The following is a 115343-nucleotide window of genomic DNA, read 5'->3' on the forward strand; positions in this document are numbered from 1 at the left end:
AAATGCACGAACCACGGCCCGTACTCGGTCGGCACGAAGCCGAGTTGCGCATCGATCATCGTGTGGATGGTCATCGAGCCGACCAACCCGGCCAGCAGGAGCAGCAGCGCGTAGAAGAACGCCGTGAGCCCCTGCCCGGTGCCGCTGGGCAACGGATGGAACGGTTCGGTGACGATCTGCAGCGGCTCGGCGAGCGCAACCCGGCTGGCGCCACTCAGTTCGGGCGCGGGCGGCCCGCCGGGCGGGGGCGTCAACTGCGCCCGCACCTGCTCGGTCAGCTGCTGACCGACCTGCGTATTCACCTGATCAAGGGCCTGCGTACCGATCTGCGTGACGATCTCGGTCACGAACGCGCCACTGCGCGGATTGGTCTGCAACGCGATGATCGGCCGCTCGATATCACCGGGGATCACGCTACCGACCCCGAGGATGCCCAGCCGTTTGCTGAAGTCGCTCGGAATCAGGATCGTGCCGTACACCTTGTTGTCCTGCATGCGCAGCGACGCCTCATTGGCGGAGACCACCTGCAAGTCGATCTTGTCGGCCGGCACCGCCTTCTTCAGCCCCTCGGTGACCTCGTCCCCGAAGACCACCCGCCGCTCCTGCCCCGGCGCGCCGATCGTGTCACCGACGTCCTGATTCACCAGCGCGATCGGAAAGTCGTGCATGTTCTCTTCCGGATCGACCACGTAGGCCAGATACATCGTGCCGAGCAGCGCCATGAACACGCCGAGCACAACCACCGGCAGGAGCCACATCCGCAGGCCGAGACGACGGTCCGATCGGGCTGCTTCCACGCTGTCCGAAGTCACGGTGTCGGACGGTAGCAGCAGACCGCGCCGACGTTCGGGAGCTTCGCCGAGCTGTTTGCTACAGCGATGCTAAGGCGGCCCAAACGCCTCCACCAGCCGAAGTCCGCGTGTCGCCCGCTCCGGCGGTACCGCCCATCACCACGACAGCGCGAGCCAGTAGCACCGCGCAACGCTACGGCGAGCGCAGATCGAGCCGCCGCATCACCCGATCGACCAGATCCGGCGGCACCCCCGGTTCCCGCCGCGCGGCCATCGCTTCGGTACGCCCCGCCGCCAGCACCTCCTGATTGATCCGATCGAGCTTGCGATTCAGCCCGAAACTCCCCTCGGCCGCCGCCTTCGCATCGTCGGCAGCTTCGGGATCGGCTCGGGCCAAGCGTCTTTCGATCCCGACATGCAATCGGTCGTACACCTCGTCCGGCAGGTCCTCGGTCTGCGCCACCTGTTGCAGCCGGTTCAGCTCAGCACGCAGAATCCGAGTCCACAGCTGACGTTCCATCAACCGTTCCGACTCCGTATCGACCCGAACTCCCGTCGCACGCACCACAAGCGACAGCGTCGGCCCCTGGATCAGCAAGGTGAACAACACCAAGGCGAAAGCGGTGAACAAGATTCCGTTGCGCCACGGGAACGCCGCCCCCGACTCGGTGGTCAACGGCACCGCCAAGCCCAACGCCACGGTGGCCACCCCGCGCTGCCCCGCCCACCAGGTGACCATCGTCTCCCGCCAGGTATACGGCTCGTCCGCCTCCTTTCGCCGCCACCAGCGACCGAACACCGCCCACGTCCCCATCAACCACACCAGCCGCACCCCGACGACGGCGCCGATCACCGCGCCGGAGACCCCCAGGAAGCGCGGCCACTCCGGCCCTACATCGTGCAGCACGGTGGCCAGCTCCAGTCCGATCAGCCCGAAAGCGATCCCGGTGAACAGCATTTCGATGATCGCCCAGAACGAGTCCCCGACCAGCCGGTAATCGCTGTCACCGAAATCGCTGGCCGCGTCGGTCAGATACAGCGCGCACACCAGCACCGCGAGCACCGCCGACCCACCCCAGGCCTCGGCCAGCCGATAGGCCGCGAACGGCAGCGCCAAACCCAGCGCCACCTGCCACGCGGCCTCGTCCAGCCGCCGCATCAACCGGCTGCCGCCCCAGCCGAACACCAGCCCGACCGCGACACCGACCACCGCCGACACCACGAAGTCCATCGCCGCCGACCACGCGGAGAACTGCCCGGTGACCACCGCCTGCACCGCGATCCCGTACAGCACGATCGCGGTCACATCGTTGAACAGCCCCTCGCCTTCCAGCACCGCGACCAGCCGCCGCGGCAGCCCGAGCCGACCGGCCAGCGCGCCGACGGCCACCGGGTCCGGCGGTGCGACCAGCGCGCCGAGCACGAACGCCACGGCCAGCGGCACCGCCGGATGCCACAGATGCACCACCACCGCCACCACCACCGCGGTGGCGATCACCAGCCCGAACGCCTGCAGCGCGATCGCACTCCAGTTCTGCGCGAACGTGCGCCACGAGGTGCGCCGCGCCGCCGCGTACAGCAGCGGCGGAAGCAGCAGCGGCAGAATCAGCTCCGGCGCGACCCGCACATCGGGCACCGCCGGGATCAAGGCCAGCACACAGCCGAACACCGTCATCAGCACGGCCGGTGCCACGCCGAGCCGCCGACCGAGCGGCTGGGCGAGGATCGTGCCGAACAGCACGAGAAACGGCAACTCCAGATGACTCACGCCCACGCAGTCTGCTGACCAGACCTGAGAAACCCGAGTGCGTCACCCTGAGAAACGCTGATGCGTTCGCACCCGTGCTCAGGGCTGAATGGTGCCCGCCGCGGTCTCGATGAGCTCGGTGACCGCCGCCGGCTGCGATAACGCGACGGCGTGACTGCCCGCCTGCTCGACGGTCGTCGCGTTCATCCGCTTGGCCATCTCCCGCTGCCCGTCCGCCGGGATCATGCGATCGTCCTTGGCCACCAGCGCCCAGCTCGGCAGCGACTTCCACGCCGGAACCCCGCTCGGCTCCATGAACGAGGTCACCGCGATCGGCCGCTGCGCCGCAGCGAGCACCGCCGCCTCGCTCGCAGGCAGATCCTGCGCGAAGTTGTCGTGGAACTTGTCCGGCGCCACTGTCAGCTCCTGACCGACCCCACCGCCGGGCAGCGGAAACTCATGCGGCACACCGATTTTGGTAGCCGGTCCACCGAACTTCGCATCCAGCGCGCCGACCGGCTCGCCCTGATCCGGCGCGAACGCCGCCACATACACCAGCCCCGCCGCCTTCGCCGAACCCGTTGCGGCATTGGTGATCACGGCACCGCCGTAGGAGTGACCCACCAGGATCGTCTTGCCCGGCAACCCGTCCAGCACGCTGCGAATGTAGGCCGCGTCATAGGTGAGCCCGCGCAGCGGCACCGCCGCCGTCGTCACCTGATACCCGTCGCGCTGTAGCTGCGCGGCGACCTTGCTCCAGCTCGACCCGTCGGCGAACGCGCCGTGCACCAGCAGTACGCCCGGCTTGTTCCCGCTCGGCGCGGGACTCGGGTCGCTGTCGGCGGAGGCGGTGCACGCCGTCGCGGTCATGCCCAGCGTGAGCGCGGCGACCGTGAGTACGGCGCCCCGCCAGCCACGACCTGCCGCACGAGCACGGGACCTGTTGTTACGCATGCTTTTTCGAACCCTTCGATAATGGGACTACGGACTCTCGCGGCGAGCAAGCTCCACGGTAGGTGGACAATCAGGCAAAAGCTATGCTTCAGAAGCCGAGATAGTTTGCCGAAACTCCAGGAGCGTCGCCCGTGTTCACCCAGACCGACGACCTCGACGCGCTCTCGGAGATCCTGGAGACCGTCCGGCTGCACGGCGACACGGTCGTCCGTTTCGCACCACCGCCGCCCTTCGAGGTGACCATCCCCGACGGAATCCGCCTGCTGCACATCGTGGAACGCGGCACCATCCGCCTGCGCGTCGGCGACCGACCGCCGATTTTGCTCGGCCCGGGCGACCTGGTCCTGCTCGGCTGCGGCGACGGCCATTCACTCGACGCCGGCACCGGCGCGACCGCGCGACCGCTGCAAGATTCCGACACCTTCCGCCTCGACACCGAACTCGCCGACCCCGAAGCGCCGCGCTGGGTCACCGGAACGTTCGCGGTCCAGGAAGCCATCGCGGCCCCACTGCTGTCGGTGCTACCCCCGGCCATCCACATTCCCGCCGATCCCGGCGACCGGCCGTGGCTCGCGGCCATCCTGCCGGTCCTGCTGATCGAGGTGACCAACCCGAATCCCGGTGCCGCGGTAATGATCTCGCGGGTACTCGATCTGCTGTTCATCCACACTCTGCGCGCCTGGTTCGCCGGCCACGACGCCGAACCAGGCTGGCTCACCGCGGCCATGGATCCCGCACTCGGCCCGGTCCTGGCCGCCATCCACCGCGACCCCAGCAAGCCGTGGACCGTCACCACCCTGGCCAGGGACGCCAGGATGTCCCGTTCGGCCTTCGCCGAACGCTTCACCCGGCTGCTCGGGCGAGCCCCCTCGGCTTACGTCACCGAGCGCCGCCTCGATCGCGCCGCCGAACTGCTGCGCTCCACCACCGACCCGGTGTCCCGCATCGCCGCCGACGTCGGCTACACCTCCAACGCCGCGTTCAGCCGCGCCTTCCACCGCCGCTACGGCGACGCCCCGCAACGCTGGCGCAAGCTGACAGCGCGGTGAACGAGTTGTCCGGTGGACGTCCGGTCGATCGCCGTTTGGGGCGCGCCATACTGCGGCAATCTGGTGCTTACGACGCACTTCCAGCGAAGTGGTGAAAGGAGAGTCCGATGATTATCGGGATGGTCAGCCACTGGGTTCGTTTGATGCTAGACGTGATCGGTATCTGACGACTCCGGCACGTACTGCTGCGGAGACCCGCGAGGCCGTTCGGTCTCGCGGTGCTCTCCGCGAGCGCCGCGACACGCGTACGACCTCGAATGATGGGTATTCCCCCGCCATGGACGCAGCCGCGGCGACAGTCGGCGTCGAAGAGGAGTTCTTGCTCGCCGATCCCGAAACCGGTGCGCCCGCCGCGAAGAACGTCGAGGTCGCACACACCGCGGCCGAACTCGGCATCGATCTGCAACTCGAACTCACCCGCTGCCAGGTAGAAACCAGCACCGGCGTGCACACCGACTCGGCCGAACTGGCCAAGGAACTGCGCGACCTGCGCTGCGGCGTCGCCGCCTGCGCGGAGAAGAACGGCGCACGGCTGCTCGCGGTCGCCATTCCGCCGACCGTCCCGAACAAGTTCCCGGTCACCGACACCCCGCGCTACCAGCGGATCGCCGAATCCTTCGGCATGCTCGCCCATGAGCAGGGACTGTGCGGCTGCCATGTCCACGTGGCGGTACCCGACCGCGATACCGCCTTGCAGGTCAGCAATTTCCTGCGGCCGTGGCTGCCGCTGTTCCTGGCACTCACCGCGAATTCGGCCATCTACCGCGGCGCCGACACCGGCTTCGCCAGTTGGCGCAGCATCCTGTGGCGGCGCTGGCCGAGTGCGGGCCCACCACCCTATTTCGAGTCGGCCCGCGACTACGACGCCATGGTCGCCATCATGCTGTCCAGCGGCAGCATCCTCGACAAGAAGATGGTCTATTGGGACGTCCGCCCCTCGTCCACCTTCCCCACCGTGGAGATCCGGGTCAGCGATGTGCCCGCGACGATCGAGGAGACCGTCCTGCTCGCCACGCTGGTCCGCGCGGCGGTGCTGACCGCCCGAATGTCGTTGGCCCAGCACCATTCTGGGCCGTCCGTCAGCGCCGAGATGCTGCGCGCGGCCTACTGGAAGGCCGCCCGCACCGGACTCGACGGCGACCTGCTCGACCCGATGTGCGGCCGCATCGTGCCCGCCCGCGACCTCCTCGCCGAGCTCATCGACTACGTCGGTCCCGCACTCGACGAACTCGGCGACCGCAGGCTCGTCACCGACTCCCTCGCCGCCGTCCTGGCCCGAGGCAACGGAGCGATGCGGCAGCTCAACGCCTTTCGTCGACGTCGCGAGGTCGGCGATGTGGTGGCCGAGCTGGCGTCGGCCACCTTGGCAGGCTGCCGCTGAACCCCGCGGACTACAGCCATATCAGGCAGAAGATGTGCCCCACCGGGTCGGCGTAGACCCGGAACTGGCCGTTGTCGTTGGGCTGCACCAGTTTCGCGCCGAGCGCGAGCGCCTTCGGCTCCGCCGCCTCGATATCGTCGACCAAAACATCGAAGTGAATCTGTTGCGACGCTTCGGGATCCGGGAACCGCGGCGGCTTGCACTCCGGCGACCGCTGGAAAACGATCCGCCTGCCCTCGCTGTCGACGGTGACGACCCACGAGTCGTCCTCGTCATCGGTCAGTTCGAGGCCGAGCAGGTCGACGTAGAACTCCGCGAGCTTGCGTGGTTCCGGGCAATCCAGCACCACACTGCGCAGCCGGCCGACGAAACTGTCTGAACTGATGGGTGACCTCCTTGGATTCGGGACCTTGATCGCCTACCCGCCACCCCGGCAAGCAAACGTCCGGCGATGCCCCCGCAACCCGTCACTGAATGAAACACGTTGTGGTCAAATACAATTCGCCGCCGAAGCCCTTACCCCGCCGCACCCGGACTCCTACGATGAGACCGACAACAGCATCGGACGAGGGGGCACGAAATGACCGACCTGACGCACGTGATCGACCAATCCAAGCCGAGCATCGCCCGGGTCTACGACTACCTGCTCGACGGCAAGGACAACTTCGCCGTCGACCGCGCGATCGGCGACCACTTCAAGAACAACCTGCCCGGCTCGGTGGCCATCGCCTTCACCAACCGGCAGGCCTTGGTCCGCGCCGTCCGCGACATCGCCCGCGACGGCGTGCGGCAGTTCATCGACCTGGGCAGCGGCCTGCCCACCGCGGACAACGTGCACCAGGTCGCGCACCGCTACGCACCCGACGCCAGAGTCGTCTACGTCGACAACGATCCCATCGTCCTCGCGCACGGCCGCGCCCTGCTCGCCACCGACGCAGGCACCACCGTCTTCCAGGCCGACCTACGTGACCCGCAATCCATCCGGGAGCACAGCGAAGTCGCCCACATGATCGATTTCGACCAGCCGGTCGCCGTCATCTTCAGCGCCATCCTGCACCACCTCAACGACGACGAGGACCCCACCGCCGTGGTGCGCTACTGGTCCGAGCAGCTGGCGCCGGGCAGTCTGGTCTACATCTCGCACTTCCGCGCGGGCGGCAACCGGGAGACAGCCGTCGCCGAGGAGAAACTCCAGTCGACCTTCGGGCGCGGCCGCTGGCGGACCGACCAGGAGATCGAGGCCCTGTTCGGCGACCTGGAGATCCTCGACCCCGGCATCGTGCCCTGCGCGCACTGGCGACCGGATCTGGCGCCCGTCGACGAGGCGGCACCGGACCGTGCGCTGTCGGTCTGGGAGCAACTGATCGTCACCGGCTTGGCGCGCAAAGCCTAGGCCCTGTGTCGAAGTTCAGACGGAGGCGCCGGACGGACTTCGACACCGGCCTGACCACATCCCGGAAATACGCGAGGGATGCCGCGATCACGGCATCCCTCACTCGAATAGCGTTGCGCCGCTCGGCTACTCCGCAGGCTGCAGGATCACCGGCAGCTTGCCGTGACCGTTGGAGATGAAGCTCGCCACGGCGCCCAGCTCAGCCGGGTCCGCCGCCAACCGCATGTTCGGGAACCGCTCGAACAGCGCGGGCAGCGCGATCGCGGCCTCCAGCCTGGCCAGCGGCGCACCGAGGCAGTGATGCACGCCGTGCCCGAAAGCCAAGTGGTCCTTGGTCGCCCGGCTCACGTCGAACTCGTCGGCGGTCTCCCCGTGTACCTTCGGATCCCGGTTGGCCGCCGCGTACGCGGGCAGGATCGGCTCGCCCTTCGCGATCCGCACGCCCTCGATCTCGATGTCGTCCACCGCGAACCGCAGCGGCAGATGCGCGACCGGCGCCTCGAAACGCAGCGCCTCTTCGATCAGCTCCGGCCATCCGACCTTGCCCTCGAGCACCGTCGCCCGCTGCTCCGGTCGGGTGATCATCGCGTAGATCGCCTGGTCGAGCAGGTTGACCGTGGTCTCGTGGCCCGCGCTGATCACCAGCAACAGCGTGTCGATGAGCTCCTGCTCGGTGAGCTGCGAGCCGTCGTCCTCGTCGCGATGCGAAACCAGCAGGCTGGTCATGTCGTCGCTCGGGTTCTCCCGCCGGTAGGCCACCAGCTCGGCGAGGATGCGATACATCTCCATGTAGTTGGCCTGCGACTCCTCCGGCGTCAGCGACGTGTCGAAGATACCGTCGACGCACGTGCGCAGGCCCGGGTTCAGCGACTCCGGCACACCCATCAGCTCGGAGATGACCTCGATCGGCACCGGATACGCGAAACCCTCACGCAGATCCACCACTTCACCCGCGGGCACCGCCGCCAACTCGTCGATCAGCCGCTGCACGATCCGGGTGATCCGCGGCCGCATCGCCTCGGTGCGCCGGTGCGTGAACGCGGGCGCCACCAGCTTGCGCAGCCGCCGGTGATCGGCGCCGTAGGCGGTGAACATGTTGTTCACCGCCACCCAGAGGAACAGCGGCCAGTCCTGCGGCACTTCACCTTTGGCGAAGGCAGGCCAGTGCTGCCTGGCGTCTTTGGACACTTTCGGATCGACGAGCAGCCGCTTGAGCAGGTCGGCGTCGGTGATCGACCACGCGCGCACGCCGCCGGGCAGCTCCACCAGGGTCGCCGGCCCGCGCTCACGCAGCCGGGCGGCCTCGCCCTGGATGTCGGTGCCGGCCGGGTCCAGGACTAGCGGCTCGGTGTCCATCGGGGTCCTCCTAAAACACGTTCAACGGTGGTGACCTAGGGAAGACTACCGGGAGCGAGACCAGCGCTCGATGGAAAGGACCTGGCCGCCAAGACAATTCATCTGCCGGTACGGCAAGGTCCAACTCGGGCAGTGCGTCGAGCAGTTGATCGATGGCGTCCTGCACGATCAGGTAGGCCATCGACCTGGCGGGACAGGAGTGCGGCCCGACACTCCAGGCCAGATGCGAGCGGTTGTCGACGTACTCGCCGACGCTGATGGACGGATCGTTGTTGCAGCCGGCCATGCTGATCACCACCGGCCGATGCGCGGGCAGCCACACGCCGTCGATCAAGATCGGCTGCCGCGGGTAGGACACGCAGTAGTTCGCCATCGGCGGGTCGGTGAACAGCACCTCGTCCAGTGCGTCGCGGGTCGAAAGACTGCCGCCTAGTACGTTTCCCGCGAACCGATCATCGGTCATCATGAGCAGCAGCGTGTTCACAATAAGGTTCAGCTGCGGCTCGATCCCCGCCCCGTACAACGTGACCAGCTGGTGGATCATCTCTACGTCGTCGAGCCTGGCGGGGTGCGCGAGTAGTCGGGAGGTGATGTCGTCGCCCGGCTCCTTGCGCTTCGTGGTGACCAGTTCGAACAGCGCGTCGGTGAGCATCGCATTGCCCTTGTCCGCGTTCACGCCCTCGAAGATCGCGGCCATCCCGGTCGCGACCTGCTGGCCGATGTCCGGCGGGCAGCCGAGCGTGGCGTTGAGCACCGCGAAGGTGAGCGGAAAGGCGTACTGGCTGATCAGGTCCGCGGCACCGTCCTGGCAGAACGCGTTGATCAGCGGGATCGCGATCCGCTCGACGGTGGCGTGCAGGCTGTGCAGGTCGACCTCGCCGATGGCGGTCACGTTGGCCTGCCGGTAGCGCTCGTGTTCCAGGCCCGCGCTGCGCAGCGCGTTCGGCCGCCACTCCAGCATCGGCAGGATGGGGCACTCACCGGGCACACCCTTCTGCCAGGTGCGCGGGTCGGCCGGAAAATGCTCGGGATCGTTGAGGATGCTCAACGCGGTGTGATAGCCGATCACCAGCGTGGCGGGTACGTCGGGTGCGAGGTTCACCGGCACCAGCGAGCCGTACTGGCGGCGCATCTCGCGGTAGGCGCGGTGCGGGTCGGCGGCGAACTCTTCCGAGTACAGCGAGACACGGGGACCATCGGTGTCGATCGGCGATCCGTGCTGAACCGGGCAAGAACGCGAAGGCGTGCTCAAAGACGTGACTCCTGACGATAGAACAGGAATTCGACGAGCGTGATCAGGGACCGCAGGCAGGTGCCCCGGTCACGCGCGTCCAGAGAAGTGAGCGGGGTGTCGGGCGTCAAGTCCAGTGCGTCCCGGACCTCGCCGAGCGGAAAGTGCTTGGCACCTTCGAACTGGTTGACCGCCACCGAATACGGCACCCCGCGCTCCTCCAACACCGAGAGCACCTCGTCGGACTTCTCGATGCGCCTGGTGTCGACCAGCACCAGTGCGCCGAGCGCACCCCGGGCCAGCTCTTCCCACAGCGGCACGAACCGCTGCTGGCCCGGGGTGCCGAATAGGTAGAGCGCGAGTTGCGGATTCAGCGTGATGCGACCGAAGTCCATCGCGACGGTGGTCTGGGATTTACCGGGCAGGCCCATCATGTCGTCGACGCCGACGCTGGCCTCGGTGATCGTCTCTTCGGTGCGCAGCGGCTCGATCTCCGAGACGCTGCTCACGAAGGTGGTCTTGCCGACACCGAAATTGCCTGCCACCAACAGCTTTACAGAACGGGTAACGGTCTCCGGCACATAGTCGACTGGACGATCAGACGGCGAGAGCACGGAGCCCATTAAGTACCTCCTCGAGCAGAGCGATCTCCGGCAGGTTTTCCGCCGGGGTAGGTGTGACCAGGTGTCCGCCGTCCATCAGATCGGCCGCGACGATCTTCACTACGGACGGCGGCAGGTCGAGGTACGCGGCGATCTCGGCGATCGATAGCGTGCCCCGGCGGCTACAGAGATTCATGACCCGGCGTGCATCGGGCGCGACACCGGGTGACGGGTCCTTTGCGGTACGGACCAATGTGACCAGGTCCAACTCGCGGGTGGGACGCGTACGTCCCCCGGTGCGCACGTATGCCCGAACCAAATCGGGATCACGCCGGGACCGTGGTGTCATGGCAATTCGCCACCATCAACACGCCTGCGCGGCTGGCTCCCCAGCTCGTGCCCGACCCGGCCCGCGAGTTCGTTCATCCGGTGCGCGATGAGTGCCACGTCGATCTCCGGGGTGGTCGCCACGCCCAGCAGCGCACCGTCACCGGCGGCGGTGATCAGGATCATGCCCTGGTCGTACTCGGTCATGTTCTGCCGCACACCGTTGTCGCCCTCGCCGCAGAACTCGCCGAGGGCCTTGCCCAGTGACCGCAGGCCCGACGCGGCGGCGGAGAAGCGCTCCGCCTGGTCGCGCTCGATGCCGACCGAGTGCGCGATCCGTAACCCGTCTTCGGATAGCAGTACCGCGAATCTGACGCCCGGGACATTGAGGTCTTCGAGTAGCCAGCCCAGCTTGTTGCTGCTGTCGGTCACGGGTGTGGCCATCAGGATGTCATCCCTTCCGTGTGATCGGAGTTGTCGGACTGATCGGTGGCGGCTGCGCGGCCGCTCTTGGAACCGGTGTGCCAGGCCGCGGCTACGTCGGGGCGGGCCAGACCGGGTTCGGTGCGCGGCCCGACCGGGGCTAGCGCGACCGTCCGGCGGCGCCGCTTCGGTAAGCCGCCGCTGGTGATCTCGTGCACGGCGAATGGCTCACTCTCACTGGGCTCTTCGCTCTGCGGTGCGCTGTGCGCGGGGCTCGCGTGGACCGCAGCGGGAACGGGTTCGGCGGGGACCTCTACCTCACGCGTGGGCGCGACCTCCTGGCCCGGCTGCGGAGTCATCAGCAAGGCCTCGGGGATGTAGACCATCGCCCGCATGCCGCCGTAGACGTTCGGACCGTCGATGTAGACGGTGAAGCCGTAGCGACGGGCCAGCGCGGCGATACCAGGGAAGCCGACCTTCGGCGCGGGGCCGAGCTGGTGGATGTCGACCGAGCGCTCGTGCGCGAGCACCTGCCTGGCCTCCTCCATCTGCTCGGCGTTCATCCGCACGCCCGCGTCGTCGATGATCACGGTGACGCCGTGGTGCCCCTCCTGGAAGCTGACATCCACGAAAGACGTTGGCGGGGAGTAGCGCAACGCGTTGTCGAGCAGGGTGGCCAGCGTGTGCACGAGCGGTTCCACCGCACGGCTGATGACCACCCGGTCGAGCTGGCCGGGGCGCACCCGTAGGTAGTCGCGGACGCGGCCGACCGCGCCACCGACGACGTCGGTGAGCGACTGGGCGGGCCAGCGCCTGCCGGGCAGGCCACCACAGACGATCACGTAGGACTGCGCCTGCCGGATCATCTGCTGCACGGTGTGGTCGATCCGCGTGAGGGTCTCGTACACCTCGTCCTTGCGGTGCTCGCGCAGCGCGGCGCTGACCACCTGGCTGACGTCGGCGCCGAGACTGACCACCGACGTGCCGAACGAGCGCACGGCGGCGCTGGTCGCCTGTCTGGACGCGTTGGACACCTCGGCGCGTACCGCCTCCTCGGCGGACTTGATCGCCTGCTGCGCCTCGTGGTTCGCGTGTTCCCTGGTCTCGGACCGCAATAGGCTCAGGTCGTCGGCGTAGCGCTCGGCGATCCACCGCAACACCTGCGCGATGCGCGAGTTCTCCAGGCCCGGCGGCACTTCGACCGTAGGGGCTGGGCTGTCGAAACGTCTGATCGACTCCGCTACCGACGGCATCGTGGTCGTCGCGAAGCGTTCGACGGCTTCTTCGGCGGCTCGTTGCTCTCTACTGAGTGCTTCGGCTCTGGTTCGCTGCTGTTTGGCGTAATGCACTGCGTACAACGCCACCGCTGTCACCACTACGAGAGCGGCGGCGAGGACCCATGAAAGCACCACGGCGATATCTTGATTCATCAGTTCTTTCGTCGTCGATTGGCGCCGAGGATTGGAAGCGCTTGCGAGTGCGTATGCACGAGGCCGCATCGCCTGTCGGTCATGGTGGTTCGTCTCGCCTTCCTCGCGACGCCGACCAGCACACCCTGGTCGGATCTGGTCCACGTCGGAGGACCGGCAACCGCCGAACAACAGATTGTGTCCGAACAGTTACCAGAACCCGACGGACCGACATTAGCAGCAATGCAACTAGTTCTCGCCAGATCCGGTCACATGATTGCGTTTGCAGACAACAGATGACGGGTGCCGCGCGATGCGCAATAATGCTGCGCCACTAGCGATCACGGCCGCTTGCCACGCGTTGACCAGCGACGTTTCCGATGTCGGAGTAAAGGACACATCATCCGATCTATCAATGGTGCCGCATATCACGTGCAGGCTGTCAACCGTGCCTATCGGCATGTCGCCCGGAAAGGCCTGGCGGAACAGGGCATTCGGTTTACTTCCGCGCGGAAGTTTGCTGGCCTGTCCAGTTTGTTCTAGGCCTGCGGCACCCGAGTCGTCCGCCGCGCCGCCACCCCTGAGATTGCCCACATGTCGCCGGACCGCGCTCAAAGGTTCCGCGCACGGTGCGCCAGTAGGTGTCTGCAGGTGCGCAGGCCGTCGCCGGACCGCATCAACTACGCCGAACCCCGGGTACCGGATACTATGCGGCCATGGCAAAGCTGAAGGTCTCCGTGGATGTGCCGATCTCGCCCGAGGACGCGTGGTCGCACACGTCCAACCTGGCCGATCTCGACAAGTGGCTGACGATGCACGAGGCCTGGCGCAGCGAGGTGCCCGAGCAGCTGACGGTCGGCACCCAGCTCGTCGGTGTCACGTCGGTCAAGGGGCTGCGGAATCGCGTGACCTGGACAGTAAAGGCGGCTGAACCGCCGCGCCGGCTGCTGCTCACCGGGGCGGGCAAGGGCGGCACCAAGCTCGGTCTCGAACTGCGGGTGGCGCCAAAGGGCAACGGCTCGGAGGTGACCGTCGATATCGAGCTCGGCGGCAGGCCGCTGTTCGGGCCGATCGGCGCCGGGGTGGCGCGGGCGGTGAAGGGCGATATCGAGCGGTCGCTGGACAAGTTCGTCGCGCTGTACGCCTGAAACAGGCTGCGTCACAGCAGCTCCTGCTACCGCGGCGCACCGGTGATCCGGCGGCCGAGCCCGGCCTTCAAATGATCGATCACAGCCCGGGTTCGGCGCGGTAGCGGTGCGGCGGCGGCGTAGAGCGCGGAGATGTCGGCGCTGGGCGTCTGGATGTCCGGAAGCACCTGGACCAGCGAACCATCGCGCAGCAGCGGGTCGACGTGCCAGAGCGAGCGCATCACCAGCCCGCGACCCTCCAGGCACCACCGGGTGATCACGTCGCCGTCGTTGCTGATCAGATTGCCCGCCACGCGGACCGCGAGTTCCTTTCCGCCGCTCTCGAATCGCCACAGCGCGTAGTCGGATTCGTTCTCGCGCAGGATGATGCAGTTGTGCTGATCGAGTTCGTCGAGCGTCGCGGGTGATCCGTTGCGCCGCAGGTACTCCGGTGACGCACACAACACCCGCCGGTTCACCCACAGGCGGGTCGCGGTCAATCGCGAATCCGGCAGCACGCCCACCCGGATGTCGATATCGAAGCCGGTGCCCGCGATATTGAGCGGCAGCGCCGACAGCTCCAGATCCACCTGCACCTGGGGATTGCGCTCGACGAAATCCGCGAGCAGCGCCGAGATGTGCGCCCGCCCCAGGCCGATCGTCGACCGGACGTGCACCCGCCCACGCAGTTCGTGCCGTTGCTCGGCGATCGAGTCCTCCAGCTCCTCGAGCTGGGCGGCGATCACCGACGCCCCGGCCGCATAGCGCTCCCCCTCCGGCGTCAACGTCAACCTGCGCGTGCTCCGTTGCACCAGCAGCACCCCGAGCCGCGCCTCCATCTGCGCGAGCCGTTTGCTGACCGACGACACCGAGACCCCGAATTCCCGCGCCGCCTCGGTCAGGCTGCGGGAGCGGGCGACGATGTCGAAAAAGGTCACGTCGTCGGTGGACGCGCCGGGCACGGCGACCTCCTCGTCTTTTCCATTCCGGAAACAGTCTCTTTCGCGTTCCGTGCTTTTGCCGCGGAATGTCCGAGCCTACCGTTGTGACCGACCCCGAGACAACGAATACAGGGGCGCTATCGAGAAGATCGGAGCACGCGACGATGGGTGCAACTCACCGAATTGCGGTCATTCCAGGCGACGGTATCGGCAAAGAAGTCGTGCCGCAGGGAGTTCGGGTATTGGAGGCGGCCGCCGCGGCATTCGACTTCACCGTGGATTTCACCGAATTCGATTTCGCCAGCGCGGAATACTATGTGGCCACCGGGAAAATGTTGCCGGACCGCTGGTTCGACGAACTCGCCGGATTCGATGCCATCTTCTTCGGCGCCGTCGGCTGGCCCGAGGTGGTGCCGGACCACATCTCGCTGTGGGGCAGCCTGCTGCAGTTCCGGCGGCACTTCGACCAGTACGTCAGCCTGCGGCCGGTCCGGCTGCTGCGCGGCATCGCCAGTCCGCTGGCCGGTCGGCAGGCCGGCGAGGTCGATTTCTACGTGGTCCGGGAGAACACCGAGGGCGAGTACTCGAGCATCGGCGGCAAGATCTTCGAGGGCACCGACCGGGAAACGGTGTTGCAGGAGACCGTGATGACCAGGACCGGGGTCGACCGAATACTGAAGTACGCCTTCGAACTGGCCCGGCGACGCCCGAAGCGGCACCTCACGTCGGCGACCAAGAGCAATGGCATCTCCATCACCATGCCCTATTGGGACGAACGCGTCGCGGCGATGGCGGTGGACTACCCCGACATCGAGGTCGACAAGTATCACATCGATATTTTGACGGCCAATTTCGTGCTGCATCCGGACTGGTTCGACGTGGTCGTCGCGAGCAATCTGTTCGGCGATATTCTGTCCGATCTCGGCCCGGCGTGCACCGGCACCATCGGCATCGCCCCGAGCGGAAACATCAACCCCGAGCGCCTGTTTCCCAGCCTTTTCGAACCCGTGCACGGCTCGGCCCCCGACATCGCCGGACAGGGCATCGCCAATCCGATCGGTCAGATCTGGAGCGGGGCGATGATGCTCGAGCACCTCGGCGAGCAGGACGCCGCCGACGCCGTGCTGGCGGCCATCGAAACAGTGCTCTCCCGCGGCGAGTCCGCGTTGACGCCGGACATGGGCGGATCGCAGACGACGGAATCCGTTGGCGGACAGGTGCGTGCGCAGCTCGAGTCCGCGACGTCGATGGCGCCCGTGAGCCGGTCATGAGTCTGCAAGCACGGCCCGCGCGGTCGTTCGCGCTGCCCACCCTCGACGGCATGCCGCTGATCGTCCCGGTCATCCTGACCGCAGGGGTCCTCGCCGCCGGGCTCTTCGACGCCATACCCGAGAACATGATCGGCGGGCTCGCCGTGATCGTCGGCCTCGGCATGCTGCTGGGCCCGCTGGGCAACCGGCTGCCGGTCATCTCCAAAATCGGTGGCGGCGCACTCATCTGCTTGATGACGCCCTCGGTGCTGGTGTACTTCGGCGCGTTCAACGAGAACACCTTGGCGGCGGTGAACTCGTTGATGAAGGAGGCCAACTTCCTCTACTTCGTCATCTGCACCCTGGTGGTCGGCAGCATCCTCGGGATGAGCCGGAAGGTGATGGTCGGCGGGTTGATCCGCATCTTCGCGCCGCTCGTCCTCGGGACGGCCGCGGCGGTCTCGGTGGGCATCGGCGTCGCCATGGCGTTCGGCTACAGCTTCCATCGGGCGCTGTTCTACATCGTGGTGCCGATCATCGGGGGCGGCATCGGCGAGGGGGTCATCCCACTCTCCTCCGCCTACGCGTCGGCGTTGGGTGGCTCACCGGGAAGCTATGTCGCCGAACTCATTCCAGCCGCGATCATCGGCAATATCGCCGCGGTGATCACCGCCGGGCTGTTGCGCAGGCTCGGTGACCGCCGTCCGCAACTCGACGGTGGCGGTCAATTGGTGAAGGTGCCCACCGATCCCCTTGCGGCCCCGCCGATCCCGCAACCCGACTTCCCTGCCCGCAACCACGCGCTCGGCGTGCTGCTCATCTGCGGCCTGTTCGTCCTGGCCACACTGCTGGAGGAGATCGTGCATCTCCCGGCACCAGTGCTCGTGATCGTCATGTCGGTGCTCTGCAAGCTGTTCAATGTCTTCCCGCCCGCCGTCGAGGACAGTGTGCGCGGCATATACACCGTCATCTCGCGATACTTCATCTACCCGACCATGATCGGTCTCGGCATGCTGTATCTGCCGTTGAAGAACATTATGGGTGTGCTCTCGGTGGGTTACGTCGCGGCCTGCGTCGCAGTAGTACTCGCGATGGCAGCCACGGGCTTCTGGGTCGGGCGCGCGATCAGCATGTATCCCGTCGACGCTTCCTTGGTAACGGTGTGCCACAGCGGTCTCGGCGGGACCGGTGATGTGGCAATCCTTTCGGCCTCGAACCGCATGAATTTGATGCCCTTCGCGCAGATCTCGACACGTATCGGCGGGGTGACCACGGTGATCTCGGCGGCGACGTTGATCAGGGTGCTCGACGCATGAGGGTCTTGGTCGCGCCCGACAAGTTCAAGGGGAGCCTGACCGCCGCGGCGGTCGCGCGCCGGCTGGCCGAGGGGCTGGCCGGGGCCGGTGTCGACAGTACGCAGCTCCCGCTCGCCGACGGTGGTGACGGCAGTGTCGCCGCCGCCGTCGCGGCCGGGTTCTCCCGTAAGGCGTGCACCGTCGCCGGTGCCGTGGGTACGCCGCGCCGTACCACCCTGGCGGTCCGTGGCGACACGGTGATCGTCGAGGTCGCCGACACCTGCGGACTGGCCACACTCCCCGCCGGGCGGATGCGACCCCTGGACGCGTCGAGTCTCGGCTTCGGACAGGCGATTCGGCAAGCACTGCGACTGTCGCCGCGCCGTGTGGTGCTGGCGCTCGGTGGCAGCGCCGGCACCGACGGCGGCATGGGTTTACTGACCGCCTTCGGATTTCGGTTCACCGATCGGACCGGGCGGATCTTGCCGCCGAGCGGTCGGGCACTGCTCGACATCACCTCGATCGATACCTCGGCAGCGGTACGCCTACCGTCGGTCGACCTCGTGCTCGCTTCAGACGTGACCAACCCGTTGACCGGGCCCGAAGGTGCTGCCGCCGTGTACGGTCCGCAGAAAGGGGCCGATCCGACGGAGGTACGCCTGCTCGATCGGGGCCTGCACCACCTGGTGGAAGCACTGGCCCGCAACGGCTTTCCCGGAGCCGCGCGCTTTGCCGCAGCCCCGGGTGCAGGCAGCGCGGGCGGGCTCGGCTTCGCCGCCATGCTGCTCGGCGCTCGGATGACCTCCGGGGCCGAGTTCTTTCTCGACCTGCTCGACTTCGATCGTCATTGTGCCCAGGCAGATCTGGTCGTCACCGGTGAGGGCAGCTTCGATGCGCAGTCCGAGCACGGAAAGCTACCCGCTGCCGTCGCACGGCGAGCCAGGCCGGTCCCCGTCATCGCCGTCGCAGGGCGCAGCGAAGTACCTCGAACTCGATGGGGTAGAACAGGTTTCGCCGAGGTCTACGCGCTGACCGACTACACCGATCGAGACACCGCGCGCGATCCCGCCTTGACGGCCGAACTGCTCGTCCGGATCGGCCGCGAGATCGGGCACTCCCGTCTGCTGGAGTCGGCCGGCGTTCGATGAGCCCTGCTGCCCCTCGGGCGCACTGGCGTGTGACTTCCTACCCTGGCAGGTCCGCGGTGACGAGCCGGTACCCCAGATCCAGGTGCGGCCGTTCGAGGAGGTCGGCGTAGCGGTTCTGCCATGCGCCGGTCGCCAGGTCCTCCTTCAATCGCGACAACCCTTGTTGCAGCATCGGTTTCGGCGTAAGCGCCAGCATCGACATCCCCGCCTGCACCGTCTCGTCGAGATAAGCCTCAGGCCTGCGCCAATAGGCACCCCCGAACCCGTCAACGCAATCATGCGGCACCGGAACCACCTGCACCGCAGGATTCTCCAGCAATCCCGTGAGCCGCCCCAGCGACACCGCAAGCCTCGCGTCCGTCACCGCAGCCGCAGGCAGATAGTCCCGCACCAGCCAGAACTCCCGGAACACCGCATGATCCCACGTCAGAATCGCAACCTGCCGCCGCGCAACCCGAACCATCTCGGCAACCCCCCGCTCGAGATCACCCCAGTGATGAATAGTCAGCACCGCCAATGCCGCATCCACCGACCCACTACGCACCGGCAGGTACTCGGCAACCGCCCGCACCGCAGGAGCCGCCCCCACCGGCCGCTGCGCAATCATCACCCGACTCGGCTCCACCGCCAGCACAGTCCGGCCCGGCTCATAAGAACCAGTCCCCGCACCAACATTCACCACCGACGCCATGCCCTCCAGCGCCATTCCGATAGCCGCGGCAATCCGCGGATCAGGCCGCCGAGTCAGCGCATACGTCCGCCCCGTCGCGTCATAAACGGTCATCGTGCGCACTCCCCCAGGCTGTGTCGATCCACGTGATCGGACACTACCGCCAGGTCGGGCAGGGCCGTTCCGGGGTGCGGGATCTGAAAAAGGCGCGCCTCCCCAGGTTTTCCTCCGATAGTGCTGAGCGCGTCGCCTGCCGTACCCGACTTCCCCCTGCTGTCAGTCACGCGGTGTCAAGTTCCCGAGGTGGTCATCTGGCTGTGGTCACGTCACGAGAACCCGCAATCGACGGGAGTCATATGGTCGCTAGTTGATCATCACCAACGACCATTCGACTCCGCTCGACCCCACGAACAACCATTTGACTCTGCTCGATCCCCCGATCATCTCGAAATCGGCACCACAGCCAGCCAGCCAGGCCGGAACCCGCCCCCACGCACCTAGCCGTAAGGGGAAAGCCGGGAACCCCACCTCACGCGCCCAGCACTATCGGAGGAAAACCTGGGTACGCACACCTTCTCGAACGTTGACGCATGGGTCCTCCGGTACCCCCGCAACGGCCTCGCCGATCCGAGTGCTTGCACGCACCTGCAACGAACTACTGAAGCCAGCGCGAGTTCAACGCACGCTCAGCCGCCGCGGTGAGCGAGCCGAGGACCCGAAGCCGAGCGATGCCACCGTCCGGGTAGATGTCCACGCGGACATGCGTAGCCGGACGATCACTGGGCGCAAGCCGGAACCGGTGGGGTGTGTCGGGTTGCAGCGTTGTCCTCGCCAGCAGTTCGAACCAGGCGGAATCATCAGCGGACGGCAGGGGCTCTGGGCCTTGGTGATCGATACCCAGGATGCGGGTTTCGCCGGGTGCGTTGAACAGCAGGTTGGTGGTGTCGAGTTCGATCAGTGCCGGAACGCCCTGGGCTGCAAGTTCGATGACCGCCCAGTCGTTTCCGTTGTCGCGGCGGCGCGCGGTTTCCCAGCCCTCGGCCTGGTTGCGAGCCAGGCCGGGCGAGAGCATGTTGTCAGGGGCGGAGTAGAACATGTTGGAGCAGGCCACTGTTCGAGCGCCGTTTTCGAGGGCCGCGAGGTCTACGGTGAGACCGGTGAGCAAGGTCGGATCCGGGACCACCTCGCCGTGCACACGCAGCCGCGCCACGCCGCCGTCCGGGAAGATGTTCAGGCGGACGTGGGTGAAGATGCGGTCGTCGGCAACGGGCAGTTCATGTTTCGCGTCGCCGCCCAGTGCACTGCGCGGCACGATCTCCACCCACTCGGCCGAATCCAGTTGCGACGGTGACGGGTAGCCGGGAGCGCGGCAGGCCTCAACAGAGGTGAACGGCGGATAGTTGCCTTTGAACCAGGCGGTGTCGATGACAACGCCACGGATCACCCCGGGCATACCGAGCCGGATGATCGCCCAGTCGTGGCCGGGCCCGCGATGCCGGCGAGTCTCCCAACCGTCGTACTCCTGGCCTTTCGGCCCGAAGGTGTGCTCGGCGAACCGCGGTTCCCAAGGGTTGATCAGGTTTTCCCGCTCTTCGAACGACTCGTCGCTCGCGGCGACCACCCCGGCGCGGTGCGTGCGCAGCGCCAGGTCGGGCAGGTTGGTGAAGTCAGACATGGTTCCCTATCCGGTTGTGGTGCAAGGAGATCAGGCTGCCCGCGGGCGGGTGGCCGTTGCCGACGACCCGCCCGCGCAGCCAAGTGGCGTGCACGAGCCCGCGCAGTTCCCGGCCGCCGTAGGGCGTGATCGGATTCTTGTGCGCCAGCGCGCCCGGATCGACGGTGATCGGCGCCCACGGATCGAACGCGACCAGGTCGGCGTCGCACCCGATCGCGATCCGCCCCTTGTGCGACAACCCGGCCAGTTCGGCGGGTGCGGCGGCCATCCAGCGGACCACATCGGTCAGCCGGAAGCCCCGCTCGGCGGCGGCGGTCCACACGGCGGGCAACCCGATCTGCAACGACGAGATGCCGCCCCATGCGGTCGCGAAGTCGCCTTCCTTCAGCTCGGGCGTGCACGGCGAATGGTCGGAGACCACACAGGACAGCACCCCGTCGGCCAAGCCCTGCCACAGCGCGTCCTGGTTACCAGCGTCACGGATCGGCGGGCAGCACTTGAACGCGGTGGACGACGCCTCGGCCGCCGACAGCGTCAGATAGTGCGGGCAGGTCTCCGCGGTGATCCGCACCCCACGCGCCTGCGCCGCAGCCAGCGGTTCGAGACAGGCCGCCGCCGAGACGTGCAGGATGTGCGCGCGCACGCCGGTCGCTTCGGCCAGCGCGATAACCTCTTGCACCGCAGCCTTTTCCGCCGCCCCCGGCCGCGAATCCAGGAACGCGCGGTACGACCCGTCGACCGGATCATGCAGTCGCACCGGATCTTCGGCGTGCACGACGAGCAGCCCGTCGAACGCCGCGAGCTCCCGCATCACCTGCTCCACCTCGCCGAGCCCGAGTGGCGGGAATTCGTCCACCCCAGAAGGCGACAGGAAGCATTTGAAGCCGACCACGCCCGCCTCGTGCAACGGCCGCAGCGACGACAGGTTGCCGGGGATAGCACCGCCCCAGAACGCAACATCCACATGACACTGCCCGGCCGCAACAGACCGCTTGGTCTCCAAATGCGGCACGGTAACCGTCGGCGGCAGCGAGTTCAGCGGCATGTCCACGATCGTGGTCACCCCGCCCGCCGCGGCAGCCTTGGTGGCCGTGGCGAAACCCTCCCACTCGGTCCGCCCCGGCTCGTTGACGTGCACATGCGAGTCCACCAGACCGGGCAGCACAACGAGATCCGCGAGGTCGGTGGTCGCCGCCGCGGGCAGCACCGCGTCGTAGTCCGCCAGCGCGACGATCTTGCCGTCCCGCACGGCAATCGCGGCCGCGCGGATCCCCTCCGGCAGCGCGACCCGCCGGGATCGGATGACCAGATCATGCATGGGCGCTCGCTCCCAGCCAGGCCCCGGCGATCTCACCGGCCAGCCGTTCCAACAGTGGTCCCGCGTTCGCCATGCAGACCTCCGGGTCGGGTTCGAGGTCGGTCAGCGCGTACGCCTGCTCGATGTGGGCGCGGCGCAGCTGCTCGCCGGTGAGCGAGCGCTGGCCGGCCACCGCGACGACCGGCACGGTGGCGCCTGCCGCGGCTCGAGCGACCCCGACCGGCGCTTTGCCGTGCAGGGTCTGCGGATCGAGCGAGCCCTCACCGGTGATCACCAGCCGGGCCCCCTCGATCTGCTCGGTGAACGACATCAGCTCCAGAATGAGCTCGATGCCAGGCCGCACCGTCGCGCCGAGGAAGGCGAGCGCGGCGTAGCCGACCCCGCCCGCAGCACCGGCGCCAGGCCGGTCCGCGACGTCGGCGCCGAGATCCCGTTCGACGATCGAGGCCAAACGTGCCAGGCCCCACTCCAATTCGTCGATGTCGCTACTTCGCGCGCCCTTCTGCGGGCCGTAGATGTGCGCGGCTCCGCGCGGTCCGAGCAGCGGATTGTCCACGTCGGATGCGACGATCACCGGCACCTGCAACATCTCGCTGGCATCGATGCGCGCCAATCTGCTCAGCGCCGCACCGCCCGGCGGCAGCTCGCGACCGTGGTCGTCGAGGAAGCGCACGCCGAGGGCCGACATCATGCCCACTCCCCCGTCGGTGCACGCGCTGCCGCCGAGACCGAGCACGACCCGGCGCGCGCCGCGGGTGGCGGCCGCGCGGATCAGCTCGCCGGTGCCGTAACTCGTTGCCGTCATGGCGGTTTGCAAGGTCGGCCGAATAGGCAGCCGACGCAGGCCGGACGCTTCCGCCAGCTCGATCACGGCCGCCTCGCCCCTCATCGCGAACGAAGCAGCCACCGGCAATCCCAGCGGCCCGGCGACGCTCGTCTGAAAGCGGACGAAGCCCGACTCCACGACGGCGTCGACCGTACCGTCGCCCCCGTCTGCCACCGGCATGCTGACGACGGGGAGGTCCGGGCGTACCCGGCGGAGTCCGGTGACGATGTGCGCGGCGACCTGAGGCGCGGTCAGCGACCCCTTGAACTTGTCGGGGGCGACGACGCAATGGCCATCGCGCCACCCGCCGCGCACATCTTTCGAGCGGGGCGCGTCCGGCCCGCTCACCTGCCGCCTCCGACCGGTTCCGGTTCCGGTTCGATGGCGACGGTGGCAGTGGGCGCGTCCGCGGCGGACTGCGCCAGTTCCTCGAATTCGACGATGTTGTCGATCTCCAAGCCCATCGACACATTGGTGACGCGTTCGAGGATGCATTCGACGACCACCGGCACCCGGTGTTCGACGATCAACTTCTTGGCGTCTTCCAGCGCCTGGCCGATCCGGTCCGGTTCGAAGACCCGAATGGCCTTGCAGCCCAGCCCTTCCGCGACTTTGACGTGATCGACACCGTAGCCGCCGACCTCCGGGCTGTTGATGTTGTCGAAGTCGAGCTGAACGTAGTAGTCCATGGAGAAGTTGCGCTGCGCCTGGCGGATCAAACCCAGGTACGAGTTGTTCACCAGCACATGGATGTACGGGATGTTGAACTGGGCGCCGACCGCCAATTCCTCGATGAGGAACTGGAAGTCGTAGTCACCCGACAGCGCGACCACCGTCGAATCCGGATCGGCGGTCGCGACGCCGAGGGCGGCGGGCAGCGTCCAGCCCAGTGGTCCGGCCTGCCCCGCGTTGATCCAGTGCCGCGGCTTGTAGACGTGCAGCAGCTGCGACGCCTGGATCTGTGAGAGCCCGATGGTGCTGACGTAGCGGACGTCCGGCCCGAACGCCCGGTTCATCTCCTCGTAGACCCGCTGCGGCTTGATCGGCACGTTGTCGAAGTGGGTCTTGCGCTGGCCGAGCTGCTTTCGCGCCCGGACCTGCCCCGCCCAGTCGCTACGGTCGGGCAGCTTGCCGGCCGCCGCGAGCTCGCGGGCGACCTCGATGAACACCTGCAGCGCCGCACCCGCATCGGAGGTGATGCCGAAGTCCGGTGCGAAGACCCGGCCGATCTGGGTCGGCTCGATGTCGACGTGCACGAAAGTGCGGTCCTTGGTGTAGGTCTCGACCCCGCCGGTGTGCCGGTTGGCCCACCGGTTGCCGATCCCCAGCACGAAATCCGATTCGAGCATGGTGGCATTGCCGTACCGGTGCGAGGTCTGCAAGCCGACCATGCCCGCGTGCAACGCGTGGTCGTCGGGGATCGTGCCCCAGCCCATCAGGGTCGGCACCACGGGAACACCGGTCAGTTCGGCGAATTCGACGAGCAGTTCGGCGGCGTCGGCGTTCACGATGCCGCCACCGGCCACCAGCAGCGGACGCTGGGCCGCGTTCAGCATGGCGATGGCCTTCTCGGCCTGCGCCCGGGTCGCCGCGGGCCGATGCACCACGAGTGGCTCGTAGGTGTCGATGTCGAACTCGATCTCAGCGAGCTGCACATCGATCGGCAGGTCGATCAGCACCGGACCGGGCCTGCCCTCCCGCATCAGCTGAAAGGCCTTCTGGAAGCTACCGGGCACCTGCGCGGGCTCCAATACCGTGACCGCCCACTTGGCGACCGGCGCGGCGATCGAGGAAATGTCAACGGCCTGGAAGTCCTCCTTGTGCAGCTTCGCCACCGGCGCCTGACCGGTGATGCACAGGATCGGGATGGAATCGGCGCTGGCCGAGTACAACCCGGTGATCATGTCGGTCCCCGCGGGCCCCGAGGTGCCGATGCAGACACCGATGTTGCCCGCCGTGGCGCGGGTATAGCCCTCGGCCATGTGCGAGGCCGCTTCGACGTGGCGTGCGAGCACGTGCTTGATGCCGCCGTGCGCGCGCATCGCGCTGTAGAAGGGGTTGATCGCCGCGCCGGGCAGCCCGAACGCCTGTGTCGCGCCTTCTTTTTCGAGAATCAGGACCGCGGCGTCGACGGTACGCATCCGTGCCATGGTCAACGCTCCTTGTTCTGGCTTGTGTTGCGTGTTTGCATCGCGTGCGGCTTCGCACGGTCGGCAGGTTTCTCGCTGCGCACCCAGCCGTCGGGCAGCCGGATGCCGCAGGCTTCGTGCCGCGCGAGCGGCGGCGCGGGCATTCTCATGCCTCGCCTCGACCCGACAGCGCCTCGGCGACCAGCAGCAGACCGGAGTGGTCCAGCGAGCCGTAGCCCATGGCGCGGCCCGCCGCGATCAGCTGCGCGGTGAGCGCGCCCATCGGGATCGACACCTCGGCCTCGCGGGCGGCCTGCAGGATGATGCCCATGTCCTTGTGGTGCAGGTCGATCCGGAAGCCCGGCACGAAGTTGCGAGCCAGCATGGTTTCGCGCTTGAGCTCAAGGATCTTGCTGCCTGCCAGACCGCCGGCCAGCACATCGAGGCCCTTGCCCGCGTCGGCTCCCAGGTTCTCCATCAGCAGGATCGCCTCGGCGACCAGGGCATACGTGCCGCCGACGACGAGCTGGTTGGCCGCTTTGACGCATTGGCCCGCACCGCTGCCGCCGACCAGCGCGAAGGTCTTACCGACCGCCTCGAAAATCGGGGTGGCCGCCGCGAAGTCGGCTTCGGAGCCGCCGACCATGATCGACAGGGCCGCGTTGATCGCCCCGTTCTCCCCGCCGCTGACCGGCGCGTCCAGCACCCGCAGGCCGTTCTTCTTGCCCTGCTCGGCCGTCCATTTGGCGGTCTTCGGGGTGATGGTGGAGAAGTCGATGTAGAGCGAGCCGGGGACGGAGTGCTCGACGATCTCGGGGAAGACCTGCTCGATGTGCTCGTCCTGCGGCAGCATCGTGATGATGATGTTCTTGTCGCGGACCGCCTCGGCGACGCTGGCCGCAGCGGAACCGCCCGCCTCCTCGAGCTTTTCGAGACCCTTCGGGCCGATGTCGTAACCGGTCACGTCGTGCCCGGCCTTGACGAGGTGGCCCGCCATCGGGCTACCCATGATCCCCAAGCCGATAAAACCGATACTGCTCATGCCTGCGCCTCGCTTCGCTCGGCTCCGGCATGCCCAAGGGGCGCTGTGTCGATGATTCGTTCGCTGCGCTCACTCATGCCTGCATCCACTTCCAATCAAGCTCGGGGTCTTTGTATTCGAGGCCGATCCAGCCGTCATAACCTGCGGCGGCGAGGGTTTGGAACAGCGTGTCGAAGTCGAGTTCACCGCTCCCCGGCCGGCCACGACCCGGGTCGTCGGCGATCTGCACGTGGCCGATGTGCTGGGCGTAGGTCTTGATCACCTGGATCAGGTTTTCGTCCATGCGCGCCAGGTGGTACAGGTCGCACAGGAAGCGCACGTTCGGCTCGCCGGTCTGCTCGATCACGCGCACGGCGTGCTCGGCGCCGACGATCGGATAGTGCGGCGACTCATGCGCATTCAGCGCCTCGACCAGTACGGCGGCACCGATCCGAGCGGCGGCACGAGCGGCCAGCCGCAAGTTCTCCAGAGCGAGTTCGTCCTGCTTCGCCGGGTCCTCGCCGGCGATGCGGTTGCCGTAGAGGGCATTCAGCGCCCGGCAGCCGGTACGTTCGGCGATCCCGACGGCTACCTCGATGTTGTCGCGGAACCGGGTGATCTCACCGGGGACGGAGACCAGCCCTCGCCCCACCGGAATAAGGTCGATGAAATTCAACCCGACCAGCTGCACACCGGCTTCATCGATAGCGCCCACGAACGCGTCGATCTCTTTGTCCCCCGGCGTGGGATCCTCGCCGAAGGGCCACCAGAATTCGACCGCGTCGAAACCGGCCGCCTTGGCTGCGGCCGGACGCTCCAGCAGCGGTAGATCGGTGAAAAGAATAGAGCAATTGACGTCGAATCTCGGGAGACCGGACTCCCCTGCGTAATGCTTCATTCAGCTCCTTCTCGATATTTCTTCCAGCTGCCGATGCGGGTGATGTCGATCAGCTCCGGGTACGACGTCGGCGGCCTGCGCAACACCATCGACAGGACCGACCTGCCGTCGTCCAGCTCGATCGCGCCGAGCTCCAGCTCCGGCGGTTCCGCAGGTAGCAGGCTTTCGCGCAGGACGTCGAGCGGCACGTCGAACAGTTCGCCGGTGATCGAGTAGCCGCCGTCCGGCGACGGGTCGAGGCCGGGAAAACGGTCGCCGACCGAGAAGAATCGGTAGCGTGGCGCGGTTTTCGCCTCACCGGCGAACGGCGCACCGTTCAACAGGTGGTTGAGCGGCCCTCCGCGCATGGCGGAACCGTTCAGGAAAATCAACGGCATTATCGGGTCCTTTTGTATCGAATTTCATCAAGTATGCGTGGATTACGCGGTGTTCGGATAGATGAGATCAACCCAAAGCTGATCGAGCATTCCGAAGTCGAATTCGTATGATGCTCCAGCCGAATACCGTCACCGGGTCGGCAGCAGGTCCCGATGGATGGCTCCGTCGGTGGTATTGAGTGGCCGGGCCGAGCCGCCGCGCCGGACCGCGACGATTTCCGCGGCGATGGCGACAGCGGTCTCCTCGGCAGTGCGCCCGCCCAGGTCGAGTCCGATCGGCGAATGCAGCACCGCCAGTTCGGCTTCGGAGAGACCGGCGGCGCGCAGACTGGCCATCCGATCCTCATGCGTGCGTCTCGAACCCATCGCGCCGACATAGGCGACCGGCAGCCGTAATGCTTTCTCCAGCAACGGGATATCGAACTTCGCATCATGCGTCAGCACACACAGCACGGTCCGGGAGTCGACCGCGGTGCGCGCGAGGTACCGGTCGGGCCACTCCACGACGACCTCGTGCGCGTCGGGGAACCGCGCCCGCGTGGCGAACACGGGGCGGGCATCGCAGACCGTGACGTGATAGCCGAGAAACCGGCCCATCCGCGTGACGGCGGCCGCGAAATCTATTGCGCCGAACACGATCATGCGCGGCGGCGGTACGTACGATTCCACGAAGACCGTCAATTCCCGGTCGCCGCAACCGATGACACGCACGCCGGTCGCGCCGATGTCGAGCATGGCCCGCGCTTCGGCGGCTACCACCGGATCGAAACTTGCCCCGAGCATCCACCACGGCCCCAAAGCCATTGCGGCCCCGGTGTTCAGGTCGCGGGCCAGCGCCACCGGCTCGGCCGATCGCAGCAGGGCCTCGATCGTGTCGTGCTCGGCAGGTGTGACGATCTGGACGAACACCTCGATCTTGCCCCCGCAGGTCAGCCCGACGGCGAACGCGTCGTCGTCGCTGTACCCGAAGGTTTCGCGCACCGGCTGCCCGGTGCGCAGTGCCTCGCGGCAGAGCTCGTACACCGCACCTTCGACGCAGCCACCGGAAATGCTGCCGATGACAACACCTTCGGCATCCACCGCCAGGGCGGCGCCCGGCGGCCGCGGCGCACTGCCGCTGACGCCGATCACGGTGGCCACGGCGTAGGTCTTACCCGCCGTATGCCAGGGCAGGAGCTCTGCCGCGAGGTCACGCATTGTTTCCGCCGTTCTATCCGCCGAGCATCAGTTCGATGGCCGCGATGCCGAAGTACCCGGCGAAGACCGCCGCGACCACCCAGATCAGCCAGTGGATCTCGCTGAACTTGCCCCGCGCCGCCTTGATCACCACGAAGGCAATGACGCCCGCACCGACACCATTGGTGATCGAGTAGGTGAACGGCATCAGCACGATCGTCAGGAAGGCCGGGACGGCGACTTCCAGATCGGCCCAGTCGATCTTGCGCGCCTGGGTCATCATCAGCGCACCGACCAGCACCAGCGCCGGCGCGGCGGCCTGGATCGGCACCACGGCCGCGAGCGGGGTGAACAGCACTGCGAGACAGAACAATCCACCGGTCATCACACTGGCCAGCCCGGTACGTGCGCCCTCACCGACACCCGTCGCGGACTCGACGTACACGGTGTTGCCCGCGCCGCCGCTCACACCGCCGATGACCTGCCCGATACCGTCGACGGTCAGCACCTTGCCGAGGCCCGGCATGGTGCCGCGCTCGTCGAGCAGACCCGCCTCGTCACAGACCCCGAACACGGTGCCCATGGCGTCGAAGAACCCGGTGAGCACCAGCGTGAACAGCACGACGCCCGCGACCAGCCCACCCGCCCTGGCGAATCCGCCGAGCAGGTCGATATCGAGCACCAACCCGAAGTCCGGCGCGGCGAAGAACCCCTTCGGCGTCTCCGGCACCACCGGACCCCACGTCTTCGGATCGACCTTCGCCAGCGAGTTGACCACGATGGCGAGCACCGTGGCGACGGCGATGCTGATCAGGATGGCGCCCGGCACCTTTCGGATGAACAGTGCCAGCATGAGCAGCAATCCGACGGCGAAGATCACTACCGGCCACCCGGAAAGGTGCCCACCGGCGCCGAGCGTGACCGGCGGACCGGTCTGCGCACCGTGGCCGACCACACCGGCCGAGACCAGGCCGATCATCGCGATGAACATGCCGATGCCGACGCCGATCGCGTTCTTCAGCGACAGCGGAATGGCATTGATGATCATCGTGCGCAGGCCGGTCGCGGCCAGAATCACGATGACCACGCCCATCAGCACCACCAGGCCCATGGTCTGCGGCCACGTCATGTGCGGGGCCGCCTGGAAGGCGACCACCGGGACGACGCCCAGGCCGGCCGCCAGGGCGAGTGGTACGTTGCCGACGAGGCCCATCAGAATGGTGCTGAGCCCGGCCGAAAACGCGGTGGCAGTGGTGAGTTGAGCGATGCTCAGGGTGTTGCCGTCGATGTCCTTGACCCCGCCGATGATCAGCGGGACGAGCAGGATGACGTAGGCCATCGCGACGAAAGTGGTGATACCGCCGCGGATTTCGCGGGAGACGGTGGTCTTGCGTTCGCTCAGCCGAAAGAATCGGTCGAGCGGGGATCTTCCGGTGACCGGCTCCGGGACGGAGGAGTGGGTCTGGACTTGGGTCATTGGCGTGCCCTCCTCGGGGCATAGCCGACCTACGAACCGGCCGTCATGGCCGGATCGCGTGGTTCGGTTCTGCTGTTGTGGGGTCTGTGTTGCGTTGTCACGCAGGCGATGTCGCAAGCGACACGGTGCCCACGTGACGGACACAACCCCTGTTGATCAACTGCTCCGGATGATGTCTTCCGGACGCACCGGCACTCGGTTGATGTGCACGGTTCCTCCCGCGGAACGGCATGCGTCCCGAATGGCCGCGACGACCGCGGGAGTCGAGGAGAGCGTGGGTGGCTCTCCGGCGCCGCGCAGCCCGTATGGGGCGTGCGGGTCGGCGTTTTCGAGAATCTCCAGCCGCTGTGGCGGCATATCGAGAATCGTGGGGATCAGGTAGTCGGTGAAGGACGGGTTGAGCACCTTTCCGTCGCGGACCTGAATTTCCTCCATGACCGCGAGGCCGAGGCCCTGGGCGGAGCCACCGTGGATCTGGCCCTCCAGCGACAAGCGGTTCATGATCTTTCCGACATCTTGGACGGCGTCCAGCGCAACGACTTTGACCAGACCCAGTTCGGTGTCGACATCCACCACGGCCCGGTGCACGCACAGGGCGAGCTGGGTGTGGCTGTCGCCCTGACCCGTCACGGGATCCATGCCGGTGGTCGGCTTGTGATGGAACTCCCTTGTCTCCTCGATGATTTCGTCACCGAGCAGATCCACGAGCGCGGCATACACCTCACCGGTGTGCGAGACCACCTTGCCGCCGACCAGCCGAAGTCCGCGGGCAGCGCCGAAACGTCCTTGGGCCAGGGCGAGTACGCGCATCCGCACCGCCTCGCACGCGGCCTTCACCGCACCACCGGTCATATAGGTCTGCCGGGAGGCCGACGAGGAGCCGGAGCTGCCGACCTGGTTGTCGGCCGGATGGATGGTGACCCTCTCGACGCCGAGTTCGGTGCGCGCGATCTGTGCTTCGACGGTGACCAGCCCTTGGCCGACCTCGGCCGCGGCGGTGTGCACCAGCGCGACCGGTTCGCCGCCGATGACTTCCAGCCGGACCCGCGCCGTGGAGTAGTCGTCGAAACCCTCGGAGAAGCAGATGTTCTTGATACCGACGCCGTAACCGATGCCACGCACAACACCCTCGCCGTGGGTGGTTTGCGAGGCACCACCGGGCAGGTTCCGGATATCGGCGACATCCAGCGGCGCGGGCAGCGGCATGTCGCGCGCCTGACCGAGCATCTCGGCCATCGGCATCGGCGCGTGCACCACTTGCCCGGTCGCGATCTTGGAACCCTGACTCACGGCGTTGATCTGCCGCACGTGCACCGGATCGAGCCCGACCGCCTCGGCGATCTTGTCCATCATCGACTCGTGCGCGAAACACGCCTGCACCGCACCGAATCCGCGCATCGCGCCGCACGGCGGGTTGTTCGTGTAGACGCCGTACGCGTCGATCTCGAGGTTCGGGATCTCGTAGGGACCCACCGCGAGCGAGGCCGCGTTGCCGGTGACGTTGAGCGTGGCGGAGGTGTAGGCCCCGCCGTCCAGCACGATCCGGACCTTGGCGAACACGATCTTCCCGGCCCGGGTGACGCCGTACTCGTAGCGCATCTGCGCCGGATGCCGGTGCACGTGCCCGAAGAAGGACTCCTCGCGGTTGTACATCATCTTGACCGGCTTGCCGGTGTAGAGCGCCAGCATGCCCGCGTGGATCTGCATGGACAGGTCCTCGCGGCCGCCGAACGCGCCACCGACGCCGGCCAGCGTCATCCGCATCTTGTCCTCGGCCAGATCCAGACAGGGACCGATCTGCGTGAGGTCCCAGTGCATCCACTGCGTGGCCACGTAGAAGTCCAGGCCGCCGTCCTCGGCGGGCACCACCAGGCCGGACTCCGGACCGAGGAACGCCTGGTCCTGGATGCCGACCTCGTAATCCTCGGCGATCACCACCTCGGCCAGCGCCCGGCCGACCTCCATGTCGCCGACGCGCACCGGCTGATACCGGGTGATGCCGCCGCGCTCCTGCACCTTGTGCCGCTCCGGGTCGGCGACCACGGCGAGCGGATCGGTGATCGGCTGCAGCACCTCCCACTCGATCACGATGGCTTCCATTGCGCGCCGGGCGATCTCGGGATGATCGGCGGCGACCAGGGCAATCGGCTCACCGTGGTGGCGGACCTCGTCGATGGCGAGCACCGGCTGGTCCCAGGTGTGGTCGAGCCCGTACATCTTGCGGCCGGGCACGTCCTCGTGGGTCAAAACAGCGTGCACGCCGGGCAGTTTCAGCGCGGGGCCGATATCGACGCGCAGGATGCGGGCGCGCGGATGCGGGCTGCGCAGGGTCGCACCCCAGAGCATGCCGTCGATCCACAGATCCGAGGAGTAGGCGAATTCGCCCTTCACCTTGAGGGTGCCGTCGGGCCGCAGCGGGCTCTCGCCGACGCCGCCCTTGCCGGGTGCGGCGACCTCACCGGGGAAACGGGTGGTTCGAGCCGAGGTCATCGAGACTCCTCCTGTAGCAGGCGATTCCGCGCGGCCGCGCCGGCCCGGCCGACCGCGTCGTGCGAGACGGTGCGCAGCTCGTCGTTCTCCACGACGGTGCGACCACCGACCAGCAGCCGGGCCAGCGGCGGCGTCGGCCCGAAGACCAACGTGCACACCGGATCCTGGACCGCGGCGCGGAACCCGTCGACCCGCCACATGGCGATGTCGGCGAGCTTGCCGGGTTCCAGGCTGCCGATCTCCAACTGGCGACCCAGGTTTCGGGCACCACCCAAGGTGCCGACCTCCAAGGCCTGGCGCGCGGTCAGCGCGGTCGGGCCGTGCACCGCCCGCTGGAACAGCATGGTCTGGCGCAGTTCACCGGCCAGCGAGGTCAACTCGCTGGACGCCGCGCCGTCCACCCCGAGGCCGACCGGGGCACCCGCCGCCAGCAGGTCGGTGATGCGGGCGATGCCCGCGCCGAGCCTGGCGTTGGAGCTCGGGCAATGCGCCATGCCCGTGCCGGTCTCGGCGAAGCGGCGAATATCGGCGTCGTGCAGGTGCACGGCATGCGCGAACCAGACGTCGTCGCCGAGCCAGCCGAGCTTCTCCATGTATTCGACCGGCGTGCAGCCCATCTGCTCGCGGCAGTGCTCTTCCTCGTCGAGCGTCTCGGCGAGATGGGTGTGCAGCCGAACGCCTTTGCTGCGCGCCAGCGACGCGGCGTCGGTCATCAGGCCTTCGCTCACCGAGAACGGTGAGCACGGCGCCACCGCGACGCGCAGCATCGAGTCGAACGACGGATCATGGTACTTATCAATGATTTCCGCAGTGTTCAGCAGGATCGCGTCACGATCCTCGACTACCTCGTCCGGCGGCAGCCCGCCGTCGGACTGACCACGGTCCATCGAACCGCGGCACGGATGGAACCGGATGCCGAGCTCGCGGGCGGCCCGCACCTCGGCGTCGAACAGATCTCCGCGCCCCTGCGGGAAGACGTAGTGGTGATCACTGCTGGTGGTGCAGCCGGTCAGCGCCATCCAGCCCAAACCGGCCGAGGCCGCGCCGTAGACGACGTCGGCGTCCATCCGCGCCCAGGTGCGGTACAGGCCGGTCAGCCACTCGAACAGCGTCGAGTCCTGGAACATGCCCTGGGTCGCCCACTGGTACAGATGGTGGTGCGTGTTGACCAGACCGGGGGTGACCAGGCAGCCCGTGCCGTCGATGCGTTGCGCGTCGGGCACGATGGGCGCCGGTCCCGCGCCGAGTGATTCGATCCTGCCGTCGGCGATCACCAGGTAACCGGACGGGATCTCCGGCCCGACGACCGGCGCGATGTACGCGTTCTCGATAACAGTCTTGCTCATCGCGCCGCCGCCTTTCGCTGTGCCGCGAGCCGCACGGCATCCAGGATTTTCTCGTAGCCGGTGCAGCGGCAGAGGTTTCCGGCCAGTGCCTCGCGGATCTCCGCATCGGAAGGATCGGCATTGTGCTCGATGAGGTCGTGCGCCTGCACGATGAGACCCGGTGTGCAGAAACCGCATTGGACCGCCCCCGCCTCGACGAACGCCTCCTGCATCGGGTCGAGCTGCGCGCCCTTGGTCAGACCCTCCACCGTCCGCACCGAACAGCCCTCGGCCTGACCGGCCGCCACCAGGCAGGAACACACCGGCGTGCCGTTCAAATACACCGTGCAGGAACCACATTCGCCCTGCTCGCAGGCGTTCTTGGAGCCGGGAAGGCCCATCCGTTCACGCAGCATGTAGAGCAGGCTCTCGCCCTCCCACACATCGTCGACGGTCTCCGTGGCACCGTTCACGTCGAAGGTCACGCGCATCAGGCTGCCTTCCTTTCTGTCAGGTAGTCGGTCCATGCCCAGCCCAGCGTGCGGCGGGCCAGCACAGACAGGGCGTGCTTGCGGTAGTCCGCGGTGCCGCGGACGTCATCGATCGGGGCCGCCGCGGCCGACACGAGCGCGCCGAACTCGCGCAGCACGCTGTCGGACAGCGGGGCCGGATCGTGCCAAGGCAGCTGTGCGGCAAGGAATTCCTCAGCGGGCCTCGCGCGCAACGGCGTCGGCCCGGCCGAGCCGATGCCGGTTCGCGCGGTGCCGGTACCTGGATACAGCGCAACGGCGAACGAGCACACGGCGATCACCATGGCGTTACGGGTGCCGACCTTCGAAAAGTACTGCGGCCCTTCGGCCGGCGGCAGCCAGACCGCGCGGATCAGCTCGTCGGGTTCGAGGGCGTTCTTCTTCACCCAGACGTAGAAGTCGTCGATCGGGATCATCCGGGTGCCGCGGGTGGCCGATTCGACCTCGATCACCGCGTTGCCCGCGAGCAGCGCCGGATGGGTGTCCCCGGCCGGTGACGCCGCGCCGAGATTGCCGCCGACGGTGCCGCGGTTGCGGATCTGCGGCGAGCCGACGGTGCGCGAAGCCTGGGCCAAACCCGGCAACTGATTGCCGAGCCGGTTGATGATCCGGACGTACGGCACACCCGCGCCGATGCGCAGCTTGTCGTCGATCTCGCTGTACTCGAACAACTCTCGGCACGGATTGAGGTCGAGCAGGGCGCTCGGGCGGCCCTTGTCGAAGTTGAGCTCGACCATCATGTCGGTGCCGCCCTGGATGGGCGTGGCGTCGGGGCGGTTCGACTTGATGTCGAGGGCGTCCGCCCAGCTGGTGGGTCGCAAGAAGTCCATCGTCACTCCCACGCGGGTCCGGCGGCGGGCGCGTCCTCGCGCAACACGGTGCCTTCGATCAGGCCGTAGGGGCGGTCGGCCGCGTAGAAGACCTCGTTGTCGTTGGTCAGGCCGAAGGCGGACAGGTCGACGACGAAATGGTGCTTGTTGGGCAGCGACAGCCGGACCTCACCGATCTCCGCGCAGGCGGCGAGTACCCGCTCGCCCATCGCGTAGAGGGTTTGTTGCAGTGAGTAGCTGTAGGTTTCGGCGAACGCCTCCAGCATGGCGCGCCTGGCTTCGCGGTAGGTCTTGTCCCAGTCGCTGGGTTCGCCGATGTAGCGCCACTCCGCGTTGACCTCGGTGGCGAGGACGCGGTCGTAGGCCTCTTGCAGCGTCGTGTACTTGTCCTTCAGGTACCCGTGGAACTCCGAACCGGTGGAGTTGAGCACCACCAAGCCCTGCAAACCCGCGACGACCCAAGACTTTTCGCCGTCGTAGTGCACCCGCGCGGTCCGCACCTCCTGTCCCGAGCGAACGAACGAGTGCTGCTCGTTGCTCGCGCCGAGCACGATGCGCTCCCAGGCGTACTCCTCGACGCTGACCCGCGCGTGGTGAATCGTCGGCTGCGAATCCACGAAATGCCGGGCCAGCAACTCACCGAACGCCTCCGGCGACGAGATGCCGTGCTCCTTGGCGAAGGCGAAGACGGTGTTCTTCTGCGTGTCCGTCGGCAATACTGCGCTGTTGTCGCCGGTGAGGTGCACCTCGTCCATGTCGCCGGACAGTGCGACGCCGACATTGAGATCCCGGATCTCGTGCACGCCACCGTTTTTCGTCACGCCGACGACATGGGTCTCCGCTTTGCCATATCGGTTCGGACCGAGCTTGATCGACATTGTTCAGCTACCTCGATAGGTGGAGTAGGAATACGGACTGAGCAGCAGCGGCACGTGGTAGTGCGCCGCCGGGTCGGCGACGGTGAAGTCGATGGCGACCGAGGGGTAGAAGGGGCTGAGCTCGGCGGTGTCGAAAGTCAGCCGGTGCGTGCCGGTTTCGGGAGCGGGCAGGTCTTTGATGCGGCCGTCGTCGTCGGTGTGCCGTTCGGCGAGCACGGTTCCGTCGGCGCGGGACAGCTGGACCCTGAGTCCGGCGGCCGGCCGCCCGGTCACCGCGTTCAGCACGTGGGTAGACAAACTCACTTGTCCCCCAGCAGCTTTCGCACCCGCAGCCGGGTGATGTCGGCGAGCTCGCTCTGTACCTTGATGCGCTCGTCGAGCAGCGAGTTGGCCAGGCGCTTGCGCAGCTCGGTGAGCATCTCCTCGGCGCTGCGGCCGGTGGCGCGGATCAGGAAGACGTGACCGAACCGGTCCTCGTAGGCCCGGTTGCCTGCGGCGAGCTCGGCCCGCACGGCGGCGTCGGCGGTCGCGGCGCCGGACTGTTCGCCGCGCGACCACGCGACCTCCCGCTCGGACAACTCGGCCTTGGCCCGATCGCCGATGCGCGGATGCGCCGCCAGCGCCTCCTCGACATCCGGCCAACTCAGCTCGCACACCGCGGCGACGGCCGCGGCGGTGGCGCTCGCGGCGTCGGGATGGGGCCGCGAGGCCGCCACCTTCTGCGCCCACTGCCGGGACGCGCAGCAGGTCAGCAGTTCCTGCACGGCGCGGTCCGGCGGCAACGAGTTGAGCCATCCGATGTCGCCTGCCATCTGACCTCCTGTCGGGGTTCGCCACTCTGTTCCGCAAGTACACCCGCCGGGGAACATCGCAGCTAGAAACGAGAAATCTGAACTGTGCGCCAGTTCACAACCAACTCTTTGTGCGAATGTCCAAGGGCGTTCACCAGGGGTGCGACTGTTAGCCTTCGCACCGTGCGCCTTCGATCACTGCTGACCATGGCGGACCTGGGACTAGAGCTCGTCACCGGCGAGGAAGAGCTGGACCGGTTCGTGCGCTGGGTGGTGACCACCGACATGCTCGACCCCGGCCGCTACCTCTCCGGCGGCGAGCTCGTGCTCACCGGCATGCAGTGGCGCCACGACCCCGCCGACAGCGAGGTGTTCGTCCGCGCGCTGGCCCAAGCCGGCGTGGCGGGCATGGCCGCGGGTGACGCCAGGTACGGCGGTGCGCCGCCGGACGTGGTCGAGGCCTGTCGCAAGCACCGGATTCCGCTGTTCCGGGTGCCGGAGACGGTCGCGTTCGCCGCGGTCACCGAGCAGATCACCCGCAATCTGTCGACCGGACGGGCCGCGGATCTCACCGCGATCCTGGACCGGCACCGCCAGCTCGTCTCGGGCGCCGGTCTCGGCTCGGTGCTGGAGCTCATCGAACGCGACCTCGGTATGCGCTGCTGGGTGGTGTCGTCCACCGGGCGGGCGGTGGCCGGGCCCGCCACCGCACCGCCGGTCGAGGTGACCACCGCGTTTCTCAGTGCCCGTCGCCTGCCGTGCGCGTTGCTGCACGAGGGCAGCCGCTTCTCCCTGTTCGCGGTGGACGAGCACCGCACCTCGCGGGCCGCGGACTGGTTCCTGGTGTTCGAGGGCGATTACACCGAGTGGCCCGAGGAGCGGCGCGCACTGGCCGGTGAGCTCGCCGCCGTGGTGTCGCTGGAACGCGCCCGTCAGGACGACCGGCAGAGCGCCGAGGGGCGGCTCGCGCAGGAACTCATCGAGCTCATCGTCTCGGATGCCAAGCCGACCGAGATCATTTCGCGGCTGGAACTCACCGGATTGGGGCCCGCCGAGACCTACATCGCCGTCGCGGCCGCCGGCGATGACACGTTGCGGCCCGGCGAATTACGCGTGCTGCTGCGCGAAATCTTGTACGGCAGAAGGCCTGCCGCCGGTGTCGTGGACGGCGAAGCGATCGCGCTGATCCCGGCCGGACCGGACACCCCCGTGATCGACGAAATCAACCGTGCCGTCACCGCTTTGGAGCCCGGACTACGCGGCAGCCGACTATCCGTGGGCGTCAGCGGCGTGGTCGACGGCGAAGGCCTGCGCGGCGCCGTCGAAGAAGCCCGCTACGCCCGCCGCATGGCCGCAGGCCGCCTGCAACCCGCCAGCGTCGTCGGCCACGACGAACTCGCCACCCACATGCTCCTGCTCGCCTCGGTCCCCGACGAGGTCCGCCGCATGTTCCGCCTGCGCCTCCTCGACCCCCTCACCACCTACGACCAGGACAACCGCGCCGACCTCGTCCACACCCTGGAAACCTTCCTAGAGGTCTCCGGCTCCTGGACCAAATGCGCCGACCTCCTCCACGTCCACGTCAACACCCTCCGCTACCGCATCCAGCGCATCGAAGAACTCACCGCCCGCGACCTCTCCCGCCTCGAAGACCGAGTCGACTTCTTCCTCGCCCTAGCCTTGCGCTGAACGGAGTTCTCGCCGCGAAGCAGGCACTCGCTTGGCCGACCACCCCAACGCTCCGCACCATCGCTATGGCGCTTCGCACCGGTTCAGCTGCTGCACAACAAATTCAACGACATCTACGCATCGGCTGAACCGACCTGGGTGATCTTGCGGTTGCCGAGGCGGGACATCAGGTCCTGATGCAGGATGCGCAGTAGGTCGGTCAGGTCGGCCTGCTGTTCGGGGGTCAAGCCGGAGAGCAGGTCTGCTTCGCGGCCGAGGACCTGGTCGACCAGTCGCTCGACGAGGTCGTGGCCGGCCGGGGTGAGGGCGACGACGACGGCGCGCGAGCCGTCGTCCAGGGGTGCGCGGGCGACCAGGCCTTCGGCTTCGGCGCGGGCGACGCGCTGGGAGATGGCGCCTGCGGTGAGCATGGTGTGGTCTTGGAGCTGACGAGTGGTCAGGCGGTATGGCGGGCCGCTGCGGCGGAGCACGCTGAGCAGGTCCAGGGTGGCGGTGTCGGCGTGCTCGGCGGCCAGCACTCGGCGGCGATCGTCGCCGAATACCTTGGCCAAGTGCCAGATTCGGGTTACCACACCGATGCCGTCGACCGGCGTACCCGGGCGCTCACGCCGCCAAGCCAGTGCGATCGCGTCGACGGGATCGTTGTCGTCCATGCCACTCCTCGGTTGCGTTTAGACCTAAACGCCAGCTACGTTTAGGTCTAAACATACCCGATGAAGGAGAGTCACATGGCACGGAACATCGTGGTAACCGGCGGAGCCACCGGCATCGGCCGGGCCATCGCGCGCACCTTCGCGGCCGAGGGCGACACGGTGGTGATCACCGGGCGCCGGGCCGAGCCGCTGCACGCCACGGCCGCGGAACTCGGCGCGACGGCCTACGTCTGCGACGCGACCGATCCGGCACAGATCGAGACGCTGGTCGATCAACTCCCCCGCGAAATCCACGTGCTCGTCAACAACGCGGGCGGCAATACCGACTTCGACCTGAACGCGCCGGCCGACCTGCGGAGCCTGGCCGCCGCCTGGCGAGCCAACCTGGACGCCAACCTGATCAGCGCCGTGCTGATGACCTCGGCACTGCGCGACCGGCTGACGAATCCAGGAGCCGTGGTGAACATCGGCTCGATCGCCGCGGACAAAGGCGCGGGCGCCTACGGCGCGGCCAAAGCCGGACTCGCCTCGTGGAATACGCAGCTGTCCGCCGAGTTGGGCCCGCTCGGCATCACCGCGAATGTCGTTTCCCCCGGCTACATCTCCGACACGGAGTTCTTCCGGGACAAATTGACCGACGAACGGCGCGCATCCCTGATCGCCGCCACCCATACTCGCCGCCCCGGCGTTCCCGACGATATCGCCGCCGCGGTGCACTATCTCGCCTCACCCGCCGCCAGGCAGGTAACCGGTCAGGTGCTCGCGGTCAATGGCGGCGAACGCACCACGCGGTAAGACCGCGCCGCGCGGAGAAAGGCGGGCAATGGGGTCGATACAGGCATTACGGAAAGCGGGGATTAGCATGATCGAGCTGGTAACGGTGGATTTGCCGATCCCGAGGTGGTTCGATGACGAAAGCTGTTCCACGGCCTGTTGCGCTGGGCGATGATGCTGCCCGGACACTGGCTAATGCCACGAAAACCGTTCCGCAGATGGAGTCGATCACCCCACGGTGGTTGGTTCATCTGCTGAACTGGGTTCCTGTCGAGGCCGGTATCTACCGGCGCAACCGGGTTACCCACGAACAAACCGTCGATATTCAGTGCGATAACTTCGACGAGTCTCCGCTTCCGGAGACATTTATCGACTACGAACGCGACCCGCGCGAGTATCGACTCAAGGCGGTGCACACGATTCTCGACGTGCACACGCGCGTTTCAGATTTGTATTCGAGCCCGCACGATCAGATTGCTCAGCAGTTGCGGCTCACCATCGAAGCGATCAAAGAGCACCAAGAGGGCGAGCTGATCAACAGCCCTGACTATGGGCTGATCGCCAATGCCGCGAAAAAGCAGCGGCTGGCGACGATCGCCGGACCGCCGACGCCCGACGATCTCGACAATATGATCACGAAGGTGTGGAAAGAACCCGGATTCTTCCTTACTCATCCGCAGGGCATCGCGGCCTTCGGCAGGGAATGCACCCGGCGCGGTGTGCCGCCGCCGACGGTGAGCATGTTCGGGTCGCAGTTCCTGACCTGGCGTGGCATTCCGATCATTCCGTCGGACAAGGTTCCGGTGGATCGCGGCAAGACCAAGTTCCTGCTGATTCGCACCGGCGAAGCCAGGCAGGGCGTGGTCGGTCTGTATCAGCCGGGTCTGGCCGGCGAACAGGGACCGGGTCTTTCGGTGAAGTTCATGGGTATTGATCGCAGCGCGATCGCGTCGTATCTGGTGTCGCTGTACTGCTCGCTGGCGATTCTGACCGACGATGCGGTGGCAGTGCTCGACGGAGCCGAGGTGGGCAAGTTCCATGACTACGCACCGACCTACCGGAGCTGACATCTCGCGCCCATCCGACGATGGCGGCGCCGAGTGGATGCTGCCGGACGAGGCGACGCTGAATCGCCTTGCCGGAGCCTTCTTCTCGGCGCTGCCGTCGGCGTCGGCGGGACTCCCCGCCGCATCGATGGGCCCGAGTGTGGCGCAACCGGATCTGCCGACCTCACCACCGAACGTGCCGGTACCGTCTCCGGTGCCGACGGCGACGGCGGTTGGCGCGCCCGGGTTCTCGGGCGCGCCGCACCCCGGTGGACATCCGCCGGTAGCGGCATCGTCAGGCGCACAGGAGGTTTCGGGCGCTACGCCCGGTGGCCGTACCCCAGAGCCCTATGTCCCGGGGGTCGCGGGCATCACGGCGCCCGCAAGCACGCCGTCGGCCGCGTCGGGCACGAGAGGTACGTCAGGTGCCACGCCGCCTGGCGGCCGCACGCCGGAGACGTACGTCCCGGGGGTCACTGGCGTCACTGCGCCCGCAAGCGTGCCGTCGGCTGCATCCGGCACGACAGGATCCTCCGGCACTACATCACCCGGCGGCCGCACCCCCTCAGCTGCCTCCGGCGCCACAGAAACCGCGACCCCGCCGTCGGCCGCGCCCGGCACGAAAACTTCCTCGAGTGCCACGCCGCCTGGCGCCCGCACGCCGGAGCCGTCCGTGCCGGGTGTGTATGGCACCACTGTTCCCGGCGGCCGTACATCGTCGGGCCCGCAGGGACTTTCGGGCTCCACACCGCCGGGTGGCAGCACACCCGCACCGTCGGTGCCAGGCTGGGGGCGCGACGTGCCGATGGCCGACGCCGCAGGACAACCCGCACACCCACCGGTCAGTACTGCGGGCATCCACAACGACCCGTTCTTGACCGCGATACCGTCGTTGCGCGAAGTGCTTTCGCCGCAACGTTTTCCCGAACCCACGTCGTCCGCGGCACCGAGCTTCTACTTCCTGGATCCGCCGACGTCGACGGGCACCGCCGCGCCGACCCGCCTGCCGGACGCACACCCACCGTTCGACGTATACGCGGTGCGCAACGACTTCCCGATCCTGCGGGAACAGGTGAACGGCCATCCGCTGGTGTGGTTCGACAACGCCGCCACGACGCAGAAACCGCGGTCGGTGATCGAGCGCATCACTCGCTTCTATGAGCACGAGAACTCCAACATCCACCGGGCCGCACACGAATTGGCGGCGCGGTCCACCGACGCCTACGAGCAGGCCCGCGACATCGTGGCCCGGTTCATCGGCGCGTCCTCAGCGGAGGAGATCATCTTCGTCCGCGGCGCCACCGAGGGCATCAACCTGATCGCGCAGACCTGGGGCCGCAAGAACATTCGCGCGGGCGACGAGATCATCATCTCGCACCTGGAACACCACGCCAATATCGTCCCCTGGCAGATGCTCGCCGCCGAGACCGGCGCGCGGCTGAAGGTCATTCCGGTGGACGACAACGGCGAGCTGCTGCTCGGCGAATACACCCGGTTGCTGTCCGATCGAACGAAACTCGTTTCGTTGACGCATGTTTCCAACGCCCTCGGCACTATCACCCCGGTGCGCGAGATCGTCGCCGAGGCGCAGCGCGCCGGGGCGGTCACCCTCGTCGACGGCGCCCAATCGGTCCCGCACACCAGCATCGACGTGCGCTCGATCGGCGCCGACTTCTTCGTGTTCTCCGGGCACAAACTGTTCGGGCCCACCGGAATCGGCGTGGTCTACGGAAAATCCGAGATACTGCAAGACGTTCCACCCTGGCAGGGCGGCGGCAACATGATCAGCGACGTCACCCTGGAGCGTTCGCTGTTCCAGCCGCCACCGGGACGATTCGAGGCGGGCACCGGCAATATCGCCGACGCGGTCGGCCTCGGCGCGGCCATCGAATACGTCGAACGTCTCGGCATGGACGCCATCGCGCGCTACGAGCACCACCTGCTCGAGTACGCGACACCCCGGGTCGCCGCGGTGCGCGGGGTCCGGCTGGTGGGCACCGCCGCCGACAAGGCGAGCGTGCTCTCCTTCGTCATGGACGGTTACGAGCCGATCGAGGTCGGCCGGGCGTTGAACGAGCAAGGCATCGCGGTACGCGCGGGTCATCATTGCGCACAACCGATCCTGCGCCGGCTCGGCCTGGAGGCGACGGTGCGTCCGTCGTTCGCCTTCTACAACACCTGCGCCGAAATCGACCGGATGGTAGCGGCCCTCGACCAGCTCGCGGCTCGTTCGCCGCGGTGAATGCCCCGCCAGTCCTTTGCGTCAGCCGCCCACTCGTACAGCTGACGTAAAGGACTGGGCACCAGCGACAGTCACTCAGTACGGCTTGGCCTGACCCGACCACCGCGAATTCAGTGTCCCGGATAAGCGCGCAGGGAAGGAGATCTGCTGTGGATTACCGTCGGAGGTGTAGCGCTGCTGCGGATCCGCGGCGAGCCGGTCCAGCCAGTAGGTGGAGTCGAAGTCGACCGGCGGTGCGCCCGAACGGATTCGGGGAACCGCCGTGGGATCGAGGTCGCCGTAGTGCGACGGTGCCGGGTTCGAGCCGACCAGCAGCACCGCCTCGAACGCATAGTTCGTGCCGTCCCAGCTACCCGCCGTGGCCAGTGCCCGGTCGGCCGGGGAGATGCCGAGCGGCAACGCCATTGTCCGTACCCGACCGGGCGCCGCCGACCCGATGGCGCGCACGTTGTCTGCCAGCTCGCGTTGGACTCCGGCGCTGTCCAGCCGGGCGAGGTTCGCGTGGCTCGCGGTGTGCGCGCCGATCTCGTAACCGTGGGCGGCCAGCCAGGGCAGCGCGCGCGGATCATTCCCGAACGGCTCATTGTTGACGTAGAACGTTGCGGTGGGAGCGAAGTCGGGATGCTCGGTGCGGAACTGTTCGAGGATGCCGATGGCGGTGTCGGGCGCTACCTGACCGTCCGCGGTGAAGGTGAGCTGGCTGAGGGTGGAGTCGTCGAAGGTGAGCACCACCGGATGGGTGCCCGCCGGGAGGTCGACGGCGCCGGAGATGTACGCGGCGGCGGTCACCGGACGGTAGTTCTCGCGATACAGCCGATCGAGCTCAGCGCGGAATTTCGCTGGTGTCTGGTCGTATTCGCTGTCCGGCGCGGCCGCCAGCTGGTGGTACATCAGGATCGGCACGACGCCGAGCTCGTTGGCGCCCACCGCGGCGGGATCGGGCGGCGGGCTGCTCGCGGGCGGCGGCGTTTCCGCCATCGCACGCTGTGCATCGACTGGTTCGGCGTCCGCCGTGCAGGCCGCGGCGGCCGTGCACACCAGCACCGACAACATAACTCGAACACCGAGGGTCGCGTTCATCGCCACCGCGCGAACAGTACGCGAGCGCGACCATTTCGTTGCACACGAAACACCGGCAAAGTAGCGACGGCCGCGGGCCGAACCCGCGATAGTTGATCATCATCGGACGAAAGTTGGTGTGCGCGTTGCTAGAAAGACTAGGCGTTACAGGACACCGGCGGTTGGCGGCGGTCCTGGTTATCTCAGTCTTATCAATTCTTGTCGCTTCTGTGACCCTCAGCTCGGTGCGTACCGAACCGAAGGGATTGAGCCTGGCCGGCCTCCCGAACACGCTGATCGGCGCGACTGCCCTGTCCGCCACGACATTGCGGGTGGACGCGGGTGAACACGACCCCGCCGCTATGCGACTCGAGCTCAACGGCGCACCGGTCACCGGCACCGTCGAAGGCAACACCGTGGTGTACCGCCCGGGGTCACTGCCCGATGGCGAACACAAATTCACCGCCGAGATCCCGCCGAGCTTGCTGGGCTTCCTGCGCACCGGCCCCGGCGTATCCAAGACGTTCACGGTGGACAACGAGCCACCGGCCCTGGAACTGACCCAACCCGCAGGCGTGACCTCCTACCGCCAGCCGGTTACTTTGCGCGGCAAGGCAAAAGGCGCCGAACGCGTCTCGGTCGGCACCCAGTCGGTGACCCCGGCCGCCGACGGCGCGTTCGAGATCACACTGCCCCGGATCCAGACCGGTGCCGACGTCGTCGCCGTGGACGGCGCGGGAAACCGGACCACCGCGGCGATCACGGCAGCGGTGGAGCAGCCCAAGATCAAGGCGGTCCACGTGACCGCCTACGGCTGGGCGCACGACGGGCTGCGCGAGGACGTGCTGGCCATGGCCCGCGACGGGCGCATCAATACCGTGCAGCTCGACATCAAAGACGAGGACGGCGTCGTCGGCTACGACTCCCAGGTGCCGCTCGCTCGCGAGTCCGGCGCGGTCACCCCGATCTACGACGCCCCCACCGCACTGCGGCAATTGCACGACATGGGCATCCGCGTGGTGGGCCGGATCGTCGCGTTCCGGGACAAGACGATGGCCGAATGGGCCTGGCAGACAGGGCGTTCCGACTGGGTCGTGCAAACCCCCTCGGGTCAGCCGTACTCCAGCAAGTACGGCCCGATCGCCTTCACCAACTTCGCGAGCCCCGAGATGCGCAAGTACAACATCGATCTCGCGGTCGAGGCGGCGAAGCTCGGCTTCGACGGCATCATGTACGACTACATCCGGCGTCCGGACGGCGCGCTGTCGCAGATGCATTTCCCCGGCTCCACGGTGTCGCCGACCGTCTCCATCGCCGAGTTCCTCAGGGAGAGCCGCGATCCGGTGCGCGACGCGGGCGCTGATCAAAGTGCCGCCGTGTTCGGCATCGCCTCTACCCGTCCCGATCAGATTGCCCAGGACATTCCGCTGATGTCCAAGTACGTCGACTACATCGCCCCCATGGTGTACCCGTCCCATTGGAACCCCGGCGAATACGGTGTCGCCAACCCGAACTCCCAGCCCTACGACATCACCTTCCGGTCCTTGCAGGACTTCCGCACCCAAACCCAGGGCACCGGCGCCCAGATCGTCCCGTGGTTGCAGGACTTCAGCTTGGGCGTGAACTACGGACCCGCCGAGGTGCGCGCCCAGATAGATGCCGCGAACGACGCGGGCGTCAACGGCTTCTTCCTCTGGAGTCCGACGGTGCGCTATCACCTCGCGGGTCCCTCGGACTGACCCGAGCGCAGGGGTGCGAACGGCCCAGGCGCGGCGCAGGCCTGGGCCGACTACCTGCGAAAATATAACGCGAACGACCGATCGGTTATGTTGAATAAGCATGACCACACCTCACGTGACCGGCGCGGTTACGCTGGTGTGGTGAACGTTGAAGTGACGCGCCTACCGGGTATCGGTGTGCGCAAGGACTTTCCGGTCAAGGGCGGTCGCCGCCGGATCGGGGTCATCGATCACAAGGACGGCACGATCTATCTGATCGTCAGCAAAGCCGACAATCCGGAAGCCACGGACCAGATTCCGCTGTCGGCGTCGGAGGCGGCCGCGCTGGCCAACTTACTGGGCGCCCCGCAGCTGATCGCGCAGCTACGGGACGAGCACCGCGAGTTCGACGGCGTGAATACCCGGCAGTTGTCGATTCTCGACGACTCCCCCTATGCCGGCCGCCCGCTCGGCGATTCCGAGATGCGCAGCCGGACACGGTGTTCCATCGTGGCGATCATGCGGGGCGGTGCGGTCATCCCCTCACCGGGCCCGGACTTCCTCTTCGCCGCAGGCGACCTGCTGGTGGTCGTCGGTACCGCCGAGGGGTTGGAAGCCGCCGCCAAGATCCTCACCGACGGCTGAGCGGTACCTTCAGCCGCTGAACACGTCGAACACTTCCTCCGCCCGGTCCCGGCTGCGGTACATATCCCAGGCCGTGTCGGCGAGCCGGTCGGGATCGAGGGTGTGACCGTCGGGCGATCCGTAGCGGTCCGGATCGGCCGTCACCATGCTGTGAATGTCTCCGCGTTCGATGAGACCGCCGATGGTGAGGGTGCCCGCATAGACCCCACGGTCGGCGAGAGCAGCATGCAGCGTGACGGCGTAGTTGCGCAGCGCGGCGGAGGGCAGCGCCAGGTGGCCGAGCATGGGCATCGGCCGGACGCTGGAGAGCCCGCCCGCGAAGAGTAGCGCGCCGGAACCGCGGGCCAGCATGGCCGGGAGCACGTCGTGCACCATGTCGACGGCCGGCCAGATCCAGTCGAACGCGGATCGCGCTGTGTCGGCGTCGATTTCGGTCAGTGGAATGGGGTGGTGCGCCGGAGCCGGTCCGTAGTAAGCGAGTTCGATGTCGCCATCGCTCGCTACGTCGGCGACAACCGACTTCAGGCGGGCCCGGTCGGTGACGTCGGCCGCGTGTGCGGTGGCGTCGATACCTTGCGCGGCAAGGTCTTTCAGATAGCCCTCGTGGCGCGCGTCGTTGCGCGACACCAGTGCGACCCGGAATCCCTCGCTGCCGAATCGCCGCGCCATGGACATGCCGAGTCCGGGTCCGACGCCGATGATCACGGCCGTGGGTGTGCTGAACATACGATCTCCTGTTCCTAAACTGAGGGAGCCCTCGATTTAAAAACCTAGCACGAAATCGAGGAGCCCCTCGACTTTTGTAGGATGGTCACCATGACCAAACCGTTGCGCCGCGACGCGGCCCGCAATCGCGAGAAGCTGTTGCGTGAGGCCGCCGGTGTGTTCACCGAGCAGGGCCTCGACGGTTCGCTGGAGGAGATCGCGCGCCGGGCGGGTGTCAGCATCGGCACGCTCTACAACCACTTCCCGCACCGCGACGCGCTCATCGACGCACTGCTGCCCGCCCGGCTCGCCGCGATGGAAGATTTCGCCGCGCGTGCGGCGGCCGAACCGGATGCTTGGCTGGCGTTCAGCGGCTTCATCGAGGAGCTGCTGGATCAGTTCACCGCCGACCGCGGGCTGCTCGAGGCCTTCACCGGCAACCATCCCGCCGCTGCCCAGCTGACCGAGGCCTGCCACCGCGGCATGTCGCACCTGTCGACGCAGCTGCACCGGGCCAGGCAGGCGGGCGCGGTGCGCGCCGACGCGACCGATGACGACGTGGTGCATCTGGTGTGGGCCCTGTCGCTGCTCGGCGAGGCGACCGGCACACCCGCGTGGCGCCGCTGCCTGCAACTGGTCCTCGACGGCATGCGCCCCACCAACCCACCGACGCGATAGGACCGATACTGTGCCATATGCCAAGGCCGCCAACGGAGTTCGCCTCGCGTATCAAACCGCGGGCGAGGGCGCACCGCTGCTCCTGCTCGCCGGGCAAGCCAACAACCATCACTGGTGGGACGGGATCCGCGAAGATTTCGAAACCCGGTATCGCACCGTCACTCTCGACTGGCGCGGCACCGGCGACAGCGACAAGCCCGACGAGCCTTACAGCACAGCTGGTTTCGCCGACGACGTAGTCGCGGTGCTGGATGATCTGGGCGTAGAACGCGCCGCGGTGTACGGCACGTCGATGGGTGGCCGGGTCGCGCAATGGCTGGCCGCCCGCCATCCCGACCGGGTGCACGGCCTCGTCCTCGGCTGCACCTCCCCCGGCGGCAAACACGGCATCGAACGCGGTCCCGAGATTCGGCAGTCGCTCATTCAACCCGACCGGGACGCGGCCGATCAGGCACTGCTGGAACTGATGTACACCCCGGAGTGGCTCGCGCACACCACCGGTCCGTACAACACCGTCGGCGATCCCACCATGCCCGCCTACGCCAAACGCCGCCACCTGATGGCCAGCAACCGGCACGACGCCTGGGATGCACTGCCGGACATCGCAACTCCCGCCCTGATCGTGCACGGCACCGAGGACCGCTTCAATCCGGCGGCGAACGCACCATTGCTCGCCGAGCGCATCCCGCACGCTCGCATGCGGTTGATCGCCGGCGCCCGGCACGCCTACTTCGACGAATTCCGTGCCATCGCAAGCCCGCTCGTGCTGGACTTCCTGGACGAGGTCGGCACATAACGCCTGCCCCGGCCCGACTTCTGACATTGATTTCGCCGAAAGTCTTGACGCGGACAACATCCCGGAGTTAGTATTCCCACAGAGGAAAACATTCGAAGTGGCTCTCCCATGTGCCCGATGGTCGAATGCCTATTGTGCTGCCGCGAATATGCGAGTAATTTGATGCGTTGCGCTGGCTGCCTCCTGTCCGACCCCACGAACCAATCCGTTGTGATCACCACCGATGACGTGGTCCTCACTTCCTATGGTGTGCGAGTTCCGTTCGGGTAGGCGATCACACGCAATTAATCAGCATGAGGTCGTGGAAGGACGCACCGTGTCAGTCTCCCCGCACCAAGCCACCCACAACGCCCAGGTCATCGCCGGTGTCCCCGGCGCTCCGAAGCGGGTGTCTTTCGCCAGAATTCGTGAGCCGCTCGACGTTCCGGGGCTGCTCGACCCCCAATTCGATTCATTGCAATGGCTGATCGGCGCGCCGCAGTGGCGTGCCCGCGCCGCCGGCCGCGGCCAGGACAGCTCCGCAGGCGGCCTCGAGGAGGTGCTCGCCGAGCTCTCGCCGATCGAGGATTTCGCAGGCACGATGTCGCTGTCGCTGTCGGACCCTCGGTTCGAAGAGGTCAAGGCCTCCGCTGACGAGTGCAAAGACAAGGACATGACCTACGCGGCGCCGTTGTTCGTCACCGCGGAGTTCATCAACAACAACACCGGTGAGATCAAGAGCCAGACGGTCTTCATGGGAGATTTCCCGATGATGACCGACAAGGGCACGTTCATCATCAACGGCACCGAGCGCGTCGTCGTTTCGCAGTTGGTTCGTTCGCCGGGCGTCTACTTCGACCATTCGGTCGACAAGACCACCGAGAAGGACCTGCACAGCGCCCGGGTCATTCCGTCGCGCGGCGCGTGGCTGGAGTTCGACATCGACAAGCGCGACACGATCGGCGTGCGCATCGACCGCAAGCGTCGCCAACCGGTCACCGTGCTGCTCAAGGCTTTCGGCTGGACCGTGGAGCAGATCGCCGAGCGCTTCGGGTTTTCCGAAATCATGATGTCGACGCTGGCGAAAGACCACACGACGGGCACCGACGAAGCGCTGCTCGACATCTACCGCAAGCTGCGGCCCGGCGAACCGCCGACCAAGGAGTCCGCGCAGCACCTGCTGGAGAACCTGTTCTTCAAGGAGAAGCGCTACGACCTGGCCCGCGTCGGCCGCTACAAGGTCAACAAGAAGCTCGGCCTGCACATCGACCAGATGACGCTGACCGAAACAGATCTCGTCACCATCATCGAGTACCTGGCCCGCCTGCACCGCGGCGACAAGACCATGAACTCGCCCGACGGCGTAGAACTTCCGATCACCGTCGACGACATCGACCACTTCGGCAACCGCCGCCTGCGCACGGTCGGCGAGCTGATCCAGAACCAGGTCCGGCTCGGCCTGTCCCGCATGGAACGCGTTGTCCGCGAACGGATGACGACCCAGGACATCGAGGCGATCACCCCGCAGACCCTGATCAATATCCGCCCCGTGAGCGCGGCGATCAAAGAGTTCTTCGGCACCTCCCAGATGTCGCAGTTCATGGACCAGAACAACCCGCTGTCGGGGCTCACCCAGAAGCGCCGCCTCACGGCGCTGGGCCCGGGTGGTCTCTCGCGGGAACGGGCCAGCATCGAAGTCCGCGATATCCACTTCAGCCACTACGGCCGCATGTGCCCGATCGAAACGCCGGAAGGCCCCACCATCGGCCTCATCGGCTATCTCTCGGTGTTCGCGCGGGTCAACCCGTTCGGCTTCATCGAGACGCCGTACCGCAAGGTGGTCGAGGGGCGAGCCACCGACGAAGTGGTCTACCTGACCGCCGATGAAGAGGAACGGTATATCCGCGCCCAGGCCAACTCGCCGGTCGACGCGCAGGGGCGACTGGTCGAGCAGAAGGTCCTCGCCCGGCGCTTCGGCGACGAAGTCGAGTTCGTCTCCCCTGCCGAGGTCGACTACATGGATGTCTCACCGCGCCAAATGGTTTCGGTCGCGACGGCGATGATCCCCTTCCTCGAACACGACGACGCCAACCGCGCGCTGATGGGCGCCAACATGCAGAAGCAGGCGGTGCCGCTCATCCGATCCGAGGCCCCGCTGGTGGGCACCGGCATGGAGCTACGCGCGGCCATCGACTCCGGCGATATGGTCGTCAACGAGAAAGCCGGTGTGGTGGAGGAGGTTTCGGCCGACTACCTCACGGTGATGGCCGACGACGGCACCCGGAAGAGTTATCGCCTGCGCAAATTCGACCGGTCGAATCAGGGCAACTGCGTGAACCAGCGCCCGATCGTCGACGAGGGCGCGAGAGTCGAAGCGGGACAAGTCCTTGCCGACGGTCCGTGCACCGAGAACGGTGAGATGGCGCTGGGCAAGAACCTGCTCGTCGCGATCATGCCGTGGGAAGGCCACAACTACGAGGACGCGATCATCCTGTCGCAGCGCCTGGTCGAGGAGGACGTACTCACCTCGATCCACATCGAAGAACACGAAGTCGATGCTCGCGACACGAAATTGGGCGCCGAGGAGATCACCCGCGATATCCCGAACATCTCCGACGACGTGCTCGCCGACCTCGACGAGCGCGGCATCATCCGGATCGGCGCGGAGGTGCGCGACGGCGACATCCTCGTCGGCAAGGTCACCCCGAAGGGTGAGACCGAGCTGACCCCCGAGGAACGGTTGCTGCGCGCCATCTTCGGCGAGAAGGCGCGCGAGGTGCGCGACACCTCACTGAAGATGCCGCACGGTCAATCCGGGAAAGTCATTGGTATCCGGGTCTTTTCGCGCGACGATGACGATGACCTGCCGCCGGGCGTGAATGAGCTGGTGCGCGTCTATGTGGCGCAGAAGCGCAAGATCCAGGACGGCGACAAGCTCGCAGGTCGCCACGGCAACAAGGGCGTTATCGGCAAGATCCTGCCGACCGAGGACATGCCGTTCATGACCGACGGCACGCCCGTCGACATCATCCTCAACACCCACGGTGTGCCGCGCCGGATGAACATCGGCCAGATCCTGGAGACCCACCTCGGCTGGATCGGCAAAACCGGTTGGGAGGTCAAAGGTGCACCAGACTGGGCCGAGACATTGCCCGAAGAACTGCTCGCCGCACCCGCGAACAGCAATCTGGCCACACCCGTATTCGACGGCGCTCGCGACGAGGAACTCACCGGACTACTCGGCTCGACGCTGCCCAATCGCGACGGCGAGGTGATGGTCGGTCCGGACGGCAAGACCACCCTGCTCGACGGCCGCTCCGGCGAGCCGTTCCCGTACCCGGTGGCCGTCGGCTACATGTACATCCTGAAACTGCACCACCTGGTCGACGACAAGATCCACGCCCGTTCGACCGGCCCGTACTCGATGATCACCCAGCAGCCGCTCGGTGGTAAGGCGCAGTTCGGTGGTCAGCGCTTCGGCGAAATGGAGTGCTGGGCCATGCAGGCCTACGGCGCGGCTTACACGCTGCAGGAACTGCTGACGATCAAGTCCGACGACATCGTGGGCCGGGTCAAGGTTTACGAGGCGATCGTCAAGGGCGAGAACATTCCGGAGCCGGGCATTCCGGAGTCCTTCAAGGTGCTCCTCAAGGAACTCCAGTCGCTGTGCCTCAACGTCGAAGTGCTGTCCTCGGACGGTATGGCGATCGAGATGCGCGACGGCGACGACGAGGATCTGGAGCGCGCCGCGGCGAACCTGGGCATCAATTTGTCCAGGAACGAAGCGGCGACCATCGAGGATCTGCCCGGCTGATACCCCGCCCGCGAACACCGGGATCGAGCCGCGATGTGTATCGCGACTCGATCCCGGTCGCCACACCCGCACACGCTGTGGCATCCGCACGCGTGTCAGTGCGGCGAGTCGGTGTGCGGGAAACCAGAAAGGGTGCGGCTGTCAGACGTGCACCGTGGCGATCGCGTCGACCGCCTCCGGATTCTTCGGCTTGGTCCGCGGCAGGAAGAACGCCGGCACCAACGTGAGGACGGTCAGTACCAGCGCCACGATGTAGGTGTGGCTGAATGCCGTTGCGGCCTGGCTCAATCCGGTCTCCAGCACGCCTGGCGGCAGCTTGCTCGCGAACTCCGGGTTGGCGTTGGCCGCGATCGCCGGCTTGGCGAACTCCTCCTTGTTCAGGAAGTTGGTCAGCACCACCGAGATCACCGCGGTGCCGATCGAACCCGCGGTCTGGTTCACGATGTTCATCAAGGTCGAGCCGCGGGCGACTTGCTGATGGCTCAGCGTCTGGATCGCCGCGGTCATGATCGGCATCATCGTGCAGCCCATGCCCAGACCCATCACGAACAGCGCGCCGAGCATGAGCGGGTACGAGGTATCCACGCCGAGCTTGGTGAAGAACACCGTGCTGAACGCGATCAGCGTGATGCCGACCAGCACGATCTTGCCCGGCCCGATCTTGTCGACCAGCCGTCCGGCGACCGGCATGGTGATCATCGCGCCCAAACCCTGTGGGATCAGCAGCAAGCCGGCCATCAGCGCCGATTCGCCGCGGATCTGCTGCAGGTAGGTCGGCAGCAGCAATGCCCCGCCGAAGAACGCGATGGCGAACAACACCATGGTGAGCACCGCGAAGGTCAGCGCGCGGTTGCGGAACAGGTGCAGATCGATCAGCGGATGCTCGGTGCGCAGCGCGTGGAAAACGAACGCCACCATGAGAACCAAGCCGATGATCGCGGGCAGCAGCACCTTCGTCGCCAGCACCGTTCCCTCACCGGGAATGGACGAGACGCCGAACAGGAACAGCGCGAGACCGGGCGAGGCGAGCAGCATGCCGAGGAAGTCGAACGACTCCGACGGCTCCGGCTTGTCCGCCGGGAACACCATCTGCGCCAAGACCAGCGAGATGATGCCGATCGGCACGTTGATCAGGAAGATCCACTGCCAATGGAATTCGATCAGCCAGCCACCGAGGATCGGTCCGCAGATCGGACCGAGCAGCATCGGTACACCGAGCACCGCCATCACCCGGCCGACCCGCTGCGGGCCCGCCGCGTGGGTCATGATCGTCATGCCGAGCGGCATCAGCATGCCGCCGCCGATGCCCTGGATCACCCGGAACGCGATGAGCGACTCGATGTTCCACGCGGTGGCGCACAGCACCGAGCCGAGGACGAAGAACGTCAGCGCCGCCATGTAGAGGCGTTTCGTGCCGAACCGATCTGCCGCCCAGCCGGTCAGCGGAATGACGGTGGCCAGCGCCAATGTATAGCCGGTGATCGTCCACGCCGCGATGGCGTAGCTCGTCCCGAACTCGGCTTGGAACGTGGGCAGCGCGATGTTGACGACGGTGATGTCGAGGATCGACATGATCGCGCCGAGCACGACCACGCCTGCCACCTTGAAGACCGCCGCGTCCAGTTTGTCGGCGGTCGGATCAGGCCCCGTCGCCTGAGTATCCGGAGGTTGAGTCACCGCTTCAGCGTTCCATCTCTTCGCCTCCTACACCAGCACTTTCTGAGTGGATTCGGCAGAACAAAATTCCAGCGCGGCGCGGGCGGCCGCCGTCGCGGCGGCGCTCGCGGGGAGCAGCGGCAGGCGGACCGCCGGGCTCGGGATGCGCCCCTCGGCAGCCAGGACCGCCTTGATGACAGCAGGGTTGGGTTCGGCGAAGAGGGCTGCGGACAGTGCGGCGAGGCGGTGACTGAGGGCGCGGGCCTCGTCGATCGGACCATCCCGCCAGGCGGTCACCAGGGCGGCGAACGAGGCGGTGGCGAGAGTCGCGGAGGCGAGGATGCCACCGGTCGCGCCGAGGGCGAGCAGCGGTGCGGCGTACAGGTCGTCACCGGCGAGGACGGCGAAATCGGCTGGGCGCGTGCGCATCAGCTCGATGGTGGTGTCGTCGATGGCGCCGACTGCGTGCTTGACGCCGATGATGTTCGGCTCCGCGGCGAGCTCGCGCAAGGTGTCGGCGCCGAGGGTGCGGCCGGTGCGGTACGGAATGTTGTAGACGACCAACGGGACCGGGCTGGTGGCGGCGAGGGCGCGGAAGTGGGCGAGCACACCGGCTTCGGAGGGGCGGGTGTAGTACGGGACGACGGTGAGCGCGGCGGTGATCTCTGCACTGAGGCCGGCGAGTGCGTCGATCGAGTCGGCGGTGCAGTTGGATCCGGCGCCGACGATCAAGGGGGCGTTGTGTTCTCGGCACGCGCGGGCGCAGATCTCGACGACGAGTTGGCGCTCGGCGGCGTTCAGGGTCGCGGTTTCCGCGGTGGTGCCGAGGGCGACCAAACCGGTCGCGCCGTCGGCGAGCGCCGAATGTGCCAGGCCCGCCAGTGCATCGGCCGCTAGCGCGCCGTCCGCGGTGAACGGGGTGACCAGGGGGACGAAGAGGCCTGCGAGCGTCATGCATACCAGCGTGACCTCGTTGAACCTTCAGGTCTAGTTCACGTTTCTACATTCGAGCATAAGGTGAACTGATGCTCGATATTCGGAAGTTGCGGCTGCTGCGTGAGCTGGCGCATCGCGAGACCATCGCGGCGGTCGCCGACGCGCTCGCCTACACGCCCTCTGCCGTCTCCCAGCAGCTCAGCGCGCTCGAACGGGAAGCCGGTGTGCCGCTGCTGGAGCGGACCGGGCGGCGGGTGACGCTGACCCCCGCCGCGCGGACGCTCGTCGAGCACGCGGAGACGATCCTCGCGGTGCTCGAACAGGCCGCCGCCGACTTGGCCACCAGCCGTGCCGAACTCACCGGCACGTTGCGGATCGGCGCCTTTCCGACGGCCGTCCGGACGATCCTGTCCCCCGCGCTCGTCGCGTTGAGCCGCGATCATCCCGGACTGGAACTGATGGTCACCGAACTGGACCCGGCGACCGCGCCCGCCGCGTTGCGGGCCGAGACACTGGACGTCGCGCTGGTGCAGGAATACGACTATGTGCCCGTCGAGCCGGATTCGGCGCTCGATACCGAGCCGCTGCTCGAGGAAACCATCTATCTGGCAGCGTTGTCCGACGCCTCGCTGAGCGCGCATCGCGAAACCTCCTGGATCGCAGGCACTCCCGACACGTTGTGTCACACGATGACCGTGCGGGCCTGTCAGGCAGTGGGATTCACGCCGCACGTGCGGCATCACGCCGATGATTTCGGCACTGTGCTCGCGCTGGTCGCGGCGGGGCAGGGGGTGGCGTTGGTGCCGGAGCTCGGGGCGTTGACGTGCCCGGCGGAGGTCACGCTGACACCGTTGGCGACGCGGCGGCGGACGTTGCTGGCGTATCGGCGGGGTACCGGGGAGCATCCGGCTGTTCGGGCCGCGCGCTCGGCGCTGCGCGCTTCGGTGGCGCTGGGTAGTGCTGCCACACAGGGCAATGCGGCCGCGCAGGGCAATGCGACTGGGCCCGCTCAGCGCAGCAGGTAGCGGCTGGTCGGTACGACGTCGATGTCGCGGTCGGCGCCGAAGGTGGCCACGCTCTTCATCATTCGGCCGATTCGGCGCGTCAGTTCGGCGTTGTCACCGGCACTGCCGTAGAACGCGTGCGGGTCGGTGAGCGCTTCGATGGGGAAGAGTTCCTCGACGATGGCGGCGATGTCGGGGGCGTCGTTCGTGACGCGGTCGAGCACGAGATTCTGCACGTAGCCGAAGGTCGCCTGGGTGGTGATGGCGACCTCGGTGTGCTTGTCGCGCCAGCGATGCAGCCATTCGGCGTGCGGGAGGGTGCCCGGTCGTCGGAGAAACGCGAGGTTGGCCAGGCCCGGCGTTCGCCGCCCGAGCGGGACCATGGGAGGCTCGATCGGGCGTGCTTCCTCGACGTGCCAGCCGGCGGCCCGCTTCGCGACCTCAGCGAGAACTGTTGTGACGGCTGCGGTTTCGCGCGGTTCAGTTATCCATGCGCTGACCACCGCGGTTACCGGCTCGTCGAAGGTGGTCAGCCGGAGCATGGCGTTCGCGACCTCGGCATCGGCGATGTTCACCTGTAGCGCAGTGGTTCCAGCGGCGCTCAGCCGTGCGGTCAGTTCGTCGGCGAGGAGATCGCCTGCGTCCCAGAGTGCGAACATCACCTTCATCGCGCAGCCGCTTTCTGTAACAGGTTTCACTTCTGCGCAGGGTAGCTCAATCCCGTGACGATCCGCCCGCCTGCGGGTGCAAAACCCTCTGACCTGGAGCAACGCCGGCCGCACACGCGAGTGAATAGTCGCCTCTTCGCCGGGTAAACGGTCCGCATCGACCGAAGAGGGGTGGCCTGTGAAGACGATTTCGACCGACATTCCGGCGCGACTCGATCGTTTGCCGTGGTCGCGCTGGCACTGGATGGTGGTGATCGGGCTCGGGTCCGTCTGGATCCTGGACGGCTTGGAGGTCACCGTCGTCGGCAGCGTGGCGAGCCGATTGTCCGAGCCCGGGAGCGGCCTGAACATCACGGCCGCACAGGTTTCCGGTCTCGCGGCGGCCATGTACGTCGCGGGCGCGGGCTGCGGCGCGCTGTTCTTCGGTTGGCTCACCGACAGATTCGGCCGCAAGAAGCTGTTCTTGATCACCCTCGCCGTGTATCTCATCGCGACAGCGCTTACCGCAGTGTCGTTTTCGGTGTGGTGGTTCATCCTGTTCCGCTTCCTCACCGGATTCGGCATCGGCGGCGAATACGCGGCGATCAACTCCGCGATCGACGAGCTCATACCGCGCAAATATCGCGGGCGCATCGACATCGTGATCAACGGGACGTTCTGGCTCGGCGCCGTCGGCGGCTCACTACTGTCCGTCGTCGCGTTGAACACCAACCTGTTCCCGGCAAACATCGGCTGGCGCTTGACCTTTGCGCTGGGCGCGGTCTTCGGGCTGGTCATTCTGGTGGTGCGCCGTCACGTACCGGAGAGTCCGCGCTGGATGTTCATCCACGAGCGGGAGGACGCGGCCGAGCGGACCGTCGTCGACATCGAAAAGCAGGTCCGTGCCGACACCGGTCGCGAGCTCGAAGACGTGTCGGATCAGCGCATCGAGATCCACCAGCGGCGCACCATCAGCTTCCGTGAGATCGCCGCGGTGATGGTGCGGCACTATCCGCGGCGCAGCGTGCTCGGGCTCGCGCTGTTCATCGGGCAGGCGTTCCTGTACAACGCCATCACCTTCAATTACGCACTCATCCTGTCGAAGTCGTTTCATGTGGCCGACGATCGGGTCGGCTACTACTTCGCCGTGATCTGCTTCGGCAACTTCCTCGGTCCGCTGCTGCTCGGCCGGCTGTTCGACACGATCGGACGCAAGCCGATGATCGCGGGCTGCTACCTCGGCTCGGCGGTTCTCTTGTTCGGCACCGCATGGCTTTTCCAGGCCGGCGTGTTGTCGGCGGTGACGTTGACCGCCTGCTGGACAGCGGTGCTGTTCGTCGCGTCCTGCGGCGCCAGCGCGGCGTATCTGACTGTGAGCGAGATCTTTCCGATGGAGACGCGGGCCATGGCCATCGCGTTCTTCTACGCGATCGGCACCGTCGCGGGTGGCGTGGCCGGGCCACTGGTGTTCTCCAAGCTGGCCGCCGAGGGTGATCCCGGCAAGACCGCGCTCGCCTTCGCCATCGGCGCCACCGCGATGTTCGCCGCCGGGTTGGTCGAGCTGGCTTATGGCGTACGGGCGGAGGGTCGTTCGCTGGAGGACATCGCAAAACCGTTGAGTGCCACCGCCGCGTCGGGCAGTTCGACCAAGGCTTCCTAAATTGTCTCAGACAATTTAGGGTCGAGCCAGTTACCCAGAAGGGACCCCCATGCCGCACGCTCCGACTCGGGCCCTCAACAGCGTCGTCACGTCCGGCTGGAATCGACTTGCCCGGGTCTACAACACTCCCCTCGTGCAGCGAGTCGCCTACCAGCCCCCGCAGGACGAGATCATCGACCAGCTGCGCCGGGCCGGGATCCGCCGGATCGCCGATGTCGGTTGCGGCACCGGCATTCTCGCCTCGCGCATCCAGCAGGAGCTGGCGCCCGAGGTGGTGTACGGCTGCGACGCCTCCGTCGGCATGCTCCGGCAGGCGAAAGCCCGCTCCCCCGAGGTGAATTGGATCAATCGGCGGGCCGAGGACCTCGGCCTGCCCGACGGGGCGGTCGACGCCGTCGTCTCCACCCACGCCTTCCACTTCTTCGACCATGCGGCAGCGCTCGCGGAGTTCCACCGGATCCTCGCAGACGACGGACTCCTCGCGATCGTCCTCAACAATCCGCGCAGCCGCTTCGCCCGATTGTTGCAGCCGCAGCCGATTCAGCACGTCGCGTACTTCCCCTCGCCCGCGGAGATGCGGCTGCTGGTGGAAAACTCGGGCTTCCGGGTCACCGAGCAGCGACCGGTTCGCAGGCCCCTTCCGGACACGCTGGTGCCCGATGTGCTGACTGTCGCCCGGCGTGTTTGATCGAGAGCCTCTGTGCCGCAACCGATCTCGGCACCGCACTGGCGGCCCCGAACGACTCGCCGCACCACTATCCCTAGGTCACGACACATTTGCTGGACCTCGCGCCAACTCAGTGCGCCTTCCCGACGAGCTGTCGGTGTGCCGGGGTAATCTGATCGACCGGAACGCGCTGCCCCAGCCCCCGTCAGCCGACCGTTTCTAGTACTGATATCGGTCGAGGTGGAGAGGGGCAGGTTGTTGGATCAGTCTGTTGATGTTCCGGAAGTCACACCGCAGGGCGGCGGCATTCCAGTCGGGGGTCCGGCCGCGATAGTGGGCGACGCCGGTGTCATCGGGCCCGAGACTGTGCGGCCGGTCGAGGAAGTGCTGGGCGCGGGCAGTGCACAAAATGCCGGGACGTTCCGTTTCTGGCTCGCCGACCAGCAGTGGGAATGGTCCGACGAGGTCGCGCTCATCCATGGCTACGAACCGGGTGCGGTGCGCCCGTCCACCGAACTGCTGCTGTCACACAAGCACCCCGAGGACCGCGAACAGGTGGCGAACACCATCGCCCGCACCCTCGAAACCGGTGAACCGTTCTGCAGCAGACACCGCATCATCGACACCAAAGGCAGCGTGCACCACGTCCTCGTCGTCGGCGACGACATGGTCGACGACGACGGCGACGTGATCGGCACCTCCGGGTACTACATCGACATCACCAACACACTCGAAGAAGACCGCAGGCAGACCCTCAACGGCGCGCTCCCCGAGCTCTACACCGCGCGGGCCGCGATCGAACAGGCCAAAGGCGTCCTGATGCTCATCTACGGCATCACCGCCGACCAGGCGTTCCGGGTGCTCACCTGGCGTTCCCAGGAGACCGGCACCAAGCTGCGCACCCTCGCCACCCAGCTCGTCTCCGAGGTCAGCACGCTCGACGGGCAGATGGTCGAGCTGCGCACCCGCTTCGACCACCTGCTGCTCACCGTGCACGAACGGCTGTGAACTCAGGGCCGGCGGTCCAGGATCTTGCTCACGTCGATAGTGCGGTCGACCACGGCGCGCGCAAGATCCGGTAGCCGGCCGCGAGTATTGCGGGCATAGCCGCGCAACGCGTCGAACGCGGTCTCCGGATCGAGGTCGCCGTGCGCGGCCAGTATCCCCTTCGCCTGCTCTATCACCACCCGGCTCTGCAGCGCCGACTGCAACTGCCCGTTGACCGTCTTGTGGCCCGCCAGCAGCCGAGCCTGCAAAATCGCGATACTCGCGATATCCGCCAGCGCCTGCCCCACCAGCAGATCGTCCTCCGTCATGTGCCCCTCGCCGGTGCTGAACAGATTCAGCGCCCCCACCCGGTCCGCACGCAACCGCAACGGCAAAGCGTACACCGACCGAAAACCCTCCAGCAGAGCCTGTTTCGCGAACGCGGGCCACCGGTCGCGCGCCTCCTCCAGGTCCTCGACAATGACCTGCTCGCTGTCGCGATACGACTGCACACACGGCCCGTCCTGCGCCTGGATCTGCAACAACTCCAGCCACCGCGTCGCCTCGCTGGTCGAAGCCAGCACCTTCAGCTCCCCAGCTTCCCCCGCCAACAGCACGGCCGCGGTATCCACCGGTAGCAGGTCAACAGCCCGATCCAGCAGCTCCTGCACCACGTCCACCGGGTCATATTCCTCCACCAGCGAGTCCGCCAACTGCACAAACGCCTCGACCAGCCGCCGCTCCCGACTCATACCCTCCCTCTCCTTCCGGTCCGCCGACACCGCACGGCCCATTCGTACTGTGCGTAATGCCCCCACTGCTCGCCGCCAATCCGTCCCCCCACCCCTCTCCCGTCACACCCCCTGCGCCCGACCAGCTTTCAGCCCCTGCCCACCCCCGCCGCCACGCCGCTCACCAGGCGATTCGCTACCCCGGGGGTACCTGAGGTAATCTCTTCGAGCGCCCAGCAATGGGCGCGGAACGGGCTGTGGCGCAGCTTGGTAGCGCACCTGACTGGGGGTCAGGTGGTCGCAGGTTCAAATCCTGTCAGCCCGACAGACTACGAGGTCAGAGTGGTTTTCCACTCTGACCTCGATCTGTTTCGTGGCCAGGTTCTCCATTTAGGATGGCAATCCGAGCGCCCATGACCAGTATCTTCGCCGCAGCAAACCCACCTGACTCCCAGTCAGGTGTGCTTCGGACGGAGTGCGGTATCCAGCTGGGAATTTTGGGCTTCCTCCGTGCCAATACCACCGCCAGGAGGGACCCCCTCTTCCGAACCGGGGAAAACTGCAGCTCATATACCTATTTCTCCGCAGCCGGACCAACTCCACCTCAGTACCCGTATGCGCGGCTCGAACCGATTCGAACGAAGACTCCTGTCGCCGCCGTCCTGCTCGGCAGAGAAGGAAGGACGGCCGTGGCCGCGGTGACGGGTCTAAGCCGCGCCCGGCATAACGCTCGGTTGATCAACCGAGCCTGCCTACCTTGGCCAGTCCAAGAGCGCGCCTACTCAGTCGCAACAGGTGGCGCCGGCACTGCGGCGGTTCGTGGCCGGTTGCGTCCAGACGGACGACGTCGGCATCTGCTCCCAGTACTTCGCGCTTCAGGAACTTGTCGACGGCATCGCCGGGACAGTTGGGCCCGAGCATGGTCAAGGCGTTGATAGTGATTGCGGATGGGGAAGGGGCAAACACCCCATGGCTTCCGCAACTACCGGATGCAAAGTCTCCCGACTGGCCAGCGGTGGGAAACATCCCCCATCCAGCGAGATTGTAAGACAGCCAATAGTGTTGGTAGCGGCCGGATTGCCGAAACGACGATGCTGTAGATAACCAAATCGGCGCGCGCCGAACCAGAGCTTCTCAGCGGCTTTCGTGACAACGGTAACCGCCCACTCGGCGGCGATCACACCGTCGTCATCAGCGGGAACACAAACGTTGCAACACCGGCTGCGGTCGGGGGTTGTACAGCGAGCCTAGGCGTATTGGCAGGGCTCGTCTTCTGGTGCAGGTTTTGAGCAACTCACACGGCAGGCTTCGCTGGGGAGTCACCGCGCACGCGGTGGCGACAGCAACGATCAAGGGTGCGGAGCGAATGTCATTTCGTTCGGGCGTTGGGCTCAACGAAGTTCCACCCTGCGCCGCAAGGAGCATAAGAGGATTGGGGATTACCCTGGACCCGCCAAGGGCCGAAGAAGTTTTCGTAGTCGAAGCTGCCAGAAGGGGTGAGATACCGGCAGCGGGCCACTGCCCTGAACTGGGTGCCTGAAGCAGACGTATAGCAGTAGGCCGTCGCCCCGTTGCCCGACTGGGAGGCGCTGCAGCCAGGGGGAGCCGCGGACGCGGGCGACGCCATCGAAATCGACAACCCGACGGTCGTCAGCGTCGCGGCGAGCACGATTTTCGCGGTCCGATACTTCATGAGATTCCCCTCTGTATCGAGAGGTGATCCAGCGCCCGAATGAGCCTGTACGCAGCCCCTCTCGGACAGGATGGCACCGCCACGCGGCAAAAGTCCAGGGCACCGATCCAGCGTCGAGAGCGTCCACCACTCCAGCTATTGCGCCGCCATCAACAGGTGCGCGGTGCGGGTCGAGGTGGCAAATCGTCAGCTCAACGCATTGCTGATTCCGGATGTTCGCCGGTAGTCCGGCCGACCGCTGATCATGGTCGCCTGAATGCGCGCCCGGTCAGGTCAAGACCAGCCGAGTCTTTGCCGGAACCGGTTTCGGCTGCCTCGTTTCATGCTTGACGACGAATGAGGTTATGGCGCAACAGGTCTTGGACGCCGCGCGCAGTCCGGGCTTAGTGTCCAGTTGAACCGGCAACGATCCGCAGTCCTATCACAGGAGATGACCGCATGAGCGTCACCATTTCGCCTGCCGTGCAACGAGTTCTCCCGCTACTCACCGACCCGCCGCCGGCTCCGGCCACCCCGAACGGCTACCTCGACCAACTCGGCTCGCAACCTGGCGCCGACGGGCAAGTCAACAACGGCGTCGTGCAGTCGCTGTGGAGCTCGCGCATCGGTGCGTTGTTGTTCGACCACGTATCCACGGCCGCCCGGCGCGTCGTCGGCTTCCTGCAATCCCCCGACGAACGACTGCACCTGCGGCCTGGCCAGACCGTGCTTGACATCGCGTGCGGCCCAGGAGAAATCACCGCGTCACTCGCCAATACGGTTGGTCCGGATGGGCTCTCGATCGGCATCGACATCGCCGAGTCGATGCTCGCCCGCGCCGCCCGTCAGCACCCCGCCGACAACACCGTGTTCCTGCGCGCCGATGCCCAGCGACTCCCGTTGCGGGACAACACCATCGACGCGGTGACCTGCATAGCAGGACTACAGCTCATCCCGGACCCGGAGAAGGCCCTGGCCGAGATGATCCGTGTCTTACGACCCGGCGGTCATCTCGCGGTGCTGGTGCCGACCGTGGGTGCCGGTCCGCTCGAACTGATCGGACGCTACGTACCAGGCGTCGGCGGCGCACGCATCTTCGCTGACACCGAAATCGCCGACAGTGTCCGGGGTTTCGGACTCGGTGACGTAACCACTCGACGCCTCGGGACGATCCAATGGACCTGCGGGCACAAGATCGGCTGACGTAGCTCGCACGCTGCGTTGGCACGCACCTATAAGCTTCCGGTCTGGTTGCTGCGCAACGCGCGCCTAGCGGCTGGTCGGTCCAGGTGCCCCGTCGCCGCCATCCGAACCGGAGCGTTGGTTCCTACCGCCCGGGGCATTGTTGCTCGACGGAAGGCTCGGGGTCCTCGATTGATTCGATGATTCCGGCACGCTGGTCGACGGTGCCGACGCCTTCGGCGCACTCGTTGACGGTGACGATGACTTCGGCACGCTCGTCGACGGCGTCGGACCGCTCGTCGTGGACTTCCCTCCGTCGGTGCCGTTGTGTGGCGTCGTGGTAGTCGGCACCCGGCTCTCACTGGGCTGCACCGTCTCGTCGTCTCCGCTCGGCGAGGGCTTGTCGGGCTGGTCACCGCCGCCACTCCACAAGTGGCCCACGGTGGTGACTTCGTCGCCCGAGATCGATTTCCCGGTGACACCCTCGAAGCCGGTGATCATCAGAATCGCGATGAGGAACCCGACCACGCTGGTGCCAACGATCAGCGGCCAGTGCAGGCGATACCCGCGGCGTACCTGCTCTTCGCCGGATTCGGCACCGGGAGACCGGAGATTCAGCTGGGGAATGACCACAGTGGGTTCCTCGCCGACGGACCGCCCAGCGCCCACTCCTGGCACCCTGTTGTTCGCGGGCTGCCGCTGCTCTCTCGGGGTTTGATACCCGGCACCTGGCCGCATGTCGTTTCTACGGCCCGTCCACGCCTGCGTGGGCGGATGGTAGTTGTCCGTCCGTTGTCCAGACACCTGCCGCGGTCGCTGAACCGGCCCGGCCTGCTGCCGAATACTGGGATCCGCCAGCGCCAGCGCCGCCTCCCTGGTGCGCTGCGCCGCCTCCTTCGTCTTGCGCATCGAGCGCAGGTACAGTTCGCCGCCGACCGTGGACACCACGCTCGCGATCCCGGCACCCGCCACGGTGCCGGCCACCCCCAGCGTCGATCCCAGAAAAGCCGCAGTGACCGCAGCCAAAGCTGCCGCAGTGACCTGCGACGGTTTGATGCCATCCTTCTTGTCAGGGGTGCCTTCCCGCTCTTCGCCCATTATCCCGATCTGCTCGCATCGTCACCGTTTCAATTCCTCGACGCTACAAGCCGGGCCGACCGCTAGACTCGTTGCCGGGACTACTTGTGACACAACGCATTCCAGCCGCTTAACGAACATGAAGTCGACCTAACAATCAAGAACAATCCGGTCTTGGCAATCCCCGCCGCCGCCCGGGCGACGGAGCTGCATCGCCGCAACCTCGAATCCCCTCAGCCCACCGCAATTACGTCTACGCCAAAGGATTTCACGTTCTGGCGCGATAACGATCATTCGGCCGCTTCTGCTCCTCGATATCGACGGCCCCCTGAATCCGTTCGCGGGTGACCGCGGACTTCTCGCCGGACATGCCGGTGAAGTCGACAGTTCAGCACCGCCTGTAGTCCGGCGTCTTCACGAGCCGATCGCGACGCCGAACTCTGCCTCGATGAGCTCGAACATGAGGTTCCAGGACTTCCACTCCGTATTGGTGTGCACGGCGAGTGTGTGCCGGTCAGCGGGGTCGGTCACCGCGAAGAACCAGGAGCCCCACAGGCTGCCGCCGACGCCGCGCAGGGTCCGGCCGTCGGTGGCCGCCTTGTCGAACTCGAACAGGCCGAGACCGTAACGGGCATGCGGCATCCAGTGCCCACCTTCGGTGGAGACCGTGGTCCACATCTGCCGATGCTGGTCCGGCGGCAGCAGACTGCCGGTCGCCAGCGCGTCGATGAATCGAACCATGTCGCCGGTGGTCGAGACGACGTTGCCTGCCGAAAACCCGCCTGACGTCTTGTACTCGGTGACGTCGAGCGGCTCGAGGTCGGGATCTTCCATCATCGATTCCCAGTTCTCCGGGGTGATCGCGGCCGGGTCCGCACCTTCCTTGAAGAACAGGGTCGAGTACGCCCGCGGGTGCGGTTCGGGGTATCCGGTGTGTTCGGTGGGGCGCACGTAGGTGCCGGTCAGGCCGAGCGGCTGGACGACTCGGTGATCGACCTCGGCGGCGTAGCTGTTGCCGGTGGCTTTCTCGATGATCGCCCCGGCGATGAAGAAGCCGCCGTTGGAGTACGCGAAGAGCTCACCCGGCGCGCCGACCGGCGGCTGCGAAACCGCAAGGCGCAGTAGCTCTTCGGTGCTGAACTCGTCGAGGCGGTGCTCGTCGAAGGCGGATCGGGTCGCGTAGCGGTAGCTCATTTCCGGTGCGAGGCCGGTGATGAAGAGACCGCCGGTGTTGTTGAGCAGGTGCCTGATGGTGATCGTGTTGCCGTCGTAGCCGTTGACATTCAGCACGCCGGGCAGCCACTTCTCGACGGTGTCGTCGATGCTCAGGACGCCCTGGGCTTCGAGGCTCAGCAGCGTGGCGGCCGTGAAGGCCTTACCCGCGCTGCCGGTGTGCACGTGCTCCCCCGGCTGACGCGGGGCACCGGTCGCGCGGTCGGCCACGCCCGCGGCGCCGAACCAGGTCTGTTCGCCGTGCGCGACCTCGGCGACTATGCCGGGCACGTGGTACGTGGCCACCGCGCCGTCGAGTACCTGCTGAATACCTGTGTGGGTCATGACGATTCGTCCTTGCTCTGCGAAGGTCTTTACGACATGACAAAAGTAACGTTGCATTCACAGATCGATCAATCAGAGTTGGCCATGCAAGAACACGTATTCCCTGATCTAACAGCAGATTTCGTTGCGCATCGCCTGTCACTTAATGCAACGCTTCCGTTGCATTAAGCTGTTGCCGACTCCGACAGCTGAGGAAACCCATGCCCGGTGCACGATTGACCGAACAGGATCGGCGACAGATCGCCGTAGGCCTGCGCGACGGACTGACCTACGCCGCGATCGGCCGCAGGCTCGGGCGACCCACCTCGACCGTCACCCGTGAGGTGATGCGCAACGGCGGCCCGAACCGCTATCGCGCCGGGCAGACGCACCAGACCAGCACCCGATACCCGCGCAAGCGCCGCAAAGCCGCACCGATGTCGGGCACCGGGAGCGCCGAGGTCGGCGGTCGCGATCCACGGGTCGTCGACCAGGTCGCCGCGCAGACCACGGACCTGCTCGTCGAAGCAGGGCTGCCGCAGATGACGGCACGGGTGCTGGCCGCACTCTTCACCACCGACAGTGGCAGCCTCACCTCGGCGGAACTCGTGCGGCGCCTGCACGTCAGCCCGGCCTCGATCTCCAAGGCGGTGGGATACCTGGAGGGGCAGGTGCTGCTGCGGCGCGAACGCGACCCCCGAGGCCGCGCGGACCGCTACGTCGTCGACGATGATCTCTGGTACCAAACCGTCATGGCAGGCTCGCGCGTCGATATCCGGATCGCCGACGCCTGTATGGACGGTGCACAGCGTCTCGGCGCCACCACACCGGCCGGCACCCGGCTGGCGAATATGGCCGAGTTCCTCCTCCGCGTCAGCGAGGACCTGGTCCGCTCGGTGGAGCACTGGCGTCGGGTCTACGCTCTCGGCTCAGACGGCGAGAACCAAGCGCCACCGTCGAACTCGTCGCCATGATCTACGTCACCGGCAGTATCGTGAATGGGATCTGCTGATCGTCGGCGATGTGTACCGCTGGGCGTCGCCCGCAATGGTCGACCAGGCTTACGGAGATCTCGAGGAGCCACGGATGTCATCGAACCGACCGCCGCCGTTGGAGCTGCGCAACGGGTTGGGCACCACCGCCCTGGTGGCCGGGATCGTCTCCGTCGTTTTCGCGTTCGTTCCCATTGTCGGCGAACTGGTCGCCGCCCCGGCTGCCGTGGTGGCTCTCGTCTGTGGCTGGATCGGGTTCGACCGCGCAGACAGAGGGCTGGCGACCAATCGCGGCGAAGCAATCGTTGGCAGCGCACTGCCAGTGCTATCGATTTTCGTGATGTTCCTGGTTTTCGCCGCCACAACAGGTGCGGGTAGTTGATTCGGTTCGCCATTCCGAGCATGAGGCCGACTGCCGACTGACCCGAGAAACGTTCACGCTCGATGGCCGGACCGGTCCAGTTCGATCTCGGCCCATACGGTTTTGTGGCCATGGTGGCGGATGGTTGCCCAAGCTGTGGCGAGGCACTCGATCAGGATCAGCCCGCGACCGCCCGCGCGGTCCGGGGTTCGCGGATGCGGGCGGCCGGGCCCGGTGTCGTCTACTTCGATGCGTAACCGCCGGCGGCGCAGTGATACTCGGGCTCGGCGCGGAGGCTGGCCGTGGCGGTGGGCGTTGCTGGCGAGCTCGTCGAATACCTGGACCGCGTCCTCGAGCAACTCCCCTTGCAACGCTGCCAGCAACTCCCGCACCTGCGCCCGCGCCTGTGCGAGCGTGATGACGTCGAGATCCAGATCCAGGGCATCGCCGCGGTCGTCGCGGTGGAGATTGTCCACCAGCGGTGTCGTCACGACTCACCCCTTCCACGTCATCGTTCGAATGCACCCGAACTACCCGCCGGTCACCAATGGAAACCCTGGTGTTGCCGTACAGAAGTCGAAGTCGTGCACAGCGACGGAAACACCACCCACATGCCGAACCTGATCGACGCCCAGGACAGTACGCGCACCCCGGCAGCACGAGATATCGCTGCGACGTCAACTCGGGTACTCGATGCGTGTTCGCCTGATCAAGCTGGGGGCAAACGAATCTCGGCGATCGCGCAGCGGCTAAGGTCATCGGTCAGTGGGTGTTCAACAGCCAGCACCCACTACTTGTTGACGACTCCTTCGGGCACGACACGGTGGAAAGCCGCCGTGCCTATCGGCGTCGAATCGACCAGATCTGAGGACGACCATGACGGACACGGTGGCTGCTGCCTCGACCGGACGTAAGTACACGCCCGCGGCTACGGACCAGGTCGAGTTGCGCCAGCTACTCGCGGGTTTGACCGCAGTGCGTGACGGCGATTTCGGGACACGGCTACCGATGGACGGTGACGGGCTGCTCGGTGAGATCGCCACGGTGTTCAACGGCATGGTCGATCAGCTCTCGCTGTTCACCTCGGAGGTCACCCGGGTGGCGCGCGAGGTCGGCACGGACGGGCGATTGGGTGGGCAGGCCGAAGTGCCGGGGGTCTCGGGCACGTGGAAAGACCTCACCGACTCGGTGAACGCGATGGCAGGCAACCTGACCAGCCAGGTGCGCGATATCGCGCAGGTCGCGACAGCGGTGGCCCGCGGCGATCTGTCCCAGAAGATCGACGTGGATGCGCGCGGGGAAATCCTGGAGCTCAAGAGCACCGTCAACACCATGGTGGACCAGTTGTCCGCCTTCGCCGACGAGGTCACCCGGATGGCACGGGAGGTGGGCTCGGAAGGGCAGCTCGGCGGCCAAGCCCAGGTGCCGGGAGTGGGTGGCGTGTGGCGCGATCTCACCGACTCGGTGAACTTCATGGCGGGCAACTTGACCGCGCAGGTCCGCAACATCGCCCAGGTCACGACCGCGGTGGCGGGCGGCGATCTGAGTCAGAAGATCACGGTCAGTGCCCGCGGGGAGATCCTGGAACTCAAGAACACCATCAACACGATGGTCGACCAGCTCTCGTCGTTCGCCGACGAGGTCACCCGGGTGTCGCGCGAGGTCGGCACGGAAGGGATCCTCGGTGGTCAGGCGGACGTGAAGGGCGTGTCGGGCACGTGGCGCGATCTCACCGACTCGGTGAACTTCATGGCGGGCAATCTGACCGCGCAGGTGCGTTCGATCGCGCAGGTCGCTACCGCGGTGGCTGGTGGTGATCTGAGCCAGAAGATCCGCGTCGACGCCCGCGGGGAAATCCTGGAACTCAAGAACACCATCAACACGATGGTCGACCAGCTCTCGTCGTTCGCCGACGAGGTCACCCGGGTCTCGCGCGAGGTCGGCACGGAGGGCCGGTTGGGCGGGCAGGCGGACGTGAAAGGCGTCTCCGGCACCTGGAAGGACCTCACCGAGTCGGTCAACGTCATGGCCGACAACCTCACCGCGCAGGTGCGTTCGATCGCGCAGGTCACCACCGCGGTCGCCGGTGGCGATCTGAGCCAGAAAATCCGCGTCGACGCACGCGGGGAAATCCTGGAACTCAAGGAGACCATCAATACGATGGTCGATCAGTTGTCCGCCTTCGCCGACGAGGTCACCCGCGTCGCCCGCGAGGTCGGCACCGAGGGCAACCTCGGCGGCCAGGCCACCGTACGCGGCGCCTCGGGTACCTGGAAGGACCTGACCGACAACGTCAACGTCATGGCGTCCAACCTGACCAATCAGGTGCGGTCCATCTCGCAGGTCGCGACGGCGGTGGCCCGCGGCGACCTGAGCCAGAAGATCAACGTGGAGGCGAAGGGCGAGGTCGCCGCGCTCGCCGGCGTCATCAATACGATGGTCGACACGCTGTCCGCGTTCGCCGACGAGGTCACCCGCGTCGCCCGCGAGGTGGGCACCGAGGGCATGCTCGGCGGGCAGGCCCGGGTGCCGAACGTGGCGGGCACCTGGAAGGACCTGACCGACAACGTCAACTCGATGGCGAACAACCTGACCAATCAGGTCCGCAACATCGCCCAGGTCACGACCGCGGTCGCGCAGGGCGATCTGACCCGCAAGATCGATGTGGACGCGCGCGGCGAGATCCTCGAACTGAAGACCACGATCAACACGATGGTCGATCAGCTCTCCGCGTTCGCCGCCGAAGTGACCCGGGTGGCCAGGGAGGTGGGGTCGGAGGGCCGCCTCGGTGGGCAAGCCGAAGTCGAGGGCGTTTCGGGCACGTGGAAGCGGCTGACCGAGAACGTGAACGAGTTGGCAGGCAACCTGACCCGCCAGGTTCGCGCCATCGCGGGGGTCACCAGTGCCGTCGCGGAGGGCGACCTGACCAGGTCCATCACCGTCGAGGCCTCCGGCGAGGTCGCGGAGTTGAAGGACAACATCAACTCGATGGTGGAGTCGCTGCGCGAGACCACCAAGGCCAACCAGGACCAGGACTGGCTCAAGACCAACTTGGCCCGCATCTCCAGCCTCATGCAAGGGCAACGCGATCTGCACGTGGTGGCCGAGCTGATCATGGACGAACTGGCACCGTTGGTTTCCGCGCAGTTCGGCGCGTTCTACTTGGCCGACGACACCGCCGCACCGCCGGAGCTGCGTCTGATCGGTTCCTATGGCAGCCCGGAGGAGCCGGACAGCCCGACGCGTTTCACTTTCGGCCAATCCCTGGTCGGCCAGGCCGCGCGCAGCCGCCGCACCATCGCGGTGGACTCCGTCCCCGGCGACTACGTCACGATTTCCTCCGGGCTGGGGCAGACCGCGCCGGTCAACCTGCTGGTGCTGCCGATCGTGGTGGAAGACCAGGTCCTCGGCGTGATCGAGCTGGGCTCCCTGCACCGCTTCACCCGCATTCACCAGGACTTCCTCGACCAGCTGATGGAGACGGTCGGCGTCAACGTCAATACGATCGTCGCCAACGCCCGCACCGACGAGCTGCTGGGCGAGTCGCAGCGGCTGACCTCGGAGTTGCAGGCCCGTTCGCAGGAGTTGCAGGTCCGGCAGGAGGAACTGCAGCGGTCCAACGCCGAGCTGGAGGAGAAGGCGGAGCTGCTTGCCATGCAGAACCGCGACATCGAGGCCAAGAATCTCGAGATCGAGCAGGCTCGCCAGGAGCTGGAGACCCGCGCCCAGCAGCTCGCGCTCGCGTCGAAGTACAAGTCGGAGTTCCTGGCCAACATGAGCCACGAGCTGCGCACACCGCTGAACAGCCTGTTGATCCTCGCTCAGCTGCTGGCGCAGAACCCGGCTCGCAACCTCACCCCTAAGCAGGTGGAGTACGCGGGCATCATCCACTCGGCCGGTTCGGATCTGCTGCAGCTGATCAACGACATCCTCGACCTGTCGAAGGTGGAGGCGGGCAAGATGGACCTGACCCCCGAGCGCGTGCCGTTGCGCAAGCTGCTGGACTACGTCGAGGCCACCTTCCGGCCGATGACCACCCAGAAGGGCCTGGGATTCCGGGTCAGCACCGCGCCCGAGTTGCCGCTCGAGTTGCTCACCGACGATTCCCGGCTGCGCCAGGTGCTGGGCAATCTGCTGTCCAACGCGGTGAAGTTCACCGAGACCGGATCGGTACAGCTGCGCATCAAAGAAACGCGAGCCGACGACGTGCCCCCCGTGGCGCGCCGCCACGGCCCGACCCTCGCGTTCGAGGTGATCGACACCGGCATCGGCATCGCCGAACATCAGCTCGAATCGATTTTCGGTGCGTTTCAGCAGGCCGACGGAACGACCAGCCGCAAGTACGGCGGCACCGGACTCGGCCTGTCGATCAGCCGGGAGATCGCCTACCTGCTCGGCGGCGCCATCACCGCCGACAGCACCCTCGGTCAGGGCAGCACCTTCACCCTGTACCTGCCGATCGCCCGACCCGATTTCCAGCAGGCGCCACACCACGACGAAGACACCCGGCAGCTCGAGGACGGAACCCGGCTCGAGGCTGCCCCCGCGCCGTCCCAGCAGCAGCGCAGGCTGCTGATCGTGGAGGAACGTCCGCAGGGGTTGTTGTCCTTGGTCGCGCAGAGTGCGGTGGCCGATCTCGCGGACAGTAGCGACCCGCGCGGTCCGGTGCAGATCGTCGCCGCGGTCGGCGCGGAGGAGGCGGTGGCGGCGCTGGCCGTCGACGCATTCCATTGCGTGGTACTGGAGTTGGACATGCCCGACAACGCCGCACTGCGATTCCTGGAGACCATGGATGGGGATGCCGCGATGCGCGGTGTTCCGGTACTGGCGCACAACCGCCGGCTCGATGCCGAGCAGGAGCGTCTGCTCCAACAGCTCACCGCGAACCGGCCGTTGGAGCTGCTGTCCAGCCTCGACGAATTGCGGGAGCGGATCGTACTGCACGTCACCGCCGCGGCACCCGAAGATGTGCTACCGCTGGTGCGCCGCGAGGACGCCACGGCCGCGGCGCCGCAGCGCCCGGACGGCAAGCTGGCAGGCCGTACCGTGCTCATCGTCGACGACGACGCCCGAAACCTGTTCGCCCTCAGCAGCATTCTCGAATTGCACGGCATCAACGTGCTGCACGCCGAGAACGGGCGGGAGGGAATCGATACCCTGCTCGCCCGCGCGGAGACGGATCTGGTCCTGATGGACGTCATGATGCCCGAGATGGACGGCTACGCCGCGACCGCGGCGATCCGCCGGATGCCGCAGTACGAGGCTCTGCCGATCATCGCCGTGACGGCCAAGGCCATGCTGGGTGACCGGGAGAAGTGCCTCGCCGCAGGCGCCAACGACTATGTCACCAAACCGGTCGACGCGGACGCGCTGCTCGCCTGCATCCAGCACTGGCTCGACGCCTGATGACCGCCTCGGAAATTCCTGCGGACAGCACTGCCGGCAACAGTCCAGCCGAAGGACCCGCGCTCAACCGCCTCGCGGCCACCGTCGAGCGGTTGCGCAACGAGATTCAGCAGGCCCAAGCCACCGCCGACGGCCGCGCGCTGATCGAAATGGCCAAGGGCGTGCTGGTCGAACGGCTGCGCTGCGGGCCCGCCCAGGCGGCGCACCAACTCGGGGTGCTTGCCGAGCAGGCGGGTGTCACGCCGTTGGAGCTGGCCGCGGAGGTGGTGAACCAGGCCGCACAAGACAAGGTCAGTGCGGCAGCGGGAGAATTCCTGCTCCGCGCCGCGGCACCGGGCGATCCGTCGGCCGCGGTACGGCTGCGCACGGCGGAGAGCGGGCTGCTCGCCGCCGGTGACACCCAGCGGGTGGCCGAGGCGCTGCTCGATCACGCGCTTGCGCCGCTCGGTGCCTCGGCGGCGGCGATCTGGGCGGCAGGTACCGACGGATCGCTCTCGCTGCGCGGTTTCGTCGGTATCAGTCCGCACGAGGCCCAGCAGTGGCGATATGTGCCACCCGGCGTGGCGACCCCGGCTCGGCAGGCGCTGACGCAACGAAAAGCGCTATGGATCGAGGACCTGAGCTCATCCAGGTTGCCGTCGATCGGCGACCACAGTGGCGGCCGGGTGGCCATCCCCGCGGGCACCAACGGCAAACTGCTCGGCGTGCTGGAGGTGTGCTGGCCGCAACCGCTCGAACCGCAACGGCCGCAAATACAACGGCAACTGGAGGCCTTGGCCGAACTGTGCGCCCACACGTTGGAATCGGACACGGCCGGTGCGCCGGTACCCCACGGGCCCGACGTCGCCGACCTCGTCCGGCTGGCCGAGGCGCTGTTCGACTCGGTCCTCGTGCTACTCCCCCACTTCGACCACGACGGCACAGTCACCGACTTCCGCATCCATCACGTCAACTCCCGCTTCGTCGATCTGGCAGGCCGTCCCCGCAACCGGATAAACGGCGCCCTGCTCCTCGAGGCGTACCCGATGGCGGCAGGCGCGGGCCAAATATTCGAACTGATCGAGCATGTCTTCGCCACCGGGGAGACCTACCGCGCCGACCGGGCGGTGCTGACCGAACTGGTCGACCAGATACCACTGACCGTCTCGGCCGCGCTCAGCATCAGCCGCCACGGTGACGCGGTGCTCATGGTGTGGCAGGTCGAGGACGAGACGGTGCGGCTCGCGGCGCTGCTCCAGCACGCACAACGCCTCGGCCGCGTCGGCGGATTCGAGGAAAACCCGGACATCGGCGAAATCACCTGGAGCAGCCAGCTGTTCGACCTCTACGGCCTGGCACCGACCGCGAACCCGATCCCGCTGCGCCGCTTGCCCGACCACGCACACAACGACGACGCCGACGCGGTCCGACGATTCCTGCGCACCGTGCTCCGCTACGGCAACGCCGCCTCCACCGCGTTCCGCCTGATCCGGCCCGACGGCGTCACCCGCCACATCCGGATCATCGCCGAGCCGGTACTCGACACAGCAGGGCATCTGCTCGCCATCCGCGGTGCCTACCAAGACATTTCGGCACAGCACTGGACCGAGGTCGCACTCTCGGCCACCCGCGACCAGCTCGCCCACACCGAGCAACACGCCGCCGAGCAGAGCCGGCTGGCACGCCAGCTCCAACAGGCGATCATGCCCGCCGCACAACCATCCATCGACGCGTTCGGGCTGCACATCGCGGTGCGCTACCGGCCGACCGAACAGGACCACCTCGTCGGCGGCGACTGGTACGACGCAATCGTGTTGCCCTCCAAGCAGATTCTGGTGTCGGTCGGCGACATCACCGGCCACGGCATCACCGCGGCCACCGACATGGTCGTGCTACGCAACGCACTGCGCGGCCTCGCCGCCACCGGAGCCGGACCCGGCCAACTGCTCACCTGGCTGAACCTGGTGGCCCACCACCTGACCACCGACATCTACGCCACCGCCATCTGCGGCCTCTACGACCCGCAGACGCGCGTACTGAGCTGGGCCCGCGCGGGCCACCTTCCCCCCGTGCTGGTCCGCGCCGGGCAAGCGACCGCCCTGCCGCTGCTCGACGGAATAATTCTCGGCGCGCTGGCCGAAACCACCTATGAAGAAGGCGAACTCCAGCTCGAACCCGACGACGTCCTCCTGCTCTACACCGACGGCCTGATCGAACGCCGCGGACGCCACCTCGACGAGTGCGTGGAGCGCCTGCTCGCCGCGTCGGCTCGCTTCAGCGGCAGCCTCGATGAGCGCCTGGACGATCTGCTGGACAACAGCGACTCCGACACCGACGACGACACCTGCGTGGTGGGGATTCAAGTGGGGCCAGGGCTCCCGTCGCCGAGCGGCTCATAGCCTGGAACTGCTGTTACACCTTTATATCGGCCATTGCGGTTCTTCGACCATCGACCAGTTGGCCCAGCGTTCGCGCACAGCTTCCACGACTTTTGCAATCTGAGCCGGTTCGCCCACCGAGTAGCCGGCCGCACGATGCGGTGATGGACAGGGTCGAGGCGACGACAACTGGTCGAGCCAGCCGAGGTCGGGCGACGCGCGGGTGTGATCCTGATCAACAACTTCTAACAGTTACTGTTGAGCTACCGATAGTCGAGTTGTCCAGATCAGATCCGCACCGTCTCCACAGGAGGACCGTATGAAGCAGCGTGCAGCCTTACTGACCGCAGCGGTGAGCACCGCCCTCGCGGCGCCACTGTTGATGACCGCCACTGCCAACGCCGACGTGTGGCAGCCGGTCCCGGGTATTTCGATCCCGCTGCCCGACGGCGTGTTCCGGGGGTTGCCCGGCGTCATCGCCACCCCGCCGCCCGGGCCCGCGCCGACCGAAGGCGCGCCCTGCGAAGGTGACGGTCACTGGGTGCATCTCGAGGGTGGCAACGCTGCTCACTACGGCACCGAATGGCTGTGCGCCCACAACTGACATCGACGTAGCACTGCAAACTGGTCGCAAACGGCCGGTCGCAGTGCTCGTACAGCTGGCGCACCCCGGACCGAACATCAGGCCAACGGTGAGATGACCTCGATCTCCCTCCGCGGGTAGCGCGGGAGATCGAGGTCATCTTTATTGGCCGCTCAGCTCACAGCCGTTCTGCGTCACCTCGCGAGCCAGACTGCGGTCCACCCGTCCGCACCGAAGTCCCTGCAGTCGTACTGATGGCTGTCGTTCCCCTTCTCCGACAGCACCCACTGGTAGCAGGAATACCAAGACGAAAAGCCGGTGTGGACCGGGAACTCGCTCTCGGCCGAGGCGGGCCCGGACGTAGCGACTCCCATGAGCGCGAGGCCGGCGATCATGGCAGTGGCAATAGCTGTTTTCATTTGCGTTCTCCCCCGTAGGTGTTCTGATCAACTGCGAAAACAGCCTGTAGGAAGATCGTTAACAAAACCTTGCCGAAAACTTTCAATCCCGCTGTGCGGCAAACCTTTCTGTCGACACCACGGGACTCGGCCGGGGAAGTTCCTTGTGTGGCACCTACGGCTTGGCCGACGAGGTGACCGGCTGTCCGGCCGGAGCTGCGGAATCCAGCATCCCTGCGTAGTCGGGCAGCTCTACTCCGTTGATCGCACGCTCGACCAGTTCGGCGAACCATTCACCCGTGAAATCGACGCTCGGCTCGGCGTCCGGTCCGGGTACCTCGCGGCTGCGCGCGCTCAACCGGCCGATCTCCTGGTTGGCCTCGACGAACGAGCGCATCTGCTTCTCGTAGGCGGCGAATCCGGTCTCCGGGTCCCACCCGGCGGCGGCCAGCTCGCCTGCCAGTAGGTAGGCGCCGACCAGGGCCAGCCCGGTGCCCGCCCCGGACATCGGCGACGAGCTGAACGCCGCGTCCCCGAGCAACCCCACCCGTCCGTTCGACCAGCGGTCCATCACCACCTGGGCGACCTGGTCGAGGTAGAAGTCGGGGGTGTCGTCCAGGTGCGCGAGGATGTCCGGGGTCAGCCAGCCGAAGTCGGCCATTTGCGCACGCAGCAGGCGCTTCTGGGCTTCGACATCGCGGTAGTCGACGTCGAAGTCCCCCGCGGGGAAAGAGAACATGGCCATCGCCTTGGTGGCGTCCGGGACGGGCCGCAGGCCGGCGGAGCGCCCGGACTCCTGGTAGTCGATCAGCCAGCGATCGATCTCGAACTCGTTGGGCACACTGTAGAAGGCCAGCACGTGCCCGAGGTGGCGGATGAACTGCTCGTGCGGTCCGAAGACCATTGCTCGCAGCGCAGAGTGCAGTCCGTCCGCCCCGATCACCAGGTCGAAACGCCGCCGATCGCCGCCCGCGAAAATCACGTCGACCCCGTCCGCGTCCTGGGTAAGTTCGGCGATGCGGTCGCCGAAGATGTATTCGACACCGTCGCTGGTGTCGTCGTAAAGCACTTGTGACAGGTCTCCGCGCAGGATCTCGATCTCCGCGATGTATCCGTCGCCACCGTGGTCCTCGGCACGGTAGGTCTCCAGCACCTTCCCGTCCGCGTCCACGGTGTACGCGCCGGCGGTATCGGTACAAGCCGCACGCACGGCAGCGTCGAGCCCCATGCGCCGGATGACCTCCTTGGCCACCCCACGCGCATCCACCGCCTGCCCACCCGGACGCAATGCGGGAGCCCGCTCCACCACGGTCACCGCGGCGCCCCACCGGCGCAACCAGTGAGCCAGCGCGGGCCCCGCGATGCTCGCCCCCGCCACCAGCACCCGGGGACCGCTCACCCGCGCCCCCTGCTCACCCGCCCGGACCGTGTGCTCCTGCGCTGGGTTCTCGACGCTCATCACTGCCTCCATGTGTTCCTCCCGCACCGGGACCGCCCCAGCACAGGCCCACCGCTGTCGGTGTATCCAGCCATATCGACTACGTGCACACACGAAATTCATCGGTACAGCCGAGATCGTGTCCTCGCTCCTGCGAACACCGCGAACTCGGGAGCCCGCTAATCGTCTCCGAAGATTCCACTAAGCATCGGGTTCTACGGTTGCCTCATCAATTCGGAATCGACCGAAAAGGGTACGAAATGATAAGTACTGGCCGGGATTTCGAGGGGATGCCGAGCATCACCACGCGCACTGCGGCGAACCGAGAAGAGCTGCGCGCTGAGCTCGCGGACCTGTTGCAACACGATCCCGCGACCCTTACCGATACCGCTCGGTTCATCGAAGACCTCGGTATGGACAGCCTCGACATGATGACCCTGTCGGCGTGGCTGGACTCGCACGGCGTGCGCGTGCAAACCGACCGAGAGCGCCGCGGCACCGTCGGCGATGTCCTGGCGCTCGCGGAAACCGTTGCGGGCAAACGTGTTCAACTCACCATCCGGGCCGGGAACGCTACGTCCTCCGGCCCCGACTCGGTGCCGGAACTGCCACCGTCGCAACCCGATCCGCTCGCACCTGTCCTGCACAGCTCGGTGTTTCGGCTCGACGCCCTGCAACCGGGCGACACCGAATACCTCTACGCGCTCGCGGTTCGCCCGGAGAACTGCTTCCGCTGGCGATACCGCGGGGCACCGCCTGCGCCAGAACGTTTCGTCGAAGAGCTGTGGGCGCAGGTGCTCACGCAGTACGTCGTGCGCCGCATCGACGACGACCAACCCGCCGGGCACGTCGTCGCCTACAGCGCCGACCGCCACGGCAGTCACGCCTACCTCGGCGCAGTGTTCGAGCCTGCGTACGCCGGAACCGGGCTGGCTGCCGAGGCGATCACCCTGTTCGTCCGATATCTGTTCCGTACCTTCCCATTTCGCAAACTGTATCTGGAGGTACCCGGATTCAACTGGCCGCAGCTGAGCAGCGGTGAGGGCCGCTACTTCCAGGTCGAAGGCCGACTGCGCGGCCACGTCTACTACGCCGGGCGCTACTGGGACCAATACCTCTGCGCGATCTACGCAGACCGAACGTTCGAGGAATCAACCTCGGATGGCAAGGAAAGGAAACTGTCATGAAGTCAACTGCTCGCCGCAGGATGCTTGTCGGCGTATCGAGCCTCGGTGTCGCCGCCGCAGCGATCGCGCCGTCCACCGCGTATGCCGCGGCACCGGAACCGTTGACCGCGGCGAAGTTCGAGGCTGCCGCGGCTCGCACGCCGCTGCCTGCGTGCGTCGATGTCCGGCACTCGACCGATTGGCGCCAGAACAAGCTGGACGTCACGAACAACTGCGGCTACGGCGTCAATTGGTTCGTCGACAAGGAAGGACCCAACCTGGATTGCCGGCACACTCCCGCGGGCGGACGTGACCGTGTCACCTGGGGTATCCAAGACGCCTATCACGGCACCTACAAGTGCGGCTGAGCGAGTGGGCGAATCCCTTTGCGTGCAACGGGGTTCGCCCTACCCGCAGCCAGGCTCTCTATCGTTCGGCTACTCATCGGCGAGGCTCTCGATTCGCATTGCCGTCGCACCGATTCGGATCGTATCGCCGTCGGCGACCAAGGTGCCGGTCACGATTTGTGTTCCGTTGACATAGGTTCCGTTCGCCGAGCCGAGGTCGACGAGCAGCATCCCGGCCTCACGAACGACGAGCCGCGCGTGATGCCGGCTGACGCGTGCGTCGTCGAGGACCAGATCGTTGTCCGGTTGCCGGCCGATCCGAACCCCGTTGTCGATCTCGACAGTCCGGCCATCCGACAAACGCAGCACTGCGCACGGTGCGGATTGCGTTGCCGCCGTGGTGGTTTTGCCGCGCGGTAACTCTACCGGCAGCAGCGGCTGCTGGCGCCGGACCTGCTGCTCGAGGGCCAGGGTGACCGGATCGGGATCGAGCCCTTCCAGTTCCGCGAGATTCGTTCGTAGTCGCCGGCACGCGTCGAGCGCCTCGGCTTGCCTTCCGGCGAGGTACAGCGCGGTGACGAGCCTGCGCCACACGGCCTCGTTGACCGGATGGTCGGCCGCCAGTGTGGTCATCGCACCGACCGTCTCGGCCGCACGCCCCAGCGCGATTTCGGCGTCGACGCGGCTCAGCACCGTATTCAGGCGGCGGTCGGCTAGCTCGGCCGCGAAGTTGTCGGCGAAGCCGAGGCCGCGCAGATCGGCGAGCGGGTCGCCGCTCCACTGCGCCAGCGCCGTATCGAAATGCGCGAGCGCACCGGCGTGATCGCCCGCAGCGGCCGCCGCAGTGGCTGCGGCCCGCTTCGATTCGAAACGCGCGGCGTCGCAACAGCTGTCGGCGAGTTCGAGCTGATAGCCGGGGGTGACCGTCCGAAGGATCGCGGCCGGGTCGGCCCCCGCCGTCCGCAGGGCTTTGCGGATGTCGGCGACGAACACATGCAGTGTCGGGGCGAAGCGACGCGGCGGACGGCCGTCCCAAATACCGTTGGCCAGCGCATGAGACGACACCACCCGCCGCCGGTTGACCGCGAGCATCCCCAGCACCGCGCGAGGCTTGGTGCCGCCGATATTCAATGCCGAGCCGTTGACCAGCAGCTGTACGGGCCCGAGCAAGCGCACTTCCACCGACGGCACAGTCTCGTCGGACATCTGCCCAGGATAAGCGGTGGTGCCGGAACGCAGCGAGTATTCTGGGATGCGTTCTCGTGCAGGAGGTGCAAGATGGCCGCCCCGTCCTTGCTACGGGGCACGGTTTTCGCCGACCACCTGATCGTCGAACGTCTCGGCTCCGGCGGTATGGGTACGGTGTACCTGGCGCACCACCCACGCCTACCCCGGTCGGTGGCGTTGAAGGTGCTGGATCCCGAGCTCGGTTCCGATCCTCGTTTCCGGGCCAAATTCGAGCGCGAAGCCGAATTGGTTGCGCAGCTGGATCATCCGAATATCGTCGGCATCCACGACCGCGGCATCGAGAACGGGTTGCTGTGGCTCTCCATGCATTACGTCCCCGGTGGTGACCTCGCACGCCACCTGCGCCGGCATCGGCGCGGACTGGACCCGCACCGCGCGGTGCACATCGTGACCGAGGTCGCCAAGGGTCTCGACCACGCCCACCGGCGCGGCATCGTGCACCGAGATATCAAGCCCGCCAACATCTTTCTCGGCACCGAAGACCGTATCCTGATCGGAGATTTCGGTATCGCCCGCACCACCGACGCGGACGCCACCGAGACCGTCGGGCCGCCTATGCTCACCCGAGCCTACGCCGCACCAGAACAGTGGGCGGGCGACGCCACGGACTCGCGTACCGACGTCTATGCCCTCGGTGTCACGCTGCACGAGCTGCTCACTGGCCGGCTCCCGGGAGCCGGTGTCGCACAAGCGCTCCCGCCGCGCCTGGCGGCCGTGGTCGCCAAGGCTTCCGCTGCTGACCCTGCCGACCGCTACCAGTCGTGCGGCGATCTGGCCGCCGCCGCGACCGCGGCGCTGTCGACCAACCATCGTCGCCGCCTCGCATCGGTCGCATTCGGCACGACCGTGACCATGGCGGCAGTCTTCGTAGCTTGGGACACCATGCGCCCCAACCTTATCGACGGCGATCCGTGGCCCGCACCGGGCCTGGTGGAGATACCCGGCCCGCCGTTTGCACTGCAATGCCCCACGCCCTACCTGAAGTCCGACCGCGGTCCCAAGGGACTGTGCACCGCAGTAGATGCGGCCGAGAACGAGGCGACCTTCTACTTCTACTACCCGCGCACCAACGAACGGGAGCACCGGGAAGGCCCCTTCTCGATCCAGAGCCAGAGCGAACCTGTCAAGAAACAAAAGGACGGCACCACTTACGTGAGCGGTCCCACCGTGAAGTCGTCGTTCGCGGGCGCGGTCAATGTTGGGCACCGCTACGACGCCGACCGCGAACACGGCACCTTCGCCCGAGACACATTCGGCGGCTTGCTGCCTTTCCTGGCCACCTTCGAACCGCTACCGGTATGCCGCACCGTCGCGGACTGCTGACCCGCACTGCGCGGCAAGTGCTTCACTCGATGCTGCCATCTTCGCCCTCGGGAAACCGACTGCCCGGACAGCAATTTCGGTACACTTACCCCAGGTGAAAGGGGGGCGGAAGTCACCTCGACTTGACTGAGCCACGCGCCCAGATTTCTTCATCGAACGCAGCTGTGACGCTCTATTCCGAGTGATAGGAAGCGAAATGAGTATCAGTCAAAAGATTACCGCCGGCGAACTGAACGATCTCACGTTTCACGGCAAGCTCGAGAACGGTCACCTGGTGCCCGGTGGCCTGCTCGGCGACCAGGCCGCGATGGACGACATCGAGGTCGGCATGTATGTCCTGGAGAAGGACGGCACGCTGATCGCCTGCAACAAGACCGCAATCGGCGCCTGGGGGCGCAGTCCCGAACTCGGTAAGAGCGAGAAGTACTGCGGCGCGTTCCGCCTGCGTTACCCCTCCGGTGAGGTCATGCCGCACGAAGCGGCCCCGCCGTCGGTGGTCATCAACAACGGTGGCACCGTGCGCGACGCCGACGTCATCTGTGAACAGCCCAATGGTTTCCGGCTGCTCGCGCTGGTCAACGTCTTCCCGATCCGCGACGAGTCCGATGAGGTAGTGGGCGCGGTCAACATCTTCCGCCACAACACCACCAAAACCGTGCCGGGACTGCTGGAATCGGCAGACGCCGGCTGAACCAGCCACGCAGCGCCTCTCCCCCGCCGGGATCGACCCGGCCGGGAGAGGCGCGGTCACCCACTTCAGAAGTCGACCACCCCGCCCTCGACCCACCGCGGCAAACGCTCAGCGATGAACGACGCCAGGTCTCGACCGCTGGTTTCGACCTCGCGGATCTCTTCGAGATACTTCCCCATAGCGCGTTGCGCGGAAGCGGTCGAGCTCGTCTCGAGGAATCCGGTTCGTTCGATATGCAGTCCCTTTTCCAAGGATTCCGAGCCGCCTTCGTAGATGGCACGTTTGAGGGCTCCGACCGCGACCGGTGACCTGCGGGCGAGCCGTGCGGCGGTACTGCGCGCCTCGTCCAGCAAGTCGGCCGGAGTGACCAATCGGTGCACGAGGCCGATGTCGCAGGCACGAGCGGGAGTGATCGGGGCACCTTCCAGACACAGTTCCAGCGCGCGGGCAGCACCGAGCACCCGCGTCAGCATCTGTGTGCCACCGCCTCCGGGGATGATCCCGACCAAGATTTCCGGTTGACCGATCTCATAGGGGCCGTCGGCCATCAACCGGATGTCGCAGGACAGCGCCAGCTCACAGCCGCCACCGAGCGTACGACCGTTGAGCGCCGCGACGAATACCTTGTCGGAGTCGCGCATTCGGCGACACACCTCGTGGTAGCGACGCAGATCGGCGACGCCACCCGCGCCGGCGCGGGCCAGTGCCGCTTGTCCGCCGGGAACATGATCGGCGGCGCGGCTGGTGTGCAGAGCCGCGGCGGCGGCGCGCCGAGTCAGGGTGACCGGCGATGCCGCTGCGCCCGCCAGGATTTCAGCGACGTCGTAGTGGCTGACGAACACGTCCTCGACCGCGCTGGTGAGCACTACTGCGCGGACCGCGTCATCGCGTTCGAGCGAGGTGAGCAGATCTGCGAGAGCAGTCATGATTTCACTGGTGAGGAAGTTATAGGGCGGGTTGTCCAGCCACACGGTCGCGACGGTGCCGTCACGTTCGGTACGAATCATGATTCCTCATCTGCCGAAGGACTTTTCACTGTCGAGCGCGGCGGAGTCCGAGCCTGATTACCGCAGGCATCACCCGCTGGTAGCCGACCGGGAAGAGTCGCTGGACGACATCCATCGCGACCGCGTCCGCACCGATGCGCACTTTCGCCTTGCCGCGCCGGATTCCGTCCACGATCGCCAGTGCCGCCTGCTCCGGTGTCGTGCGCGCTATCCGGTCGAACATCTCGACATTGGCCGCGGCAGAACCGGCCCGAGCGACACCGGTGCCCTCGATCCTGGTCGACCGCGCGATATTGGTCCGAATACCGCCCGGATGCACCACCATGACGCGCACCGACGAACCCGCGAGCCGCAGTTCCATCCGCACCGACTCGGTGAATCCGCGCACCGCGAACTTCGTCGCGCTGTAGGCGGATTGACACGGCATCCCGAGCAACCCGAACACGCTCGACACATTGGCGATCGTGCCGCCGCCTGATCGCTCGAGAATCGGATAGAACGCCCTGGTGCCGTGCACGACACCCCAGAAGTTGATATCCACGATCCACCGCAGACTCTCGTCGCTGATCGTAACGCCATCTCCGAGCACCGCGACTCCGGCGTTGTTCAACACGATATCCACTCTGCCCCAGCGCCTTTCGACGCCGTCGGCGAAGGCATAGATCGAATCCTCGTCCCCCACATCGACCAGATGCGTGCTGACCTCGGCACCGAGCCCGGCCACTCGATCAGCCGTCTCCTTCATCCCCAGCTCATCGATGTCGGCCAGGGCCACTATGGCACCGCGGCGCGCAAGTTCGACAGCCGTCGCCGCCCCGATCCCCGACGCGGCTCCGGTCACCACCGCTACCTTGCCGTCCAGCCGCCTACCAGACATGTTGCAGCCCTTCGCTCGGTCCCACCGTCGCCACAATAGAGAACGATCACTCCCTGAAGTAGCGATAGGACCACACGCGGCGCAAGACTGTCTGCGTGCACAATCGGACGCACCGACCCTCCGCCCGGTGCACATGCCGAAGAGATGACTACGGCGTTGACCGCCTGCCGATCAACCTGATCCGCTCGAACGCCAGCCGTTGGTAGCCGGTCGCACGCTTGGCGAGCTCACTAGAAGAAAGAAATAGTTTTAATGAGAAACTGTTTTCTGCCAAAATATCAGGGTGAATACCGCTACTGAACTGAGCCGACTTCTCGGCCCCCTACGCAGAACCGTGTTGCGCGCCACCCGCGCCGCCAAAGACCTACCAGACCTGCCCGAGGCCCAGATCGAGCTGCTGCGCGCGCTCAGCGAGGCCGGGTCGCTGAGCCCGAGCGACGCGGCACGCCAGCTCCAGGTCGCACCCTCGACCATCAGCAACCTGACTCGGCGGATGATCGCCGACAGACTCGTCCAGCGGCACACCAGCGACGCCGACCTGCGCGCGGTCACCCTCACCGCCACCGCCGAGGCCATCGAACTGCTGAACCTCTACGACCACGCCAGCACCGAGATCCTGTCCGAGGCCATCAGCAGACTCCCGCCGGCCGAGCAGAAGGCACTGACCACGGCTCTGCCCAGCCTGGAACACCTGCTCGCCGAACTCCACTAGAACTACTTTTGCTGCAAAAGTATTTTGTGGTAAAATTACAGTCCTACCGAGGAGGCAGCGATGGAGACTTCAACCGAGCAGGACACCACGCAGGACCTATCTCAGATCGTCGGCAAGCACCTCATCTACACCTATGCCAACGGCTGGCAGTACGAGCTCTACGTCCGTAACTCCACCACGATCGACTACCGGATCCATGCCGGCATGGTCGGCGGCCGCTGGGTCAAAGGGCAGTTCGTCGACCTCACCCAACTCGACGCGGACAACTACAAGCTCTCCTGGACCGAGCCGACCGGCACCTCGGTCAGCGTGAACATCATGCCCGGCCAACGCCGACTCCACGGGGTGATCTTCTTCCCCCAGTGGATCAAGCAGCACCCCGAGCACTCGGTCTGCTTCCAGAACGAGCACCTGGCGGAGATGGCCGAGTACCGCGACCAGGGCCCCACCTATCCGATCTACATGATCGCGGAGTTCGCCCAGATCACCTTCCTCGAAGACCGAGGCGCCGACGACGACACCGTAATCGCCTGTGCCCCTGCGGACCTGCCCGCCGACTACGTGACCCGCACCAACTGATCCTGCCGTCCAGCGGATTCATCGAATTGCTTGTCCTGACCCGCCCGCCGAATTCGACTCGCGGGTGCGCGAAACCGGATGAGTTGATCGCCGGTGGGGGGAGGTTTCGGCGTGCTACCGTGATCGGCAGCGCGACCTTCTGCGGTCAGCGGGAGGCCAATTCGCCGGTCCTGCAACGGATATGACCGGCCGTGTGGGGAAGGGGAGAATATTTATGTCTTTGCCGACCGAACCTATTGGAAGTATCCCGCGGCCGACGCCGCTGGTGACGGGGATGAAAGAGCATGCGGCGGGGCGGATCAGCGATGACGCGCTGGCCGAGTTGTCTGACGCGGCGGTGCGGGACACCATTGCGCAATTGGAATCGCTTGGGTCGCCGGTGGTTACGGACGGCGAGCAGAGTAAGCCCAGTTTTGTCAGTTATCCGTTGGCCGGATTGACGAACCTCAGTCCCGATGGTGCGGTGATTCCCTTCGCGGACGGACACACGCGGCAGTTGCCGGCGTTGAGCGCAGGGCCGTTTCGGTACGCGACCTTCAGTGCGCAGTATCTGCAGGCTGCGCGGAAGTATGCGACGGCGCCAGTCAAGCAAGCCGTGATCGCGGCTTCCGCGATGAGCCTGTTGTATCCCGCGGACGGCATCAGCGGGTATTCGCGAGAACAGTTCCTCGACGATCTCGTGGACAACGTGGAGGCTGATATTCGCGGGGCGTTCGATGGCGGTGCGCACTCGGTCCAGCTCGACTTCACCGAGGGGCGGCTGTCGCTCAAGCTCGATCCTTCCGGCGGGTTGCTCGACTCGTTCGTCGCGTTGAACAATCGGGTGCTCGATCGCTTCACGCCGGAGCAGCGCCAGCGGATCGGCCTGCACACTTGCCCTGGCGGGGACCAAGATTCGACCCACAGCCTCGACGTCGACTACGCGGAGTTGTTGCCGAAACTGTTCGGCATCCATGCCGGGCAGTTCTACGTCCAACTTGCCAGCGAGCCCGATCCTGACCGGGTACTGCAAGTCATCGCCGAGCACTTGCCGGCGGAGGCCCGAATTTTCGTCGGTGTCATCGATCCGATCGATCCGGCCGTCGAGACGGCGGAGCAGGTGCGGGACCGGGTGCTCAACGCGGCACGGCACCTGCCCGTGGATCGACTCGGCACGTGCGACGACTGCGGATTCGCACCGTTCGGCGACGACGTCTCTACGTCGCGCGAAACCGCGTTCGCGAAAGTTCGTGCCCGCATCGAAGGCACCGCGGCGGCGTCCAAAGAACTCGGCGTGTGAGCTAACAAAGCAGGGGCCGACTCGTCATCGGGTCGGCCCCTACTACTGCCCGCGCTCGCCTTCATGACGTGCGATGAACTCCGCGACCAAGTCGCAGACCCGGTCGGGTTCGGTGAAGCAGACGAAGTGACCGGAGTTCGGCAGTTCCGCATACTCGGAATCGGCAATGCGGCGATGGATGAACTGCCCGGTGGCCACCCCGACAACGGAGTCGTGCCGTCCCTGAACTATCAGCGCGGGAACGGACACCGACGACAATTTGTCGGTGAGGTCAGAGCCTTTCGCGAACAGATCCAGATAGCGCAGCCCGGTCCGCGGATCCATACTCTCGGATTCCATCAGTAGATCGGTCACAGCTCGTCTTACATCGCCGCCCAACGCGACACCGCCCGCTTCGATCGAGTCGAAGTCATCGGCGATCACCTGGTCGAGTTTGTCTATGCGCCCCTTGCGATTAGCGAACTTATAGGATCCGCCGAGCAAGGAAAGCGAGGCGACGCGATCGGGATGGGCAAGCGCCATCCACTGGGCGAATATCGACCCGACGGAGGCGCCGCCGACGTGGAACCGGCCACGAACGCCGATGCGGTCGAGAACCCGAATTTGCAGGTCGACCAGTCCATCGAGAGTCAGGCTGCTGGTGGTGCGGGTGCGACCGACTCCAGGCTGGTGGATCACCACAATCCGTCGGTTCTGGGCCAGTCTTCCGAACTGATACGCGAACATACCCGCCCCGATATTGAACGGGTGCATCAGCACCAAGGGCAGCTCACCCGTTCCCGCCTCGAACAGTTCGACCTGCCCCTCCTCGTCCTCGATGAGCGTGGAGCGCACCGACGGGCAAACGCGTTGGAGGACACGGAGATTGCCGGGAACGGTGGTCTCGTGTTCGCTGCTATCCGACAGATGGGTCAGATAGGTCTCGCGCAGTTGGCCGAGCTGGCTCGCAAACCATGGCGCCTCTTCACCGGTTCCGCGGACGGTTCGCTGCTCGTGCCTCTGCCCGAGCGCGGCCGCCACTACCGACATCTTTGCCCGGACCTGATCCGCATAACCGATCGGAATGGCCACTCGCACATGCCCGTCGAGCCCTGGATGGACGGGACTGGCCAGGTGCGGACCGACCCGAACTCCGGTCTGCTGGTGCAGATAGCCGGCCAGCTCCATCGCAGCATCCTCATCCGGCCCGGTGGACGGCACGCAGATGGCAAAAGTGGGCTCGGTCGGAGCGGTCGGGACACCGTACGACTGAATCACTCGTGCGAACTCGGCGACCACGGCCTGACGCTCGACAACCAACCGATGAGCGGTGGCAAGGTCGGCGAGGCCGGCCCTCATCACCGCACGCCCGAGAGCCGAGAACTCTCCTTTGCCGTCAACGGTTCGACTCCGAAGCCCTTTGATCAGCGCACCATCCGAGGTAGCGACCAGGCCGCCGGCCGTCAGGGCGAAGTTCTTCGACAGACTCATGGTGATCGTGTCCGCGTGGGCCAATACCGCTTCGAGCGCCCCCGCAAGCGCCGCCGACGCCAGCCCCGGGGCGATTACGTTGTCGACGACGCGGGTGGCGTCGAGCACCAAGGGCGTACCGACCCGGTCGCATGCCGCCCTGATCCGCGCCAGCTGACGGTCCGGTATCGGAACCCCGCCAGCCGAATTCGGGCACAGTTCGATCAGCACGAAGGAAGGTGCGCCGGACAGGCCTGCCAGCCCTCGTTCGACGGCAGTTGCGAGTCCGTCGGCCCCGATGGCGTCGAGAGCCTTTGGTGTGAAACGATTTTCAGCCAGCGAGCCCAACCAGGTCGGGAACACACCGTTATGCAACACGGTGCCGCGGGGGCCGGGCCAAGCGCGGCACAGCAGCGACTCGGCTTCGCGACCGCTCGGCGCGAGCACCACTTCCTCGAACGGCAGCCAACGCGGCACCGCCCGCTCGGCGGCCAACAACTCGGACAGACGGGTCCGGACGATGTGGTCGTCGTGGTCGGCCCACGAGTCGGAAATCAGGTCGAGATGTATGTCGACGGGATCGAGTTGCAATACGTTTCCCCGAGTCCCAGCGAAACGATCAGCTACGACCGACCCACCAGCCGTACCGCCACCCTCGGTCGTCGATGTCGCCGACGAACTACCCGTCGGCTCGAGCTCGGGATCACCGATCAACAGCAGGATCTCAGCAATACTGCTGCGCTCGCCGTGCGGCTGGCACAGGTAGATCGTCGACTCGCTCGGCTTGAACTTCCGCTTGAAGTGGTAATTTCCGAGCGGCGTCAGACCGGCGTCCCCCATGCCCACGAGTTCATCGACCAGGACGGGATCAGCGTTTGCCGAGTTCCCTACCGGCACTCCGAATATCGCCCCCAGGCTGAAGATTTCGACGTCCTCCGCACGGAGCCGGTCGATGATCTCGGTCACCGCGTACTCCAAGCACCCGGTCGGTGTTTCGGCATCATAGAACTCGACGTCCAGCAGATAACCGTTCTGCACGCCCAGCCGCGAAATCACCACCACCGCGACGACGACATCGTCCACGAACGTCAGGAACACCCGGTGGCCCGGTGGCAGTTCGCCCCGTGCCACTTCGGCTCGAATAGTGCCGACGTACGGGTTCACGTTCTGCTTGCCGTCCGACCAGGCATCGATGAGCCGCACGATATCGCGGTCGTACCCGCGAACTTCGCCGACCTGATATTCCTCGACCCGAACCTGGCCCGCCCGCTGGAATTTACCGATGATTCCGCGCAGTCGACGCTTTTCTCCCCCGGCGACGGTGAAGGAAGCGATGTCGCCGATCTCCTGCATCACTCCGAACGGAGTCGCATGAAACTGCCTGTCGTGCACGGTATCCAGCGGAACGGGCCACAGCACGCTCAGTCGGGCACCCGCCGTCGATGCGACCTCACCGAAGTCCGCCACCGCATCGATCGCGGAGTCCGCCGGACCGGTGTAGCCCCACACCAGCACGACCTCGCCGACCCACCCGACATCCAGGTACCACTTCTCGTGGTCCGGTAGGTAAATGAAGGGGGCGATGTCGCGACCCGCCAGGGCGTCCTCCAGGCGATATGTCTTCGACAATTCGGTCACCGCGACAGCGAGCTTTTCGTGCAGTGGCAAGTCGGCACGCCGGATCATCCGTCCGCCGAACATTTCGGTCACCTCCCCCGCAGCAGGAACGGGGGCCAGGTCGGCGGAGTACGTCACCGAAGCGGCGGTGAAGCCGGAAACCACGTCGGCGGAGAAGGTTTGGCACAGGAATTCCGTCAGGCTCGTTGTCGACGGGTAGTCGTAGAGCAGCGTATTCGGCAGTGGCCCGAAGTAGGACTCCAGGCAACCGACGGCACGCAACCTGTCGATCGACGACAGGCCGACGGTATCGAAGTCGACCGGTGCGGTGACAGGCGAGCCGGTCAGCTGGCCGAGGAACAGATCTATCTCCTCTTGCAAGCTGTGGTCCGAGTCCGTCCCCAAGCCATCGACCTGCGCGGCGATGTGCGCTTCGAGTCCGTCGACCGTGGCCGACTCCACCACTCCGGTGGCAGTGACGTCGAACCCGAGCTTCGCGGTCAGTCGTTCAGCCAGGTCGACGGCGAAGATGGAGTCGAGTCCGAGGTCTCGCCAGGTGCGCGAGGTGTCGAGGGCTCCCACTGCCACGCCGAGAATCGCGGCCACCTCGTCGCGCACCATGCCCGGCCCCAAGGAGGAGGTAGGCACCCGCAGATCCACACTTGGGGTGGTAAGAGGGCCTGACTCCTCCGGATCCGCACTGGGCCAGCTCATTTCGTCGACTACAGCGTCCGGCGGAACCTCCGACTCATCCGCCTCGAACCAGTGCCGCACCGGCATGAACGGCGGAGTCGGGAGTGAGGTCAACGGGGCAATCACTGTCCAGTCCACGGATTGCCCGGCCAGCCAACGACTCTCCACATCAGACCCGCCCTGCCTCGGGCCACGCAGACAACGCTCATGCGGCTGCCCCGCGCCGAGCGCACCCGCCGCCGCGCGAAAATCGCCGATGTCGCGACACGTCAACACAGCTCGGACCCGCCCACCACGATGCCGCCGCTGCAGCGTGGCTGCGACGCGCTCGACGGACTCGCCATCGGTGACGCCCGCGGCGAGGGCACGGGCATAGGCCGCCAGCCGGTGCTCATCCTTCGCCGCCAGCGGTATTGCGTGCTCTCGCAACGGATTCCCTGCCGTCGGCGCTACCCAGGGCGCGGACGCAAGTACGACGTGCGCGTTCGTCCCCCCAAACCCGAAAGAACTGACTCCGGCGACGATCTCACGGTCGGCCGGCAGGTCGACCGAGACGGTCGGAATGTGTAAGTCAGTGCCCGCCAGCTCGATCTGCGGATTGAGCGTGTGCAGATGCAGCTGCCCCGGAACCTTGCGGTGCCGCAGAATCTGCACGGTCTTGACCAACCCGGCCATGCCGGCTGCGGCCTCCAGATGACCGACCGAGGCTTTGATCGAGCCGAGCAGCACCCGTCCGCCGACCTCGGTCCCCAGTGCCTGTTTGATGCCGTCGATCTCGACCGGATCACCGAGTCGCGTACCGGTGCCATGGGTTTCGATGTAGTCGAGAGAGCTGAGTTCCGTGCCGGCATCACGATAGGCCGCCCGGATCACCGCGCCTTGCGATTGCGGCGCGGGCGCGGTCAGCGACGCCGTGCGCCCCGTGTGGTTCACCGCGCTCCCGCGAATGACCGCGTGCACCCGATCGCCGTCCCGAAGCGCATCCGACAAGGGCTTCAACAGCAAGGCACCCGCACCCTCACCCCGGACGTACCCGTCCGCACCGGAATCGAAGGTGGCGCAACGACCTTGCGCACTCAACATTCCGGCGTCCGTGAAGGCTCGGTACAGACCCGCCGTCAGCGTGAGATTGACACCGCCGACCAGGGCCTGCGTGCATTCACCCGAACGCAACGCGCGAATCGCACGATGCACCGCAACGAGCGAACTCGAGCATGCGGTGTCGATCGCCTCGCTCGGACCATGCAGATCCAGCAAGTGTGACACGCGGTTGGCGAGAATGGCGTGCGAGAGGCCGGTTGCGGAATGCGCGCGATCCGGCACGCCGCGCGCCGACATCAAATCCTGATAGTCCATCGTGGACACCGCGGCGAACACCGCGGTCGCGCTGCCCCGCAGGTCTTCCGGCGCCAAGGCGGCGTCCCAGATCGCCTCCCAGCACACGGTCAAGAACAGGCGTTGCTGCGGGTCCATCACCGCGGCTTCGCGCGGCGCGATACCGAAGAAGTCGGCGTCGAAAGCTGCTGCGCTGCTCACGAAGCCACCGCGAATCCCGGCCATCGCCGGATCGTCGCGCAGTTCAGGACGGCCCATCGGAACCGAACGCACCAGATCGTGTCCGGCGATCAGCGACTCCCACAACTGTGCGCTGGAATCAGCGGAGGCGATCGTTGCGGCCATGCCGATGACCGCAACGTCCTGGAGGCTGTCACGATCGCCGGGTGCTCTCGACGGCTGGACGGCAGCCGCGCCGCGAAACGCCGAGTCCGACGGTGTATGCGCGGGTTGCGTAGCGGCCGACTCCGACGGGGCATGCGCGGGTTGCGTACCGGCCGGCTCCGCGAAGTGGGTCGCCAGACGCAAGAGCGTGGGATTGTCGAAGACAGCCGTCGGCCGCACGCTGGTGCCGAAGGCACCGTTGAGCCGCTCGACCAGTTCCGTCAGCGAGATCGAATCGAAGCCGAGCTCCAGCAACTCGGCATCGAGGTCGACTTCCGAAGCGGGAACCAGCAGGAACTCCGCAGCGTGCCGCCGCACTTCCGCAAGAACATGCTCGTCCTGCCCGACCACCTGTGGGGCAGGCTGGTCCGGAACCGTTGGCGGGATGCTCCGTTGCGTCTCCAGCTCGGTCACCTGAACCACGGGATACTCGGCCCTGAGGGCTTGGGCGAGGGCTTCGAAACCCGCCGCGGTCGACATCGGCACCATGCCGTGCAGTCGCCGTAGCCGCTCGGTGACCGCCGTCGGCATGCGCATTCCGCCCGCCGCCCACAGCGGCCAGCCGATCGACACCGTCTTACCTGATCGCTGTCCCGTCCGCCGCAGCTCCTCGCGGTGCAGGCAGGCAGCGTCGAGGTAGGCGTTGGCGAACGAGTAGTCGGCTTGGCCAGGACTTCCGTTGCGCGACACCAGGGATGAGTACGCGACGAAGAATTCGAGCCGGTCCTGCGCGGTGGCCGCGTCGAGGACCTGCATTCCGTTCACCTTCGGCGCCAGAACCCGCGCGATGTCGGACGCTGTCTTACCCGCGGCCGGCGCGTCCCGCAGCAGCCCCGCGGCGTGTACGACGCCCCGCAGTGGACCCGCGGATCGCGCCTCGTCGAGCACGCGTCCGACGGCGTCGGCGTCAGTCACGTCGCCCTGCCGGAACCTGATCCGTTCTGCGCCATAGCGACCGGTGAGCGTCCGCACTTCCGGACCGGCCGCAGAACGACCCAGCAGCCATACCGTGCCGGCCCCGGAGTCGGCGAGCCATGCCGCGGTCGCGATGCCGAGTTTCCCGCCCCCACCGCTGATGACATACGAACCGGGCCCAGCGCTCCACGGAGCGCCGGGAAGCAGGTCGACCTCGACCATCGTCGCTACTTCTCGCGAGGAAGCGTGTCCACCGCGGTAGCGCACTTCGGCCGACTCGTCCCTGCCCACCTCGTCGAGCAGGGTGCTGGCGGCAGCTGGCAGATCCATCGCGCCCAAATCGACTGCGCTGGCAGACAACTGCCGTTCGGCACACAGCGAACGGAGCAGACCGGCGGTAGCGGGGCCGACGGGGTGCGTCGCGGTCTGCCACGCGCACAACAGTTTCGGTGGCCGGGAACGTCCCGTTGGTGTCTGCTCGACAGCCACTCGAATGATGGTGCCCGCCAGCATCGCAGGATCAAGCAGCCTCGGATCGACGAGCAGCACCAGCGCGTCGACGCTCTCCGGTGCGGCGGTGGCGGCATCCAACGAATACGCCCGAATCCCCCGACGCCGAGCCTCATCGATCAGCTCGGCTGCCAGCGGTCTGTCACCCTCGGTGAGTACCAGCACGCCGAGCGATTCCACCGCACGGCGGGAACCGCCGAGGGGCGACGGTTGCCACGTCGGAACTTCGTAGTGCAACTGCGTCGGCGAACCCGAGTCGCTCGCGGGAGCCGAGAATTCTGCTACGGATTCCCGGGCCGGATTCGGAACGCTGTAGAAATTCCGCCGCAGAGGAACTCCAGGGTAAGCCAGCTTACCGGGGCGCTTGTGCCACAGTTGTTTCCACGCGATTCGCGCGCCGTCGACCCACAATTGGGCCAGCCGTTCGAGATCTCGCCGCCGCAGCGCTTCGTCATCGACGGCATCCTCCGAGGCAGCTCTGCGCGTACTCGGTGTACCTGCGAAAATTCCGCGACCGATCCGAGTGTCGGTCCCGGCCTCGGCCGCCGCGGCAAACTCGTGCAATTGCCGAGCAAGTTCATCTCCGCTCGAACACAGCACCGCGAGCCGGTACCCGAACGAGCGCCGACCGGTTTGACTCGTCCATGCCATCCGAGCGACCCCACTCAGACTCAGGCTCTGCGCGAAATCCGCGATATCGGACGCGTATTCGCGAAGCCTGGCCATGTCGGGGCAAGACAGTAGAACGAGGAACGGGCCGTCAACCGCATCCAGCTCCCGTCGGGGTGGCGCTTCTTCGACAACGACGTGCACGTTGGTCCCGCCCGCTCCGAACGAGCTGACACCCGCACGGAGTGGCTGCCCGTCCAGGCCGGGCCGCCAGCCGATCGAGCTGCGGACCGGCTGCGTCCCGACCTCCGCGAACGGAATGCGTGGATTGACGGTGTCCAGGTTGACCATCGGCGCCAACGTTCGGTGCCGCAGCTGCAGCACGGTCTTCGTCAGACCGGCGATACCCGCCGCACCCTCCAGATGACCGATGTTCGACTTCACCGACCCGACCCAGGCCGGCGCGGATTCGGACCCGAGCTTCCTGAATGCCGTACCGAGAGCGGAGATCTCGATCGGGTCGCCGAGCGCGGTTCCGGAGCCATGCGCCTCGACATACGAGATCGACTCCGGCGCTACCCGAGCCTTCTGGACAGCGGACGTGATGACCGCTGCTTGCGCCTGCGGGTTGGGAACGGTGAACCCGCTGGTGTGACCACCGGCGTTGACCGCGGTCCCCTTGATCACCGCCCAGATATCGTCGCCGTCCCGAAGTGCCGCATCTAGGGGTTTGAGTAGCAGCGCACCCACACCCTCGCCGGGGACGTAGCCGTCCGCCGCATCGTCGAACACCTTCACGCGGCCGTCGGCGGCCAGCATGTTGCGTTCGCCGAGCGACATCATGTGGGAGGGGTGGGCGATGAGGTTGACCCCGCCCGCAACGGCGATATCGCATTCGCCGTTGTGCAGGCTCTGGATCGCGAGATGCACTGCGGTGAGGGACGAGGAACAGGCGGTATCCACCGCCACGCTCGGCCCCGAAAGGTTCAACGTGTAGGAGATGCGGTTGGCGATCGACCAGTACGCAGTGTGCGCGCCGTTCGGCGTGCCCTGCTCGGCCAGCCTGGCGCCGACCTCCCCGTAGCCGCCGTACATGACACCGACGAACACCCCGGTGGCGGCAGCCTGCGAGTCGTCGTTCAGGTAACCCGTGCGCTCGAGCAGATCCCAGGTGGTCTCCAAGAAGATCCGCTCCTGCGGATCGATGTCCTCGGCGACCTTGGGCAGCACCCCGAACAAGGCGGCATCGAAGCAATACGGGTCGGTGAGGAAACCACCCCATGCCTGGTAAGGCTGGAGACCGCGGCGCGGGTCCGGGTGCTGCCGCCAATGCCATCGCTCGGCGGGTACTTCAGTCAGCGAGCAGATTCCCGCGAGCAGGTTCTGCCACAGGGCGGCGATGTCGGGAGCGCCCGGATACCTACCCGCCAGGCCGATCACCGCGACGTCCTCGCTCGAACTGCGCCCGCGGGATTCACTTCTCGCGTCGGTGGCAGCGGCAGGCTGCGAAACCTCTTGCTCACCAATAGAACTAGCGGACAGCAGCGGGTCGCTGAGAGCCAGCTTGCTGGGATACTCGCCCGCGATGCGGTCTGCCAGAGCCCGAATAGTCTGCTCTTCGTAGAGCAATGTCGGTGGCAGTGGGCCGATGTCGCGCTCGAGCCTTTCCAGGAGCTGGACGCCTACTACCGAACTGACGCCATAGGTCTCGAAGGTGGCATCCAAGCTCAGTTCGTCCTCGCCGAACCCGAGCACCTCACAGAACGCCCGCCGAATGCAGTTGCGTGCTTGCTGTACTGGGCCGGCATCTCCGCGGTCGGCTTGCGTCGCACCAGTTTCGCTACTACGCAGCGGCTTTGCGGTTGCCTGGATGCCGAAATGGCTCAAGCCCTTGGTGTTTGCGGCGAGGACGAGGGCCTGCCCGTGCCCTGCCGCCAGCACATCCGCCAGCGCTGACATGGCCTGGTCCGCGGCCAGCGGCACGATCCCGTCCGCCGCCATGAGCTTGCGGTGGTAGGACGTCGACGCGACGCCGTCGCCATCCCAATAGCCCCAATTGACGACGGTGACGTCGCGCCCGCGCGAACGGGCGGCCACCGCAACGGCATCCAGCGCGCAGCAGCCCGCGGCGTAGTTGGCCTGGCCGCCGGAATCGACGAATGCCGCGGCCGAGGACGCGACCAGGAACTTCGGGTCCGAGTGAGTGAAGGTGTGGGCGAGCAGGTTTCGCATGCCGTCGACGCGCGGGCGCAGGACTGCTTCGAAATCCTCGTCGGTGAGGTCCGCTATCCGGCGATCGCGCAGCTCGCCCGCGCAGTGGACCACGGCATCGATCGTGCCGAGGAGCCGCTCCGCCTCGCGCAGCGCATTACCGATACTCGCCGCGTCCCCAACGTCGGCTTGCAGGTAGTGGACTGCGCCCCCAGCGGATTCGAGGTGATGGCCGACCTGCGCCGCCGAGCTGCGCCCGATCCACACCTGGGTGCACGGACCCTCCGCTGCCGCACAGATCGCCCGGCCGATCGCGCCGGTCGCACCGATCACCACCAGACGCCGCCCCAGCTCGAGGCGCTGCACGCCGTCGCCGGAAGCGGACCGGAATACTCGGCGAAGGAGCCGGCCGTCGCGCAGGGCCAGGACTCGGTGCGACGAGTCGTTCGGGGCTTCGACGAGCATGGCGTCACGGACTTCATCGAGGTCCACGTCATCGTTCACCACGTCGACGCAGCGCACCGCCCAGGTCGGCTGCTCGGCTGCGACCGCACCCGCGAACCCGTGGACGGCGCTGTTCAGTGCATCGGGAACCTCGTGCTCACCGATATGGACGCCCTGTCGGGTGATCAGTGACAGCCGAAGCGGGTCCGAGCCGAACTCGTCACGGAGAACGCCGTACCAGGATCTGAGTAGCGACAGCGTGTCCAACAACGTTGTGGCATGTGCACTTCCAGGCAGTACGACGACCGAGCGCACGCTGGGGGTCAGCGCGCCAGGTGACGGCTGCTCGAGCGGAACAAGAGTCGCCTTGCCCCCGGCATCCTGCAAGAGGGCCGCGCCTAGTTCGTATCGTGATCGGTCCGCTACGACCAGCACTTCGCCGTCTTCCGCACTGCCCCTCGGGCTCTCGCCGAGCGGTACCCACACCAGCGTGTACACCAGTCCGGGCGTGCTGTGCTGGGCGGCTGGAATCGGTTGCGGCACTGGCTCGATGCTCATCGGGTACAGCCGCAAGCCCTCGAATTCGACCAGCGGCATGCCCTTCGAGTCCGTGAGCACTACCCGGTAGGTGGTGCCGGTGCGCTCGCCGACCACCGTCGTGGCGCGAGTTGCCGCTCCCCAGAGGGAGATTCGTTGCGCCGCTACCGGAACCAGCGCCGACCCGTCGCCGAGGCCGGGCAGGGCGCCGAGGGATTGCAGAGCCGCATCGATCATCGCTGTTTCCGCACCGAACCCGGGCGCTGCGGGATTCAATGTGCCTACCACCAAATCCTCCCCCACCAGGACCTTGGTGAGCCGACGATAGCGTGGACCGTACGCCAGACCGGCGTCCGCGAAGTCGGTGTACAGGCGATCGGCGAGAACGCTCCGTTGACATCTCGCCGAGAGCCCGGCGATGTCGAGGGTTTGCGGTCTGTCTTGCGATTGTCCAGGCAGCTCCAGTGACGCTGTCACAGCTACTGTTTCGGCGTCCGAGCCGATGGCGATCGAGCGATTCGCCGAATCCGTATCGCCCTCCAGCGGCGTGGCGGTCACCGTGACCACCGAGTTGTCATCAACGATGACGGGGGCCCGCCAGCGAACCCCGTGCAGGCTGAATGCCGCGTCGGCCTGCCCACTCAGGAGAGTTCGGGTGAACTCGACGGTCGCGGCGGCAGGCAGCAGTCGTTGTCCGACCACCACATGCTCGGCCACGATGGGGTCGTCCGCTGAGATCGGGATACGCGACGCATTCTTGTGGTTGGCCGGTCGCTCGATCTCGGTGGCCGCGTCGGTCCGCCACGGCAGTGACGGGGCCACGTCCTGAACGATCGCCACGCTGTTCGTGCCCGAGAAGCCATAGCTCGCGACCACGGCCGTGCGCGGGACAGCAGGGCGGAATGGCCACGGCTGCTTCCGGGTCGGTATGTGGAAGCGACCGAGATCGCTGATCGCCGGGTTCCTGACGCCGTGATTGACCAGCGGCGCAACGATTTCCATCTGCATGCACACGATGGTCTTGATCAGGCTGGAGATGCCGGCCGCGGTGGTCGTGTGGCCGATATTCGCCTTCACCGAGCCGAGCCAGGCGGGCTGGTCCGCGGCGAGCGACTGGATGAGGCCCGAGATTTCGATCGGGTCACCCAAAGATGTACCCGTGCCGTGGGTTTCGACGAAAGAGACATCGCTCGGCGTGAGGCCCGCACGCTGCAACGTACGAGTCGTCAACTCGGCCTGGGCCGCTGCGTTCGGCGCTGTTATCCCGTTGGTGTGCCCGTCGCCGTTGACGCCGGTGCTGCGCAGAACCGCAAGGACCTGATCACCGTCGCGCAGCGCATCCGACAACCGGCGCAACACCACAACGCCGACGCCCTCGCCCAGCACGATCCCGTCCGCCGCAGCGTCGAAGGGGGCGCTGGTCCCGGTCGGCGACAGCATGCCCACCTGCGACGAACGCACCTGCAGCGACGGCGTTTCCATCACCGCGACCCCACCGGCGACGGCAGTGTCCACCTCGCCGGTCAGCAGAGCTTGGCAGGCGAGGTGGACTGCGACGAGCGACGAAGAGCATGCGGTATCGACCGCGATCGTCGGCCCACGAAGGTTCAGAAAGTAGGCGATCCGCGCGGCGAGAATCGAGGCCGAACTGCCGAGAAAGGCTTGGGCCGTCTCATGCTTGTCACCGGATCGGAGGCGCTCGCTATGGTCGCCGGGCGCGCATCCCACGTAGATGCCGGTGCAGCCGCGGCCCCGGGCATTGGACAGGTGCCCTGCGGCCTCGAGCGCCTTCCACGACTCGGTGAGGAACAGCCGTTGCTGGCAGTCCATGGCGGCGACGTCGAGCGGTGACAGGTTGAAGAACGCATGGTCGAAGCTTTCGACGTCGTCCAGCAGGGCAGCCCAGCGGCTGGTCGTCTTACCCTCGTGGCGTCCAGGCGCGTAAAGGGCAGAGAGATCCCACCTTCCGCTGCTCACGTCAGTGATCGAGCTCCGGCCCGCCGCGATGTTGCGGGCGAACTGTTCGATGTCGTCGGCATCGGGCCACCGCCCGGCCATCCCGACGACGGCGACCGCGCCGGGGACAGAGTGTTTCGCCCCGGCCGGCTCAGGCCCGACGGACGGGTCAGCTATACGGCCCACAACGGAAGCGCCCGGCGAGGGTTCAGTTACTCGCGCGACATCCGGCACGGGCAGAGTTGCCCGCACGGCCGCCGACGCCGGCGCAGTTGCCCGTGCAGCCTCCGGTGAAGGCAGAGTTGCCCGCACAGCGTCCGGCGCCGAAAGAGATGCCCGCCCAGCATCCGTCGCGAACGGAGTCGCCCGCGCGACATCCGGCACGGGCGCAGTTGCTCGCGCGGGATCCGGCACGGGCGCAGCTGTTCGCGCGGGACCCCGCGCGAACGGGGTTGCTCGCGCGGGGTCCGGCACCGGCACCGTTGCCCATGCAGCCTCCGGCGCAGGTGGAGTCGCTCGTGCTGCAGCATCCGGCGCCGACAGAGATGCACGCGCGACGTCCGGCACCGTTGCCCATGCAGCTTCCGGCGCAGGTGGAGTCACTAGTGCAGCCTCCGGCGCGGGCGGAGTCGCCCGCACGCCATCCGGCACGGGCGCAGTTGCTCGCGCAGCATCCGGCACGAACGGAATTGCTCGCGCGGGTTCCGGCACCGGCACCGTTGCCCATGCAGCTTCCGGCGCAGGTGGAGTCACTCGTGCAGCCTCCGGCGCGGGCGGAGTCGCTCGTGCCGCATCCGCCAGGAAGGCGGTGGCTTCGACCTCACTCGCCAAGTAGTCAGCCAGCTCTTCGACCGTCGGATGCTCGTACACGACCGTCGACTCGAGATCGGTTTTGAACCTCTCGTTGAGGTCGCGGACCAACTGCACCGCACCCACCGAGTCCAGACCCTGATCGCGGAAGGACACCCGGCTGTCGATCTCGTCGGGCTCGGCGAACAGAATGTCCGCCACGCTGGCCACGATCGCTTCGGCCAAGTCCGGCACTGCCGCCCGATCCGCCGCGCGGGGATAGCTCTGCTCGGCCGGTGCGGGCACCTCTGCGGCCTGCACCGACAGTCGCCGATGCATGTCCATCTCCGCCGCGATCGTGGCAGGCAGGTCCTGGCGTGACCCGGACGAAAGGTGCGCCTTCAGCTGCTGAACCGCGGCCGGCGGATGTCCCGCGACGGTACGCGCGAGCGACATCGCTTCCGCCACAACCTGATCGGCATCGCAGAAGTTGACCGAAGCGCCCCGGCGTTCGAGCTCACGGCCGGAATACTCACGGCCGCTCATGAGCATCTCCTGGGACAGCGGGCCGCCCATTCGCTTCTCGAGAATGTAGGTGGCACCCATACCGGGGGTGATCCCGTAGCGCAGGAAATTCGCACTGTAGTAAGCGTCCCGCGACATGACGACGAGGTCACCGTAGAGACCGAACGCGAGGCCACCGCCGAACGCGTTGCCCGCCAAGGCCGTAACGACTGGCTTGCGGCAGGTCGCCAAACCTTCGTAGATCACGGCGGCATCGGCGAACGTGGTGCGCTGGGTGGCGACGTCGCTGACCGCCTCCAGCGTGCCGCCGAGGCAGAACTCGGCGCCGTTGCCGCAGATGACGAAGACCCGCACCGCGTCGTCGGTGTGGACGCGCTCGAGCGCCGTCCCGAGCAGCGCGAGCAGTTCGTCGGTCAGCATGTTGTGCGTCTCGGGTGAGTCGAGCCGCAGCAGCGCGATACCGTCCGGAAGCAACGAAAAGCAGTGACCTGAACCGGATTCGGGCGATTTCGGCACGACGGAGACCTGCCCTTCAGTGGCAGCGGAGCGCGGGTGATCGGGCGGGCTGTTGCGGTTGCGCCAGCCGCCGAGCCGGCATATTTCCGTCTCCAGCGGCGCCATCGGCAGGCTCAACCGCCGCCCGGCGGGTGCCTGAACCGGATCGAGCGGAATTCCGGCGCACCAGGCCCGCGCAACATCGCGCGCCTCGCCTGTTCGCTCGACGCCGTCGACGGCGTTCGTCGCCGCGCCGCTGTGATGATGCGGGCCGTCATCCTGCCCGCCGGCGTAGGCCTCGAGGGCGGCCGCCAACTGGTCCAGCGTGGCGCAGGTGACGGCGAGTCGCACCTTCCGGGGCCGTCTGCCGACCCGGAGCGTGTACGCGATGTCGTAGAGCAGCGGATCACTGGTGTGCGATGTCATCAGCGCACGCAAGGTGAGGGTCGAAAGATCCTCCCCCCGTTCGAAACTCCGGGGGCCGACAACGGCCTCCAGCATCGTCGGGTCGAACCCCAGATCCGCCAACGCCCAGTCGACATCGATCTCATGGCCGGGCACCCCGAGAACGGCTGCGGCTCGCTCGAGGACGGCCATATCGACGGCACCCTCGGCCACCGCTTCCTCGCTGTGCAGCCACCGGCGCAGATCCGTGGCGTACGTGCGCAGCGACGCAGTCGAATCGGCCGAAAGGAGCACCGCGACTTCACCATTGGTCGCACGTTCGAGTTGCGACGTACTGCGTTCGGGAGCGCCTTCCACAATCACGTGCACATTCGTCCCGCCCGCACCGAAGGCGCTCACGCCCGCGATCCGGGAAGCGTAACCGGACGGCCACGGAACGGCACTCTGCGGAAACTCGAGCGACGGCGCAGCCTCGACTACGGCGGCGTTGAGCTGACCGGAGTGCAGCGTCGGGACGATCCGGCCGTGTTCGATTTGCAGAACGGCCTTGGTCAAGCCCGCGATACCGGCCGCGCTCTCCAAGTGCCCGATATTGGTCTTCACCGAACCGACGTACAGGTGCTGGGTATCCGGCCGACCGGAAGACAGCTCGCGCTGAATCGCGGTCGCTTCGATCGGATCACCCAGGGCCGTCCCGGTACCGTGCGCCTCGAGATAGCCGACCTCAGCGGGTTTGACGTCGGCCGCGCTCAAGGCCGCGGCAATCAACGCGGCCTGAGCTGCCGGATCGGGCACGGTGAATCCGGCCGAACGACCATTGTGGTTCATCGAGGTACCGCGAAGCACCGCATGAACGATGTCGCCGTCGGCGACAGCTCGGCGCAAAGGTTTCAGTACTACGACGCCGACACCGTCACCGGGCACGTACCCATCGGCGCCCGCCCCGAAGGTCCGGCACTTGCCGGTCCGCGACAAGAAGCTGTCCGCGGACAGTTGCACGTACTTGTGCGGGTGGGTCGTGATGTTCACCCCACCGGCCAGCGCCATCGTGGACTCGCCGCTGCGCAGACTCTGCACCGCAAGGTGCACGGCGACAAGGGAACTGGAGCACGCGGTATCCAGTGCGAGGCTGGGGCCGCTGAAGTCGAAGGTGTAGGAAACCCGATTCGGGATCGTCGAATGCAGCGCCGACGGAGCAACGCCGTCGGCGTCCCGATAGAGCTGGTAGTGATTCCACATGACGCCGCAGAACACGCCGACGGTCTCGTCGCGCAACGACTCCGGTGGTCGAGCGGCATCCTCCAGCGCCCGCCATGCGGTCATCAGGAACTGCCGCTCCTGCGGATCCATCGACTCGGCCTCGCGGCGGCTGATGCCGAAGTAGGCGGGAGCGAAATGGTCACGCTCGGAAAGCAATCCACCCCAGCGGCTGTAGGACCTACCGCGCGCGCTGTCCGCACTATAGGCAAGCGCCTCGGGCCAGGTGTCGTCGGGTATCTCGACGATCGCATCCTCGCCGGCCTGCAACATCTGCCAGAAGGCACGCGGATCCGCTGCGCCAGGGTAGCTTCCGGCCAGCCCGATGATGGCGATCGGTTCGGTTGCGCCGATCGAGTTGTCGGAAGCGTCTCTTCCATGGACACGCTCGGCAGGCCGGGCTGTCCAAGGCTGGGGGCGCGCGTCCGGATAGGTCACCATCGCCGCGCGCGCCTCGTCAGGGTCACCGTACGTCGCACACAGGTGCCGAGTGTCGCTGCGCCGCAACAGCTTTTCGAGCAGCCGCAACCCGAGATCGGTGGGCAGGTCGGCGGCCTCGTCACCGTTGCCGCTCCGGCCGGAGCGCATGCCCCCATCCGCCCAGTAGGGCCATGCGATGGTCATTACTTCGCACGAGGTGTCGTGTCGGGCGAGACTCCAGAAGTCGAGACTGGAGTTGGCGTAGGCGTAGGCGCTCTGCCCGGGGTTCGCCAGCGCGCCGGATATGGACGTGAAGGACACGAAGAAGTCCAGATCAGCACGGTCGACTGCCTGCCATAGCTTTTGCGCGCCAGCTAGTTTGGGTTCGAGGACTGCTCGGGTGCGCTGCGTCGACCCCGTGATGAACACCGAGTCGTCGAGCACACCCGCGAGATGGAAGACACCATCGATCGGACCGTGCTCGCGCGTCAGCGCGGCAACCATCGCGAGGCACGCTTTCCCGTCTGCGACGTCGCATTGCGTGTAGGTGACCGTCGCACCGCTGGAACGCCATTTCGCATGCTGCGCGTCGACAGCTGGATCAAGTGAACCGCGACCGACGAGGTGCACCGCGGCTGCGTGCGTGGTGATCAGATGTTCGGCCAGGTGGGTGCCGAGCCCACCGGCCCCACCGGTGATCAGATACCGGCCGCCGGGGCGCAGGAGCGGAGATTCGGCGGCGAAGTCGGCTGGACGATAGTCGAGCGCTTGCAGAATGCCTTGTCGCAGACGGAAGAGGCCGGACTTCTTTGTTCCCAGCACAGTAGTAAGACCAGCAACGACGGCCGAGATCTCCGTAGCGGTGTCCGCAGCGATGACCGCCGCCGAGAGCGTTCGCACCTCCGCGGTGGCAGTACGGCAAAAGGCACCGGTCCCAAGCAATTCCGGCGACGGGTCATCCTCAATACCGAGCAGGACCGCACCAGACGGCTGGGCTGCTCTGCGACCCAGTTCCCGGACCAGATCCTGGTAGGCCTCGACCGCGGCCAGCTGGTCGGCACCGGCCACCACACACCAGTCGATCGCCGGATCGGGCGCTTGCGGCACAGCGGAATGCTCGGTGACCGACCAGCCCGCGAGCTCGAGCGCCTCCCGCAACCGCGGGACGGGGTCGGCGGTCACCAAACCGATCATGTTCCGGCCAGCGGCGGGTCGAGCGGCCTTGTCGTCGAGGTCCACCCAGCACGGCTGCCATGCCTGCACCTCGGGTGGCTTGCTGTACGTAGTTCTCACCTGAACTTCGGCGGCAACCTCGAAGTCGCGACGGTCGGGCCGATATTCGCTCGCCAGGTGCTCGGCAAGGTCGTCAACGGTGCCGAACTCGAAAAGCACCGTGGGATAGAGCCGGATACCGAGCTTTTCACCGATGATCGCGGACAACCCCAGCAGGGCAACAGAATCCAGGCCGAGGGCATAGAACCCCGCGCCGGTGTCTACCGATTCCACCGGAACACCGAGTCTCGCTGCGATTTCGGCGCGCACACAGCCGCGAATCGATGCGGCGGAATCAGCTCTCGACGGCGGCGGAGGAGGAGGAGACGCCGACGGCGATGCGACCGAGACTTCTTGCCGCCCGTCGATATCGTCGCCGGTAAGACCGGAGATCAACAGCGGATGCCGGATCCGCTTACACGTCAGCCGCTCGATCCGCGCGACCAAACCACCTGCCGCATCGAGGATTTCGTAGCTGTTGTGCATCACGTCCGCAGTACTCGCGTGCACCTCTTCAGCGGGTACCCACACCCGACACCGAGGTTCGGCAAGTGGGGCAACCAGTGTCGCTGCGGCGATCGTGATCGGGATGTACGGATACTCGAGCTTCGGGGTGCGCGCGAAGGCGATCAGGGTCGACGCGTCCAGTAGTGCCGGGTGCAGGTGGAATCCCGACGGTGTCGGGTGGGCGGGATCGAGCGCGATGTCGGCGATCAGCCCGGCGCCGGTATCGAGCAGTTCGCCGGAAACACGCATCGGCATGCCGTGCACGATGTGCTCGGATCGAGCCTGCGCGTACAGGTCCGCCATGTTCTTGAACGGCATACCGCCGAGGTCGTCAGGCGGCGACGCGCCCGCGGGAACCTCGGCGAGGATCCGCATCGTCGCGGTCATATGACGCCGGACGGTCCCCGAAATATCGTTGCCCCGCACCGGCACACTCGTGACAAGAACGTCGAAATCCCCATGGCGGCGCGTGAGTCCGAGCCGCAGCCGCCGGTCGCAACGCTGGTCGGTGACCACCGGCTCTTCGAACACGATGTCGTTCAATTGAATACATCCGTCGATCCCGCGCGCCCGCGCGAGCCGCCAGAGCAGATCGAGGAAGATCGCGCCCGGTAGCACGCTCGTGTCGTGCACGTGATGGTTCGCCATCACGAAGTCCGCGTGGGACAGGAGCACAGACGCGCTCAGATCGGCAGGAACCGCTCTCACCACGCGACCGGAAGACTCTCTACCCCGTAAAGGCCGACCGTCGGCGGGCGCATGGTGACCTCGGCGCTGGGCACCGCGAGCCGCAGACCGGGCAGGCGCTCGAACAGACGGGAGAAGACCACTTCCAGTTCCATCCGGGCAATGGCGTGCCCCAGGCAATGGTGTGGCCCGAAGCTGAAGGAGAGGTGGTTGCGCGGATTGCGGGAGATATCCAGGACATCGGGCTGGTCATACGCTCTGGGGTCCCGGTTCGCGGTCTCCAGCACCAGCACGACGCCCTCGCCGGTGCGGATCGTTTCGCCCTCGATCTCGATGTCGGCCGTGGCGACGCGCTGCACCGGGTTCTGCACGATCGTCTGGTGGCGCAGGAGCTCCTCGACCGCCGAGGGCCAGAGGTCGGGCTGCTCTTTCAGCCGGGCGAGCTGGTCGGGATGCTCGAGCAGCGCGAAGACGCCCAAGCCGATGATCGTGGCAGTGGTCTCGTGTCCGGCCACCAGGAGGATGAGGGCGATCTGCACGAGCTCGTGCCGCTCGATCTGGCCCACCAGCAACTGTTCGTGCACCAGGCGACTGAGCAGATCGTCCGCAGGCTCGGTCTCCTTCCGGGTCAACAGCCCGTCCAGGTAGCCCATGATGGCGCCCATCGCCCCCATGACCTGGTCCTGGGTACTCGCGATATCGATCATCGCGCGAGTGTTCTGCTCGAAGACCGGTCGATCCTCGACCGGGACGCCCAGGAGCCGGCAGATCATGCTCGACGGGACCGGAAAGGCGAAGGAAGCAACCAGGTCTGCCGAATCTCCGCCGGCTTCCATTTCGTCGATGCACGCGTCGACGATTGCTCGCACAGCCGGGCGCAGTTCGCCGGCCCGGCGCGCCGTGAACTCTTTGGCGAGCATGCGGCGCACCCGAAGGTGCGATTCCCCGTCGGTGCGCATGAAGGTGTCTTTGAGCGGTGAGGCGAACGCGCCCTCGTACAGGAAGGGATAGCCGATCACGCCCTCGTCCGAACTCAATCGGGCGTCGTCCAGCAGACGCCGGACATGGTCGTGCCGCGTGACGAGCACCGCCGGTAGCCCGCTGGCCAGCCGAACCCGTTGGAAGGGCGCCGTCGCCTGCAGTTCCGAGTAGGCAGCCGGCGGATCGAACCGTGCGGTGCGACGGGAGGGGAAGGGGCACAGGTCGCTGTCGCCGACTGTCTGACTCATGCACCTCAGTCTGCTCACGGCCCCCTGTTACGCCGCACAATTCTGTGCACCCAGGTCCGCGTCATCATTTGGCGCACACCGACTTCGAAAAACTCGATACCCAGCCGGGACATACAGCCGGATTGTCCCGGGGAACGCCGCATTATCGGGACCGCCGACATCGACTGCCGAATAGTGAGCATCGGCGCGGTCGCCGAAGTGCTGGCATGACAGGAAAGGACTGGCACTGGCTGGAGGCACACATGACCGGATCGACACCGGCCGACGAGGGTGGAACAACCGGCTTGCGCTCGGTCGGCGTCACCCGGGTGCACGGCCGGACCATGCTCGAGCACATCGGCGGCCCGGCGAAGGTCCGCGAGTTGGCCGAGCTGTTCCATGCGTCCGTGCTCGACGACGAGCTGCTGCACGACATGTTCGCCCGCGGCTCACGCAATCACGCGCTGCACCTGTCGCACTTTCTGGAAGAGATCATGGGCGGTCGGCGCCTTTACACCGACCTCCACGACGGCGTCCGTGGCTTGTTCGAGGCGCACAAGGAACTGCACATCACCGAGGACCAGCGTCAGCGATTCATCGATATTCTGCTGTCCCTGCTCGACCCGGCCGACTTTCCCGATGACGACCGGTTTCGCAGCGGGTTTTCCGCCAGAGTCGAACAGGGCTCGCACTTTTCGAAGAACCTCTCGCAGCCGGGCGCCGAACCATTGGATCCCTGGCCGCCGGTAGGCACGTGGGATTGGTGATCGGCAACCCCCGGCTTCACGCGAAGCGGTAATGCCGTTCGAAATCCTTGATCGAGTCGAGTACGGCCAACCCGGTCCCGGCCAAGCATTCTTCGTACAGATCCCGATACGGCTCGATTGTCACGTCGGCGTGCTCGACTCCACTGAACCGCTGCTCCGCGAGTTCACTGATGAGCTCGTACGTTGCCATATCCAGTTCGCGCCGCTGTCCGATCGCGGCGTTCATTGCGATAGGTCCCGGCGCATCGGCCGCCTTCGATCGCAGTGTGCCGCTGTAGAACTCCGAGCAACAGCCCGAGCCGTAGGAGAACAGCCCGATCCGCTGGCCCGCCTCGACTTTTCCGTGCACGAGCATCGAGCTCAAGGCCAGGTAGAGCGAGGCACTGTAGGTGTTGCCCACTTCCTGCGCCAGGACCAGGCTGTCGGCGACGGCGTCGCGGAAGTGTCGAGCTACTTCGTCCCGGGACCGACGGCCGTGCTTGCGGGTGAGCGTGCGGTGCGCGCCGACCACCATGCCCGCAAAGGGCGTGTGGAAGACCATCCGGTCGAAGGAATCGAGAGTCGTGCCCGGATTCCGTTCGCAGTACATCGCATACGTCTCGTCGAGGCAGGTCAGGTAGGACAGCAGCGACAGGTCGGAGTTGCCGGACTCGATCTCCGGCCGGGGCCGCAGCGTGTCCATCACATGAAAGGTGAACAGGCCGCTGCGGCCGAGATCGATCTCCAGGATCGCGGGATCGTGCCCGACCAGCATGGCGATCGCACCCGCACCCTGCGACGGCTCCCAGTAGCTGTCGACGTCGATCCGGGACGCCGCGTCGGTCGAGATGACCAGCGCCCGCGCGTGCGGATTCGCCGACGTGGCAACCAGTGCCGCCGCGGCCTGCAGGGCGGCCGTCGCGCCGTAGCACGCGTGCTTCACTTCGAAAGAGCGGCAGCGCCTGGGCAATTCGAGCAAGTCGTGGATGTAGGTACTGATCGGCTTGCCGAAATCGAGGCCGGACTCCGTGCCGACGACGATCAACTCGATGTCGTCGATCTCGGCCGGTGACATCCTTTTCAGCAGCGGCAGCGCCGCATTGACGCCGTTGGTCACCGGATCTTCGCACGGCAGGTTCACCGACTTGCGGCGCATCATCAGATTGGTGAGCCGGCCCCGGTCCAGGCCGCGGGCGTCGAACAGCAGCCCGACATCGAGTGACGCGCGCCCGACATACCCGTCTATATCGTGGATTCCAACGGTCATCGTGGCGTAGGCCCTTCCAAGTCGTCGTGAATGGCGGAGAGAATGGCGGCGCCGTGCTCGCGCAGATAGAAGTGCCCTCCGGGGAAGACGCGAGCGCGGAACGAGTTCGTGGTGATGTCGCGCCACGCCAGCACATCGGCCACCGACACGGCCGGGTCCTGCGCGCCGGTGAACGCCGAGACCGGAAGGGGCAGCGAAGGATTCGCCGGGGCCACGTAGGTCTCGTGGACGGCGAAGTCGGCACGCAAGCTGGGCAGAAAGGCCTGGAGCAGCGCGGGATTCTCGACGACTTCGCTCGGGATGCCGCCCAAACCCACCAGGTACTTCAGGAAAGTCTCGTCGGACGCGGTATGCACCGGCGGCCAGATCGGCGAGCGATTCGGCGCGCGGCGCCCGGACACGGCCAACAGCCGAGGCAGCCGCGCGCCTTGCTCGTGCAGCCTGCGGGTGAGCTCGTAGGCCACGCCGGCCCCGAAGCTGTGCCCGAAGAACGCGTAGTCACCCACCAGCCGTGGTCCGAGTGCGCCGATCAGGTAGTCGATCACCTCTGTCATCCGCGTGGGCATCCGGTGCTCCCGCAGCGCCTCGCGACCAGGCAGCACCACTGGAATCACGTCGAGCGCCGCGGTCGGGTGGCGCCAGCCGCGGTACGCGAGCGACCCGCCCCCGGCATGCGGAAAGCAAAAGATTCTCATCACTACCTTCCGAGCACCAGGCTGGTATTGAAGCCGCCGAATCCGTAGCTGTTGGTAATCGCCACGGCATCCGGTGCAAGGGGCGTACCGAGGCCGGGGTGGCGCAGGTTCGATGAGATCGGCGTAGTCAAACCGACCGTCGGGTGCAGTACGCCCAACTCGAGTTGGGTCAGGGTGGCGATGCACTCGACCAGGCCCGAGGCGGCAAGAGTATGGCCCGTAATCGATTTGGTGGCATTGAGCCACGGCGGTTCGGCCAGCTCGCCGAATACCTTGTCCAGTGCGGTCATTTCAGCGCTGTCACCGACCACCGATCCGCTCGCGTGCGCGTTGACATAGCCGATGCGGTCGGGAGTGATACCTGCGGATTCCATTGCTCGGCGCATTACTTCGGACTCGACGTCGACATCGGGTTCCGGTCCGGCCGACGCATGTAGGCGGTGTGCCCACCCGCGCACCTCGCCGTACGTCCGGATCCGACCAGGCCGCGAGGACGAATTCCCTTCCAGGACAACGGCGGCGGCCGCCTCCCCGGGAATGAGTCCGGCTCGGTCGGTGGACAACGGAACGCTCATCTGGTCCCAGCTCAGCGCACCCGCGTTTGCCAAGGCCCGCAGTTCCACCAGAGCCGGTACACCCACCGATCCGACAACCACGCAGATGTCCGCCTCGTCGGTGGCGAGCAAGCGGCAGCCGGAAATCAGGGCCGCGTTCCCACTCGCGGAGGCCGCACCCACCTGTAGCCCCGGGCCGGTGATCCGGAGCACGTGGCTCACGACCGAGAGCAGGTGCGAGTCCATCAGGCTCAACGACATTCGCGGCGACACATACGTCTCGCGGCCGGCGAACCGCGCACCGACCTCGTGCATGGCCGCGGAAGTCAGGTTGTTGCCCGCCGCGACCAGCGCGATCCGCTCCGGCGGCGGGCCACCGTCGAGCCCCGCGTCCTGCCATGCTTCGAGCGCGGCCAGCACACCGGCGCGCACCGGCACCTCCGACCGTGCGCAGGTTTCCCTTGCGCGCGTGGCGATTTCCGCATTCGGATACCGCTCGAGCGCGCTCTCGAAGTCGAGCGGGGGAAGCGGTGCCCGGTACGCGGGAAGATCGGGTTCGGTCGCCGCGCGGATGCCGGTAAGGCCGCCGAGAATCGCCGCGGCGAAGGCCTCGCGGCCTACGCCGACCGCGCTGACCAGACCCAACCCGACCACGCGTGGGTGCGGACGACTCATGCGCCGCCGCCGAGAATCGCTGAGATCTCGCCCAGGGTCATCGTCTTGGCAAAGTTCGACACCGAAAGCTTGATGCCGAGCGATTCCATGGCACGGATGAGGACTTCCGCCCGTTCGATGCTGGCCAGGCCCAGGTCGGACAGCGTGCTGTCCGCCCGGACCGCGGCGGCGGGCACCTCCGGCGCGACCTCGATCACGGCGTCCACCAGTTCTCGAAGCATCGCCGGCTCGGGTTCCGGATCGAACGGTGCCGGGCCGAGGTCGGCGACCGGCGCTTCATCCAGTTCGAGCAGGAGCAGGGATGTTGTTCTTGCGTCGGAGTAGGCGGGTCGGCCGTTCGATTCGACGTGTGACGCCACCGGCCGGGCCGGCCACAGAGGCTCCGGCGCGGCCGCCGCAGCGGGTTCGGTGGCCGCAAGCCACATTCGAGTCCGGCGGTAGACCGGCGCGGGCAACGGCTTACGGACGCCGTGCCAGGACGGATCGGGCGCGGAGACGACGGCATGGGCGTTCGTGCCGCCGAGACCGAACGCGGAGACACCGGCGACCCGTTCCGCGTACCGATCTGGCCACGGGATCGCCTCGGTCACGGGAAAGAACGGCGAGGCGGCAAAGTTGAACCTCGGGTTCGGCTGGTCGCAGTGCAGCGTCGGCGGGATCACGGCGTGCTGCACCGCAAGAATCGCCTTCACCAAACCTGCTGCACCGGCAGCACCCAGCAGGTGCCCGATATTGGACTTCACGCTGCCGACCGCGCACGACTGCGGCGCCACGGTTCCGTCGAACACATTGCTGAGCGCTTTGAGTTCGATGGGATCACCGATCAAGGTGGCCGTGCCGTGTGCCTCGATCATGCCGACCTGCGCCGCGGTGCGGCCACTGGTCCGCAAGGCGTGTCGGACAACTCGCTCCTGGCCGTCGATGCTCGGCGTAGTCAGCCCCATCGTCCAGCCGTCGTTCCCGACGGCTACACCGTCGATGACCGCGCGAATCGTGTCGCCGTCGGCGATCGCGTCCTCGAGTCGTTTCACCAGCAGGACGGCGCACCCCTCCCCCGGTACGAAACCGTCGGCCTCCGCCGAAAAGGTCCGGCATGCACCGTGACTCGACAATGCGCCCATCGCCGAGAACTCGAGATAGGGCTGCTCGTCGAGCAGATACTCCGCACCGCCCACCAAGGCGACCGAGATGTCGCCCTCGAGCAGGCTCTGCCGGGCGAGCGCCAACGCGGTCAGCGGCGATGAGCATGCGGTGTCGACAACCAGTGCGGGGCCGCGCAGGTCATAGACGTGCGCGGACAACGCGGCGATGAAGTTCTGGTCGCCTCCGGCACCCGCGTGACCGTGCTGCTCGATCGAGCGCCTGCGGTAGTCCGACATTCTGGCGCCGATGAAGACGCCGGTATCGGTACCGGCGAGATCAGTGCGCCGGTAGCCGGCGTCGGCGAGGCAGGCGTCCACGCCTTCGAGTACCAGTCGTATCGTGGGATCGATCGAGATACCTTGTTCCGCAGTCAATCCGAACGCGCCAGGGTCGAAAGTATCGACCCCCGAGACAAATCCGCCCCAACGGCTGTTGGTCTTGCCGTGGCCCGATGCCGCCGCGTAGATGGATGCGGCGTCCCACCTGTCCCGGGGTATCTCCTGGATCGAGCTGGTTCCGCTGAGCAGGTTCGACCAGAACTGGTCGAGTGTGTCGGCCCCGGGGAATCGGCACGACATCCCCACGACCGCAACGCGGCCCAGGCCGGGCCCTCGCGTCACCGGCTCATCGATATCGGAGTGAGCCGGTCCCGCAGCAGGATTCGCCGACGGAATATCACCGAGTACCCGCGCGATCCCCCGCAGCGTGGGGTGCGCCATCAGATCAGTGGGTGCCACCGGTCGGCCGAGCGATTTCTCCAGCGCGACGGTGAGTTCGGCGAGCGCCACCGACCCGACGCCGAGGTCGTGCAATGCGGCGTCCGGGTTTAGGTCGGCACCGGAGAGTCCGAGTACCTCTTCGAACACCTTCGTCAGCGCAACGGGGATCTCGCCGGGCGAGCCATGCTGTGGTTCGGCGACCGCGTGCCGCGCCTCGTGGCCGCGTGGCTGCTCGAGCAGCCTGCCGAGTTCGTGGCGCGCCCGCCCGGTGACCACGACGGTGTGCGATGTCAGTCGCCCATCGATGGCCAGGTCCAGCACCGCCAAGCCGTCACTGACTCTCAACACGTCCAGGCCGACGCCCCGGGTGTCTCCGCCACCCATTCCGCCAACCTCCCACTCGGGCCAGGCGATGGAGACGACACCAGGAAGCCGGTGCCGTGCCGCCGTCTCGTCGAGATAGTGGTTGGCCGCCGAATAGGCACTGGCGCCCGCCGCCAAGGCCGGGAATGTGCCCGCGACCGATGAGAAGAGAATGATGAAATCGGGCTGCGCGCTGTCGATTTCGGCACCGTTCGGCGATTGCCAGAGTCCGCACTTGGCATCGAATACCCGCAACTGGTCCGACAGGTCCGCGGTGGCGAACTCACCCACCCCGGGCATCACGCCCGCGCAGTGCACCACGCCCGCCCACGGGCCCCAGCTGCCGCACAATGCCGCCAGCTCAGGCCCGGCGAGATCGCCGATGTACAGCTCGACCTGCACGCCCGCCGCCCGAAGCTGATCGATCCGGCCATGAATTCGCTCCGCGCGCTCGCCGCTTCCGCGCTCGGGAACACCACGGGCGCCGCACAATACGATCCGCCGAGCACCGCGCTCCGCGAGGTGGCTCGCAACCAATAGACCGAGCCGACCGGTCCCGCCGGTCACCAGATAGGGACGTTCCGGATCGAGCAGGCGACCTCGACCTTCCCGGGGCTCAACGCTCGCCAGGGTCGCGAGATGTCGTATGCCGCTGCGATATTCGACCTGGATATCAGGACTCTCGACATGGGCTTCGATCCGGCGTACCAGATCGACGCCCGTCTCATCGGTGGTCAGTAGGGTGCCGACAAAGGTCGGCGCTTCCGCGGTGAGCGCCGAGACCAGACCGGCCTGGTCGGATCCCTCGGCATGACTCTTGGCACGGCCGATGTGCAGCCAGCGAACACGACGCCTCGAACGCGCGGCCGCTTGCACGAGTTGCCATCGGGCACGGCGGTGGGTAACCGGGTCGTCTCCGAGATCGCAGACATCCACGATCGCGTCTGTTCTGCCGCTGAGGGATTCGAGGAGTCGCTGCGCCGCACCAAGATCCGAAGGAAGGTCGACAACGAGGTGGCCGGCGGCGGCAACATCCGTTCGGAAGCCGTGACCGGAATCGGCCATGACGAAGGCCAAACGCGGCCTCGCCGAAGCAATGGGCGGTTGTTCCGTCTGCGGAACCCACTGCACCTCGGCCAGCATTACCTCGGACGACAGTCCATTGTTCCGACGGCCTTTCGAGACCTGGCCCGCCCAGCCGGTACCCGGGTAACGAATCGCCGGGTTGTACCAATGCGACTCGGGCTCGAACGGATAGGCCGGAATATCGAGCAGGCGACCCTGCGAATTCGCAGGCACCGCAGCCCAATCGATCGTCTCGCCGGCGAGCCATCGCGCACAGAGCAGTTCCGTCTCGGTAACGGCAGGCTCGGGTTTCGCGGGCGTATGCGAGCCGGCGAGGAAAAGCCGAAGCGAGTCGCGGACTTCCGCGACCGAGGATGCGACGACGGCGAAACGCTCGGCCATGGGCTGGCGGCAAACCTGCAACGTGAACGCGAGGTCGCGTAGCCGCACGTCGTTTTCGCGGCCCCGGGTACCGACGGCGCCCCGTCGTGCCGACCGATCGCCGAGAGCCCGGCTGATCTCTTCGGCCAGCTGATCCGGTCGAAGCGTGGTGTTCACCGACCCGAGCAGCTGCTCGATCCGTTCGAGCACCGCCGAATCGCTGTGGCTCGCCACGGTATCGGCCGCCTCGACTGCGCTGATGTCCAACCACGCGAGCAGACGCTCCGCAGTTCTCCGCAGCGCCGACGCACTCTTGGCGGAAAGCACGATGAACTCGGGTTGCGCGGCAGAAACCGCG

84 protein-coding genes and 1 tRNA gene (2 of these 85 running past the window's edge) are annotated in these 115343 nt (G+C 66.6%); 35 read left to right on the top strand and 50 right to left on the bottom strand.

Features of this window, described 5'->3' with window-relative positions; translation table 11 throughout:
* From IBX18_RS31930 to IBX18_RS31940, 3 genes are all read right to left on the bottom strand, one after another.
* Window positions 1–758 carry the 5' portion of an ABC transporter permease gene (locus IBX18_RS31930; protein WP_194837378.1) on the bottom strand. 520 nt of this gene lie to the left of the window's left edge, so only the first 758 of its 1278 coding nucleotides appear in the window; the start codon lies at window positions 756–758; its stop codon lies beyond the left edge, outside the window.
* Between the two features lie 226 nt (window positions 759–984).
* Window positions 985–2559 carry a Na+/H+ antiporter gene (locus tag IBX18_RS31935; RefSeq protein WP_194837211.1) on the bottom strand — a complete coding sequence of 525 codons (1575 nt, stop codon included), beginning with the start codon at window positions 2557–2559 and terminating at the stop codon, window positions 985–987.
* Window positions 2560–2637: 78 nt separating this feature from the next.
* Window positions 2638–3492: an alpha/beta fold hydrolase gene (locus IBX18_RS31940; RefSeq protein WP_228542100.1), complete on the bottom strand. Its 855-nt coding sequence runs from the start codon at window positions 3490–3492 to the stop codon at window positions 2638–2640.
* Window positions 3493–3623: 131 nt separating this feature from the next.
* Here IBX18_RS31940 and IBX18_RS43240 point away from each other — a divergent pair, with 131 nt between their 5' ends.
* Together IBX18_RS43240 and IBX18_RS31950 are read left to right on the top strand one after the other, a co-directional pair.
* Window positions 3624–4541: an AraC family transcriptional regulator gene (locus IBX18_RS43240; RefSeq protein WP_306796508.1), complete on the top strand. Its 918-nt coding sequence runs from the start codon at window positions 3624–3626 to the stop codon at window positions 4539–4541.
* A gap of 277 nt (window positions 4542–4818) precedes the next feature.
* On the top strand, window positions 4819–5922 hold the full coding sequence (locus IBX18_RS31950; RefSeq protein WP_194837212.1) for a glutamate--cysteine ligase: 1104 nt from the start codon (window positions 4819–4821) through the stop codon (window positions 5920–5922).
* A gap of 10 nt (window positions 5923–5932) precedes the next feature.
* On the opposite strand, the gene IBX18_RS31955 is transcribed toward IBX18_RS31950, so the two are convergent.
* Entirely contained in the window at window positions 5933–6271 is a 339-nt protein-coding gene (locus IBX18_RS31955) for a VOC family protein (RefSeq protein WP_306796509.1), read from the bottom strand.
* A 231-nt stretch (window positions 6272–6502) separates the two neighbouring features.
* On the opposite strand from IBX18_RS31955, the gene IBX18_RS31960 reads away from it, so the two are divergent.
* On the top strand, window positions 6503–7315 hold the full coding sequence (locus IBX18_RS31960) for an SAM-dependent methyltransferase (RefSeq protein ID WP_194837213.1): 813 nt from the start codon (window positions 6503–6505) through the stop codon (window positions 7313–7315).
* A 126-nt stretch (window positions 7316–7441) separates the two neighbouring features.
* Here the strand turns inward: IBX18_RS31960 and IBX18_RS31965 are convergent, their stop codons facing one another.
* From IBX18_RS31965 to IBX18_RS31990, 6 genes are read right to left on the bottom strand one after another with little or no spacing between them, the layout of a single operon-like run.
* Window positions 7442–8671, bottom strand: a complete 1230-nt coding sequence (locus IBX18_RS31965; protein WP_194837214.1) for a cytochrome P450 — start codon at window positions 8669–8671, stop codon at window positions 7442–7444.
* Between the two features lie 10 nt (window positions 8672–8681).
* A complete protein-coding gene (locus IBX18_RS31970) occupies window positions 8682–9923 on the bottom strand; it encodes a cytochrome P450 (RefSeq protein WP_194837215.1) in 1242 nt (413 codons plus the stop codon).
* On the bottom strand, window positions 9920–10525 hold the full coding sequence (locus IBX18_RS31975; RefSeq protein WP_107656088.1) for an ATP/GTP-binding protein: 606 nt from the start codon (window positions 10523–10525) through the stop codon (window positions 9920–9922). The genes IBX18_RS31970 and IBX18_RS31975 overlap by 4 nt, the downstream gene beginning before the upstream one ends.
* Window positions 10500–10853 (bottom strand): DUF742 domain-containing protein, encoded by a 354-nt coding sequence (locus IBX18_RS31980; protein ID WP_107656087.1) that lies wholly within the window; start codon window positions 10851–10853, stop codon window positions 10500–10502. Before IBX18_RS31980 ends, IBX18_RS31975 begins: the two co-directional genes overlap by 26 nt.
* Window positions 10850–11275 (bottom strand): roadblock/LC7 domain-containing protein, encoded by a 426-nt coding sequence (locus IBX18_RS31985; protein ID WP_107656086.1) that lies wholly within the window; start codon window positions 11273–11275, stop codon window positions 10850–10852. The genes IBX18_RS31980 and IBX18_RS31985 overlap by 4 nt, the downstream gene beginning before the upstream one ends.
* Window positions 11275–12684 carry a sensor histidine kinase gene (locus IBX18_RS31990; protein WP_194837216.1) on the bottom strand — a complete coding sequence of 470 codons (1410 nt, stop codon included), beginning with the start codon at window positions 12682–12684 and terminating at the stop codon, window positions 11275–11277. The genes IBX18_RS31985 and IBX18_RS31990 overlap by 1 nt, the downstream gene beginning before the upstream one ends.
* A 695-nt stretch (window positions 12685–13379) precedes the next feature.
* On the opposite strand from IBX18_RS31990, the gene IBX18_RS31995 reads away from it, so the two are divergent.
* Window positions 13380–13811, top strand: coding sequence for an SRPBCC family protein (locus tag IBX18_RS31995; protein ID WP_194837217.1), 432 nt, complete (start codon window positions 13380–13382; stop codon window positions 13809–13811).
* A gap of 26 nt (window positions 13812–13837) precedes the next feature.
* On the opposite strand, the gene IBX18_RS32000 is transcribed toward IBX18_RS31995, so the two are convergent.
* Window positions 13838–14752, bottom strand: coding sequence for a LysR family transcriptional regulator (locus tag IBX18_RS32000; RefSeq protein ID WP_147133616.1), 915 nt, complete (start codon window positions 14750–14752; stop codon window positions 13838–13840).
* Between the two features lie 143 nt (window positions 14753–14895).
* On the opposite strand from IBX18_RS32000, the gene IBX18_RS32005 reads away from it, so the two are divergent.
* Genes IBX18_RS32005 through IBX18_RS32015 form a run of 3 tightly spaced genes read left to right on the top strand, consistent with a single transcriptional unit; the run spans window position 14896 to window position 18424 of the window.
* Window positions 14896–16002: a tartrate dehydrogenase gene (locus tag IBX18_RS32005; RefSeq protein ID WP_194837218.1), complete on the top strand. Its 1107-nt coding sequence runs from the start codon at window positions 14896–14898 to the stop codon at window positions 16000–16002.
* Window positions 15999–17297 carry a 2-hydroxycarboxylate transporter family protein gene (locus IBX18_RS32010; RefSeq protein ID WP_194837219.1) on the top strand — a complete coding sequence of 433 codons (1299 nt, stop codon included), beginning with the start codon at window positions 15999–16001 and terminating at the stop codon, window positions 17295–17297. Before IBX18_RS32005 ends, IBX18_RS32010 begins: the two co-directional genes overlap by 4 nt.
* Window positions 17294–18424, top strand: coding sequence for a glycerate kinase (locus IBX18_RS32015; protein ID WP_194837220.1), 1131 nt, complete (start codon window positions 17294–17296; stop codon window positions 18422–18424). The genes IBX18_RS32010 and IBX18_RS32015 overlap by 4 nt, the downstream gene beginning before the upstream one ends.
* Before the next feature lie 37 nt (window positions 18425–18461).
* Here the strand turns inward: IBX18_RS32015 and IBX18_RS32020 are convergent, their stop codons facing one another.
* The 18 genes from IBX18_RS32020 to uraD form a co-directional block, all read right to left on the bottom strand.
* Complete coding sequence (locus IBX18_RS32020; RefSeq protein WP_194837221.1) at window positions 18462–19208, bottom strand: class I SAM-dependent methyltransferase; 747 nt, start codon at window positions 19206–19208, stop codon at window positions 18462–18464.
* A 541-nt stretch (window positions 19209–19749) separates the two neighbouring features.
* The gene (alc, locus tag IBX18_RS32025) at window positions 19750–20769 is read right to left on the bottom strand and encodes an allantoicase (RefSeq protein ID WP_194837222.1); all 1020 of its coding nucleotides are present in this window, start codon (window positions 20767–20769) and stop codon (window positions 19750–19752) included.
* Window positions 20762–22087 (bottom strand): allantoinase AllB, encoded by a 1326-nt coding sequence (allB, locus tag IBX18_RS32030; protein WP_194837223.1) that lies wholly within the window; start codon window positions 22085–22087, stop codon window positions 20762–20764. The genes alc and allB overlap by 8 nt, the downstream gene beginning before the upstream one ends.
* Window positions 22080–23261 (bottom strand): glycerate kinase, encoded by a 1182-nt coding sequence (locus IBX18_RS32035; RefSeq protein ID WP_194837224.1) that lies wholly within the window; start codon window positions 23259–23261, stop codon window positions 22080–22082. The genes allB and IBX18_RS32035 overlap by 8 nt, the downstream gene beginning before the upstream one ends.
* The gene (gene gcl / locus IBX18_RS32040) at window positions 23258–25063 is read right to left on the bottom strand and encodes a glyoxylate carboligase (RefSeq protein WP_194837225.1); all 1806 of its coding nucleotides are present in this window, start codon (window positions 25061–25063) and stop codon (window positions 23258–23260) included. Before gcl ends, IBX18_RS32035 begins: the two co-directional genes overlap by 4 nt.
* 2 nt (window positions 25064–25065) lie before the next feature.
* Window positions 25066–25212 (bottom strand): hypothetical protein, encoded by a 147-nt coding sequence (locus tag IBX18_RS32045; RefSeq protein WP_194837226.1) that lies wholly within the window; start codon window positions 25210–25212, stop codon window positions 25066–25068.
* Entirely contained in the window at window positions 25209–26084 is an 876-nt protein-coding gene (locus tag IBX18_RS32050; RefSeq protein WP_194837227.1) for an NAD(P)-binding domain-containing protein, read from the bottom strand. Before IBX18_RS32050 ends, IBX18_RS32045 begins: the two co-directional genes overlap by 4 nt.
* 73 nt (window positions 26085–26157) lie before the next feature.
* Window positions 26158–26961: a hydroxypyruvate isomerase family protein gene (locus IBX18_RS32055; protein ID WP_194837228.1), complete on the bottom strand. Its 804-nt coding sequence runs from the start codon at window positions 26959–26961 to the stop codon at window positions 26158–26160.
* Window positions 26958–27338, bottom strand: coding sequence for a gamma-glutamylcyclotransferase (locus IBX18_RS32060; protein WP_107656072.1), 381 nt, complete (start codon window positions 27336–27338; stop codon window positions 26958–26960). Before IBX18_RS32060 ends, IBX18_RS32055 begins: the two co-directional genes overlap by 4 nt.
* Window positions 27339–27467: 129 nt before the next feature.
* Window positions 27468–28535 carry an XdhC family protein gene (locus tag IBX18_RS32065; RefSeq protein WP_194837229.1) on the bottom strand — a complete coding sequence of 356 codons (1068 nt, stop codon included), beginning with the start codon at window positions 28533–28535 and terminating at the stop codon, window positions 27468–27470.
* A 13-nt stretch (window positions 28536–28548) separates the two neighbouring features.
* Complete coding sequence (locus IBX18_RS32070) at window positions 28549–29991, bottom strand: NCS2 family permease (protein ID WP_194837230.1); 1443 nt, start codon at window positions 29989–29991, stop codon at window positions 28549–28551.
* A gap of 156 nt (window positions 29992–30147) precedes the next feature.
* Window positions 30148–32481 carry a molybdopterin cofactor-binding domain-containing protein gene (locus IBX18_RS32075; protein WP_194837231.1) on the bottom strand — a complete coding sequence of 778 codons (2334 nt, stop codon included), beginning with the start codon at window positions 32479–32481 and terminating at the stop codon, window positions 30148–30150.
* Window positions 32478–33827, bottom strand: a complete 1350-nt coding sequence (locus IBX18_RS32080) for an 8-oxoguanine deaminase (RefSeq protein WP_194837232.1) — start codon at window positions 33825–33827, stop codon at window positions 32478–32480. Before IBX18_RS32080 ends, IBX18_RS32075 begins: the two co-directional genes overlap by 4 nt.
* Window positions 33824–34297: a (2Fe-2S)-binding protein gene (locus tag IBX18_RS32085; RefSeq protein WP_194837233.1), complete on the bottom strand. Its 474-nt coding sequence runs from the start codon at window positions 34295–34297 to the stop codon at window positions 33824–33826. The genes IBX18_RS32080 and IBX18_RS32085 overlap by 4 nt, the downstream gene beginning before the upstream one ends.
* A complete protein-coding gene (locus tag IBX18_RS32090) occupies window positions 34297–35166 on the bottom strand; it encodes a xanthine dehydrogenase family protein subunit M (RefSeq protein WP_194837234.1) in 870 nt (289 codons plus the stop codon). The genes IBX18_RS32085 and IBX18_RS32090 overlap by 1 nt, the downstream gene beginning before the upstream one ends.
* Window positions 35167–35168: 2 nt before the next feature.
* A complete protein-coding gene (gene pucL / locus IBX18_RS32095; RefSeq protein ID WP_107656066.1) occupies window positions 35169–36044 on the bottom strand; it encodes a factor-independent urate hydroxylase in 876 nt (291 codons plus the stop codon).
* A 3-nt stretch (window positions 36045–36047) separates the two neighbouring features.
* Window positions 36048–36347, bottom strand: a complete 300-nt coding sequence (gene uraH / locus IBX18_RS32100; RefSeq protein WP_194837235.1) for a hydroxyisourate hydrolase — start codon at window positions 36345–36347, stop codon at window positions 36048–36050.
* On the bottom strand, window positions 36344–36856 hold the full coding sequence (uraD, locus tag IBX18_RS32105) for a 2-oxo-4-hydroxy-4-carboxy-5-ureidoimidazoline decarboxylase (protein WP_194837236.1): 513 nt from the start codon (window positions 36854–36856) through the stop codon (window positions 36344–36346). The genes uraH and uraD overlap by 4 nt, the downstream gene beginning before the upstream one ends.
* A gap of 162 nt (window positions 36857–37018) precedes the next feature.
* Between uraD and IBX18_RS32110 the strand changes: the two genes are divergently transcribed.
* Window positions 37019–38524, top strand: a complete 1506-nt coding sequence (locus IBX18_RS32110) for a PucR family transcriptional regulator (RefSeq protein WP_107656063.1) — start codon at window positions 37019–37021, stop codon at window positions 38522–38524.
* Between the two features lie 113 nt (window positions 38525–38637).
* Here IBX18_RS32110 and IBX18_RS43245 read toward each other — a convergent pair whose 3' ends face one another.
* Window positions 38638–39177 carry a MarR family winged helix-turn-helix transcriptional regulator gene (locus tag IBX18_RS43245; RefSeq protein WP_194837237.1) on the bottom strand — a complete coding sequence of 180 codons (540 nt, stop codon included), beginning with the start codon at window positions 39175–39177 and terminating at the stop codon, window positions 38638–38640.
* Window positions 39178–39252: 75 nt separating this feature from the next.
* Here IBX18_RS43245 and IBX18_RS32120 point away from each other — a divergent pair, with 75 nt between their 5' ends.
* From IBX18_RS32120 to IBX18_RS32130, 3 genes are all read left to right on the top strand, one after another.
* Window positions 39253–39972, top strand: a complete 720-nt coding sequence (locus IBX18_RS32120; protein WP_194837238.1) for an SDR family NAD(P)-dependent oxidoreductase — start codon at window positions 39253–39255, stop codon at window positions 39970–39972.
* 113 nt (window positions 39973–40085) lie between these two features.
* A complete protein-coding gene (locus IBX18_RS32125) occupies window positions 40086–41018 on the top strand; it encodes a family 2A encapsulin nanocompartment shell protein (RefSeq protein ID WP_107656060.1) in 933 nt (310 codons plus the stop codon).
* A gap of 349 nt (window positions 41019–41367) precedes the next feature.
* On the top strand, window positions 41368–43239 hold the full coding sequence (locus IBX18_RS32130) for a family 2A encapsulin nanocompartment cargo protein cysteine desulfurase (protein ID WP_194837381.1): 1872 nt from the start codon (window positions 41368–41370) through the stop codon (window positions 43237–43239).
* A gap of 75 nt (window positions 43240–43314) precedes the next feature.
* Here IBX18_RS32130 and IBX18_RS32135 read toward each other — a convergent pair whose 3' ends face one another.
* The gene (locus tag IBX18_RS32135) at window positions 43315–44319 is read right to left on the bottom strand and encodes a polysaccharide deacetylase family protein (RefSeq protein WP_228542151.1); all 1005 of its coding nucleotides are present in this window, start codon (window positions 44317–44319) and stop codon (window positions 43315–43317) included.
* 224 nt (window positions 44320–44543) lie between these two features.
* Between IBX18_RS32135 and IBX18_RS32140 the strand changes: the two genes are divergently transcribed.
* Both IBX18_RS32140 and IBX18_RS32145 read left to right on the top strand, forming a co-directional pair.
* Window positions 44544–46037, top strand: coding sequence for a putative glycoside hydrolase (locus tag IBX18_RS32140; RefSeq protein WP_306796510.1), 1494 nt, complete (start codon window positions 44544–44546; stop codon window positions 46035–46037).
* A 141-nt stretch (window positions 46038–46178) separates the two neighbouring features.
* On the top strand, window positions 46179–46661 hold the full coding sequence (locus IBX18_RS32145; protein ID WP_306796511.1) for a TrkA C-terminal domain-containing protein: 483 nt from the start codon (window positions 46179–46181) through the stop codon (window positions 46659–46661).
* A gap of 9 nt (window positions 46662–46670) precedes the next feature.
* Here IBX18_RS32145 and IBX18_RS32150 read toward each other — a convergent pair whose 3' ends face one another.
* On the bottom strand, window positions 46671–47387 hold the full coding sequence (locus IBX18_RS32150) for an SDR family NAD(P)-dependent oxidoreductase (RefSeq protein WP_194837241.1): 717 nt from the start codon (window positions 47385–47387) through the stop codon (window positions 46671–46673).
* Between the two features lie 90 nt (window positions 47388–47477).
* Between IBX18_RS32150 and IBX18_RS32155 the strand changes: the two genes are divergently transcribed.
* From IBX18_RS32155 to IBX18_RS32165, 3 genes are all read left to right on the top strand, one after another.
* On the top strand, window positions 47478–48044 hold the full coding sequence (locus tag IBX18_RS32155; RefSeq protein ID WP_194837242.1) for a TetR/AcrR family transcriptional regulator: 567 nt from the start codon (window positions 47478–47480) through the stop codon (window positions 48042–48044).
* Window positions 48045–48054: 10 nt separating this feature from the next.
* Entirely contained in the window at window positions 48055–48840 is a 786-nt protein-coding gene (locus IBX18_RS32160; protein WP_194837399.1) for an alpha/beta fold hydrolase, read from the top strand.
* Window positions 48841–49084: 244 nt separating this feature from the next.
* Window positions 49085–52633 carry a DNA-directed RNA polymerase subunit beta gene (locus IBX18_RS32165; protein ID WP_194837383.1) on the top strand — a complete coding sequence of 1183 codons (3549 nt, stop codon included), beginning with the start codon at window positions 49085–49087 and terminating at the stop codon, window positions 52631–52633.
* A gap of 141 nt (window positions 52634–52774) precedes the next feature.
* Here IBX18_RS32165 and IBX18_RS32170 read toward each other — a convergent pair whose 3' ends face one another.
* Complete coding sequence (locus tag IBX18_RS32170; protein ID WP_194837243.1) at window positions 52775–54310, bottom strand: DHA2 family efflux MFS transporter permease subunit; 1536 nt, start codon at window positions 54308–54310, stop codon at window positions 52775–52777.
* Window positions 54311–54337: 27 nt separating this feature from the next.
* The gene (gene dapA, locus IBX18_RS32175) at window positions 54338–55243 is read right to left on the bottom strand and encodes a 4-hydroxy-tetrahydrodipicolinate synthase (protein ID WP_194837244.1); all 906 of its coding nucleotides are present in this window, start codon (window positions 55241–55243) and stop codon (window positions 54338–54340) included.
* Between the two features lie 71 nt (window positions 55244–55314).
* On the opposite strand from dapA, the gene IBX18_RS32180 reads away from it, so the two are divergent.
* Window positions 55315–56250 carry a LysR family transcriptional regulator gene (locus IBX18_RS32180; RefSeq protein WP_194837245.1) on the top strand — a complete coding sequence of 312 codons (936 nt, stop codon included), beginning with the start codon at window positions 55315–55317 and terminating at the stop codon, window positions 56248–56250.
* Here the strand turns inward: IBX18_RS32180 and IBX18_RS32185 are convergent.
* Entirely contained in the window at window positions 56235–57098 is an 864-nt protein-coding gene (locus IBX18_RS32185; protein WP_228542101.1) for an EthD domain-containing protein, read from the bottom strand. The two genes, IBX18_RS32180 and IBX18_RS32185, sit on opposite strands and share 16 nt — an antisense overlap.
* Here IBX18_RS32185 and IBX18_RS32190 point away from each other — a divergent pair.
* The 3 genes from IBX18_RS32190 (at window position 57076) to IBX18_RS32200 (ending at window position 60211) form a co-directional block, all read left to right on the top strand.
* Window positions 57076–58536, top strand: a complete 1461-nt coding sequence (locus IBX18_RS32190) for an MFS transporter (protein ID WP_194837246.1) — start codon at window positions 57076–57078, stop codon at window positions 58534–58536. The two genes, IBX18_RS32185 and IBX18_RS32190, sit on opposite strands and share 23 nt — an antisense overlap.
* A gap of 49 nt (window positions 58537–58585) precedes the next feature.
* The gene (locus IBX18_RS32195; protein WP_194837247.1) at window positions 58586–59224 is read left to right on the top strand and encodes a class I SAM-dependent methyltransferase; all 639 of its coding nucleotides are present in this window, start codon (window positions 58586–58588) and stop codon (window positions 59222–59224) included.
* Window positions 59225–59461: 237 nt separating this feature from the next.
* Window positions 59462–60211 carry a PAS and ANTAR domain-containing protein gene (locus IBX18_RS32200; protein WP_194837248.1) on the top strand — a complete coding sequence of 250 codons (750 nt, stop codon included), beginning with the start codon at window positions 59462–59464 and terminating at the stop codon, window positions 60209–60211.
* 2 nt (window positions 60212–60213) lie between these two features.
* Here IBX18_RS32200 and IBX18_RS32205 read toward each other — a convergent pair whose 3' ends face one another.
* Entirely contained in the window at window positions 60214–60942 is a 729-nt protein-coding gene (locus tag IBX18_RS32205; protein WP_194837249.1) for a GAF and ANTAR domain-containing protein, read from the bottom strand.
* Between the two features lie 230 nt (window positions 60943–61172).
* Here IBX18_RS32205 and IBX18_RS32210 point away from each other — a divergent pair.
* Window positions 61173–61246, top strand: a tRNA-Pro gene (locus IBX18_RS32210).
* Between the two features lie 1806 nt (window positions 61247–63052).
* On the top strand, window positions 63053–63796 hold the full coding sequence (locus tag IBX18_RS32215; RefSeq protein WP_194837250.1) for a methyltransferase domain-containing protein: 744 nt from the start codon (window positions 63053–63055) through the stop codon (window positions 63794–63796).
* Window positions 63797–63862: 66 nt separating this feature from the next.
* On the opposite strand, the gene IBX18_RS42435 is transcribed toward IBX18_RS32215, so the two are convergent.
* On the bottom strand, window positions 63863–64873 hold the full coding sequence (locus IBX18_RS42435) for a hypothetical protein (RefSeq protein WP_228542102.1): 1011 nt from the start codon (window positions 64871–64873) through the stop codon (window positions 63863–63865).
* A 393-nt stretch (window positions 64874–65266) separates the two neighbouring features.
* Window positions 65267–66409 (bottom strand): serine hydrolase, encoded by a 1143-nt coding sequence (locus IBX18_RS32225; protein WP_194837251.1) that lies wholly within the window; start codon window positions 66407–66409, stop codon window positions 65267–65269.
* Window positions 66410–66609: 200 nt separating this feature from the next.
* Between IBX18_RS32225 and IBX18_RS32230 the strand changes: the two genes are divergently transcribed.
* Entirely contained in the window at window positions 66610–67362 is a 753-nt protein-coding gene (locus IBX18_RS32230) for a helix-turn-helix domain-containing protein (protein ID WP_194837252.1), read from the top strand.
* A gap of 112 nt (window positions 67363–67474) precedes the next feature.
* Window positions 67475–67762: a hypothetical protein gene (locus IBX18_RS32235; protein WP_194837253.1), complete on the top strand. Its 288-nt coding sequence runs from the start codon at window positions 67475–67477 to the stop codon at window positions 67760–67762.
* Window positions 67763–67815: 53 nt separating this feature from the next.
* Here the strand turns inward: IBX18_RS32235 and IBX18_RS32240 are convergent, their stop codons facing one another.
* On the bottom strand, window positions 67816–68232 hold the full coding sequence (locus tag IBX18_RS32240) for an ATP-binding protein (protein ID WP_194837254.1): 417 nt from the start codon (window positions 68230–68232) through the stop codon (window positions 67816–67818).
* Between the two features lie 385 nt (window positions 68233–68617).
* On the opposite strand from IBX18_RS32240, the gene IBX18_RS32245 reads away from it, so the two are divergent.
* From IBX18_RS32245 to IBX18_RS32255, 3 genes are all read left to right on the top strand, one after another.
* The gene (locus IBX18_RS32245) at window positions 68618–73147 is read left to right on the top strand and encodes a HAMP domain-containing protein (RefSeq protein ID WP_194837255.1); all 4530 of its coding nucleotides are present in this window, start codon (window positions 68618–68620) and stop codon (window positions 73145–73147) included.
* Window positions 73147–75525: a SpoIIE family protein phosphatase gene (locus IBX18_RS32250; RefSeq protein WP_194837256.1), complete on the top strand. Its 2379-nt coding sequence runs from the start codon at window positions 73147–73149 to the stop codon at window positions 75523–75525. The genes IBX18_RS32245 and IBX18_RS32250 overlap by 1 nt, the downstream gene beginning before the upstream one ends.
* 298 nt (window positions 75526–75823) lie before the next feature.
* Window positions 75824–76108 (top strand): hypothetical protein, encoded by a 285-nt coding sequence (locus tag IBX18_RS32255; protein WP_194837257.1) that lies wholly within the window; start codon window positions 75824–75826, stop codon window positions 76106–76108.
* Window positions 76109–76281: 173 nt separating this feature from the next.
* Here the strand turns inward: IBX18_RS32255 and IBX18_RS32260 are convergent, their stop codons facing one another.
* Window positions 76282–76506 carry a hypothetical protein gene (locus tag IBX18_RS32260; protein ID WP_194837258.1) on the bottom strand — a complete coding sequence of 75 codons (225 nt, stop codon included), beginning with the start codon at window positions 76504–76506 and terminating at the stop codon, window positions 76282–76284.
* A 154-nt stretch (window positions 76507–76660) separates the two neighbouring features.
* Window positions 76661–77944, bottom strand: a complete 1284-nt coding sequence (locus IBX18_RS32265) for an FAD-dependent monooxygenase (protein ID WP_228542103.1) — start codon at window positions 77942–77944, stop codon at window positions 76661–76663.
* A 239-nt stretch (window positions 77945–78183) separates the two neighbouring features.
* Between IBX18_RS32265 and IBX18_RS32270 the strand changes: the two genes are divergently transcribed.
* Together IBX18_RS32270 and IBX18_RS32275 are read left to right on the top strand one after the other, a co-directional pair.
* Window positions 78184–79110: a GNAT family N-acetyltransferase gene (locus tag IBX18_RS32270; RefSeq protein WP_194837259.1), complete on the top strand. Its 927-nt coding sequence runs from the start codon at window positions 78184–78186 to the stop codon at window positions 79108–79110.
* Window positions 79107–79457: a hypothetical protein gene (locus IBX18_RS32275; RefSeq protein WP_194837260.1), complete on the top strand. Its 351-nt coding sequence runs from the start codon at window positions 79107–79109 to the stop codon at window positions 79455–79457. Before IBX18_RS32270 ends, IBX18_RS32275 begins: the two co-directional genes overlap by 4 nt.
* Before the next feature lie 69 nt (window positions 79458–79526).
* On the opposite strand, the gene IBX18_RS32280 is transcribed toward IBX18_RS32275, so the two are convergent.
* A complete protein-coding gene (locus IBX18_RS32280; RefSeq protein WP_194837261.1) occupies window positions 79527–80642 on the bottom strand; it encodes a BTAD domain-containing putative transcriptional regulator in 1116 nt (371 codons plus the stop codon).
* Window positions 80643–80714: 72 nt separating this feature from the next.
* On the opposite strand from IBX18_RS32280, the gene IBX18_RS32285 reads away from it, so the two are divergent.
* On the top strand, window positions 80715–82007 hold the full coding sequence (locus IBX18_RS32285; RefSeq protein ID WP_194837262.1) for a serine/threonine-protein kinase: 1293 nt from the start codon (window positions 80715–80717) through the stop codon (window positions 82005–82007).
* 196 nt (window positions 82008–82203) lie between these two features.
* The gene (locus IBX18_RS32290; protein ID WP_107660342.1) at window positions 82204–82698 is read left to right on the top strand and encodes a PAS domain-containing protein; all 495 of its coding nucleotides are present in this window, start codon (window positions 82204–82206) and stop codon (window positions 82696–82698) included.
* 65 nt (window positions 82699–82763) lie between these two features.
* Here the strand turns inward: IBX18_RS32290 and IBX18_RS32295 are convergent, their stop codons facing one another.
* Window positions 82764–83705: an enoyl-CoA hydratase/isomerase family protein gene (locus IBX18_RS32295; RefSeq protein ID WP_194837263.1), complete on the bottom strand. Its 942-nt coding sequence runs from the start codon at window positions 83703–83705 to the stop codon at window positions 82764–82766.
* Between the two features lie 25 nt (window positions 83706–83730).
* Entirely contained in the window at window positions 83731–84582 is an 852-nt protein-coding gene (locus IBX18_RS32300; RefSeq protein WP_194837264.1) for an SDR family oxidoreductase, read from the bottom strand.
* 283 nt (window positions 84583–84865) lie between these two features.
* Between IBX18_RS32300 and IBX18_RS32305 the strand changes: the two genes are divergently transcribed.
* From IBX18_RS32305 to IBX18_RS32315, 3 genes are all read left to right on the top strand, one after another.
* Window positions 84866–85294, top strand: a complete 429-nt coding sequence (locus tag IBX18_RS32305) for a MarR family winged helix-turn-helix transcriptional regulator (protein ID WP_194837265.1) — start codon at window positions 84866–84868, stop codon at window positions 85292–85294.
* 60 nt (window positions 85295–85354) lie between these two features.
* The gene (locus IBX18_RS32310) at window positions 85355–85873 is read left to right on the top strand and encodes a phenolic acid decarboxylase (protein WP_194837266.1); all 519 of its coding nucleotides are present in this window, start codon (window positions 85355–85357) and stop codon (window positions 85871–85873) included.
* A 181-nt stretch (window positions 85874–86054) separates the two neighbouring features.
* Window positions 86055–87152: a cobalamin-independent methionine synthase II family protein gene (locus IBX18_RS32315; RefSeq protein ID WP_228542104.1), complete on the top strand. Its 1098-nt coding sequence runs from the start codon at window positions 86055–86057 to the stop codon at window positions 87150–87152.
* A gap of 42 nt (window positions 87153–87194) precedes the next feature.
* On the opposite strand, the gene IBX18_RS32320 is transcribed toward IBX18_RS32315, so the two are convergent.
* Complete coding sequence (locus IBX18_RS32320) at window positions 87195–106190, bottom strand: SDR family NAD(P)-dependent oxidoreductase (RefSeq protein WP_194837267.1); 18996 nt, start codon at window positions 106188–106190, stop codon at window positions 87195–87197.
* Window positions 106187–107398, bottom strand: a complete 1212-nt coding sequence (locus IBX18_RS32325; RefSeq protein ID WP_194837268.1) for a cytochrome P450 — start codon at window positions 107396–107398, stop codon at window positions 106187–106189. Before IBX18_RS32325 ends, IBX18_RS32320 begins: the two co-directional genes overlap by 4 nt.
* 206 nt (window positions 107399–107604) lie before the next feature.
* Between IBX18_RS32325 and IBX18_RS32330 the strand changes: the two genes are divergently transcribed.
* A complete protein-coding gene (locus tag IBX18_RS32330; RefSeq protein ID WP_194837269.1) occupies window positions 107605–108144 on the top strand; it encodes an oxidoreductase in 540 nt (179 codons plus the stop codon).
* A gap of 16 nt (window positions 108145–108160) precedes the next feature.
* On the opposite strand, the gene IBX18_RS32335 is transcribed toward IBX18_RS32330, so the two are convergent.
* The 4 genes in view from IBX18_RS32335 to IBX18_RS32350 are tightly spaced (at most 2 nt apart) and all read right to left on the bottom strand, a layout consistent with a single transcriptional unit that may run on beyond the window.
* Window positions 108161–109390 carry a hydroxymethylglutaryl-CoA synthase family protein gene (locus IBX18_RS32335; RefSeq protein WP_194837270.1) on the bottom strand — a complete coding sequence of 410 codons (1230 nt, stop codon included), beginning with the start codon at window positions 109388–109390 and terminating at the stop codon, window positions 108161–108163.
* Window positions 109387–110085 (bottom strand): thioesterase II family protein, encoded by a 699-nt coding sequence (locus tag IBX18_RS32340; protein WP_194837271.1) that lies wholly within the window; start codon window positions 110083–110085, stop codon window positions 109387–109389. Before IBX18_RS32340 ends, IBX18_RS32335 begins: the two co-directional genes overlap by 4 nt.
* A 2-nt stretch (window positions 110086–110087) precedes the next feature.
* Window positions 110088–111314: a beta-ketoacyl synthase N-terminal-like domain-containing protein gene (locus tag IBX18_RS32345; protein ID WP_194837272.1), complete on the bottom strand. Its 1227-nt coding sequence runs from the start codon at window positions 111312–111314 to the stop codon at window positions 110088–110090.
* On the bottom strand, window positions 111311–115343 hold the final stretch of the coding sequence (locus tag IBX18_RS32350; RefSeq protein ID WP_194837273.1) for an amino acid adenylation domain-containing protein. 8609 nt of this gene lie beyond the right edge of the window; only the last 4033 of its 12642 coding nucleotides appear in the window; its start codon lies off the right edge, out of view; its stop codon occupies window positions 111311–111313. The genes IBX18_RS32345 and IBX18_RS32350 overlap by 4 nt, the downstream gene beginning before the upstream one ends.

Source organism: Nocardia sp. XZ_19_369 (assembly GCF_015355715.1).
GTDB lineage: Bacteria > Actinomycetota > Actinomycetes > Mycobacteriales > Mycobacteriaceae > Nocardia.

Coding starts and splice junctions, on each gene's coding strand:
- IBX18_RS32335 (WP_194837270.1), bottom strand. CDS start 109,390: ATGACCGTTGGAATCCACGATATAGACGGGTATGTCGGGCGCGCGTCA.
- gcl (WP_194837225.1), bottom strand. CDS start 25,063: ATGGCACGGATGCGTACCGTCGACGCCGCGGTCCTGATTCTCGAAAAA.
- IBX18_RS32180 (WP_194837245.1), top strand. CDS start 55,315: ATGCTCGATATTCGGAAGTTGCGGCTGCTGCGTGAGCTGGCGCATCGC.
- IBX18_RS32080 (WP_194837232.1), bottom strand. CDS start 33,827: ATGAGCAAGACTGTTATCGAGAACGCGTACATCGCGCCGGTCGTCGGG.
- IBX18_RS32020 (WP_194837221.1), bottom strand. CDS start 19,208: ATGACCGTTTATGACGCGACGGGGCGGACGTATGCGCTGACTCGGCGG.
- IBX18_RS32120 (WP_194837238.1), top strand. CDS start 39,253: ATGGCACGGAACATCGTGGTAACCGGCGGAGCCACCGGCATCGGCCGG.
- IBX18_RS32270 (WP_194837259.1), top strand. CDS start 78,184: ATGATAAGTACTGGCCGGGATTTCGAGGGGATGCCGAGCATCACCACG.
- IBX18_RS32005 (WP_194837218.1), top strand. CDS start 14,896: ATGGGTGCAACTCACCGAATTGCGGTCATTCCAGGCGACGGTATCGGC.
- dapA (WP_194837244.1), bottom strand. CDS start 55,243: ATGACGCTCGCAGGCCTCTTCGTCCCCCTGGTCACCCCGTTCACCGCG.
- IBX18_RS31975 (WP_107656088.1), bottom strand. CDS start 10,525: ATGGGCTCCGTGCTCTCGCCGTCTGATCGTCCAGTCGACTATGTGCCG.
- IBX18_RS32295 (WP_194837263.1), bottom strand. CDS start 83,705: ATGATTCGTACCGAACGTGACGGCACCGTCGCGACCGTGTGGCTGGAC.
- IBX18_RS32260 (WP_194837258.1), bottom strand. CDS start 76,506: ATGAAAACAGCTATTGCCACTGCCATGATCGCCGGCCTCGCGCTCATG.
- IBX18_RS32015 (WP_194837220.1), top strand. CDS start 17,294: ATGAGGGTCTTGGTCGCGCCCGACAAGTTCAAGGGGAGCCTGACCGCC.
- IBX18_RS32280 (WP_194837261.1), bottom strand. CDS start 80,642: ATGTCCGACGAGACTGTGCCGTCGGTGGAAGTGCGCTTGCTCGGGCCC.
- IBX18_RS32045 (WP_194837226.1), bottom strand. CDS start 25,212: ATGAGAATGCCCGCGCCGCCGCTCGCGCGGCACGAAGCCTGCGGCATC.
- IBX18_RS31980 (WP_107656087.1), bottom strand. CDS start 10,853: ATGACACCACGGTCCCGGCGTGATCCCGATTTGGTTCGGGCATACGTG.
- IBX18_RS32255 (WP_194837257.1), top strand. CDS start 75,824: ATGAAGCAGCGTGCAGCCTTACTGACCGCAGCGGTGAGCACCGCCCTC.
- IBX18_RS32205 (WP_194837249.1), bottom strand. CDS start 60,942: ATGAGTCGGGAGCGGCGGCTGGTCGAGGCGTTTGTGCAGTTGGCGGAC.
- IBX18_RS32055 (WP_194837228.1), bottom strand. CDS start 26,961: ATGAAGCATTACGCAGGGGAGTCCGGTCTCCCGAGATTCGACGTCAAT.
- IBX18_RS32090 (WP_194837234.1), bottom strand. CDS start 35,166: ATGGACTTCTTGCGACCCACCAGCTGGGCGGACGCCCTCGACATCAAG.
- IBX18_RS31985 (WP_107656086.1), bottom strand. CDS start 11,275: ATGGCCACACCCGTGACCGACAGCAGCAACAAGCTGGGCTGGCTACTC.
- IBX18_RS31995 (WP_194837217.1), top strand. CDS start 13,380: ATGGCAAAGCTGAAGGTCTCCGTGGATGTGCCGATCTCGCCCGAGGAC.
- IBX18_RS32075 (WP_194837231.1), bottom strand. CDS start 32,481: ATGACCTCGGCTCGAACCACCCGTTTCCCCGGTGAGGTCGCCGCACCC.
- pucL (WP_107656066.1), bottom strand. CDS start 36,044: ATGTCGATCAAGCTCGGTCCGAACCGATATGGCAAAGCGGAGACCCAT.
- allB (WP_194837223.1), bottom strand. CDS start 22,087: ATGCATGATCTGGTCATCCGATCCCGGCGGGTCGCGCTGCCGGAGGGG.
- IBX18_RS32060 (WP_107656072.1), bottom strand. CDS start 27,338: ATGCCGTTGATTTTCCTGAACGGTTCCGCCATGCGCGGAGGGCCGCTC.
- IBX18_RS31950 (WP_194837212.1), top strand. CDS start 4,819: ATGGACGCAGCCGCGGCGACAGTCGGCGTCGAAGAGGAGTTCTTGCTC.
- IBX18_RS32165 (WP_194837383.1), top strand. CDS start 49,085: ATGGTGTGCGAGTTCCGTTCGGGTAGGCGATCACACGCAATTAATCAG.
- IBX18_RS32085 (WP_194837233.1), bottom strand. CDS start 34,297: ATGCGCGTGACCTTCGACGTGAACGGTGCCACGGAGACCGTCGACGAT.
- IBX18_RS31940 (WP_228542100.1), bottom strand. CDS start 3,492: ATGCGTAACAACAGGTCCCGTGCTCGTGCGGCAGGTCGTGGCTGGCGG.
- IBX18_RS32010 (WP_194837219.1), top strand. CDS start 15,999: ATGAGTCTGCAAGCACGGCCCGCGCGGTCGTTCGCGCTGCCCACCCTC.
- IBX18_RS32135 (WP_228542151.1), bottom strand. CDS start 44,319: ATGAACGCGACCCTCGGTGTTCGAGTTATGTTGTCGGTGCTGGTGTGC.
- IBX18_RS32340 (WP_194837271.1), bottom strand. CDS start 110,085: ATGAGAATCTTTTGCTTTCCGCATGCCGGGGGCGGGTCGCTCGCGTAC.
- IBX18_RS32265 (WP_228542103.1), bottom strand. CDS start 77,944: ATGAGCGTCGAGAACCCAGCGCAGGAGCACACGGTCCGGGCGGGTGAG.
- IBX18_RS32050 (WP_194837227.1), bottom strand. CDS start 26,084: ATGAGCAGTATCGGTTTTATCGGCTTGGGGATCATGGGTAGCCCGATG.
- IBX18_RS31965 (WP_194837214.1), bottom strand. CDS start 8,671: ATGGACACCGAGCCGCTAGTCCTGGACCCGGCCGGCACCGACATCCAG.
- IBX18_RS32250 (WP_194837256.1), top strand. CDS start 73,147: ATGACCGCCTCGGAAATTCCTGCGGACAGCACTGCCGGCAACAGTCCA.
- IBX18_RS32230 (WP_194837252.1), top strand. CDS start 66,610: ATGCCCGGTGCACGATTGACCGAACAGGATCGGCGACAGATCGCCGTA.
- IBX18_RS31960 (WP_194837213.1), top strand. CDS start 6,503: ATGACCGACCTGACGCACGTGATCGACCAATCCAAGCCGAGCATCGCC.
- IBX18_RS32315 (WP_228542104.1), top strand. CDS start 86,055: ATGACCGGCCGTGTGGGGAAGGGGAGAATATTTATGTCTTTGCCGACC.
- IBX18_RS32325 (WP_194837268.1), bottom strand. CDS start 107,398: ATGAGTCAGACAGTCGGCGACAGCGACCTGTGCCCCTTCCCCTCCCGT.
- IBX18_RS32300 (WP_194837264.1), bottom strand. CDS start 84,582: ATGTCTGGTAGGCGGCTGGACGGCAAGGTAGCGGTGGTGACCGGAGCC.
- uraD (WP_194837236.1), bottom strand. CDS start 36,856: ATGGCAGGCGACATCGGATGGCTCAACTCGTTGCCGCCGGACCGCGCC.
- IBX18_RS32125 (WP_107656060.1), top strand. CDS start 40,086: ATGACGAAAGCTGTTCCACGGCCTGTTGCGCTGGGCGATGATGCTGCC.
- IBX18_RS32070 (WP_194837230.1), bottom strand. CDS start 29,991: ATGACCCAAGTCCAGACCCACTCCTCCGTCCCGGAGCCGGTCACCGGA.
- IBX18_RS32245 (WP_194837255.1), top strand. CDS start 68,618: ATGACGGACACGGTGGCTGCTGCCTCGACCGGACGTAAGTACACGCCC.
- IBX18_RS32310 (WP_194837266.1), top strand. CDS start 85,355: ATGGAGACTTCAACCGAGCAGGACACCACGCAGGACCTATCTCAGATC.
- alc (WP_194837222.1), bottom strand. CDS start 20,769: ATGTCTGACTTCACCAACCTGCCCGACCTGGCGCTGCGCACGCACCGC.
- IBX18_RS32345 (WP_194837272.1), bottom strand. CDS start 111,314: ATGAGTCGTCCGCACCCACGCGTGGTCGGGTTGGGTCTGGTCAGCGCG.
- IBX18_RS32290 (WP_107660342.1), top strand. CDS start 82,204: ATGAGTATCAGTCAAAAGATTACCGCCGGCGAACTGAACGATCTCACG.
- IBX18_RS32185 (WP_228542101.1), bottom strand. CDS start 57,098: ATGTCGGTCGAAATCGTCTTCACAGGCCACCCCTCTTCGGTCGATGCG.
- IBX18_RS32225 (WP_194837251.1), bottom strand. CDS start 66,409: ATGACCCACACAGGTATTCAGCAGGTACTCGACGGCGCGGTGGCCACG.
- IBX18_RS32155 (WP_194837242.1), top strand. CDS start 47,478: ATGACCAAACCGTTGCGCCGCGACGCGGCCCGCAATCGCGAGAAGCTG.
- IBX18_RS32195 (WP_194837247.1), top strand. CDS start 58,586: ATGCCGCACGCTCCGACTCGGGCCCTCAACAGCGTCGTCACGTCCGGC.
- IBX18_RS43245 (WP_194837237.1), bottom strand. CDS start 39,177: ATGGACGACAACGATCCCGTCGACGCGATCGCACTGGCTTGGCGGCGT.
- IBX18_RS32065 (WP_194837229.1), bottom strand. CDS start 28,535: ATGCGTGACCTCGCGGCAGAGCTCCTGCCCTGGCATACGGCGGGTAAG.
- IBX18_RS31990 (WP_194837216.1), bottom strand. CDS start 12,684: ATGAATCAAGATATCGCCGTGGTGCTTTCATGGGTCCTCGCCGCCGCT.
- IBX18_RS32235 (WP_194837253.1), top strand. CDS start 67,475: ATGTCATCGAACCGACCGCCGCCGTTGGAGCTGCGCAACGGGTTGGGC.
- IBX18_RS32285 (WP_194837262.1), top strand. CDS start 80,715: ATGGCCGCCCCGTCCTTGCTACGGGGCACGGTTTTCGCCGACCACCTG.
- IBX18_RS32275 (WP_194837260.1), top strand. CDS start 79,107: ATGAAGTCAACTGCTCGCCGCAGGATGCTTGTCGGCGTATCGAGCCTC.
- IBX18_RS32215 (WP_194837250.1), top strand. CDS start 63,053: ATGAGCGTCACCATTTCGCCTGCCGTGCAACGAGTTCTCCCGCTACTC.
- IBX18_RS32150 (WP_194837241.1), bottom strand. CDS start 47,387: ATGTTCAGCACACCCACGGCCGTGATCATCGGCGTCGGACCCGGACTC.
- IBX18_RS32330 (WP_194837269.1), top strand. CDS start 107,605: ATGACAGGAAAGGACTGGCACTGGCTGGAGGCACACATGACCGGATCG.
- IBX18_RS42435 (WP_228542102.1), bottom strand. CDS start 64,873: ATGGGCGAAGAGCGGGAAGGCACCCCTGACAAGAAGGATGGCATCAAA.